100 protein-coding genes and 57 pseudogenes (1 of these 157 only partly in view) are annotated in these 114,748 nt (G+C 36.6%); 71 read left to right on the forward strand and 86 right to left on the reverse strand.

The window, feature by feature from the left end:
* Positions 1-147: 147 nt before the first annotated feature.
* The 6 genes and pseudogenes from AYJ55_RS09150 to AYJ55_RS31840 all read left to right on the forward strand — a co-directional run.
* Positions 148-1,131 carry an NAD(P)H-quinone oxidoreductase gene (locus tag AYJ55_RS09150; RefSeq protein WP_245677317.1) on the forward strand — a complete coding sequence of 328 codons (984 nt, stop codon included), beginning with the start codon at positions 148-150 and terminating at the stop codon, positions 1,129-1,131.
* 112 nt (positions 1,132-1,243) lie between these two features.
* The gene (locus AYJ55_RS28485; protein ID WP_063655764.1) at positions 1,244-1,513 is read left to right on the forward strand and encodes a hypothetical protein; all 270 of its coding nucleotides are present in this window, start codon (positions 1,244-1,246) and stop codon (positions 1,511-1,513) included.
* A gap of 519 nt (positions 1,514-2,032) precedes the next feature.
* A complete protein-coding gene (gene ahpC / locus AYJ55_RS09160; protein WP_063655767.1) occupies positions 2,033-2,620 on the forward strand; it encodes an alkyl hydroperoxide reductase subunit C in 588 nt (195 codons plus the stop codon).
* A gap of 70 nt (positions 2,621-2,690) precedes the next feature.
* Positions 2,691-3,982: pseudogene (locus AYJ55_RS09165) on the forward strand (FAD-dependent oxidoreductase).
* Between the two features lie 101 nt (positions 3,983-4,083).
* Positions 4,084-4,771 (forward strand): annotated as a pseudogene (locus AYJ55_RS09170) (helix-turn-helix domain-containing protein); the annotation flags it as partial.
* Between the two features lie 89 nt (positions 4,772-4,860).
* Positions 4,861-5,099: pseudogene (locus AYJ55_RS31840) on the forward strand (helix-turn-helix domain-containing protein); the annotation flags it as partial.
* 18 nt (positions 5,100-5,117) lie between these two features.
* Here the strand turns inward: AYJ55_RS31840 and AYJ55_RS09175 are convergent.
* From AYJ55_RS09175 to AYJ55_RS35810, 3 genes and pseudogenes are all read right to left on the reverse strand, one after another.
* Positions 5,118-5,651, reverse strand: a complete 534-nt coding sequence (locus AYJ55_RS09175; protein WP_162505291.1) for an IS630 family transposase — start codon at positions 5,649-5,651, stop codon at positions 5,118-5,120.
* Positions 5,575-5,940: an IS630 transposase-related protein gene (locus AYJ55_RS09180; RefSeq protein ID WP_063653415.1), complete on the reverse strand. Its 366-nt coding sequence runs from the start codon at positions 5,938-5,940 to the stop codon at positions 5,575-5,577. The genes AYJ55_RS09175 and AYJ55_RS09180 overlap by 77 nt, the downstream gene beginning before the upstream one ends.
* 38 nt (positions 5,941-5,978) lie before the next feature.
* Positions 5,979-6,089 (reverse strand): annotated as a pseudogene (locus AYJ55_RS35810) (IS701 family transposase); the annotation flags it as partial.
* A 169-nt stretch (positions 6,090-6,258) separates the two neighbouring features.
* Here AYJ55_RS35810 and AYJ55_RS09185 point away from each other — a divergent pair.
* The 3 genes from AYJ55_RS09185 to bioD all read left to right on the forward strand — a co-directional run bounded on the left by AYJ55_RS09185 (position 6,259) and on the right by bioD (position 9,738).
* Positions 6,259-7,713 (forward strand): DASS family sodium-coupled anion symporter, encoded by a 1,455-nt coding sequence (locus AYJ55_RS09185; protein ID WP_063655775.1) that lies wholly within the window; start codon positions 6,259-6,261, stop codon positions 7,711-7,713.
* A 393-nt stretch (positions 7,714-8,106) separates the two neighbouring features.
* The gene (locus AYJ55_RS09190) at positions 8,107-9,318 is read left to right on the forward strand and encodes an ROK family protein (protein ID WP_063656280.1); all 1,212 of its coding nucleotides are present in this window, start codon (positions 8,107-8,109) and stop codon (positions 9,316-9,318) included.
* A gap of 87 nt (positions 9,319-9,405) precedes the next feature.
* The gene (gene bioD / locus AYJ55_RS09195) at positions 9,406-9,738 is read left to right on the forward strand and encodes an ATP-dependent dethiobiotin synthetase BioD (RefSeq protein ID WP_187153213.1); all 333 of its coding nucleotides are present in this window, start codon (positions 9,406-9,408) and stop codon (positions 9,736-9,738) included.
* An 87-nt stretch (positions 9,739-9,825) separates the two neighbouring features.
* Here bioD and AYJ55_RS32915 read toward each other — a convergent pair.
* From AYJ55_RS32915 to AYJ55_RS35815, 5 genes and pseudogenes are all read right to left on the reverse strand, one after another.
* A pseudogene (locus AYJ55_RS32915) lies at positions 9,826-10,052 on the reverse strand (transposase); the annotation flags it as partial.
* Between the two features lie 193 nt (positions 10,053-10,245).
* Positions 10,246-10,489: pseudogene (locus tag AYJ55_RS25545) on the reverse strand (transposase); the annotation flags it as partial.
* A 27-nt stretch (positions 10,490-10,516) separates the two neighbouring features.
* Entirely contained in the window at positions 10,517-11,050 is a 534-nt protein-coding gene (locus tag AYJ55_RS09200) for an IS630 family transposase (RefSeq protein ID WP_162505291.1), read from the reverse strand.
* Positions 10,974-11,339 carry an IS630 transposase-related protein gene (locus tag AYJ55_RS09205; protein WP_063653415.1) on the reverse strand — a complete coding sequence of 122 codons (366 nt, stop codon included), beginning with the start codon at positions 11,337-11,339 and terminating at the stop codon, positions 10,974-10,976. The genes AYJ55_RS09200 and AYJ55_RS09205 overlap by 77 nt, the downstream gene beginning before the upstream one ends.
* Before the next feature lie 42 nt (positions 11,340-11,381).
* Positions 11,382-11,468 (reverse strand): annotated as a pseudogene (locus AYJ55_RS35815) (IS982 family transposase); the annotation flags it as partial.
* Positions 11,469-11,550: 82 nt separating this feature from the next.
* Between AYJ55_RS35815 and AYJ55_RS09210 the strand changes: the two are divergent.
* Positions 11,551-12,591, forward strand: a complete 1,041-nt coding sequence (locus AYJ55_RS09210) for an IS481 family transposase (protein WP_063655793.1) — start codon at positions 11,551-11,553, stop codon at positions 12,589-12,591.
* Between the two features lie 56 nt (positions 12,592-12,647).
* Positions 12,648-12,782, forward strand: a pseudogene (locus AYJ55_RS32920) (IS256 family transposase); the annotation flags it as partial.
* Between the two features lie 30 nt (positions 12,783-12,812).
* Here AYJ55_RS32920 and AYJ55_RS09215 read toward each other — a convergent pair.
* Positions 12,813-13,154 (reverse strand): annotated as a pseudogene (locus AYJ55_RS09215) (IS481 family transposase); the annotation flags it as partial.
* Positions 13,155-13,186: 32 nt separating this feature from the next.
* Between AYJ55_RS09215 and AYJ55_RS09220 the strand changes: the two are divergent.
* A pseudogene (locus AYJ55_RS09220) lies at positions 13,187-13,477 on the forward strand (transposase); the annotation flags it as partial.
* A gap of 581 nt (positions 13,478-14,058) precedes the next feature.
* On the opposite strand, the gene AYJ55_RS09225 reads toward AYJ55_RS09220, so the two are convergent.
* The 3 genes and pseudogenes from AYJ55_RS09225 to AYJ55_RS09235 all read right to left on the reverse strand — a co-directional run bounded on the left by AYJ55_RS09225 (position 14,059) and on the right by AYJ55_RS09235 (position 15,456).
* Complete coding sequence (locus AYJ55_RS09225) at positions 14,059-14,304, reverse strand: DUF1161 domain-containing protein (protein WP_063655805.1); 246 nt, start codon at positions 14,302-14,304, stop codon at positions 14,059-14,061.
* A 28-nt stretch (positions 14,305-14,332) separates the two neighbouring features.
* Complete coding sequence (locus tag AYJ55_RS09230) at positions 14,333-14,641, reverse strand: DUF1283 domain-containing protein (protein WP_063655807.1); 309 nt, start codon at positions 14,639-14,641, stop codon at positions 14,333-14,335.
* Positions 14,642-14,726: 85 nt separating this feature from the next.
* Positions 14,727-15,456, reverse strand: a pseudogene (locus AYJ55_RS09235) (SDR family NAD(P)-dependent oxidoreductase).
* A 268-nt stretch (positions 15,457-15,724) separates the two neighbouring features.
* On the opposite strand from AYJ55_RS09235, the gene AYJ55_RS09240 reads away from it, so the two are divergent.
* The 4 genes from AYJ55_RS09240 (at position 15,725) to AYJ55_RS09255 (ending at position 19,216) form a co-directional block, all read left to right on the forward strand.
* Entirely contained in the window at positions 15,725-16,483 is a 759-nt protein-coding gene (locus AYJ55_RS09240; RefSeq protein WP_063655809.1) for a CDP-diacylglycerol diphosphatase, read from the forward strand.
* Between the two features lie 762 nt (positions 16,484-17,245).
* A complete protein-coding gene (locus AYJ55_RS09245; protein WP_063655811.1) occupies positions 17,246-17,716 on the forward strand; it encodes a bactofilin family protein in 471 nt (156 codons plus the stop codon).
* Positions 17,717-18,393: 677 nt separating this feature from the next.
* Entirely contained in the window at positions 18,394-18,759 is a 366-nt protein-coding gene (locus tag AYJ55_RS09250; protein ID WP_063655295.1) for an IS630 transposase-related protein, read from the forward strand.
* A complete protein-coding gene (locus AYJ55_RS09255) occupies positions 18,728-19,216 on the forward strand; it encodes an IS630 family transposase (RefSeq protein ID WP_063653499.1) in 489 nt (162 codons plus the stop codon). Before AYJ55_RS09250 ends, AYJ55_RS09255 begins: the two co-directional genes overlap by 32 nt.
* Positions 19,217-19,238: 22 nt before the next feature.
* Here AYJ55_RS09255 and AYJ55_RS25555 read toward each other — a convergent pair.
* Positions 19,239-19,451 (reverse strand): annotated as a pseudogene (locus AYJ55_RS25555) (integrase core domain-containing protein); the annotation flags it as partial.
* 78 nt (positions 19,452-19,529) lie between these two features.
* On the opposite strand from AYJ55_RS25555, the gene AYJ55_RS09260 reads away from it, so the two are divergent.
* Positions 19,530-20,432 (forward strand): transposase family protein, encoded by a 903-nt coding sequence (locus AYJ55_RS09260; protein WP_063655813.1) that lies wholly within the window; start codon positions 19,530-19,532, stop codon positions 20,430-20,432.
* A 51-nt stretch (positions 20,433-20,483) separates the two neighbouring features.
* Here the strand turns inward: AYJ55_RS09260 and AYJ55_RS32930 are convergent.
* The 4 genes and pseudogenes from AYJ55_RS32930 to AYJ55_RS09285 form a co-directional block, all read right to left on the reverse strand.
* Positions 20,484-21,336: pseudogene (locus tag AYJ55_RS32930) on the reverse strand (IS3 family transposase); the annotation flags it as partial.
* 54 nt (positions 21,337-21,390) lie between these two features.
* Positions 21,391-21,573, reverse strand: coding sequence for a transposase (locus tag AYJ55_RS34540; protein ID WP_063655817.1), 183 nt, complete (start codon positions 21,571-21,573; stop codon positions 21,391-21,393).
* A 2-nt stretch (positions 21,574-21,575) separates the two neighbouring features.
* Entirely contained in the window at positions 21,576-21,905 is a 330-nt protein-coding gene (locus tag AYJ55_RS34545) for a transposase (protein WP_063655819.1), read from the reverse strand.
* 59 nt (positions 21,906-21,964) lie between these two features.
* Positions 21,965-22,601, reverse strand: a pseudogene (locus AYJ55_RS09285) (transposase); the annotation flags it as partial.
* 164 nt (positions 22,602-22,765) lie between these two features.
* On the opposite strand from AYJ55_RS09285, the gene AYJ55_RS09290 reads away from it, so the two are divergent.
* The 4 genes and pseudogenes from AYJ55_RS09290 to AYJ55_RS28525 form a co-directional block, all read left to right on the forward strand.
* Positions 22,766-23,044 carry an IS630 transposase-related protein gene (locus AYJ55_RS09290; RefSeq protein ID WP_063655822.1) on the forward strand — a complete coding sequence of 93 codons (279 nt, stop codon included), beginning with the start codon at positions 22,766-22,768 and terminating at the stop codon, positions 23,042-23,044.
* Positions 23,013-23,501, forward strand: coding sequence for an IS630 family transposase (locus AYJ55_RS09295; protein WP_222703474.1), 489 nt, complete (start codon positions 23,013-23,015; stop codon positions 23,499-23,501). The genes AYJ55_RS09290 and AYJ55_RS09295 overlap by 32 nt, the downstream gene beginning before the upstream one ends.
* Positions 23,502-23,683: 182 nt before the next feature.
* Positions 23,684-24,354: pseudogene (locus AYJ55_RS35130) on the forward strand (type II secretion system protein GspD); the annotation flags it as partial.
* 170 nt (positions 24,355-24,524) lie between these two features.
* Positions 24,525-25,268: pseudogene (locus tag AYJ55_RS28525) on the forward strand (IS256 family transposase); the annotation flags it as partial.
* Here the strand turns inward: AYJ55_RS28525 and AYJ55_RS28540 are convergent.
* Positions 25,263-25,385 (reverse strand): annotated as a pseudogene (locus AYJ55_RS28540) (transposase); the annotation flags it as partial. The pseudogenes AYJ55_RS28525 and AYJ55_RS28540 sit on opposite strands and share 6 nt — an antisense overlap.
* Here AYJ55_RS28540 and AYJ55_RS28545 point away from each other — a divergent pair.
* Positions 25,383-25,725, forward strand: a pseudogene (locus AYJ55_RS28545) (transposase); the annotation flags it as partial. The pseudogenes AYJ55_RS28540 and AYJ55_RS28545 sit on opposite strands and share 3 nt — an antisense overlap.
* A 198-nt stretch (positions 25,726-25,923) precedes the next feature.
* Positions 25,924-27,099 carry a type III secretion system translocon subunit SseC family protein gene (gene sctE / locus AYJ55_RS09310; RefSeq protein ID WP_063655825.1) on the forward strand — a complete coding sequence of 392 codons (1,176 nt, stop codon included), beginning with the start codon at positions 25,924-25,926 and terminating at the stop codon, positions 27,097-27,099.
* 123 nt (positions 27,100-27,222) lie between these two features.
* Here sctE and AYJ55_RS09315 read toward each other — a convergent pair.
* Positions 27,223-27,780 (reverse strand): annotated as a pseudogene (locus AYJ55_RS09315) (transposase); the annotation flags it as partial.
* A gap of 93 nt (positions 27,781-27,873) precedes the next feature.
* Positions 27,874-28,788 carry a hypothetical protein gene (locus AYJ55_RS30635; protein WP_063655829.1) on the reverse strand — a complete coding sequence of 305 codons (915 nt, stop codon included), beginning with the start codon at positions 28,786-28,788 and terminating at the stop codon, positions 27,874-27,876.
* 596 nt (positions 28,789-29,384) lie between these two features.
* On the opposite strand from AYJ55_RS30635, the gene AYJ55_RS35820 reads away from it, so the two are divergent.
* Positions 29,385-29,588, forward strand: a complete 204-nt coding sequence (locus tag AYJ55_RS35820) for a phosphatidylserine decarboxylase (RefSeq protein ID WP_425393787.1) — start codon at positions 29,385-29,387, stop codon at positions 29,586-29,588.
* On the opposite strand, the pseudogene AYJ55_RS32945 reads toward AYJ55_RS35820, so the two are convergent.
* A pseudogene (locus AYJ55_RS32945) lies at positions 29,543-29,953 on the reverse strand (transposase); the annotation flags it as partial. The gene AYJ55_RS35820 and the pseudogene AYJ55_RS32945 overlap by 46 nt on opposite strands.
* Positions 29,954-30,028: 75 nt before the next feature.
* Between AYJ55_RS32945 and AYJ55_RS32950 the strand changes: the two are divergent.
* Positions 30,029-30,200, forward strand: a pseudogene (locus AYJ55_RS32950) (IS481 family transposase); the annotation flags it as partial.
* Between the two features lie 44 nt (positions 30,201-30,244).
* Positions 30,245-30,589 (forward strand): DNA replication terminus site-binding protein, encoded by a 345-nt coding sequence (locus AYJ55_RS25585; protein WP_245677319.1) that lies wholly within the window; start codon positions 30,245-30,247, stop codon positions 30,587-30,589.
* Here the strand turns inward: AYJ55_RS25585 and AYJ55_RS25590 are convergent.
* Positions 30,574-31,010, reverse strand: a pseudogene (locus AYJ55_RS25590) (transposase); the annotation flags it as partial. The gene AYJ55_RS25585 and the pseudogene AYJ55_RS25590 overlap by 16 nt on opposite strands.
* Positions 31,011-31,036: 26 nt before the next feature.
* Here AYJ55_RS25590 and AYJ55_RS09345 point away from each other — a divergent pair.
* Both AYJ55_RS09345 and AYJ55_RS09350 read left to right on the forward strand, forming a co-directional pair.
* Positions 31,037-31,402, forward strand: coding sequence for an IS630 transposase-related protein (locus AYJ55_RS09345; RefSeq protein ID WP_063653415.1), 366 nt, complete (start codon positions 31,037-31,039; stop codon positions 31,400-31,402).
* The gene (locus AYJ55_RS09350; protein ID WP_063653499.1) at positions 31,371-31,859 is read left to right on the forward strand and encodes an IS630 family transposase; all 489 of its coding nucleotides are present in this window, start codon (positions 31,371-31,373) and stop codon (positions 31,857-31,859) included. The genes AYJ55_RS09345 and AYJ55_RS09350 overlap by 32 nt, the downstream gene beginning before the upstream one ends.
* 22 nt (positions 31,860-31,881) lie before the next feature.
* On the opposite strand, the pseudogene AYJ55_RS25595 reads toward AYJ55_RS09350, so the two are convergent.
* Positions 31,882-32,097 (reverse strand): annotated as a pseudogene (locus AYJ55_RS25595) (transposase); the annotation flags it as partial.
* 86 nt (positions 32,098-32,183) lie between these two features.
* Here AYJ55_RS25595 and AYJ55_RS09355 point away from each other — a divergent pair.
* Positions 32,184-33,083 carry a transposase family protein gene (locus AYJ55_RS09355; protein ID WP_063655835.1) on the forward strand — a complete coding sequence of 300 codons (900 nt, stop codon included), beginning with the start codon at positions 32,184-32,186 and terminating at the stop codon, positions 33,081-33,083.
* A 39-nt stretch (positions 33,084-33,122) separates the two neighbouring features.
* Here AYJ55_RS09355 and AYJ55_RS09360 read toward each other — a convergent pair.
* A pseudogene (locus AYJ55_RS09360) lies at positions 33,123-33,673 on the reverse strand (transposase); the annotation flags it as partial.
* 105 nt (positions 33,674-33,778) lie between these two features.
* A complete protein-coding gene (fumC, locus tag AYJ55_RS09365) occupies positions 33,779-35,176 on the reverse strand; it encodes a class II fumarate hydratase (RefSeq protein ID WP_063655840.1) in 1,398 nt (465 codons plus the stop codon).
* A 165-nt stretch (positions 35,177-35,341) separates the two neighbouring features.
* On the opposite strand from fumC, the gene manA reads away from it, so the two are divergent.
* The 3 genes from manA (at position 35,342) to AYJ55_RS30640 (ending at position 38,456) form a co-directional block, all read left to right on the forward strand.
* A complete protein-coding gene (gene manA, locus AYJ55_RS09370; protein WP_063655842.1) occupies positions 35,342-36,517 on the forward strand; it encodes a mannose-6-phosphate isomerase in 1,176 nt (391 codons plus the stop codon).
* An 89-nt stretch (positions 36,518-36,606) separates the two neighbouring features.
* Entirely contained in the window at positions 36,607-38,199 is a 1,593-nt protein-coding gene (locus tag AYJ55_RS09375) for a YdgA family protein (protein ID WP_063655845.1), read from the forward strand.
* 11 nt (positions 38,200-38,210) lie between these two features.
* Entirely contained in the window at positions 38,211-38,456 is a 246-nt protein-coding gene (locus tag AYJ55_RS30640; protein WP_187153214.1) for a hypothetical protein, read from the forward strand.
* Positions 38,457-38,475: 19 nt separating this feature from the next.
* Here the strand turns inward: AYJ55_RS30640 and AYJ55_RS09385 are convergent, their stop codons facing one another.
* Positions 38,476-38,991, reverse strand: a complete 516-nt coding sequence (locus AYJ55_RS09385) for a transposase (RefSeq protein ID WP_342668156.1) — start codon at positions 38,989-38,991, stop codon at positions 38,476-38,478.
* A complete protein-coding gene (locus AYJ55_RS09390; protein ID WP_063653415.1) occupies positions 38,915-39,280 on the reverse strand; it encodes an IS630 transposase-related protein in 366 nt (121 codons plus the stop codon). Before AYJ55_RS09390 ends, AYJ55_RS09385 begins: the two co-directional genes overlap by 77 nt.
* A gap of 65 nt (positions 39,281-39,345) precedes the next feature.
* Here AYJ55_RS09390 and AYJ55_RS36645 point away from each other — a divergent pair, with 65 nt between their 5' ends.
* On the forward strand, positions 39,346-39,576 hold the full coding sequence (locus AYJ55_RS36645) for a hypothetical protein (protein ID WP_483771132.1): 231 nt from the start codon (positions 39,346-39,348) through the stop codon (positions 39,574-39,576).
* Between the two features lie 17 nt (positions 39,577-39,593).
* Here the strand turns inward: AYJ55_RS36645 and AYJ55_RS09395 are convergent, their stop codons facing one another.
* Both AYJ55_RS09395 and AYJ55_RS09400 read right to left on the reverse strand, forming a co-directional pair.
* Positions 39,594-40,565: a bile acid:sodium symporter family protein gene (locus AYJ55_RS09395; protein ID WP_063655851.1), complete on the reverse strand. Its 972-nt coding sequence runs from the start codon at positions 40,563-40,565 to the stop codon at positions 39,594-39,596.
* A gap of 48 nt (positions 40,566-40,613) precedes the next feature.
* On the reverse strand, positions 40,614-41,660 hold the full coding sequence (locus AYJ55_RS09400) for an oxidoreductase (protein WP_063655853.1): 1,047 nt from the start codon (positions 41,658-41,660) through the stop codon (positions 40,614-40,616).
* 450 nt (positions 41,661-42,110) lie between these two features.
* Here AYJ55_RS09400 and rsxA point away from each other — a divergent pair, with 450 nt between their 5' ends.
* The 12 genes and pseudogenes from rsxA to AYJ55_RS09460 all read left to right on the forward strand — a co-directional run bounded on the left by rsxA (position 42,111) and on the right by AYJ55_RS09460 (position 53,053).
* Positions 42,111-42,692 (forward strand): electron transport complex subunit RsxA, encoded by a 582-nt coding sequence (gene rsxA, locus AYJ55_RS09405; protein WP_063656281.1) that lies wholly within the window; start codon positions 42,111-42,113, stop codon positions 42,690-42,692.
* The gene (rsxB, locus tag AYJ55_RS09410; protein WP_063655855.1) at positions 42,692-43,306 is read left to right on the forward strand and encodes an electron transport complex subunit RsxB; all 615 of its coding nucleotides are present in this window, start codon (positions 42,692-42,694) and stop codon (positions 43,304-43,306) included. The genes rsxA and rsxB overlap by 1 nt, the downstream gene beginning before the upstream one ends.
* Positions 43,299-45,038: an electron transport complex subunit RsxC gene (gene rsxC / locus AYJ55_RS09415; protein ID WP_063655857.1), complete on the forward strand. Its 1,740-nt coding sequence runs from the start codon at positions 43,299-43,301 to the stop codon at positions 45,036-45,038. Before rsxB ends, rsxC begins: the two co-directional genes overlap by 8 nt.
* A 26-nt stretch (positions 45,039-45,064) precedes the next feature.
* Positions 45,065-46,150 (forward strand): electron transport complex subunit RsxD, encoded by a 1,086-nt coding sequence (gene rsxD, locus AYJ55_RS09420; protein ID WP_063655858.1) that lies wholly within the window; start codon positions 45,065-45,067, stop codon positions 46,148-46,150.
* Between the two features lie 9 nt (positions 46,151-46,159).
* A complete protein-coding gene (gene rsxG / locus AYJ55_RS09425; RefSeq protein WP_063655859.1) occupies positions 46,160-46,786 on the forward strand; it encodes an electron transport complex subunit RsxG in 627 nt (208 codons plus the stop codon).
* Between the two features lie 5 nt (positions 46,787-46,791).
* Positions 46,792-47,526 carry an electron transport complex subunit E gene (locus AYJ55_RS09430; protein ID WP_063656282.1) on the forward strand — a complete coding sequence of 245 codons (735 nt, stop codon included), beginning with the start codon at positions 46,792-46,794 and terminating at the stop codon, positions 47,524-47,526.
* Complete coding sequence (gene nth / locus AYJ55_RS09435; RefSeq protein ID WP_063655860.1) at positions 47,519-48,160, forward strand: endonuclease III; 642 nt, start codon at positions 47,519-47,521, stop codon at positions 48,158-48,160. The genes AYJ55_RS09430 and nth overlap by 8 nt, the downstream gene beginning before the upstream one ends.
* A gap of 132 nt (positions 48,161-48,292) precedes the next feature.
* Complete coding sequence (locus AYJ55_RS09440; RefSeq protein WP_063655861.1) at positions 48,293-50,242, forward strand: exoribonuclease II; 1,950 nt, start codon at positions 48,293-48,295, stop codon at positions 50,240-50,242.
* 344 nt (positions 50,243-50,586) lie between these two features.
* Entirely contained in the window at positions 50,587-50,949 is a 363-nt protein-coding gene (locus AYJ55_RS09445) for a GtrA family protein (RefSeq protein ID WP_063655863.1), read from the forward strand.
* Positions 50,949-51,587 (forward strand): annotated as a pseudogene (locus AYJ55_RS09450) (glycosyltransferase family 2 protein); the annotation flags it as partial. The gene AYJ55_RS09445 and the pseudogene AYJ55_RS09450, both read left to right, overlap by 1 nt.
* Before the next feature lie 162 nt (positions 51,588-51,749).
* Entirely contained in the window at positions 51,750-52,790 is a 1,041-nt protein-coding gene (locus AYJ55_RS09455) for an IS481 family transposase (protein WP_063655865.1), read from the forward strand.
* Between the two features lie 95 nt (positions 52,791-52,885).
* Complete coding sequence (locus AYJ55_RS09460; RefSeq protein ID WP_063655867.1) at positions 52,886-53,053, forward strand: helix-turn-helix domain-containing protein; 168 nt, start codon at positions 52,886-52,888, stop codon at positions 53,051-53,053.
* Here the strand turns inward: AYJ55_RS09460 and AYJ55_RS28565 are convergent.
* The gene (locus tag AYJ55_RS28565; protein ID WP_162505435.1) at positions 53,046-53,195 is read right to left on the reverse strand and encodes a transposase; all 150 of its coding nucleotides are present in this window, start codon (positions 53,193-53,195) and stop codon (positions 53,046-53,048) included. The genes AYJ55_RS09460 and AYJ55_RS28565 overlap by 8 nt on opposite strands.
* Positions 53,196-53,269: 74 nt before the next feature.
* On the opposite strand from AYJ55_RS28565, the pseudogene AYJ55_RS09465 reads away from it, so the two are divergent.
* Positions 53,270-54,116: pseudogene (locus AYJ55_RS09465) on the forward strand (IS481 family transposase); the annotation flags it as partial.
* A gap of 86 nt (positions 54,117-54,202) precedes the next feature.
* Here AYJ55_RS09465 and yciH read toward each other — a convergent pair.
* From yciH to AYJ55_RS31860, 6 genes are all read right to left on the reverse strand, one after another.
* Positions 54,203-54,532, reverse strand: a complete 330-nt coding sequence (yciH, locus tag AYJ55_RS09470; RefSeq protein WP_425393788.1) for a stress response translation initiation inhibitor YciH — start codon at positions 54,530-54,532, stop codon at positions 54,203-54,205.
* Positions 54,520-55,257, reverse strand: coding sequence for an orotidine-5'-phosphate decarboxylase (pyrF, locus tag AYJ55_RS09475; RefSeq protein ID WP_063655869.1), 738 nt, complete (start codon positions 55,255-55,257; stop codon positions 54,520-54,522). Before pyrF ends, yciH begins: the two co-directional genes overlap by 13 nt.
* A 44-nt stretch (positions 55,258-55,301) precedes the next feature.
* Positions 55,302-56,471, reverse strand: a complete 1,170-nt coding sequence (gene lapB / locus AYJ55_RS09480; RefSeq protein WP_063655871.1) for a lipopolysaccharide assembly protein LapB — start codon at positions 56,469-56,471, stop codon at positions 55,302-55,304.
* Positions 56,472-56,477: 6 nt separating this feature from the next.
* Positions 56,478-56,795, reverse strand: coding sequence for a LapA family protein (locus tag AYJ55_RS09485; protein WP_063655873.1), 318 nt, complete (start codon positions 56,793-56,795; stop codon positions 56,478-56,480).
* Positions 56,796-57,164: 369 nt separating this feature from the next.
* On the reverse strand, positions 57,165-57,932 hold the full coding sequence (locus tag AYJ55_RS09490; protein ID WP_222703461.1) for a transposase: 768 nt from the start codon (positions 57,930-57,932) through the stop codon (positions 57,165-57,167).
* A complete protein-coding gene (locus AYJ55_RS31860; protein WP_187153219.1) occupies positions 57,887-58,057 on the reverse strand; it encodes a hypothetical protein in 171 nt (56 codons plus the stop codon). The genes AYJ55_RS09490 and AYJ55_RS31860 overlap by 46 nt, the downstream gene beginning before the upstream one ends.
* Before the next feature lie 332 nt (positions 58,058-58,389).
* Here AYJ55_RS31860 and ribA point away from each other — a divergent pair, with 332 nt between their 5' ends.
* Positions 58,390-58,992, forward strand: coding sequence for a GTP cyclohydrolase II (gene ribA, locus AYJ55_RS09495; protein WP_063656286.1), 603 nt, complete (start codon positions 58,390-58,392; stop codon positions 58,990-58,992).
* A gap of 64 nt (positions 58,993-59,056) precedes the next feature.
* Here ribA and acnA read toward each other — a convergent pair whose 3' ends face one another.
* From acnA to AYJ55_RS09515, 4 genes and pseudogenes are all read right to left on the reverse strand, one after another.
* Complete coding sequence (gene acnA, locus AYJ55_RS09500) at positions 59,057-61,729, reverse strand: aconitate hydratase AcnA (protein ID WP_063655875.1); 2,673 nt, start codon at positions 61,727-61,729, stop codon at positions 59,057-59,059.
* Between the two features lie 243 nt (positions 61,730-61,972).
* Positions 61,973-62,947 carry an HTH-type transcriptional regulator CysB gene (gene cysB / locus AYJ55_RS09505; RefSeq protein WP_063655877.1) on the reverse strand — a complete coding sequence of 325 codons (975 nt, stop codon included), beginning with the start codon at positions 62,945-62,947 and terminating at the stop codon, positions 61,973-61,975.
* A gap of 359 nt (positions 62,948-63,306) precedes the next feature.
* Positions 63,307-63,483, reverse strand: a pseudogene (locus tag AYJ55_RS09510) (superoxide dismutase family protein); the annotation flags it as partial.
* A 391-nt stretch (positions 63,484-63,874) separates the two neighbouring features.
* Positions 63,875-64,081: a superoxide dismutase family protein gene (locus AYJ55_RS09515; protein ID WP_063655881.1), complete on the reverse strand. Its 207-nt coding sequence runs from the start codon at positions 64,079-64,081 to the stop codon at positions 63,875-63,877.
* Between the two features lie 270 nt (positions 64,082-64,351).
* On the opposite strand from AYJ55_RS09515, the pseudogene AYJ55_RS09520 reads away from it, so the two are divergent.
* Positions 64,352-64,954, forward strand: a pseudogene (locus AYJ55_RS09520) (IS982 family transposase); the annotation flags it as partial.
* Positions 64,955-64,976: 22 nt separating this feature from the next.
* Here the strand turns inward: AYJ55_RS09520 and AYJ55_RS09525 are convergent.
* Together AYJ55_RS09525 and AYJ55_RS09530 are read right to left on the reverse strand one after the other, a co-directional pair.
* Positions 64,977-65,510 carry an IS630 family transposase gene (locus AYJ55_RS09525; protein WP_162505291.1) on the reverse strand — a complete coding sequence of 178 codons (534 nt, stop codon included), beginning with the start codon at positions 65,508-65,510 and terminating at the stop codon, positions 64,977-64,979.
* Positions 65,434-65,799, reverse strand: coding sequence for an IS630 transposase-related protein (locus tag AYJ55_RS09530; RefSeq protein ID WP_063653415.1), 366 nt, complete (start codon positions 65,797-65,799; stop codon positions 65,434-65,436). Before AYJ55_RS09530 ends, AYJ55_RS09525 begins: the two co-directional genes overlap by 77 nt.
* Before the next feature lie 35 nt (positions 65,800-65,834).
* Here AYJ55_RS09530 and AYJ55_RS09535 point away from each other — a divergent pair.
* Positions 65,835-66,077 (forward strand): annotated as a pseudogene (locus AYJ55_RS09535) (transposase); the annotation flags it as partial.
* A gap of 153 nt (positions 66,078-66,230) precedes the next feature.
* Here the strand turns inward: AYJ55_RS09535 and topA are convergent.
* Positions 66,231-68,831 carry a type I DNA topoisomerase gene (topA, locus tag AYJ55_RS09540; protein ID WP_063655885.1) on the reverse strand — a complete coding sequence of 867 codons (2,601 nt, stop codon included), beginning with the start codon at positions 68,829-68,831 and terminating at the stop codon, positions 66,231-66,233.
* Between the two features lie 553 nt (positions 68,832-69,384).
* The gene (gene sohB, locus AYJ55_RS09545) at positions 69,385-70,431 is read right to left on the reverse strand and encodes a protease SohB (RefSeq protein WP_063655886.1); all 1,047 of its coding nucleotides are present in this window, start codon (positions 70,429-70,431) and stop codon (positions 69,385-69,387) included.
* A gap of 114 nt (positions 70,432-70,545) precedes the next feature.
* Here sohB and AYJ55_RS09550 point away from each other — a divergent pair, with 114 nt between their 5' ends.
* Both AYJ55_RS09550 and AYJ55_RS34565 read left to right on the forward strand, forming a co-directional pair.
* Positions 70,546-71,316 carry a YciK family oxidoreductase gene (locus AYJ55_RS09550; RefSeq protein ID WP_063655887.1) on the forward strand — a complete coding sequence of 257 codons (771 nt, stop codon included), beginning with the start codon at positions 70,546-70,548 and terminating at the stop codon, positions 71,314-71,316.
* A gap of 1,062 nt (positions 71,317-72,378) precedes the next feature.
* Positions 72,379-72,556: pseudogene (locus tag AYJ55_RS34565) on the forward strand (IS701 family transposase); the annotation flags it as partial.
* Positions 72,557-72,607: 51 nt separating this feature from the next.
* Here the strand turns inward: AYJ55_RS34565 and AYJ55_RS09555 are convergent.
* Complete coding sequence (locus AYJ55_RS09555) at positions 72,608-73,507, reverse strand: transposase family protein (RefSeq protein WP_063653812.1); 900 nt, start codon at positions 73,505-73,507, stop codon at positions 72,608-72,610.
* Positions 73,508-73,587: 80 nt separating this feature from the next.
* On the opposite strand from AYJ55_RS09555, the pseudogene AYJ55_RS09560 reads away from it, so the two are divergent.
* A pseudogene (locus AYJ55_RS09560) lies at positions 73,588-73,817 on the forward strand (IS701 family transposase); the annotation flags it as partial.
* A gap of 27 nt (positions 73,818-73,844) precedes the next feature.
* On the opposite strand, the gene AYJ55_RS09565 reads toward AYJ55_RS09560, so the two are convergent.
* The gene (locus AYJ55_RS09565) at positions 73,845-74,378 is read right to left on the reverse strand and encodes an IS630 family transposase (RefSeq protein ID WP_162505291.1); all 534 of its coding nucleotides are present in this window, start codon (positions 74,376-74,378) and stop codon (positions 73,845-73,847) included.
* Positions 74,302-74,667 carry an IS630 transposase-related protein gene (locus tag AYJ55_RS09570; protein WP_063653415.1) on the reverse strand — a complete coding sequence of 122 codons (366 nt, stop codon included), beginning with the start codon at positions 74,665-74,667 and terminating at the stop codon, positions 74,302-74,304. Before AYJ55_RS09570 ends, AYJ55_RS09565 begins: the two co-directional genes overlap by 77 nt.
* Positions 74,668-74,702: 35 nt before the next feature.
* Here AYJ55_RS09570 and AYJ55_RS35825 point away from each other — a divergent pair.
* Positions 74,703-75,224, forward strand: a pseudogene (locus AYJ55_RS35825) (transposase); the annotation flags it as partial.
* Positions 75,225-76,089: 865 nt separating this feature from the next.
* On the opposite strand, the gene rluB reads toward AYJ55_RS35825, so the two are convergent.
* The 5 genes and pseudogenes from rluB to AYJ55_RS09600 all read right to left on the reverse strand — a co-directional run bounded on the left by rluB (position 76,090) and on the right by AYJ55_RS09600 (position 80,350).
* Entirely contained in the window at positions 76,090-77,016 is a 927-nt protein-coding gene (rluB, locus tag AYJ55_RS09585; protein WP_063655894.1) for a 23S rRNA pseudouridine(2605) synthase RluB, read from the reverse strand.
* 111 nt (positions 77,017-77,127) lie between these two features.
* Positions 77,128-77,749, reverse strand: a pseudogene (locus tag AYJ55_RS09590) (L-threonylcarbamoyladenylate synthase).
* A 121-nt stretch (positions 77,750-77,870) separates the two neighbouring features.
* A complete protein-coding gene (gene rnm / locus AYJ55_RS09595) occupies positions 77,871-78,728 on the reverse strand; it encodes an RNase RNM (RefSeq protein ID WP_063655896.1) in 858 nt (285 codons plus the stop codon).
* A gap of 985 nt (positions 78,729-79,713) precedes the next feature.
* A pseudogene (locus AYJ55_RS25605) lies at positions 79,714-79,923 on the reverse strand (IS701 family transposase); the annotation flags it as partial.
* A gap of 37 nt (positions 79,924-79,960) precedes the next feature.
* The gene (locus AYJ55_RS09600) at positions 79,961-80,350 is read right to left on the reverse strand and encodes a transposase family protein (protein WP_063653631.1); all 390 of its coding nucleotides are present in this window, start codon (positions 80,348-80,350) and stop codon (positions 79,961-79,963) included.
* Positions 80,351-80,387: 37 nt separating this feature from the next.
* Here AYJ55_RS09600 and AYJ55_RS09605 point away from each other — a divergent pair, with 37 nt between their 5' ends.
* Entirely contained in the window at positions 80,388-80,753 is a 366-nt protein-coding gene (locus AYJ55_RS09605; RefSeq protein WP_063653415.1) for an IS630 transposase-related protein, read from the forward strand.
* The gene (locus tag AYJ55_RS25610) at positions 80,722-81,210 is read left to right on the forward strand and encodes an IS630 family transposase (RefSeq protein WP_063653499.1); all 489 of its coding nucleotides are present in this window, start codon (positions 80,722-80,724) and stop codon (positions 81,208-81,210) included. Before AYJ55_RS09605 ends, AYJ55_RS25610 begins: the two co-directional genes overlap by 32 nt.
* Here AYJ55_RS25610 and AYJ55_RS09610 read toward each other — a convergent pair.
* Both AYJ55_RS09610 and AYJ55_RS32960 read right to left on the reverse strand, forming a co-directional pair.
* Positions 81,141-81,743: a transposase family protein gene (locus tag AYJ55_RS09610; RefSeq protein ID WP_063655898.1), complete on the reverse strand. Its 603-nt coding sequence runs from the start codon at positions 81,741-81,743 to the stop codon at positions 81,141-81,143. The two genes, AYJ55_RS25610 and AYJ55_RS09610, sit on opposite strands and share 70 nt — an antisense overlap.
* 84 nt (positions 81,744-81,827) lie before the next feature.
* Positions 81,828-82,415, reverse strand: a pseudogene (locus tag AYJ55_RS32960) (IS91 family transposase); the annotation flags it as partial.
* Between the two features lie 85 nt (positions 82,416-82,500).
* Between AYJ55_RS32960 and AYJ55_RS09620 the strand changes: the two are divergent.
* Positions 82,501-82,981, forward strand: a pseudogene (locus AYJ55_RS09620) (anthranilate phosphoribosyltransferase); the annotation flags it as partial.
* Between the two features lie 335 nt (positions 82,982-83,316).
* On the opposite strand, the gene AYJ55_RS09625 reads toward AYJ55_RS09620, so the two are convergent.
* The 7 genes and pseudogenes from AYJ55_RS09625 to AYJ55_RS25620 all read right to left on the reverse strand — a co-directional run.
* Positions 83,317-83,850, reverse strand: a complete 534-nt coding sequence (locus AYJ55_RS09625; protein WP_162505291.1) for an IS630 family transposase — start codon at positions 83,848-83,850, stop codon at positions 83,317-83,319.
* Positions 83,774-84,139 carry an IS630 transposase-related protein gene (locus tag AYJ55_RS09630; protein WP_063653415.1) on the reverse strand — a complete coding sequence of 122 codons (366 nt, stop codon included), beginning with the start codon at positions 84,137-84,139 and terminating at the stop codon, positions 83,774-83,776. The genes AYJ55_RS09625 and AYJ55_RS09630 overlap by 77 nt, the downstream gene beginning before the upstream one ends.
* A 76-nt stretch (positions 84,140-84,215) precedes the next feature.
* Entirely contained in the window at positions 84,216-84,752 is a 537-nt protein-coding gene (locus tag AYJ55_RS09635) for a septation protein A (RefSeq protein WP_063655903.1), read from the reverse strand.
* 340 nt (positions 84,753-85,092) lie between these two features.
* The gene (locus AYJ55_RS09640; protein ID WP_063655905.1) at positions 85,093-85,848 is read right to left on the reverse strand and encodes a YciC family protein; all 756 of its coding nucleotides are present in this window, start codon (positions 85,846-85,848) and stop codon (positions 85,093-85,095) included.
* Positions 85,849-86,180: 332 nt separating this feature from the next.
* Positions 86,181-86,495, reverse strand: a complete 315-nt coding sequence (locus tag AYJ55_RS09645; protein WP_063655907.1) for a BON domain-containing protein — start codon at positions 86,493-86,495, stop codon at positions 86,181-86,183.
* A gap of 228 nt (positions 86,496-86,723) precedes the next feature.
* A complete protein-coding gene (gene trpA, locus AYJ55_RS09650) occupies positions 86,724-87,425 on the reverse strand; it encodes a tryptophan synthase subunit alpha (protein WP_425393791.1) in 702 nt (233 codons plus the stop codon).
* 105 nt (positions 87,426-87,530) lie between these two features.
* A pseudogene (locus tag AYJ55_RS25620) lies at positions 87,531-87,689 on the reverse strand (tryptophan synthase subunit beta); the annotation flags it as partial.
* Between the two features lie 216 nt (positions 87,690-87,905).
* Here AYJ55_RS25620 and AYJ55_RS28580 point away from each other — a divergent pair.
* Both AYJ55_RS28580 and AYJ55_RS09655 read left to right on the forward strand, forming a co-directional pair.
* Positions 87,906-88,079, forward strand: a pseudogene (locus tag AYJ55_RS28580) (IS701 family transposase); the annotation flags it as partial.
* Positions 88,080-88,268: 189 nt separating this feature from the next.
* Positions 88,269-88,882: pseudogene (locus tag AYJ55_RS09655) on the forward strand (transposase); the annotation flags it as partial.
* A gap of 14 nt (positions 88,883-88,896) precedes the next feature.
* On the opposite strand, the gene AYJ55_RS09660 reads toward AYJ55_RS09655, so the two are convergent.
* Both AYJ55_RS09660 and AYJ55_RS09665 read right to left on the reverse strand, forming a co-directional pair.
* Positions 88,897-89,430 carry an IS630 family transposase gene (locus tag AYJ55_RS09660; protein WP_162505291.1) on the reverse strand — a complete coding sequence of 178 codons (534 nt, stop codon included), beginning with the start codon at positions 89,428-89,430 and terminating at the stop codon, positions 88,897-88,899.
* Positions 89,354-89,719 carry an IS630 transposase-related protein gene (locus AYJ55_RS09665; protein ID WP_063653415.1) on the reverse strand — a complete coding sequence of 122 codons (366 nt, stop codon included), beginning with the start codon at positions 89,717-89,719 and terminating at the stop codon, positions 89,354-89,356. The genes AYJ55_RS09660 and AYJ55_RS09665 overlap by 77 nt, the downstream gene beginning before the upstream one ends.
* A gap of 31 nt (positions 89,720-89,750) precedes the next feature.
* Here AYJ55_RS09665 and AYJ55_RS09670 point away from each other — a divergent pair.
* Positions 89,751-89,940: pseudogene (locus tag AYJ55_RS09670) on the forward strand (IS701 family transposase); the annotation flags it as partial.
* Positions 89,941-90,070: 130 nt separating this feature from the next.
* Here the strand turns inward: AYJ55_RS09670 and AYJ55_RS35830 are convergent.
* Positions 90,071-91,206, reverse strand: a pseudogene (locus AYJ55_RS35830) (IS91 family transposase).
* On the opposite strand from AYJ55_RS35830, the gene AYJ55_RS09680 reads away from it, so the two are divergent.
* Positions 91,195-91,527 carry a tyrosine-type recombinase/integrase gene (locus tag AYJ55_RS09680; RefSeq protein WP_162505440.1) on the forward strand — a complete coding sequence of 111 codons (333 nt, stop codon included), beginning with the start codon at positions 91,195-91,197 and terminating at the stop codon, positions 91,525-91,527. The pseudogene AYJ55_RS35830 and the gene AYJ55_RS09680 sit on opposite strands and share 12 nt — an antisense overlap.
* 104 nt (positions 91,528-91,631) lie before the next feature.
* Here AYJ55_RS09680 and AYJ55_RS30650 read toward each other — a convergent pair whose 3' ends face one another.
* Positions 91,632-91,796: a hypothetical protein gene (locus AYJ55_RS30650; RefSeq protein WP_187153217.1), complete on the reverse strand. Its 165-nt coding sequence runs from the start codon at positions 91,794-91,796 to the stop codon at positions 91,632-91,634.
* A gap of 304 nt (positions 91,797-92,100) precedes the next feature.
* Here AYJ55_RS30650 and AYJ55_RS09685 point away from each other — a divergent pair.
* A pseudogene (locus AYJ55_RS09685) lies at positions 92,101-93,299 on the forward strand (IS256 family transposase).
* A 442-nt stretch (positions 93,300-93,741) separates the two neighbouring features.
* Positions 93,742-94,245 carry a thiol peroxidase gene (gene tpx, locus AYJ55_RS09690; RefSeq protein ID WP_063655917.1) on the forward strand — a complete coding sequence of 168 codons (504 nt, stop codon included), beginning with the start codon at positions 93,742-93,744 and terminating at the stop codon, positions 94,243-94,245.
* 105 nt (positions 94,246-94,350) lie between these two features.
* Here the strand turns inward: tpx and tyrR are convergent, their stop codons facing one another.
* The 4 genes and pseudogenes from tyrR to AYJ55_RS28595 form a co-directional block, all read right to left on the reverse strand.
* Positions 94,351-95,913, reverse strand: coding sequence for a transcriptional regulator TyrR (gene tyrR / locus AYJ55_RS09695; protein WP_063655919.1), 1,563 nt, complete (start codon positions 95,911-95,913; stop codon positions 94,351-94,353).
* 63 nt (positions 95,914-95,976) lie between these two features.
* Positions 95,977-96,848: pseudogene (locus AYJ55_RS09700) on the reverse strand (IS982 family transposase).
* 297 nt (positions 96,849-97,145) lie between these two features.
* A pseudogene (locus AYJ55_RS09705) lies at positions 97,146-98,215 on the reverse strand (YcjF family protein).
* Positions 98,212-98,637 (reverse strand): annotated as a pseudogene (locus tag AYJ55_RS28595) (YcjX family protein); the annotation flags it as partial. The pseudogenes AYJ55_RS09705 and AYJ55_RS28595, both read right to left, overlap by 4 nt.
* Positions 98,638-98,707: 70 nt before the next feature.
* On the opposite strand from AYJ55_RS28595, the gene AYJ55_RS09710 reads away from it, so the two are divergent.
* Positions 98,708-99,607: a transposase family protein gene (locus AYJ55_RS09710; RefSeq protein ID WP_063655921.1), complete on the forward strand. Its 900-nt coding sequence runs from the start codon at positions 98,708-98,710 to the stop codon at positions 99,605-99,607.
* Positions 99,608-99,647: 40 nt separating this feature from the next.
* On the opposite strand, the gene AYJ55_RS09715 is transcribed toward AYJ55_RS09710, so the two are convergent.
* Entirely contained in the window at positions 99,648-99,860 is a 213-nt protein-coding gene (locus AYJ55_RS09715; protein WP_063655923.1) for a YcjX family protein, read from the reverse strand.
* Between the two features lie 162 nt (positions 99,861-100,022).
* Positions 100,023-100,511 (reverse strand): annotated as a pseudogene (locus AYJ55_RS09720) (YcjX family protein); the annotation flags it as partial.
* A gap of 87 nt (positions 100,512-100,598) precedes the next feature.
* Here AYJ55_RS09720 and AYJ55_RS09725 point away from each other — a divergent pair.
* Complete coding sequence (locus AYJ55_RS09725) at positions 100,599-101,498, forward strand: transposase family protein (protein WP_063653812.1); 900 nt, start codon at positions 100,599-100,601, stop codon at positions 101,496-101,498.
* A 263-nt stretch (positions 101,499-101,761) separates the two neighbouring features.
* Here AYJ55_RS09725 and AYJ55_RS09730 read toward each other — a convergent pair.
* The 4 genes and pseudogenes from AYJ55_RS09730 to pspA form a co-directional block, all read right to left on the reverse strand.
* Positions 101,762-102,073: pseudogene (locus tag AYJ55_RS09730) on the reverse strand (YcjX family protein); the annotation flags it as partial.
* A gap of 308 nt (positions 102,074-102,381) precedes the next feature.
* Positions 102,382-102,741: an envelope stress response membrane protein PspC gene (gene pspC, locus AYJ55_RS09740; protein ID WP_063655930.1), complete on the reverse strand. Its 360-nt coding sequence runs from the start codon at positions 102,739-102,741 to the stop codon at positions 102,382-102,384.
* Positions 102,741-102,968 carry an envelope stress response membrane protein PspB gene (pspB, locus tag AYJ55_RS09745; RefSeq protein WP_032114952.1) on the reverse strand — a complete coding sequence of 76 codons (228 nt, stop codon included), beginning with the start codon at positions 102,966-102,968 and terminating at the stop codon, positions 102,741-102,743. Before pspB ends, pspC begins: the two co-directional genes overlap by 1 nt.
* A 40-nt stretch (positions 102,969-103,008) precedes the next feature.
* Positions 103,009-103,674, reverse strand: a complete 666-nt coding sequence (gene pspA, locus AYJ55_RS09750) for a phage shock protein PspA (RefSeq protein WP_063655932.1) — start codon at positions 103,672-103,674, stop codon at positions 103,009-103,011.
* A gap of 203 nt (positions 103,675-103,877) precedes the next feature.
* Here pspA and pspF point away from each other — a divergent pair, with 203 nt between their 5' ends.
* A complete protein-coding gene (pspF, locus tag AYJ55_RS09755; RefSeq protein WP_063656288.1) occupies positions 103,878-104,882 on the forward strand; it encodes a phage shock protein operon transcriptional activator in 1,005 nt (334 codons plus the stop codon).
* 115 nt (positions 104,883-104,997) lie between these two features.
* Here the strand turns inward: pspF and AYJ55_RS32970 are convergent, their stop codons facing one another.
* The 5 genes and pseudogenes from AYJ55_RS32970 to AYJ55_RS09770 form a co-directional block, all read right to left on the reverse strand.
* On the reverse strand, positions 104,998-105,255 hold the full coding sequence (locus AYJ55_RS32970; RefSeq protein WP_245677331.1) for a transposase: 258 nt from the start codon (positions 105,253-105,255) through the stop codon (positions 104,998-105,000).
* Positions 105,206-105,532, reverse strand: a complete 327-nt coding sequence (locus AYJ55_RS35835; RefSeq protein WP_425393792.1) for a transposase — start codon at positions 105,530-105,532, stop codon at positions 105,206-105,208. The genes AYJ55_RS32970 and AYJ55_RS35835 overlap by 50 nt, the downstream gene beginning before the upstream one ends.
* Complete coding sequence (locus AYJ55_RS09765) at positions 105,456-105,821, reverse strand: IS630 transposase-related protein (RefSeq protein ID WP_063653415.1); 366 nt, start codon at positions 105,819-105,821, stop codon at positions 105,456-105,458. Before AYJ55_RS09765 ends, AYJ55_RS35835 begins: the two co-directional genes overlap by 77 nt.
* A 35-nt stretch (positions 105,822-105,856) precedes the next feature.
* Positions 105,857-106,103, reverse strand: a pseudogene (locus tag AYJ55_RS28600) (IS982 family transposase); the annotation flags it as partial.
* Positions 106,104-106,420: 317 nt separating this feature from the next.
* Positions 106,421-106,960 (reverse strand): Ail/Lom family outer membrane beta-barrel protein, encoded by a 540-nt coding sequence (locus tag AYJ55_RS09770; protein WP_063655933.1) that lies wholly within the window; start codon positions 106,958-106,960, stop codon positions 106,421-106,423.
* Positions 106,961-107,184: 224 nt separating this feature from the next.
* Between AYJ55_RS09770 and AYJ55_RS09775 the strand changes: the two are divergent.
* Positions 107,185-107,541 (forward strand): annotated as a pseudogene (locus AYJ55_RS09775) (IS701 family transposase); the annotation flags it as partial.
* Between the two features lie 197 nt (positions 107,542-107,738).
* Positions 107,739-108,187 (forward strand): annotated as a pseudogene (locus tag AYJ55_RS09780) (transposase); the annotation flags it as partial.
* 11 nt (positions 108,188-108,198) lie between these two features.
* On the opposite strand, the pseudogene AYJ55_RS09785 reads toward AYJ55_RS09780, so the two are convergent.
* The 3 pseudogenes from AYJ55_RS09785 to AYJ55_RS28605 all read right to left on the reverse strand — a co-directional run.
* A pseudogene (locus tag AYJ55_RS09785) lies at positions 108,199-108,795 on the reverse strand (IS982 family transposase); the annotation flags it as partial.
* A gap of 8 nt (positions 108,796-108,803) precedes the next feature.
* A pseudogene (locus tag AYJ55_RS09790) lies at positions 108,804-109,941 on the reverse strand (IS3 family transposase).
* Between the two features lie 73 nt (positions 109,942-110,014).
* Positions 110,015-110,275: pseudogene (locus AYJ55_RS28605) on the reverse strand (IS982 family transposase); the annotation flags it as partial.
* Positions 110,276-110,550: 275 nt separating this feature from the next.
* Between AYJ55_RS28605 and AYJ55_RS09800 the strand changes: the two are divergent.
* Positions 110,551-110,814 (forward strand): hypothetical protein, encoded by a 264-nt coding sequence (locus AYJ55_RS09800; RefSeq protein WP_063655937.1) that lies wholly within the window; start codon positions 110,551-110,553, stop codon positions 110,812-110,814.
* Between the two features lie 227 nt (positions 110,815-111,041).
* Here the strand turns inward: AYJ55_RS09800 and AYJ55_RS34570 are convergent, their stop codons facing one another.
* From AYJ55_RS34570 to AYJ55_RS35840, 3 genes and pseudogenes are all read right to left on the reverse strand, one after another.
* Positions 111,042-111,173: a hypothetical protein gene (locus AYJ55_RS34570; RefSeq protein WP_281181118.1), complete on the reverse strand. Its 132-nt coding sequence runs from the start codon at positions 111,171-111,173 to the stop codon at positions 111,042-111,044.
* A gap of 295 nt (positions 111,174-111,468) precedes the next feature.
* Positions 111,469-111,783: pseudogene (locus AYJ55_RS09805) on the reverse strand (transposase); the annotation flags it as partial.
* A gap of 15 nt (positions 111,784-111,798) precedes the next feature.
* Positions 111,799-112,742, reverse strand: a pseudogene (locus AYJ55_RS35840) (IS701 family transposase); the annotation flags it as partial.
* A 533-nt stretch (positions 112,743-113,275) separates the two neighbouring features.
* On the opposite strand from AYJ55_RS35840, the pseudogene AYJ55_RS25650 reads away from it, so the two are divergent.
* From AYJ55_RS25650 to AYJ55_RS09820, 3 genes and pseudogenes are all read left to right on the forward strand, one after another.
* A pseudogene (locus AYJ55_RS25650) lies at positions 113,276-113,454 on the forward strand (helix-turn-helix domain-containing protein); the annotation flags it as partial.
* Between the two features lie 42 nt (positions 113,455-113,496).
* Positions 113,497-114,318 carry an IS630 family transposase gene (locus AYJ55_RS09815; protein ID WP_063654603.1) on the forward strand — a complete coding sequence of 274 codons (822 nt, stop codon included), beginning with the start codon at positions 113,497-113,499 and terminating at the stop codon, positions 114,316-114,318.
* A 23-nt stretch (positions 114,319-114,341) separates the two neighbouring features.
* Positions 114,342-114,748: pseudogene (locus AYJ55_RS09820) on the forward strand (DDE-type integrase/transposase/recombinase); its annotated part runs 262 nt beyond the window's last position; the annotation flags it as partial.

The following is a 114,748-nucleotide window of genomic DNA, read 5'->3' on the forward strand; positions in this document are numbered from 1 at the left end:
TTTTCTATTTTACCAAAATAATATATTAAATATTGGTTAAATTATTAGAGGAAAATTTTACGGCTTTCAAGTACAATAATTAGTTGATTGACTCAGCAACGGAGTTATTATTGAATGCCGCACCTTATAGACCCTTTACCAAAAACGATGCTTGCTATTGAAATTATTGAACCTGGCGGGCCGGAAAAGCTAAACCCCACCCAATTACCACTGATAAAACCACCAAAATCACATTTACTTGTTAAAGTTGCCGCCGCGGGTGTCAATCGTCCTGATATTTTTCAGCGCATGGGGGTTTATCCACCACCATTAGATGCATCTCCAATACCAGGATTAGAAATTGCCGGTCAGGTAGTTAGTATCGGGGAAGGTTGTCAGCGTTGGAAAAAAGGCGACAAAGTTTGTGCTTTGGTTGCCGGTGGAGGATATGCGGAATATTGTCTGGTACATGAAGCGATCGCTTTACCTGTTGGTGATCTTAGTTATATCGAAGCGGCGGCATTGCCAGAAAACTTTTTTACTGTTTGGGCTAATGTTTTCCAAATTGGCCAACTCAAAAAAAATGAAACTGTTCTCGTTCATGGTGGAACCTCTGGTATTGGTAGTGTTACCATCATGTTAGCAAAAATTTTTGGTGCTAAAGTATTTACTACTGTTGGTTCAGTGGAAAAAATGAAGGTGGCATCTTCTTTAGGTGCTGATAAAGTTATTAACTATATGACAGAAGATTTTGCTGAAAAAATAGCTGAATATACCCAAAATAAAGGGGTCAATATGGTGGTTGATCTGATTGGTGGCGATTATGTTAATAAAAATTATCAAATTGCCGCTAAATATGGCCGTATCATTCAAGTTGGTATGATGCGTGGGGCACCTCAGCAGTTAAATTTAATGCCATTAATGGTTAAACAATTAGTTCATACTGGTTCAACAATGCGAGCAAGAACTTTAGCGGAAAAAATAGCGATTGCAACAGCGTTAGAAAATAAGGTTTGGCCACTGATTAATTCAGGTAAGATAAAACCCATTATTGCTAAAACTTATCCATTAGAACAAGCAGAAAAAGCGCATCGTTTTATGGAATCAGGAGCTTTAATTGGTAAATTAGTATTAGCTAATGAACACTTTTAATATTGGTATTTTAAGCATTATTTTCACTTTATTGAGAGCTACTCTGTAGTTAAAAATTTATGGTTAAATTATATGAATAAACAGTCTAAATTACCTGAAATTATTTTTTATATTGTTACCTTTAACAGTTTTAGGCTATGATGAACAAGCTTCGTTAGAACAGTATCCGACCAAAGATATTGTGGCTTATTTCAAGCAAGCACAACAAAAAGGTTTAACTGGCATTGCTGAAAAAAGTAAGTCGGTCTATGCGCGACTTGCTACGCAGGGTGAAATTATTAAAACAATCATTAAAGGCGTTGAAACTGAGGTAATATCGTCTCCCGCCGAAGAGGGTGATTGGGTGGTGGAAAATATTTGTCCTGCCACAGGTAATGGGTAATGAACAATATTTGGTTGAAAAAGCAAAATTCACCAGTATTATCATGATCCTGTTACCGTATCAAGCAAGCCCAATTATTTACGTTTTATTCCGACCGGTAAAATGATGAATTATTTTATTGTACTTGGAACTGAATCGGTGTTTACCTTTATTAATAGCTGGGGAAAAAAACAATTATTGCGTGCCGGTGATGTTGTTATTCAGCCTCAAAGTTTTTAACATGTGCCAAAGCAGTCATTTTTTGTACTTATAATATTCTTGTCACTGCACAAAAATTGTCTAATAACTTTGCCAGTAATTAGTAATGTCTGCGGTGGTGCTTATCATTTTCTAATTGATATTCTTAAAGTTAATCTGGCACATTATTTCTCAAATCAAAATCGATTTATTCATCGGTTTTTTTTATGTTATATTTATTTACAATAGGTAATACCTATTGAATTAATAGTAAAAAGGTATTAGACGTAATACTTTTATGTTTATATATTAAATACCTATCAAATAGAAGGGAGCAGCAAAATGTCCTTGGTTAATACAGAAATTAAACCTTTTCAAAATACCGCCTTTAAAGATGGAAAATTTATCGATATATCTGAAAAAGATATTAAAGGTAAATGGAGCATTTTTTTCTTTTATCCTGCTGATTTTACCTTTGTTTGCCCAACTGAATTAGGTGATTTAGCTGATCACTATGAAGAGTTTCAGAAACTAGGCGTCGAAATTTATTCTGTTTCAACGGATACCCATTTTACTCATAAAGAGTGGCATAGTCATTCAGACACGATTGGTAAAATTAAATATACCATGATTGGCGATCCTAGTTGGACATTAACGCGTAATTTTGAAGTGATGCGCAAATATCAAGAAAATGATGAACAAAAAGAATTAGGATTGGCAGATCGTGGCACATTTATTGTTGATCCAAAAGGTATTATCCAGGCAGTTGAAATTACTGCGGAAGGTATTGGGCGTGATGCATCCGATTTATTACGTAAAATTAAAGTGGCGCAATATGTAGAAAGTCATCCAGGGGAAGTATGTCCAGCTAAATGGAAAGAAGGGGAAGCAACCTTATCACCTTCACTCGATTTGGTAGGAAAAATTTAATTAAAATTTTTTGTGAGTAATTTTACTGTGTTTGGGTGCATTAGCACCCGTTTTTTTCGGGGATAAAGCAATGCTTGATAGCAATATGAAATATCAACTTAAACTATATTTAGAAAAATTAATCCAGCCAGTTGAGTTGATAACAACCTTAGATGATAGTGAAAAATCTACCGAGATAAGCACATTATTACAGGACATTAGTATACTGTCAGATAAAATAATTTTTATAATCTAACAGTACGTAAACCTTCATTTTTAATTACTAATCAGGGTAAAGATAGCGGTTTGCCGGCTTGCCATTAGGTCATGAATTTACCTCATTAGTTTTTGCATTATTGCAAGTTGGCGGCCATCCAGCGAAAGGGGTAGATGACTTTAAGTGACATTGTCACTAAAATTGATGTTAATGCTGAAAAAAATACTGTCCAAAAATTAAATCAGCAACTGCCTTATGGTGTTTTGATTGTTGGTAGCGGACCGGCCGGTGCTTTAGCCGCTATTTATTCTGCTCGTAAAGGTATTCGTACCGGTATTATCGGAGAACGCTGTGGTGGGCAGGTTTTAGATACCATTGATATTGAAAATTATATTTCTGTGTCAAAAACTGAAGGACCCAAATTAGCTACTGCACTACGTGGCCATGTCAATGATTATGATATTGATATTATCGACTCACAAATGGTTGCAAAACTCATTCCCGCCGATGCGGCTGAGAAGTTGCATAAAATTGAAACAGTATCGGGTGCTACTTTGCGTTCCCGCGGCATTATTATTGCAACAGGGGCTAAATGGCCTGATATGAATGTGCCAGGCGAAAAAGAATATCGTACTAAAGGAGTAACTTATTGCCCCCATTGCGATGGGTCATTATTTAAGGGTAAACGAGTCGCTGTGATTGGTGGAGGTAATTCTGGCGTTGAAGCTGCAATTGATCTTGCCGGAGTTGTTGAGCATGTTACTTTATTAGAATTTGCCCCAGAAATGAGAGCAGACGAAGTGTTGCAGCAGAAACTAGCGAGTTTAAGTAACGTGGATATTATTTTGCAGGCCGAAACCCTGGAAGTCAAAGGGGATGGTGTAAAAATGAGTGGCTTACAATATAAAAACCGGCAGGATGGTTCTATACATGATTTAGCGGTTGCTGGAACATTTGTCCAAATTGGTTTACTACCTAATACCCATTGGTTAGATGGCGTAATTGCACGTAATGCAATCGGTGAAATCAAGGTTGATGAAAAAGGAAAAGGTATCTTTGCTGTCGGCGATTGCACAACTGTGCCTTATAAACAGATGACCATTGCGGCAGGAGAAGGAGCGAAGGCATCACTTAGCGCCAGCAACTATCTGATGAATGTAAATTGATAACGCGTATTACTCTTAACTTAATCTGACAATTCTGATTTAAAAAAGAGAGTTACCGGTTTTAATTAAAATCATTAGATAATAAAATAAAAGGTAATTCTATGTATCAAACAAATAATCCTATCTCAAACATAAAGTCGGGTTACTTAACCTTGCTGAAGAAGAGCTTCATAATGTCTCAAGATTATGGGTGTATCCCGAGATACTTTCTATCGCTATCAAGAGCTTGTTAACGATGGTGGGATCGATGCCTTAATTAATCAAAATCGACGGGTACCTAACGTAAAAAATAGAGTAGATGAACAGATTGAAAGCGCTGTAGTTGAGTATGCGATTGAATACCCTGCACACGGACAACACCGCGGTAGTAATGAACTAAGAAAAAAAGGAATTTTTGTTTCGGGAAGTGGTGTTCGCTCTATTTGGCTACGTGATCATCTTGAAAATTTTAAAAAACGTCTAAAGGCGCTAGAAGATAAAATAGCGACAGAAGGGATTATCCTGTCAGAATCACAAATCAGCGCACTCGAAAAAAAAGCACAGGATGATGAGGCCAATGGTGAGATTGAAACAGCACATCAGGGTTATTTGGGGTCACAGGACACTTTTTATGTCGGTTATTTAAAAGGCGTTGGTCGTGTTTATCAACAGACTTACATTGATACTTACAGTAAAGTCGTTCATTGTAAGCTTTACACAACGAAAAGCGGGATAACGGCGGCAGATTTATTAAATGACAAGGTTCTGCCTTTTTACACCCAGCATGGATTAGTGATTTTACGCGTATTAGTCTTAACTTAATCTGACAATTCTGATTTAAAAAAGAGCGTTACCGGTTTTAATTAACATCATTAGATAATTAAATAAAAGGTAATTCTATGTATCAAACAAATAATCCTATCACAAACATAAAGTCGGGTTACTTAACCTCGCTGAAGAGCTTAATAACGTCTCAAAAGCCTGTAAGATTATGGGGGTATCCTGAGATACGTTTTATCGCTACCAGGAACTTGTTAACGATGGTGGGATAGACGCTTTAATTAATTAAAATCGACGGGTGCCTAACGTAAAAAATAGAGTAGATGAACAGATTGAAAGCGCTGTAGTTGAGTATAGCTAGGCGACTTAATTTTGATTACAGCATATGTATTAAAAACAGGTCATCGATAGTGCATCCTGTTTCCATCTTTTTACGTTTAGCTTGAGACCATTTATGTTCTATAGGATTTAAATCTGGTGAATACACAGGCAAATATTCTATCTGGTGTCCTGCGTTTATAATTGCCTGTTCAATATTCTTACCTTTGTGAAAGCTAGCGTTGTCCATAAAAATAACAGAATTTTCAGGAAGTTCTGGGAGCAATATTTTTGTGATCCAAACATAAAAAACATCACGATTAATATTGCAATCAAATAATCCGATAGCAAAAAGGGTTGTTCCCAATAAAGCGCCAATAACATTTGTTCTTCCCTTAGCACCCCAGTTTTTCAGGCCAAAACAACGGTGACCTTTTGGGGAATAGCCGTGAGTTCGTGGAGTGTCATGTGAAAAACCACTTTCATCAATAAAAACAACAGATTTATCTTTTTTTTCATACTGTTGTCTTTTTTGCTGATGTGCCAGCCTGTCGCTTTCGTTGGTTTTTGGATGGAATAGAGTTTTTTTTATAGGTTAATCCCAGCTTTTTAAGGGATTGCCAAATAGTCTTTTTACAAACACCGAATCGCTCTGCCCGTTCCTTTTGGTAAGCATCTGGATACTGTTCCACATCTTTTGCTAAAGCATTTTTATCGAGCTTCCTCTTACGTGGCGTTGAATTTTTTGGCTCTGGTCGTTTAAGCCAACGTACTAAAGACGCTTTTCCAATACGGAATTGTTTCGCAGTTTCTCGAATTGTTAAACCTTCGGCTTTCCTTACAGATATTACTTTACGTCGAAAATCAATTGTATAACTCATAACACACCTTGTAATCAAAATTAAGTCGCCTAGCTATAATGAGACAAAGGTGATGGGCTTACTTCTGATAACGCCAAACCAGAGTATCTCACACTGCTCACCTGTAAGAATGTTTTGTAGATATCTTTAATGCATGGATAAACTGACAAAATATAAACGTCCTAATTTTTTCTTGTTTTGAACTTTATACTTCTTTTTCGGAGCTTGCGAAACTCGTGTATATTAAAAGATATGCATTAAAATCTTAACATTCTAAAACTATTACTGTGCTATTATACTGTTGATGAAAATAGAACTGAGCAGAAGGAAGGAGCAGTTATGGCGAGTAAAATAACTAGTCAAGTAAAATGGTTACCACTAGTAATTATCACTATAGTCGCAACATTTTTTTTGTATCAAAAACCACCAACAGGATTAAGTATTGCTGCCTGGCAAACCGTTATTATTTTTGTAGCAACTATTGCTTCGATTGTTGCTAAAGTATTACCCATTGGTGCAATTGGCCTAATTGGAATTACCATTTTTGCTCTTAGTCACGCCGCTGGAGATGAGAGTGGAAGTGATGCCATTATGACTGCACTAAGTGAACTTAATAGCAGTTTAATTTGGCTTATCGTAATTGCTTTTATGATTGCCAGAGGTTTTATTAAAACCGGCTTAGGCAGACGAATTGCATTACAGATGATCCGACTATTAGGCAAAAGAACGCTAGGATTGGCATATGGTCTGGCGGTGGCTGATTTGATTTTATCTCCTGCTATGCCAAGTAACACAGCACGCTGTGGCGGTGTTATTTATCCGATCGCTGATTCATTAGCACGTGGTTTTGGCTCCCTTCCAGAAAATGAATCACGCCGTAAAATAGGAACTTTTCTGATCACTTGTATTGGCAATATTAATGATATTACCGCGGCAATGTTTATGACTGCTTATACTGGTAACTTACTCGCTGTCAAACTCGCTGCCAATGCAGGTGTTACTTTAACCTGGGGTAGCTGGTTATTAGCAGCTATTGTTCCTTGCCTGATCTCATTCATTATTATTCCTTTATTAATATATTGGTTAGTTCGGCCAACTATTCGTCATACTCCAGATGCGCCTAAAATCGCACATGATGAATTAAAAAAAATGGGGCCAATGACACGTAATGAATGGTTAATGTTAGCTACAGTATTGTTGCTGCTTATACTATGGATATTTGGTTATATATTGGGTATTGATCCCACAACCGCTTCTTTTACTGGTTTATCTGTATTACTACTTACTGGGGTACTAACTTGGGAAGATGTAAAAAAAGAAAAAGATGCTTGGGATACTCTTATCTGGTTCGCTGCGCTATTAATGATGGCTAATGAACTGAAAATTCTGGGATTTACAACTTGGTTCGGTAATCTTATTGGTGACAGTCTTAGCCATAGCATGCATGATACGAATTGGGTTATTATTTTATTAATGCTTAATGCTGCCTATCTTTATATTCACTATTTCTTTGCCAGCGGTAATGCTCAAATTGCTGCACTATATGCCGTCTTCTTAGGAGTCGGTATCAATTTAGGTATTCCCACTGTTCCCACGGCATTGATGCTTGCTTTTTCTAGCAGCCTTTATTGCTCTTTAACTCAATATTCTCATGCTCGTGGACCTATTCTTTTTGGCGCGGGTTACGTACCAACGGGTGTATGGTGGAAAGTTGGTTTTATTATTAGTTTAGTCAATCAGGCTATTTTTCTTACAATTGGTCTATTATGGTGGAAAGCTGTAGGTTTTTATTAGAATAATATTTATTTATGGCATAAATTGCAGCTCAAAATAGCACTACACACGATTAAGATAATTGCTATCAATACTCGTTTCTATAAGATGTTTTTTTTATAACTGCATTCCAGATCACAAAATAAAAGCCAAAATTCACATATACACGAGTTTCGCACAGGCATATAAAATTCCAGAAATGGCTTAAAAGCAATGGTTAATTTGCAAGTTACTAAAACGTATAAATTTGTTTAAATTACAATAAGTTGCTTTTAATTTATAAGATTTTGTCTATTTATATATTATGCTGAATTAAACTTAAAAATAGAGCGTTTTTTATTGGTGCGAAACTCGTGATATAAAAAAATGCTCTTCATAATTGCAGTTGGTTTTAATAAATTGAGTGAAATTTATATGAATGAGCAAGTAGGGCATACTGATCAAATAAAACAGATCAACTTAAAGCTTGTCTATCGACTTATCGATCAACTTGGATCTATTTCTCGAATTTCCTTGGCAAAAAAAGCTCAACTAGCGCCAGCTAGTATCACAAAAATTACCAGAGAACTTATCAATGCACACTTAATAAAGGAGGTTGAATTTCCTGATTTAGGTTTTAGGGGAAGACCAATAACTGGCTTAGAAATTGTTAGCCAAGGTTGGCAATTTTTATGTATTAGAATTAACCAGGGTTCATTAATTCTATCGCTATATGAACTCAATAATAAACTTTTGCATGAAGATATTACCGAGCTAATTGCCAATGATAATCATTCATTTAACGAGCAGTTATTAACAAAAATCGAATATTTTTTTACCTGCTATCAAGGCTGTTTAGAGCGATTGGTAGCAATTAGTGTAATTACTAATGCTATTATTAATTCAATCGACGGCATTATAGTTAGCTCACCTTATTACAATATTAAAAATTTTCCACTAAAAGAACGATTAGAAGCTCGCATTGGTTTACCTATTTATTTACAAAACTGTACTACCGCCTGGACCATGAGTGAATTTTTTTCCGGTGCATCTAAGTATAGAAAAAATATTATTCAAATTGCGATTGATGATCATATTAACGCTTGTATTATTACCAAGGGGAGTATTCTAGCTTTGGGTAATAGTCATGCGATTGAAATTGGGCATATTAATATCAATTTTGAGGGTATAGATTGCTATTGTGGTAATCAAGGCTGTTTGGAAACCCATATTGCGATCCCTCAAATATTAAAAAAAGCGCAATCCATCGCTAAACAATATCCCAGTTCCACCCTTAATAAAGAAAAAATCTCTATTGATGATTTTTGTCAGGCTATTAATCTACAAGATCCAATTGCTGTTGATATTCTTGAAAAAGTAGGGCGACAAATCGGTAATACCCTTGCTGTAATGGTTAATATTTTCAATCCCCAATTAATTTTAATTGGCTCACCTTTAAATAAGGTAAAAAATCAGCTATTTCATGTCATTACTAAACAAATTCGACAAAAATCTTTACCTTGTTACCAAAATAAAGTATCCCTTGTAGCTACTAAATTTAATAATGAAGGAACAATATTAGCGACTGCTATTATTAAAGATGCCTTATATAATGGTTCTCTGCTGGCTAAATTAATGGCGGGATAAAAATTTAACAAAAGCTAATTAAGTAAAAAATTGAGCTAACGCAATCTTTTAAAAATTACAATTATTATTTCACAATCATCACCGATTTTGCTAACTGCTAATGAAATAAATCTGGTGATGATTCAAAATAGCCATGAAAAAGAACTTGTTATTGATTTTAATCAAATTAATAAAAAAATAACTATTCTAAAGCAAAAAGCCAATTATATTATTATTGAAGGTTGTGGAGGGTGGGGGTGGCGCCACTTAGTGAATCCGCAAACGTTTTATTCCGACTGGGTTATCCAACAGGAAATGCCAGTTATTTTAGTTGTTGGCATACAACCCTGTTGTATTAACCATGCTGTTTTAACAGCGCATGCTATTATTCAAGACGGCGTTAGTTTAGTTGGATGGATAGCAAATCGTATTAATCCCTGATTAACTTGTTATGCGCAAATCATCAATAGGTTACAGTGTCACATATCGGCACCTAAACTAACCTGAGTTCGGGATAAGCATTATCAATTATGCTTGAAGATATGTTCCTGCCACAGGTATCTTTGGTTTAGATGGAATTAAACAATATGCAACCAGCTCGGCTAATAAATTCACTACAAAGTTAGCAGGAGAGCGGTGCCGTGTATGCGCTATCTGACAAAGATTTTTAACTCATCAAATACCGTTTCAATGACAGAACGATGACGCAAGATGGCTTTGTCAAAACAAGTCTGTTCAACAGGCTTCATTTTCTTCTTGACACGAGTTTCGCACAGGAATATAAAATTCCAGAAATGGCTTAAAAGCAATAGTTAATTTGCAAGTTACTAAAACGTATAAATTTGTTTAAATTACAATAAATTGTTTTTAATTTATAAGATTTTGTCTATTTATATATTATGCTGAATTAAACTTAAAAATAGAGCGTTTTTTATTGGTGCGAAACTCGTGGAAGTTTGAAATCAAAGAACCAACCTGTTGAGTTTTTTCCTCGTTCAGCTATCCCATCGAAGACTTTATGCCGGCGAATCCGTAAGTTGTCACACACAGTCATCGGAGTAGAATCGGCAACCGACAGATCCGTGCACTTTCCCTTAATTGACTCAAACAGTGCTGTTAAAGCTAAGGCACTGCGCGGAAGTAACTCTACGCAGCGTGAATATGATGGCAAGTTAGGAAATTCCTTCCTGAGAAATATAGCTAGGCGACTTAATTTTGATTACAGCATATGTATTAAAAACAGGTCATCGATAGTGCATCCTGTTTCCATCTTTTTACGTTTAGCTTGAGACCATTTATGTTCTATAGGATTTAAATCTGGTGAATACACAGGCAAATATTCTATCTGGTGTCCTGCGTTTATAATTGCCTGTTCAATATTCTTACCTTTGTGAAAGCTAGCGTTGTCCATAAAAATAACAGAATTTTCAGGAAGTTCTGGGAGCAATATTTTTGTGATCCAAACATAAAAAACATCACGATTAATATTGCAATCAAATAATCCGATAGCAAAAAGGGTTGTTCCCAATAAAGCGCCAATAACATTTGTTCTTCCCTTAGCACCCCAGTTTTTCAGGCCAAAACAACGGTGACCTTTTGGGGAATAGCCGTGAGTTCGTGGAGTGTCATGTGAAAAACCACTTTCATCAATAAAAACAACAGATTTATCTTTTTTTTCATACTGTTGTCTTTTTTGCTGATGTGCCAGCCTGTCGCTTTCGTTGGTTTTTGGATGGAATAGAGTTTTTTTTATAGGTTAATCCCAGCTTTTTAAGGGATTGCCAAATAGTCTTTTTACAAACACCGAATCGCTCTGCCCGTTCCTTTTGGTAAGCATCTGGATACTGTTCCACATCTTTTGCTAAAGCATTTTTATCGAGCTTCCTCTTACGTGGCGTTGAATTTTTTGGCTCTGGTCGTTTAAGCCAACGTACTAAAGACGCTTTTCCAATACGGAATTGTTTCGCAGTTTCTCGAATTGTTAAACCTTCGGCTTTCCTTACAGATATTACTTTACGTCGAAAATCAATTGTATAACTCATAACACACCTTGTAATCAAAATTAAGTCGCCTAGCTATAAACGGACATAATAGAGATAAAATACCTTGAATTGTCTGAATCGGAGTTGATGAAACAAAACAACCAGTGTCATCATTTTTATTAGTCTTAACTTAATCTGACACTTCTGATTTAAAAAAGAGCGTTACCGGTTTTAATTAACATCATTAGATAATTAAATAAAAGGTAATTCTATGTATCAAACAAATAATCCTATCATCAAACATAAAGTCGGGTTACTTAACCTCGCTGAAGAGCTTAATAACGTCTCAAAAGCCTGTAAGATTATGGGGGTATCCCGAGATACGTTTTATCGCTACCAGGAACTTGTTAACGATGGTGGGATAGACGCTTTAATTAATCAAAATCGATGGGTGCCTAACGTAAAAAATAGAGTAGACGAACAGATTGAAAGCGCTGTAGTTGAGTATGCGATTGAATACCCTGCACACAGTCAACACCGCAGTAGTAATGAACTAAGAAAAAAAGGCATTTTTGTTTCGGGGAGTGGCGTTCGCTCTATTTGGCTGCGCCATAATCTCGAAAATTTTACAAAACGCCTAAAAGCGCTTGAAGATAAAATCGCAACAGAAGGAATTATCCTGTCAGAATCACAAATCAGTGCTCTAGAAAAGAAAGCGCAAGATGATGAAGCCTGTGGTGAGATTGAAACAGCGCATCCAGGTTATCTGGGTTCACAAGATACTTTTTATGTCGGTCATTTAAAAGGCGTTGGTCGTGTTTATCAACAAACTTACATTGATACTTACAGTAAAGTCGTTCATTGTAAGCTTTACACAACAAAAAGCGCGATAACGGCGGCAGATTTATTAAATGACAAGGTTCTCCCTTTTTATTCCCAGCATGGGTTACCGGTGTTACGTATACTGACGGACAGAGGCAGTGAGTATTGTGGTAAAGTTGGACATCACGATTATCAACTTTATCTCGCTATCAATGATATTGATCATACAAAAACTAAAGCTCGTTCACCTCAAACTAATGGGATTTGTGAACGCTTTCATAAAACTGTATTACAAGAGTTCTATCAGGTGGCTTTTCGTAAGAAAATCTATAGGGCTTTAGATGAATTACAAGCTGATTTAGATAAATGGTTAGCGGAATATAATAACCAACGCACTCATCAAGGAAAAATGTGTTGCGGTCGAATTCCTATGGCAACTTTACACGATGGAAAACAACTTTGGAGAGAGAAAGATTTAAATCAAATTTAACCTGACAGGTACTGTATAAATAACCGGTAACTGTCAGATCAAGTTTGAGCTAATATATATTAAAATTACTCTATATTGGCATCAATCAGGTATCCAACAAATGGACTATGCCGATTAGTAACTGGGCGTTAACCATTGCTCAATTGTCCATCTATTTTAAAGGGCGCCTAGATGGTATAATCAAAATATAAAATCCCCTGACACAGAATTATGAACACCTTCCCTGGATGCGCTGTTTCAATCTCACCACAGGCTTCATCATCTTGCGCTTTCTTTTCTAGAGCACTGATTTGTGATTCTGACAGGATAATTCCTTCTGTTGCGATTTTATCTTCAAACGCTTTTAGGCGTTTTGTAAAATTTTCGAGATTATGGCGCAGCCAAATAGAGCGAACGCCACTCCCCGAAACAAAAATGCCTTTTTTTCTTAGTTCATTACTACTGCGGTGTTGACCGTGTGCAGGGTATTCAATCGCATACTCAACTACAGCGCTTTCAATCTGTTCATCTACTCTATTTTTTACGTTAGGCACCCGTCGATTTTGATTAATTAAAGCGTCTATCTGTAGTGGTCAACTAAAATTGGCCACTACAGTTTGAGTCAATTAAGGGAAAGTGCACGGGTCTATCGGTTGCCGATTCTACTCCGATAGCTGTGTGTGATAACTTACGGATTCACCGGCATAAAGTCTTCGATGGGATAGCTGAACGAGGAAAAACCTCAACAGGTTGGTTTTTTGGTTTCAAACTTCATTTAATTATCAATCATTTGGGGGAAATACTCAGTTTTCGACTTACACCAGGAAACACAGATGATCGGAAACCATTACCTGAGCTGATAAAAGATCTTTCTGGTTGTTTGTATGCGGATAAAGGGTATTTAACCTGAGTTCGGGATAAGGATCCTAATTTTCTATCACATACACGAGTTTCGCACCAATAAAAAACGCTCTATTTTTAAGTTTAATTCAGCATAATATATAAATAGACAAAATCTTATAAATTTAAAGCAACTTATTGTAATTTAAACAAATTTATACGTTTTAGTAACTTGCAAATTAACCATTGCTTTTAAGCCATTTCTGGAATTTTATATGCCTGTGTGAAACTCGTGACATATTCAATAGTTAATTTAAATAATTACATAAAACAGTACTAATTTTGGTTTTTTTCATGATTTTAGTAGAGAAAAATAGCTTCTTTTCTAACCTGCTATCACTAAGAATTTTCCTGATTTTTTATCTTATTGATTTTAAAATATTTTTTTATAAATCGGCTATTTTTATTTTCTCGCAACTATCGCTTATCCCGAACTCAGGTTAAACTAGGGGAAATCCCTTATTTATTACGGTTAGAAGAACGGGATTTATCTGAGTATATGGATAAAAAGCTTATAAAAAACATAATGAGAGGCTGCTAATACTAAAAGAAAAGGGTGCATCCAATGTCACCCTTAATCATTAAGTACTACTGATGCAGTAAACGGGTATAAACAATTTTAAATTTATCATTCTGACAATGACCAACAACCTCATCTTTTGTGACATCTATCTGTTCAGTTGGTACAATTTCTAGTTTAAATGCATCCAAGGAAACGCCATTTTTAACTATTTTTTCTGAAATATTTTTCTTAACATCGTCACAAGATGACGCTAATGCCATCGTTGGTACTGCAAAACATAGCAATAAGCTTAATAAAAATATCTTTTTCATGTCCATTCCCTTAATGTTTAACGCGTATTTAAGGACGTATAGGTTGCCCTGTATTACTGTCCAAACAACGCTTAGTCTTAGATACCCAATAAGCATTTAATTTACCGCTTTTATAGCAAGCTTCACTTTCATCAATTGCTTTATCAAACTCCCTTTCTGTCCTCTGATTGACTTTTTTGCGTAACGACTTTGTTTCATTCCATTGTTCACTCTGTTCACGCGCTTGTTCTTTTATTAAGGCACTATTACCATCGTGAACAAATAATTCTACCGCAGAAACAGCTCCACTACACAAATAACAAGCCAATAAGGCTAATATCGATATACTTTTAGACATAATTTACCACCTTCTTTCTTGTTAGTACAAAAATATTTACCCAGGTTAAAGAGATCTTATTATAACAAAATATATTTAAAAATTATCAATTATCATTATAAAATGCTTTATCTACGCTTAAACCAGCAAAAGATTGGCAAACAGGCATCATTTCTAAAATATTAACATTAACATGCGTAGGTAAAGTTGAAACCCATAACAGCCTCAGCGATATCCTCTGCTGTTAAGGCCTCGGCGCCTTTATAAGTTCAGATACTTTTTTTACATTACCTTTAAACCGTATATTAAGAGAATTCTGTTCCAGATACCAAACCTAGCTCAATATCCGTTACCCTTATTTTTTTACCTTGTAAATCAGCTCGCAAATTTAAAGAAAATTGTTTCACAAATGCTTTAGTGGCACCATAAACATATGGCCAGTTAGCCGCAATAGAACCATGACCATGGTTGGCTGCCACCATTCCTGGTAATATTGCGCGGGTCATATGAACTAATCCTTTCACATTGGTATCAATCATAATATCCCAGTCATCTGTATCAGCCATTTCAGCAACATCTAAACCTAAAGCCAGCCCTGCATTATTTACCAACACATCAATTTTTTTGAAATTTAAGTTGTTCACTACATCATTAATAGCTTACTTATCCCTTATATCTAGCAGGATAGGGTGAAAATTTTTTCCTAGCTGTTGATGCAATTTTTTTAACCGTGTTTCCCGTCGAGCTGTACCAATTACAATGTAGCCATTAGCAATGAATTTTTTCGTTATCACTTCGCCGAAACCCGCAGTAACACCAGTGATAAAAATTATCATTATTAACCTTCTTTTGTTATCTTGATTCTAATTAGACGTAAGTAAAAAACCCCACATAAAAAGAGTCAAGAGATATCTTTTAAACATGCGAACTACTCAATGAAAGTTATATTCCGTCAAAAAAGAAAAACATTTAGAACATTAAATTAACAAATAGATAGAATAAACTTACACATACCTTATACTAGCTGAGTAAAAAACGCAGATAGCCACTAAATCAGTCATTCTAAAATGCTTTCAAGGAAAAATTTTATAATAGGATTTTTTTATGAAAAAAACTATCAAATTACTGCTCAAGATATTTTTTGCTTTACTCTTATCGATATTAATTTATTTTGCCTATTTAAAAATAAATAGTGATAAGTTATGGCAAACTATTAATCAACAATGTATTCCTGAATTTAAAAATGGCAGCTTACAATGGCCATGTATCAAAGTTGACCAACAACACCGATATGTTATTTATAAGGATATAAAGGGGCCATTACATGATTTATTATTACCATTAGACAAAATCTCTGGCATTGAAAGTCCTATTTTGCAACAAAAAAACACAGAAAATTATTTCATGTTAGCATGGCAAAATCGGCAGCTATTTATTAAATCAGCCAATAAACCCATCAACGAGCAATTTATTTCTCTCGCTATAAACTCAAAATATGGTCGCTCACAAGAACAATTACATATTCATTTAGCCTGTTTAAAAGCTGAAGTGTATCAAATAATAAAAGAAAATGAACACACCATAACCACGAGCTGGCAGCCTTTAAAACAAAGAATTAATAGTCATCAATACATAGCTATTAAAATTCCCGCGACAGACATAAATAAAATATCACCATTTAATTATCTAGAAAAATATGCCACAGAGCAGGGTGATAATATTGCCTATTATGGCTTAGTGATGATACCAAGCACGCAAAAAAATGAATTTATTTTGTTGGCGAGCCGATTAAAATTGCTCGATTTCAACCTTGGTTCAGCGGGTAAAATTCAAGATTATCAATGTAAATTAAGCGATAGTTAAAGCTATTTTATTCTTAAACATTAACAAAAAAGTGGCTAAAGTAATATATAATTAGTCGCTTTTAATATGCTATTAATATAAATTATCATTTAAAATAGTTATCGAATCCAATACATCACTACAACAAAATAACGCTTATATTGTTATCAAAGTAAAGTAGTAACGGTTCATGTTTTATAGTATAAAAAAATTAACTTGAACAATAAAAATAATAATTTATAAATTTTGCAACTCAGAATAAAAGTATAAAAATTATAACATAAGTCAATATTTTTGACCGAAGATGCATTGCAATATACTGAAACTAACTAATATAATGAATAATGATTAATTTTGTTGCAATTTAGCTATTTTATAATAGACAAAAAAATGTTATTTATTTTCTCAACAATAACAATCCGAGAGCATAAAAAGTGATTTAATTTAAAAATCAATCTACGTAATATTTTAATCAACCATTAATTAACAAAAAAACAAATATTTTAACACCAACATCCACTTTAAATTAAGTGAAACGATTAATAGCATAAAATTATTATGGAGATGACAAAAAATTTTTTTACTTTACGCATCATAAACTCTGCATTTAATGCTGTGCTAATTAATTAAAATCCGGTGGAGGACTATGTGCGATTAATCAATGTAGCAATTATTGCATGGTGCTTTTCTATCATCATGTATTCCACTGGATTCTTTTGGGTTTGCTTTAGCAGTGGATTAGTCTCTAGCCTGCTAATTATCTATTATTTTAGGAGAAATATTTTGTTTAAGAAACGGGAAATTGAAAGTACAGAAAACAAAAGTGACAAGAAAACTATTATATGCTCTGAAACTTGTTTCACCGGCGATATTGTCTCAGATGCAGATATACTTATTGATGGTAAATATATCGGCAATATTTTATGTAAAGAAAACACGGTTATTGTGACAAAAGCTGGCATAGTAACAGGCAGTATATTAGCCAAAAAATCGATTATCGATGGAAAAATTGATGGTCGTGTTGAATCAAATTTAATTGAAATTCAAAAAAATGGCATGATCGAAGGTGAAATTTATAGTGAAAATCTGTCTATTGAGGATGGTGGGTTCTTTATTGGCATATCGAAAAAAATTACAGTAGATCTAAACAAAAAAATACCAGAACGAAATAACGTGCAAGAGCATAAGAAACATCAAAAAATTGATGCCACCAATGCGATTGCCCTAAAAGAAAAGAAAGAAAAAGTTTCTTAATCACTTATCGAGCAGGGATCACTAGAAACATTAAATATGTTTCCAGTTGTAAAATTTACATTAGGACGATATATAATGAATAGAGTAAATAACGCTAATTATCAATCAACAGCAAAAATAGATCACTGTATTTATAACGATTCAAAAGCAAGACCCTGTTGGTCTTGCTAGAAAATTTAATCGCGTTACCAACAAAGTAGAAGTTTCATCAAATAAACCATTGATGACACCTGAAGATAAAATATATCTTAACCGTATGTTTGATCGCTGTTTTTCTTATGCCGAAAAATATGCTCACTTAAAGAAATAAAATAACAAACAGTCCAACAAAATGGATAAGCCGTTATTTTAACAACTGTTATTTATTGGTTGGACTGTTGTTAGTTGGCTATTTCCAGAAAAAATTTAAGTATACTTGAGTATATAACTAACGCCTGATTGACATATTGCTAGATTGATTGCATAACAAAGATTCGCATAATATCCACCGCCGTTATGTTGAATAGCCGTCTGCGAAAATTGTAGTGGTCAACTAAAATTGGCCACCCTACCTGACTGTTCACGGAACAGTCGCTCTGATTCGTTTGGCGTTAATCCACCGTTATACCAGTGAGGTCTTATATCGCTATAGTAGTGGGTTATAGCTAGGCGACTTAATTTTGATTACAAGGTGTGTTATGAGTTATACAATTGATTTTCGACGTAAAGTAATATCTGTAAGGAAAGCCGAAGGTTTAACAATTCGAGAAACTGCGAAACAATTCCGTATTGGAAAAGCGTCTTTAGTACGTTGGCTTAAACGACCAGAGCCAAAAAATTCAACGCCACGTAAGAGGAAGCTCGATAAAAATGCTTTATCAAAAGATGTGGAACAGTATCCAGATGCTTACCAAAAGGAACGGGCAGAGCGATTCGGTGTTTGTAAAAAGACTATTTGGCAATCCCTTAAAAAGCTGGGATTAACCTATAAAAAAAACTCTATTCCATCCAAAAACCAACGAAAGCGACAGGCTGGCACATCAGCAAAAAAGACAACAGTATGAAAAAAAAGATAAATCTGTTGTTTTTATTGATGAAAGTGGTTTTTCACATGACACTCCACGAACTCACGGCTATTCCCCAAAAGGTCACCGTTGTTTTGGCCTGAAAAACTGGGGTGCTAAGGGAAGAACAAATGTTATTGGCGCTTTATTGGGAACAACCCTTTTTGCTATCGGATTATTTGATTGCAATATTAACCGTGATGTTTTTTATGTTTGGATCACAAAAATATTGCTCCCAGAACTTCCTGAAAATTCTGTTATTTTTATGGACAACGCTAGCTTTCACAAAGGTAAGAATATTGAACAGGCAATTATAAACGCAGGACACCAGATAGAATATTTGCCTGTGTATTCACCAGATTTAAATCCTATAGAACATAAATGGTCTCAAGCTAAACGTAAAAAGATGGAAACAGGATGCACTATCGATGACCTGTTTTTAATACATATGCTGTAATCAAAATTAAGTCGCCTAGCTATATGTAGCGAATAATGGCTGACTGAGCAGTACTAAAGCTTTGGTAGCCAGTCGTTGGCACCCATTCGGTCTTCAGACTACGGAAGAATCGTTCCATCGGACTATTATCCCAACAATTCCCTCTGCGACTGATACTTTGGGTCATCTGATAACGCCACAATGCCTGCCTATACTGACGACTGGTATAATGACTTCCCTGATCACTATAAAATAGTTGCTGAATAGAGGCTTGTATTTTTTGTCACGCTATAGACAATAAAAAGAGGTTTAACTTAGAAAATAACGGTTTGAAATGATCAACAAAGAGCGGTTGTTACGAGATAATCGTTTATGTAAAGCAATCATTGGATTATCAGTCGAAGAATTGAAAAATTTAGCCGCTGAATTTTCAGCTTGTTATTTGATTTATCGGAAAAAGAATCGAAAAGATCACGAGCGGCAGATGGGTGCAGGGCAGAAAGGATTTATCCCAACCCCATTAGATAAACTGCTTTTTATTTTATTGTATTTAAAATGTTATCCGACCTATGATTTGCAAGGACTTCTTTTTGGTTTAGATAGAACACGGGTATGTCGCTGGGTAAAAATATTATTGCCGGTTTTAGAGATGACCTTGGGGCGAGAATGTGTTTTGCCCGCTCGTCAAATTCGCTCTGCTGAGGAATTTTTTCGCGCCTTTCCTGGAGTTAAAGACGTCTTTATTGATGGGACAGAGCGACCTGTCCAAAAGCCTAAGAATCTGCGTCGGCGAAAAAAAATGTATTCGGGAAAGAAAAGACGACAGACCACTCGAAAAGGGCTTATTATGACTGACGAAACGAGGAAAATTGGATTTATCCCCATGATCAAAAATGGGCGCCGTCACGATAAACGCTTACTCGATAAAGTCGATATAATTCGCCATATTCCCCCTGAGGTAACCATCTGGGCCGATACCGGTTTTCAAGGTATAGATAAACAGCATCCTAATACACAAATCCCAAAAAAAGGAACTCGAAAAAGACCTTTATCGCCTGAACAAAAACAAGAAAATAAAATAATCTCGGGCATCCGTATTACGGTTGAACACGCCATCGCGGGTATCAAGCGCCTCGGTTGTATGACCCAAATTTTACGGAATCGTAGACCCTTTATTGATGATATCTTTTTACTCCTTAGTGCCGGTCTTTGGAATTTCCATCTCAGAACAGCCTAAAATTTACTTCAATCACCAATACCCTTATTTCACTATTAAGCAACACGCTTTATGGAACATCACCTGTTTGGGATGCCCACGTAGTTCCCAAGCCATTTGTAGTGCTTTGGCGGTTAATTCTGAGTCTGGTGCAAATGACATTGCCCAGCCCACCGGTTTTCGGGCAAACAAATCCAATACCACAGCCAGATAGGCCCATCGTGAGCCTATCCAAATATAGGTTACATCGCCGCACCAAACCTGGTCAGGCTTTGTAACAGCGAACTGCCTATTGAGCAGATTTGGAATATCAATACGTTCATTTCCACCGCGGTTGTATTTATGTTTTCGCTCTTGGCAACTGACGATGATTAATTCTTTCATCAACTTACCCGCTAACCACCGCCCAAGTTTCACGTTGTGTGTATGGTAACCATCGTGGCGATAGTCCTTGCGCCAGCAGAGCCGCCACTAACGTTCCACGCTTCGCTGACTAGGCTAAGTTTTATTGTCCGCTCAATATCTGGCTCCTTAGGCCGACACCAATAGCGATAACTGCTTCGGTGAACATTAAAAATACGACACAAAGTTTCCACCGGATAAAGCACTCTTAGCTTTTCAACTACCGAAAATTTTTCAGTGAGTCGGACATTAAGAGCGCAGTAGCCTTTTTTAAGATGTCATTCTCCATTTCCAGCCGGTGGATTTTTTTCTTCATTTCTCTGAACTCAATTTGTTCAGGTGTTAATGGCAGACCAGGCGATGTTTTCCCTTGACGTTCTAAACGAAGGGCTCTTACCCACCGGCTAATCGCTGAAAGACTGACGTTCATGCCTTTCGCGGCTTCCTGGTAGGTGTAATTTTGGTCAAGGACTAATTTGGCGGTTTCACATTTAAATTCAGCATCGGCACCTATAAAAATTATGAGGTAAGCATATCACCTCAACTTAGGTGGCCAAATTTAGTATGCCACTACACATCATGTTTTATCTTGTAATGAATGGCATCGAGCCAGACAAAAGGATAGAGCGCCTCCAGAGGGTGTTGTTTGCCAGGCTTTTAATTCAGGGAGTAATTTGTCAGTAATATGCGTAATAGCTCCATCTGATATTTCCAGTCCATATAATTCTGCAACATGTTTTTGAATATCACGATAACTCATGCCTAATGCAAATAACGATAGGATTTTGTTATCAATATCCTCTGATAATTTTTCTGATTTTTCTTAATGAGCTGAGGCTCAAAAGCACCTGACCTGTCTCTGGGCGTTTTCAGTTCAAATTGACCTGATGTCGATTTAACCGTTTTTCGAGTATAGCCATTTTTACGCGTATCGATTGACCTTGTCGATAGGTAGTGTTCTATTTCTGCCTGCAGGGCAGCTTCGGTCAGCTGTTTTATGAGTGGTGTGAGTATTCCATCTGTACCGAGTAAATTTTTACCTGATTGTAATTGCTTCAACGCTTCATCAAAATTAAATGATTGATTTCTCATATGTCATACCTCTTTTTTTGAGTTTAAGATATGACACAGATTTTTGAACACTACCTAAACTCAACAAACCAACGGGCATCCATGATAGATTTGACGTATTGACGGGTGGGATTGTCTTTGTTTGTTACTATATAATCAATACGGCCGTTTTTGGCTGTAAATTTGAAAACAGTCACCCAACCGTAGCCTCGTAAGTGTATTGGAGTTCCTTCTTCTGAGATGTCTAACTTGTTCAGTTGTTTGTTATGGTTGACAATCTTGTTTTTCCTCAGCGTGGTTACCCAGACCCAACCATGAGAGCGAATTGATTTCAGATTATCCAGGCTAGAATACCAGGCATCCATCACTACCGCTTCTGCTATGATCCCTCTTTTTTTAGCAAGAGCGAGCATTTCGGAAAAGTGCGTGTTTTTTGTTTTTCCATCAGAATCTTTATCATAAATGCGATAATCAATAGAAATTGATTCAACGGTTGTTAAATTATGCCAAAGTAAATTAACTAAACCTATTGCCAGCAATAACATCATGTTCATTACCTGAATATTGATAATGGACCATCTCTATTTTTTTACTACGTGTTTTGGCAATCAATGTATCATCGGCAATTAGTACGCAAGGGCTTTTTTTGTCTATAGAAGGTTGAACTAATCGCCATAAGTCTTTAGGTCGAAAACATCTACTTTTTAGCCATCCGCTTTTCCAATACGGAATTGTTTCGCAGTTTCTCGAATTGTTAAACCTTCGGCTTTCCTTACAGATATTACTTTACGTCGAAAATCAATTGTATAACTCATAACACACCTTGTAATCAAAATTAAGTCGCCTAGCTATATCAGAAGTAAGCCCATCGCCTTTATCTCATGACACTGTTAGCGTCTTTAGTACGTTGGCTTAAACGACCAGAGCCAAAAAATTCAACGCCACGTAAGAGGAAGCTCGATAAAAATGCTTTAGCAAAAGATGTGGAACAGTATCCAGATGCTTACCAAAAGGAACGGGCAGAGCGATTCGGTGTTTGTAAAAAGACTATTTGGCAATCCCTTAAAAAGCTGGGATTAACCTATAAAAAAAACTCTATTCCATCCAAAAACCAACGAAAGCGACAGGCTGGCACATCAGCAAAAAAGACAACAGTATGAAAAAAAAGATAAATCTGTTGTTTTTATTGATGAAAGTGGTTTTTCACATGACACTCCACGAACTCACGGCTATTCCCCAAAAGGTCACCGTTGTTTTGGCCTGAAAAACTGGGGTGCTAAGGGAAGAACAAATGTTATTGGCGCTTTATTGGGAACAACCCTTTTTGCTATCGGATTATTTGATTGCAATATTAATCGTGATGTTTTTTATGTTTGGATCACAAAAATATTGTTCCCAGAACTTCCTGAAAATTCTGTTATTTTTATGGACAACGCTAGCTTTCACAAAGGTAAGAATATTGAACAGGCAATTATAAACGCAGGACACCAGATAGAATATTTGCCTGTGTATTCACCAGATTTAAATCCTATAGAACATAAATGGTCTCAAGCTAAACGTAAAAAGATGGAAACAGGATGCACTATCGATGACCTGTTTTTAATACATATGCTGTAATCAAAATTAAGTCGCCTAGCTATAACGCCAAACCAGAGTATCTTACACTGCTTACTTGTAAGAATGTTTTGTAGATATCTTTAATGCATGGATAAACTGACAAAATACAAACATCCTAATTTTTTCTTGTTTTGAACTTTATCCTTCTTTTTTGGAGCTTGCGAAACTCGTGGTTACCTAAAATCGATACCGTGACGGATGAGGTTGTCGTTTCTGCCTATGTATTTGAAGTCCAAACTGCCGAGCGTAATGGGTTAGGTTTGGCATTGGCTGCCAAATTAGTTTCCGGTAAATTTAATATTGGTATGGGTAAAGAAACCGGATTTGATAATTTTGTTCGCTTTAATTTAGGTTCATTAGATGCGCTGTATGAATTATTTCGTACTGACAGCAGTTTTCATGTGGTGAGTTCACCTAGATTAAGAGTGAAGAATGGGGCACAAGCATCATTTTCTGTTGGTTCTGATGTGCCTGTATTAGGTAAGGTTAGTTATTCTGATAATAAGCCTGTGCAGTCGATAGAATACCGTTCTAGTGGTGTTATCTTAAAATGTACGTCCGCAAATTCGGCAACAGGGCGTTGATTTAACCATTGACCAGCAATTATCAAATTTTGCCAAAACTGAAACGGGTTTTAATAACAGCCCAACGTTGATTAAACGTCAGGTCAATACGCAAGTGAGCGTTGCTGATGGCGATATTATTTTATTGGGCGGTTTGGCTGAAAATAAAGTAACAGAAGCCGATACCGGATTTTCGTTTTTGCCAAAAGGCTGGGTTTACCAGTGCTTCGACAGAAAATAATAAAACCGATATTTTAGTGATTTTGCAGGTGAAGAAGGTTCAACGATGAAGGCGGGCACGTACCACAGCGTTAGCGAGGAATGCTGCCTGTCTGAAGAGACGAAGCAACGTAGCTGGTAAGAGAGAATAAAACGTCGGTTTTGTTGTATTACATGTTACATGTAGTAGTGTTCAAAAATCTGTGTCATATCTTAAACTCAAAAAAAAGAGGTATGACATATGAGAAATCAATCATTTAATTTTGATGAAGCGTTGAAGCAATTACAATCAGATAAAAATTTACTCGGTACGGATGGAATACTCACACCACTCATAAAACAGCTGACCGAAGCTGCCCTGCAGGCAGAAATAGAACACTACCTATCGACAACGTCAATCGATACGCGTAAAAATGGCTATACTCGAAAAACGGTTAAATCGACATCAGGTCAATTTGAACTGAAAACGCCCAGAGACAGGTCAGGTGCTTTTGAGCCTCAGCTCATTAAGAAAAATCAGACAAAATTATCAGAGGATATTGATAACAAAATCCTATCGTTATTTGCATTAGGCATGAGTTATCGTGATATTCAAAAACATGTTGCAGAATTATATGGACTGGAAATATCAGATGGAGCTATTACGCATATTACTGACAAATTACTCCCTGAATTAAAAGCCTTGGCAACAACGCCCTCTGGAGGCGCTCTATCCTTTTGTCTGGCTCGATGCCATTCATTACAAGATAAAACATGATGGTCACTATATCAATAAGGCAATCTACACAGTACTTGGACTAACCACCGATGGGCATAAGGAATGGTTAGGACTCTATATGTCTGAAACAGAAGGAGCACATCATTGGCTGAGCGTTCTGACTTACATAACCGTGGTATACAAGATATTTTAATCGCTTGTGTTGACGGATTAAAAGGGTTTCCAGAAGCGATAGCCAGTATTTTCCCGCAGACAGAAGTTCAGCTCAGCAGCCGCTTTAGTATCTGCACGATAAACCGGCTTAAAATCAGCCATAAAGGCTTTTTGGTCTTTACTGGCAATATAACGTAAGCTATTGCGAATTTGATGAACTACGCATAGCTGACCCTTGATGAACTGGAAACGAAATGGGGTGAAAAATACCCGATAGTGCGAATCCTGGCGAAGTAAATGGGAGTTGCTCAATGCTTATTTTCGATACCCTAAAGCCATTAGAAAACCCATTTATACGACCAATGCAGTAGAGGCGGTTCATCGGCAGTTTAGGACATTAACTAAAACCAAAGGGGCTTTTCCTAATGAAAACAGCTTATTAAAATTACTCTATATTGGCATCAATCAGGTATTCAACAAATGGACTATGCCGATTAGTAACTGGGCGTTAACCATTGCTCAATTGTCCATCTATTTTAAAGGGCGCCTAGATGGTATAATCAAAATATAAAATCCCCTGACACAGAATTATGAACATCCTCGATTGTTAGAGTATTTTAACGAAATATGCGCATTCAACTATTTGAATAGCAAGACTTTCACTTTATTTCTTATCCCGAACTCAGGTTAAGTATAATACCTGATATTGAATATCAATAAGTATAATTATAAGATATAAATTGACTTAAATTAATAGGGACATTATTTCATGAATAATATAAATGTTTTTTCATCTATTTCTTCATCGGAGCGACAAGATCTCAATATTGTTAATAATGCTCCTGTTATTAAATCACAGTTACCGCAATCCCCTACGCCAAATGAAATGTTATTAAGTATGGTAGGTGAGGGAAAAACAGCGAAAATCAGCTATCAACAGGCAAACGAGGCTTTAGGAAGGGTGTTAACTGTTTTCCAAAACACAGAGAATCTGACATTAAAAAATATCGAGAAAGCATCAATTAACGATTTGTTTTTACTCTCATCAACCCTTAGTTTAAAGATATTCGGTGATACAGCAAATTCAGTAGCTAAGGCCAGTAAATTGATGACGGATACTCAAGCGTTTTTACGTGATCAAAACGTTAAGGCATTTCAAGAACAATTGGCAAAAAAAATTGAGCAATCCGAAAAAAATAAATGGTTAGTTCTTTTCGATTGGGTAGTTGGTGTGGCTGAAATAGCTTATGGCACGCTGTTGACTTGTCTTGGACAACCTGCGGGGCCAGTTTATATAGCCGCTGGTGTGGCGGGTATAGTCAAAGCTATTGCTAAAACAGCAATATATTTTGGCATAGGTGATAAAGAAATATGGCAAAAAGTGGCTGATACAGCATTTTACGTGCAAACAGTACTTGAAATTGGTGCAGTTATTTTAGATGTTTGTAAAGCCGGAGCATTAGTAACGTTAGGTAGAGGGATCATGAAAGGAACACAAGTTATTTTAAAAGAGATGATACCCCAATTAACTCAAGCAGTTTTAAAGAACTCAATAGCCGAAGGTTTCAAAATTATAAAGGTCTTCGCTGAGAAATTTTATGAGATGTTTGTTCGTGAAATAATTCCTTATATTAATCTTAAGTCAACGAAAAACGCTATACAAAAAGGTGCTGCCGTTTTAACTGGCGTGGCTAATGGTGGTCTAACCATTGCTAAAGGAAGTATTAATTTAGAAAAAGCTGGACTTCAAAAAGAGATTGAAGAGTTAATGCTTAAACAGAATTTCTTTGAATTTTGTTTTGACTGGTATGATAAAATGAAAGAACAGCAACAAAAAACGCTTAAAAATCTTGTAGATAAGCAAGCCGATAGTTTGGAAGCTGCGAGTAAAAACATCAGTGAGACAGGTATGCTACAGGCACGTATTGCTAGCTCAATTGTTTAGTAATTTAGTTTTCTTAGTAGAGTAGCCAATATTTTTTTGATGTCCGTCAGGACATGTAAGGCGGCAGATTGAAATCGCAAAGATAACCGAATGGAAAACCGCCGAAGCCAGAGCATCGGTGGTTAGTCCAAGTACTGTGTAGATTGCCTTATTGATATAGTGACCATCATGTTTTATCTTGTAATGAATGGCATCGAGCCAGACAAAAGGATAGAGCGCCTCCAGAGGGTGTTGTTGCCAGGCTTTTAATTCAGGGAGTAATTTATCAGTAATATGCGTAATAGCTCCATCTGATATTTCCAGTCCATATAATTCTGCAACATGTTTTTGAATATCACGATAACTCATGCCTAATGCAAATAACGATAGGATTTTGTTATCAATATCCTCTGATAATTTTGTCTGATTTTTCTTAATGAGCTGAGGCTCAAAAGCACCTGACCTGTCTCTGGGCGTTTTCAGTTCAAATTGACCTGATGTCGATTTAACCGTTTTTCGAGTATAGCCATTTTTACGCGTATCGATTGACCTTGTCGATAGGTAGTGTTCTATTTCTGCCTGCAGGGCAGCTTCGGTCAGCTGTTTTATGAGTGGTGTGAGTATTCCATCCGTACCGAGTAAATTTTTACCTGATTGTAATTGCTCCAACGCTTCATCAAAATTAAATGATTGATTTCTCATATGTCATGCCTCTTTTTTTTGAGTTTAAGATATGACACAGATTTTTGAACACTACCGTATATAATTATCTATTTCTTCTAATAAATTTAATCCTTAATATTTATTATCTGCCATTTCATCTTTTTTATTCTGTTGTAATGTTATATTCACGGATTTACTATCGTTAATTAGTTTAAGAATGGTGGATATATGTGTCCAATTTGGAGCTCTTGGGTCATCATAAAGTTTATTTTTATCATCGATAACGTCAAACATATAACTTTCGTGAATATCTGTGTTTAATAAAATTTTTTGTAATTCTTCATCGCTTTCAAGGAAAAAATGAACTATAGGCATAATATCGTCCATCCCAAAGTTATCTGTTTCTATTTTATTTTCTATGTATTCTTTAAAAGAACATGATGTTTTTTCTAATTTTTTTTTTAATTCAATGTTATCTGGAACATTTAAATAGTTAGAGCTATTTTCTATTGTATAACGAATAGCTACTTCTTTGAGATTATTTAATATATTGATATTAAAATATTTTAATTCACTTATGATTTTGTAATTATTATCTACTATTTTTTTATAGCTATCATGTTCTTTAATTTCTGAGAATTTTTTTTTGAATTTTTCAAAATACTCTCTTTTACTAAGGTTAGCCAGTTCGATACGTGAATCAATAATTTCATCACCGTTTCTGTCTAATTTACTAATATATATATTATATTCACATTGATATATCTTATTTTTTCTACAAGGAGAAAAATACATGTCCCTCTGATAATCTTTTTTTATATCACCAAAAGAAAGGGGCATAGCTTTAAATACAGAAAAGGCCATATTAAATAATTCTTTTTTTTCTTCTGCTCTTGCTTCGAACAAAGACCTCTTCAATCCAAAGGTTATTATTTGATAGAAAAAGTTTTTTATATAGAGTAACGTATTATTCTTATCATTTTCTTTTAAATTAATAATGTTATTATTAATGAATATGTTGGTCGCATTATGTATTTTGATAGACATAGGCAGGTTCCTTTTATTTTAAGTATATTCAGTAGGTAGGTTGATAACTTAAGATTTAAGTATAATTTTTTATGCTACACCTTTCATCACAATTCCTCAAAAATAAATGATCCAGATTTGAAACCCTGAATTTATTATTAAAGTTCGCACAATCACTATTATGTTAAATGTAAGTCGATTTTAAGTAATCACGAGTTTCACATCAATAAAAAAACGCTTTATTTTTAAGTTTAATTCAGCATAATATATAAATAGACAAAATCTTATAAATTAAAAGCAACTTATTTGTAATTTAAACAAATTTATACGTTTTAGTAACTTGCAAATTAACCATCGCTTTTAAGCCATTTCTGGAATTTTATATGCCTGTGCGAAACTCGTGAAATGTGATCCTTCAGTTGCTCATTATGATTTTAAATCATGGGATGATCTTTTTACAAGAGAGTTCCGGCAAGGCGTTCGCCCTATTCTCAAGCGCTTAGCATGGGATTCGGATCCTGAGGCTCCTAAAATCGCAGGGATATATTAATGAATTTGCTACTAGAGCGCTGATATTTATTGAAGCTGATGAACCAACAATTAGTCTTATGTGTTTTATGGCGGTAGGTATGGCTGAAGTATCAACCTGCGAAATTACAGTTTATGAAGGACAACATATAACAAAAAGTCAAAAAATTGGCTTGTTCCATTTTGGTGGTTCTACTTCAGAGTTTCGCACAAACCTAATTTGGGTATACAATAACCCCCCTCTGCTGAGCTGCTCAGCAATAGCATTTTTGATTACATGCCAATTTTGTTGATAAAGAGTTATTTTTTCAGATATACGGCGTTTATGTTGTTCAAACCACGCAGAAATTGCGAGAAAAATATGATTTCTTTGCGCCCGACTCGTGCGAGCCTGACAGCGTTCAATACCACAATTTTGTTTAACTTTTCGATGATAAACTTCAACAGACCAACGGGCATCTATGATAGATTTGACGTATTCACGGGTGGGATTTTCTTTGTTTGTTACTAAGTAATCAATACGGCCGTTTTTGGCTATAAATTTGAAAACTGTCACCCAACCATAACCTCGTAAGTGTATTAAGGTTCCTTCTTCTGAGATGTCTAACTTGTTCAGTTGTTTGTTATGGTTAACAATCCTGTTTTTCCTCAGTGTAGTGGTCAACTAAAATTGGCCACCCTACCTGATTGTTCACGGAACAGTCGCTCTGATTCGTTTGGCGTTAATCCACTTAAGAAAATCTTCGGTAATTTAGCCGAATTACAAGCTGATTTAGACAAATGGTTAGACGAATAACAATAACTAACGCACTCATCAAGGAAAAATGTGTTGCGGTCGAACGCCTATGGCAACTTTATACGAGGGAAAACAACTTTGGCGAGAAAAAGATTTAAATCAAATTTAACCTGACAGATACTGTATAAATAACCGGTAACTGTCAGATTAAGTATGAGCTACTACATCTCTAATGATGCCATATTAAAAATACAACGCCCAGTAAAAGTTCAGCCGATTGACAGAGTTTGGTACGCGAATGAAAAACAACAAGTACAATACGCTTGCCCTCTTCCACTTTTATCCTTTAGTAGTGATACAAACCATTTGACAAAATTAGGTACGCTTTCTGACTATGAAATTAATAATATAAAAATAAAACATAAGCCAAAAATTAAAATTAATTATTGCTCGATTACATCTTTATCAAGAAATTTAAGTAAAAAAAAGAGGGTGTTCATAATTCTGTGTCAGGGGATTTTATATTTTGATTATACCATCTGGCGCCCTTTAAAATAGATGGACAATTGAGCAATGGTTGACGCCCAGTTACTAATCGGCATAGTCCATTTGTTGGATACCTGATTGATGCCAATATAGAGTAATTTTAATAAGCTGTTTTCATTAGGAAAAGCCCCTTTGGTTTTAGTTAATGTCCTAAACTGCCGATGAACCGCCTCTACTGCATTGGTCGTATAAATGGGTTTTCTAATGGCTTTAGGGTATCGAAAATAAGCACTGAGCAACTCCCATTTACTTCGCCAGGATTCTAGCACTATCGGGTATTTTTCACCTCATTTCGTTTCCAGTTCATCAAGGGCAAGCTCAGCAGCCGCTTTAGTATCTGCACGATAAACCGGCTTTAAATCAGCCATAAAGGCTTTTTGGTCTTTACCGGCAATATAAAGCTATTGCGAATTTGATGAACTATAGCTAGGCGACTTAATTTTGATTACAAGGTGTGTTATGAGTTATACAATTGATTTTCGACGTAAAGTAATATCTGTAAGGAAAGCCGAAGGTTTAACAATTCGAGAAACTGCGAAACAATTCCGTATTGGAAAAGCGTCTTTAGTACGTTGGCTTAAACGACCAGAGCCAAAAAATTCAACGCCACGTAAGAGGAAGCTCGATAAAAATGCTTTAGCAAAAGATGTGGAACAGTATCCAGATGCTTACCAAAAGGAACGGGCAGAGCGATTCGGTGTTTGTAAAAAGACTATTTGGCAATCCCTTAAAAAGCTGGGATTAACCTATAAAAAAAACTCTATTCCATCCAAAAACCAACGAAAGCGACAGGCTGGCACATCAGCAAAAAAGACAACAGTATGAAAAAAAAGATAAATCTGTTGTTTTTATTGATGAAAGTGGTTTTTCACATGACACTCCACGAACTCACGGCTATTCCCCAAAAGGTCACCGTTGTTTTGGCCTGAAAAACTGGGGTGCTAAGGGAAGAACAAATGTTATTGGCGCTTTATTGGGAACAACCCTTTTTGCTATCGGATTATTTGATTGCAATATTAATCGTGATGTTTTTTATGTTTGGATCACAAAAATATTGCTCCCAGAACTTCCTGAAAATTCTGTTATTTTTATGGACAACGCTAGCTTTCACAAAGGTAAGAATATTGAACAGGCAATTATAAACGCAGGACACCAGATAGAATATTTGCCTGTGTATTCACCAGATTTAAATCCTATAGAACATAAATGGTCTCAAGCTAAACGTAAAAAGATGGAAACAGGATGCACTATCGATGACCTGTTTTTAATACATATGCTGTAATCAAAATTAAGTCGCCTAGCTATACGCATAGCTGAACTTCTGTCTGCGGGAAAATACTGGCTATCGCTTCTGGAAACCCTTTTAATCCGTCAACACAAGCGATTAAAATATCTTGTATACCACGGTTATGTAAGTCAGTCAGAACGCTCAGCCAATGATGTGCTCCTTCTGTTTCAGACATATAGAATCCTAACCATTCCTTATGCCCATCGGTGGTTAGTCCAAGTACTGTGTAGATTAAAATAGTTGCTGAATAGAGACTTGCATTTTTTGTCACGCTATAGACAATAAAAAGAGGTTTAACTTAGAAAATAACGGTTTGAAATGATCAACAAAGAGCGGTTGTTACGAGATAATCGTTTATGTAAAGCAATCATTGGATTATCAGTCGAAGAATTGAAAAATTTAGCCGCTGAATTTTCAGCTTATTATTTGATTTATCGGAAAAAGAATCGAAAAGATCACGAGCGGCAGATGGGTGCAGGGCAGAAAGGATTTATCCCAACCCCATTAGATAAACTGCTTTTTATTTTATTGTATTTAAAATGTTATCCGACCTATGATTTGCAAGGACTTCTTTTTGGTTTAGATAGAACACGGGTATGTCGCTGGGTAAAAATATTATTGCCGGTTTTAGAGATGACCTTGGGGCGAGAATGTGTTTTGCCCGCTCGTCAAATTCGCTCTGCTGAGGAATTTTTTCGCGCCTTTCCTGGAGTTAAAGACGTCTTTATTGATGGGACAGAGCGACCTGTCCAAAAGCCTAAGAATCTGCGTCGGCGAAAAAAAATGTATTCGGGAAAGAAAAGACAGACCACTCGAAAAGGGCTTATTATGACTGACGAAACGAGGAAAATTGGATTTATCCCCATGATCAAAAATGGGCGCCGTCACGATAAACGCTTACTCGATAAAGTCGATATAATTCGCCATATTCCCCCTGAGGTAACCATCTGGGCCGATACCGGTTTTCAAGGTATAGATAAACAGCATCCTAATACACAAATCCCAAAAAAAGGAACTCGAAAAAGACCTTTATCGCCTGAACAAAAACAAGAAAATAAAATAATCTCGGGCATCCGTATTACGGTTGAACACGCCATCGCGGGTATCAAGCGCCTCGGTTGTATGACCCAAATTTTACGGAATCGTAGACCCTTTATTGATGATACCTTTTTACTCCTTAGTGCCGGTCTTTGGAATTTCCATCTCAGAACAGCCTAAAATTTACTTCAATCACCGAAATACCCTTATTTCACTATTAAGCAACACGCTTATTGCCTTATTGATATAGTGACCATCTGTTTTATCTTGTAATGAATGGCATCGAGCTAGACAAAAGGATAGAGCGCCTCCAGAGGGCGTTGTTGCCAGGCTTTTAATTCAGGGAGTAATTTGTCAGTAATATGCGTAATAGCTCCATCTGATATTTCCAGTCCATATAATTCTGCAACATGTTTTTGAATATCACGATAACTCATGCCTAATGCAAATAACGATAGGATTTTGTTATCAACATCCTCTGATAATTTTGTCTGATTTTTCTTAATGAGCTGAGGCTCAAAAGCACCTGACCTGTCTCTGGGCGTTTTCAGTTCAAATTGACCTGATGTCGATTTAACCGTTTTTCGAGTATAGCCATTTTTACGCGTATCGATTGACCTTGTCGATAGGTAGTGTTCTATTTCTGCCTGCAGGGCAGCTTCGGTCAGCTGTTTTATGAGTGGTGTGAGTATTCCATCCGTACCGAGTAAATTTTTACCTGATTGTAATTGCTTCAACGCTTCATCAAAATTAAATGATTGATTTCTCATATTGTCATACCTCTTTTTTTTGAGTTTAAGATATGACACAGATTTTTGAACACTACCTAAAAACGAGGTTATTAACTCGGTTTTCTTTTTTTATAAATATAAAAACTACTTTTTCATACTACCTACCATATTTTCAGGTCGCACCCAACTATCAAACTCTTCGGCTGTTAAATAAGCCAGTTTTAATGCGGCTTGCTTAAGCGTCAATCCTTCTTTATGTGCTTTTTTAGCAATTTCAGCGGCTTTGTCATAACCAATATGCGTATTTAGTGCAGTAACTAACATTAATGATTCATGTAATAATTTATCTATCCGCTGGCGATTAGGCTCAATACCTTTAGCGCAATGATCATTAAAACTATGCATACCATCCGCCAATAAACGAATTGATTGTAAAAAATTATCAATAATCATGGGGCGGAAAACATTGAGTTCAAAATTACCTGATGCTCCACCAATATTAATAGCGACATCATTCCCCATAACTTGAGCACAAAGCATAGTTAAAGCTTCACACTGAGTCGGATTAACTTTTCCTGGCATTATCGAACTACCAGGTTCATTTTCAGGGATCATAATTTCACCAATGCCACAACGCGGACCTGATGCTAACCACCTTACATCATTAGCGATTTTCATTAATGAAGCTGCTAAACCTTTTAAAGCACCATGGGCATGAACTAAAGCATCACAAGTAGCTAAAGATTCAAATTTATTAGGCGAAGTGACAAATGGTAGGCCGGATAATTTTGCAATTTTACTGGCGACTTTAATGGCATATTCAGGATGGGTATTTAAACCCGTACCTACCGCCGTTCCGCCTAATGCAAGTTCAGATAGATGAGGAATACTCTCTTCGATATGTCGGACATTATGAGCTAGCATTGCTCCCCACCCTGATATTTCTTGGCCTAATGTTAATGGTGTTGCATCTTGAAGATGCGTACGGCCAATTTTGACAATATCATTAAAGGCGTCAGATTTTTGCTTAAAAGTAGTTTGTAGTTCTTTTAATCTAGGTAACAGATGTTGATGTAAAGCAATAACAGCAGCTACATGCATTGCGGTTGGAAATACATCATTAGAACTCTGGCTTTTATTTACATCATCATTCGGGTGAATTAAGCGTTGCTGACCTCTTTTCCCACCTAAAATTTCACTCGCTCTGTTCGCCAATACTTCATTTATATTCATGTTAGTTTGCGTACCAGAGCCGGTCTGCCAGACTGCTAATGGAAATTCAGCCATATGCTTATTCGCTAAGACTTCATCAGCTGCGGCGATAATAGCATTAGCCTTATCCTTCGCTATCAACCCTAAATCGGTATTTACTTCAGCTGCTGCTTTTTTAGTTAATACCAATGCATGGATCAAGGCAACAGGCATTTTTTCCACTGAGATATGGAAATGTTGCAGTGAACGTTGCGTTTGAGCGCCCCATAGCCTATCTGCTGGGACTTTAATTTCACCCATTGAGTCTTTTTCAATGCGATATTCTGACATTATTATCTCCTTAGCATAAAATAATTGGATATGCATAATCCATCTTTGCAGATAAACTGATTGTACTTGAAATCATGCACTATTTTTAATTTAAAATGTGAGAGACAAGCGAGTTTATTGCATTACAGTTAAAAATAAATTTTTATCAACTAAGAGCAGTATTATATGTTTAAAATGATCAATAAAATTCAACACTATGATTGGGGAAGTAAAGATGCCCTAACTAAGCTTTACCATATCAAAAATCCTCAGCATTTACCGATGGCTGAATTATGGATGGGAGCACATCCTAAAGCCAGCTCTATTGTTGAAGATTTAAATACCGAGCAAAAAATATCGTTAGATAAACTAATCGCAACCGATCCAACCTATTACCTCGGTGAAAAAATTGCCCAAAAATTTCATCGATTATCTTTTTTATTCAAAGTGCTCTGTGCAGTTCAACCACTTTCAATCCAGGTACACCCAGATAAAATTGCTGCCGAAGTTGGGTTTAAGCGTGAAAACGCAGCTGGAATTGCGCTTGATTGTCCTAATCGTAATTATAAAGACGATAATCATAAGCCTGAATTGATTTATGCTTTAACCCCTTTCAAAGCGCTTAATTCATTTCGCCCTTTAAAGGAGAGCGCTAATTTATTGCTGCCGATTGCAGAAGCTTCACCAATTATTCAACTATTTTTAAAGACCCCAACAGAAACTCAACTGGCACAACTTTTTAAACACTTGTTAAGCTTGACAACAAAAGAAAAGCAACCGCTACTTGCAGCCTTAAAATCTGTTCTACAGCAAGAAAAAGGGGAACCTTGGAGCACGATAGAAAAAATGTTGCCATTATACCCTGAGGATAATGGATTATTTGCACCATTGTTACTGAATATTATTGAATTACAACCAGGTGAAGCAATGTTTCTCTATGCCAGAACGCCGCATGCTTATATTGAAGGTGTTGGTTTAGAAGTAATGGCCAATTCTGACAATGTACTGCGCGCGGGATTAACTAACAAACATATTGATATTGCTGAACTACTGGCTAATTTAGATTTCATTGCCAAACCCTGCGACACATTATTGCTACAACCGAATATACATAATAATGAATTTTGTTATCCTATTCCGGTAAATGATTTTGCTTTTTCCTTATATCTAATTGATAATCAATTGACTACGATAGCAAACAATTCAGCCACGATTTTATTTTGTGTTGAAGGTAAGATATCTATCACCTCAGAAAATCAAACTGCCGAGATCCTATCTGGGGAATCCATATTTATTTCTGCATCCGAAAGACAAGTTATGCTTAATGGAAAAGGTAAACTGGCCAGAGTTTTTAATTATTAGCAAAAATTAAAATACATGCAAAGCTGTATATAATATATTTTATTAAATTTGATCACTTTTACCCGCTAAAATCCTTAAGGGATGGATATATGAAGAAATCGTTAGTAGCTGTAGGTGTCATTGTAATTGTTGCCGTAATTTGGACAATTGGCTCTTGGTATACCGGAAAAAAAATTGAGGGAGAGTTTGATACTTTCATTGAACGTACTAATACCACATTAAAAAATAATGCACCAGAAGCTGGTATTAATGTTAAAATAGAAAATTATCAGCGAGGAATTTTCACTTCTAACGCAGACATCATTATTGATATAAAAGAGAATAGCGAAAGAAAAAATACCATTGTTAAATTTGCCACAAAAATCTTTCATGGACCCTTTCCTATTAACAAAACAGTTAAACTTAATCTGTTACCAAGATTAGCCTCAACCACTATTGAACTGGTTAAAAATGAAACCACTGAAGAACTATTCAAATATACTCAGGAGCAAGCATTCATAACTGGTGATGTTGACGTCGGTTTTAATGAAGGCCTAGATGCAAATTTAAATTTAAGTCCACTAGACGGTAATCCTTACGGAAAAAATATAACGTTTAGCGGTGGTACAATTAATTATGTGGGCAATACCGATCTTAAAGATATAAAAATTTCCGTTGTTAGTGATAATTTTGTTATCGGCAATAAAGAGAAAACGGAAAACATGATCCTTAAAGGACTCAATATCCAAAGTGATTTATCACTGACTCCGTTTAATTTCTATTCCGGCAAACAGACGCTTAATATTTCCGATATTAATTTTAATAGCGATGACATTAAATTTTCATTTAAAAATTTTGCTATTAACTTAGATTCTGTACTAAAAAACAATAGCATTGACGGTAAAATTTCTTATAGCATTAATGACCTTATCGCTAAAGAACAAAACTTAGGTTCTGGAGAACTTACGTTATTAATCGAAAGAATGGATGCTAAAGCGTTTGGTAATTTCCTAAAAAGTTATAATGATGAAATTGCTCACAACTTGGCAAATGGCAATCCTCTTTATAATGCAGATACTATTTTCGCACAGTTACTAGTTGAGAGTTTACCTAGCTTGTTGAAGAATAGTCCGAGAATTGTCATCGAACCTTTTTATTGGAAAAATAGTGCCGGTCAAAGCAATATCAAAATAGATATCGATATGAAGCCCTGGACATTGAATCAACTCTCTGTTTATAGCCAAAATAACCAATATTATCAGGTCATCAAAGCACTATTCAATGATTTTAATATCAATGTTAATTTATCAAAACCGATGTTGATAGAAATGCTTACCCAAACAGAAATACTAAGCTCAGATGATAAAGTGACCACACCGGAACAAAAAACATTATTTAGTCAGAAAGCAACCGCACAAATTAGTGAATTTGAAAGTTCAGCTAAACAAAATGTCTTTACATCACCGACAGAATACTTTCTCAGTGATGAGAAAAAAGCACAATTGAATGTAGATAGACCAATTTTGCCATGGATGCTGGTAACCAAAGATAATATGACGATGGATCTTCATTACGCCGGTGACGAACTGGAAATGAATAATCAAGCATTTAAATTAGTTCAGTTTTTAACTAATATTGGCTTGATGGACAATCCATCGTCTCAGCCTGCAACAACGCCGAAAACCACCCCACAATCAAATTAAACCTTAGTAAAATGACAAAAAAGCCAGTTAAAATACTGGCTCTTTTGTATCAATTTTTAATACCGAGGGTTTCTATGTCGAATAAAATTAATATCATAAAAGATCGACCTTTAATAAAACCTAGCCAGCAGCATAATCAGATAAAAACAAACTCATTAATTAGTAAAATAAAAAACTGTTTTGTAAAAAATAATATTCATATTTCAACTAAAATTGGTTCAAGTAAGGCTAAATTTTATCACCAACTCATGTTATAGCTAGGCGACTTAATTTTGATTACAGCATATGTATTAAAAACAGGTCATCGATAGTGCATCCTGTTTCCATCTTTTTACGTTTAGCTTGAGACCATTTATGTTCTATAGGATTTAAATCTGGTGAATACACAGGCAAATATTCTATCTGGTGTCCTGCGTTTATAATTGCCTGTTCAATATTCTTACCTTTGTGAAAGCTAGCGGAATTTTCAGGAAGTTCTGGGAGCAATATTTTTGTGATCCAAACATAAAAAACATCACGGTTAATATTGCAATCAAATAATCCGATAGCAAAAAGGGTTGTTCCCAATAAAGCGCCAATAACATTTGTTCTTCCCTTAGCGCCCCAGTTTTTCAGGCCAAAACAACGGTGACCTTTTGGGGAATAGCCGTGAGTTCGTGGAGTGTCATGTGAAAAACCACTTTCATCAATAAAAACAACAGATTTATCTTTTTTTTCATACTGTTGTCTTTTTTGCTGATGTGCCAGCCTGTCGCTTTCGTTGGTTTTTGGATGGAATAGAGTTTTTTTTATAGGTTAATCCCAGCTTTTTAAGGGATTGCCAAATAGTCTTTTTACAAACACCGAATCGCTCTGCCCGTTCCTTTTGGTAAGCATCTGGATACTGTTCCACATCTTTTGCTAAAGCATTTTTATCGAGCTTCCTCTTACGTGGCGTTGAATTTTTTGGCTCTGGTCGTTTAAGCCAACGTACTAAAGACGCTTTTCCAATACGGAATTGTTTCGCAGTTTCTCGAATTGTTAAACCTTCGGCTTTCCTTACAGATATTACTTTACGTCGAAAATCAATTGTATAACTCATAACACACCTTGTAATCAAAATTAAGTCGCCTAGCTATACGTCTAAATCTTGACAGTTCAATTCAAATAAAGAATTATCATCTCACTTCACGACTTAATCTGGAATATAATTCCACAATAGAAAGTGTCGCCCTACAAGGATCACCAAAAAACTTACATTCAACTGAAAGCTTGTCTTTACCTGTTTTCCCCTTTCTATTGAGCCAAAACTTACTACAAGTTAAGCAAATGCAATGTGAAGAAAAGACACAAAATGAAAGAGTTAAATTAAATGGCTATGTATCATCAATTAAATAAGCTGAATAATTTTCATATTAACGACTCTTCTTAGCATAACGTTGTGCCAATAGCGCACATACCATTAATTGAATTTGATGAAAAATCATCACTGGCAGTAAAATAATACCAACTAGATGAGCAGGAAAAAGTATATTAGCCATAGGGACACCATTAACTAAACTCTTTTTAGAGCCACAAAATACTATTGTGATCTCATCGGCTTTACTAAAACCAAAATAGCGAGCGGTGTAAATATTAAATAAAACCACTATAGCAAGTAAAAAACCGCTAATAATCGCAATCATTAATAGCGACCAGCCATCAACTTTATACCATATCCCTTCAATAACCGCCTCACTAAAAGCGACATAAACCACTAATAAAATAGATGAACGATCAGAAATAGTGATTAATTTTCGATAGCGATTAATCCATTGTACCAGTAATGGCCTAAGTAAATGGCCTAATATAAATGGCAGCATAATTTGCAATAAAATAGCACCGATATTTGACAACAGCTCAATCTGTTGATGATTATCAATATCTATTAAGAAACTGACTAATATTGGCGACAAAAACACCCCTAACAAACTGGAAGCTGATGCACTACAAATGGCAGCGGCAACATTGCCGCCGGCAACAGAAGTAAACGCAATCGCAGACTGTACTGTCGCAGGTAAGGCGCAAAGGTAAAGAAATCCGATATAAACAGTCGGTAACATCCACTCAGGCACTAACGGCTTTAACGCTAAGCCAATAATCGGAAACAAAATAAAGGTACTGCAAAAAATTAACAGATGTAATCGCCAATGACCGATACCGGCAAAAATAGCCTGGCGTGAAAGTTTTGCGCTATGGAGAAAAAAAAGTAACGCAATGGCTATAGTCGTTAAATGTTGAAAGACTATTTTTACCTTACCTTGACAAGGGAAAAAGGAAGCAAGCATGATAGTCATTAACATAAGCAGCAAAAAATAATCAATTTGTAAACGACGCCACCAATACATAACGCTTCATTTAATATTTAAAAATATGAATAGGCAAAATGAATAAAATTAAAGCGCCAGCTCTACTGTGTGTTGCATTTTTGCCGACTCCATTCCCGCTTCAATCAATTTCATCACCAAAATAGCTTCTTCGGCGCTAACTGGATTAGGTGCATCATTAGTAATTGCCTGACGGATAGCACGATAATACTGACCATAATTACCCTGTTTAGTTTCTAATGGCTTAACGATCAGCTCACCATTTTGTGACAGCGTCACATTTCCATCGTGACTATCCTTACCCCAATCTTTTGCTGTTGGTAATTGCCCAGCTTTTAAACACTCTTCTTGTGGATCGAGACCATATTTTACATAACTGCCTTCCATACCATGTAGTAGATAAATCGGCGACTCTGCTGCTGCGATGGTGGTGGCATGTAAAACAACCTTTAAGGTTGGATAATTTAAGCAAACATGGAAATAATCAACTGCATCAGCTTTTGGCCTAATCATCGCTATATCGGCAAAAATCGATTTAGGTTGGCCAAAAAGTTGCAATACTTGATCAAGCATGTGAGGCGCCAAATCATACCATAGACCACTGCCCGCCTCTTTTGACTCTCGCCACCGTTGACGCACATCAGGCCGATAACGATCAAAATGCGATTCATAATATTTTAGCTCGCCTAATATTTGGTTTTCTAACAACGATTTCACCGTTAAAAAACCTGAGTCCCAGCGGCGATTGTGATAAACAGATAATAACTTACCTTTTGTTTGTGCTAATTGATTTAACGTTACAGCTTCTTGCACAGTCAAGGTAAACGGTTTATCGACGATTACATGTTTACCGGCTTCAAGTGCTTGTTTAGCCAATGGGAAATGGGTTTTATTTGGTGTTGGAATAACAATCAAAGAGACTTCTGGCTGCTCAGCCAAAAGTTGTTCAAGTAAAGCAAAAACAGGGACATTAGGCCAATCTTTTTTTACTTTTTGTTCATCACTACTTACAATAGCTGATAATTGAAATCCTTCTATTGTGGTAATAAAAGGAACATGAAAGGTTTTACCGGAAAAACCGTAACCAATCAAACCAACCTTAATTGGTTTATTCATAACTACCCCTTAAAACAATGACATGTCAAATTTAAAACCATATATTACAACCAGGACCAGCTGATGTATATTATTTAGCGTACCTTTTTATTTTTTAGCTGCAATCACTATTTTTCATTTTCTTAAAAATCATTAACTGACTAAAACACGAGTTTCGCACCAATAAAAAAACGCTCTATTTTTAAGTTTAATTCAGCATAATATATAAATAGAAAAAAACTTATAAATTAAAAGCAACTTATTGTAAATTAAACAAATTTATACGTTTTAGTAACTTGCAAATTAACCATTGCTTTTAAGCCATTTCTGGAATTTTACATGCCTGTGCGAAACTCGTGTAAAATTGACTTTCACACAAGATCGATAACCTATATGACTATCAGTTGCTATCATAGCCGACCATTTAGGTTTACAACTTCGACTGACTAAATGAAAAATTTAGGCGTTCAGATGACAGATTATTTTTTATTATTTATCGCTACCGTTTTGGTAAATAATTTCGTGCTGGTAAAATTTCTTGGCTTATGCCCTTTTATGGGGGTTACTAAAAAATTAGAAACTGCTATTGGTATGGGATTTGCTACAACATTTGTGATGACTTTAGCATCCATCTGTTCATGGCTCATGGATACATTGGTTTTAATACCGTTAGATTTAATCTATTTACGTACTTTAAGCTTTATATTAGTTATTGCTGTTGTTGTTCAATTTACTGAAATGGTGGTGCGCAAAACCAGCCCGACACTATACCGTCTTTTAGGTATTTTTTTACCGTTAATCACCACAAACTGTGCAGTTCTTGGTGTGGCTTTACTGAATATCAATCAATCGCATAATTTTTTACAATCTGCCGTTTACGGTTTTGCGGCTGCAGTAGGATTTTCTTTAGTGATGGTGCTATTTTCTGCCATCCGTGAACGTATCGCGGTGGCAAATGTTCCGGCTCCCTTTCGCGGTTCATCGATTGGTCTCATTACAGCCGGCCTAATGTCTTTAGCATTTATGGGATTTAGTGGTTTGGTAAAATTCTAATGGGTACTTTATTAATTGCAATCGGTGTTATTGCCGGATTTGGCCTTATTTTTGGTCTTATTTTAGGATTTGCCGCGCTTCGCTTTAAAGTAGAAGACGATCCAATAGTAGAAAAAATTGATCATATTTTACCACAAAGCCAGTGTGGCCAATGTGGCTATCCAGGTTGCCGCCCCTATGCTGAAGCAATTGCCAATAATGGTGAAACCATAAATAAGTGCGCTCCCGGCGGCGAACAAGCTATGTTAAAAATTGCCGAATTACTTAATGTAGAGCCACAAGCGCTTGATGAAGATAAATTAACGCTAGAACGGAAAGTTGCTTTTATTGATGAAGCCAACTGTATTGGCTGCACTAAATGTATTCAGGCTTGCCCCGTTGATGCAATTGTTGGAGCAACGCGCGCTATGCATACAGTGGTAGAAGATCTCTGTACCGGTTGTGATCTTTGTGTTGCCCCTTGCCCAACAGACTGTATTACGATGCTACCAATAAAAACCACCATCAAAAACTGGAAATGGGATCTCACTACTATTCCAGTAAAAAATATTACTACATCATCGAACTCAACACCGACCGTTACATTTGCTAGCAAGGAGCGAGCAAATGTTTAACTTTTTCAAAAAGCTTACTACAACTAAAGAAAAAATTTGGTCTTTTTCTGGTGGCATACATCCGCCTGAAATGAAAATACAGTCAAGCCAAGTTCCGTTAGTTACGCTTCCTTTAGCTGATGAATTGATTATTCCTATTCAGCAACATGTAGGCTCAGCGGGTGATATCATTGTTAAAACCAATGACTATGTTTTAAAAGGACAAGCATTAACTAAAGGTTGTGATCGTAGGATCCCTGTCCATGCTACGACTTCAGGTACTATTACTGACATAGCCCCCCATATAACCGCACACCCTTCCGGCCTAAAAGAGCTTTGTATTCGGCTAAAGCCAGATAGTAAAGATCAATGGTGTGAGCGCAAACCTTTACCCAACTACTTACAATATTCTGCTAAATTCTTATTGTCACATATCGAGCAAGCCGGTATAGCAGGATTAGGCGGCGCAGGCTTTCCGACGGCAACAAAGTTGAAAAATGGCAATAAGTTAATTAATACGTTGATTATCAATGCCGCAGAGTGTGAACCTTATATAACCGCCGATGATCGATTAATGCAGGAGCATGCTGATGAAATTATCGAAGGTATACTGATACTGATACATATTTTAAAACCGAAAGAAGTCATTATTGGTATTGAAGATAATAAGCCCGCAGCAATAGCCGCCTTAAAAGAAGCACTTTTAGGCCAAAAAGCTATGATTAAATTACGAGTGATCCCAACAAAGTATCCTTCAGGCGGCGCTAAACAATTAACTAAGATATTAACCGGCAAGGAGATACCTTGCGGTGTTCACTCTTCGTTCATTGGTATATTAATGCAAAATGTTGGTACTGTGTTTGCGATTAAACGAGCCATTATCGATGGTGAACCATTAATTGAACGGGCGGTTACATTAACCGGCGATGCTATACAAAAGCCTGGTAATTATTGGGTTCGTTTGGGTACCCCGATCAATTTTCTATTACAACAGGTCGGTCTGGTGCCACAATCAGAGCAAATGGTTATTATGGGAGGGCCACTAATGGGCTTTACTTTGTCTGATTTAATCACTCCTATTGTTAAAATTAGCAACTGTATCCTTGCTCCTACCATAGCAGAAATCGGTGAACCTAACAATGAAGAAGCTTGCATTCGCTGTGGTCTTTGTACCCAAGCTTGTCCAGCTAATTTATTACCACAACAACTTTATTGGTTTAGTCGAGGACAGGAGCATGAAAAAGCGGAACAATATAATTTATCCGATTGCATAGAATGTGGTGCTTGTACTTATGTTTGCCCAAGTAATATTCCACTTGTCCAATACTATCGACAAGAAAAGGCAGAAATTAAAGCCATTACTCAAGAAAAACAACGTTCATCGGATGCTAAGAAACGGTTTGAGGCTAAAAAAACCCGGCTTGAACGAGAAAAAATTCTGCGTCAGCAACGGCATAATCAAGCTGCGGTTAAGCCCGAAGCAACAGACAAAGCTGCAATTAATGCACAAAAAAATCAGGCTGACAATAGTAGAACTGAACCATTGAATAACCAAGCAGCGATTGAAGCGCGTCAAGCCAGAAAAGCCCAACTGCGTGCTATTCAAGCTGCCAGACAAGCAGCAGAAAACCAATCAGTTGCAGCAACAGAAGCAACAATCGAGCCGCAACCAGCTGATCCACGCAAAGCGGCCGTTGCCGCCGCTATTGCCAGGGTTAAAGCCAAACGTGATGCGCAGAGTAAAACTCCCTAATAATTGAACAATACATGAGCTGAAAAATGAAATTCAGACCAATACCGACTAATAGTCGGGTGAACCGGTTAAAAATGACGACTTCACCCTTTACTCATGAAAAACAAAGTACCAGTAAACTCATGCTGTGGGTTGTTATTGCTGCCATTCCCGGTATTGCCTGCCAAATTTACTTTTTTGGTAGTGGAACGATTTACCAAATTTTACTCGCTATCATAACTGCATTTATTTGTGAGGCAGCAGCTTTACAGCTACGAAAATTACCGGTTATAACTCATTTAAAAGATAATTCCGCCTTAGTAACCGCCTTATTATTGGCTATAAGTATTCCACCATTATCACCCTGGTGGCTGGTAGTTTTAGGTACGGCCTTTGCCATATTAATAGCTAAACACATCTATGGCGGATTAGGCCAAAATCCATTTAATCCAGCCATGGTAGGTTATGTGGTATTATTGATTTCATTTCCTGTTCAAATGACCAGTTGGTTACCCCCAATAGAGCTTCAATCGATCCATGCCGATACTTTAGCTAGCCTACAAGTCATTTTTTCCGGTCATACCGATGCAGGAGCAACTTTAAACCAATTAACGTTAGGTTTTGATGGTGTAACTCAAGCGACACCACTCGATAGCTTTAAAACGGGTTCACTAACACACTCAATTAGTCAAATACTGCAACAACCTATTTTACAAGGTTCTTTAGCTGGCATCGGTTGGCAATGGGTTAATATTGCTTATCTGTTTGGTGGCATTATTATGCTTTATCGCCGAATAATCAGCTGGCAAATTCCGCTGGCATTTTTAGCCACGCTAATATTCTGTTCATTATTGAGCTGGCTTATTATGCCATCACAATACGCTTCTCCTATGATACATCTCTTTTCAGGAGCAACCATGCTTGGTGCCTTTTTTATCGCTACCGATCCAGTTACGGCGGCAACTACACCGCGTGGTCGTCTTATTTATGGTGCAATGATTGGATTATTAATTTGGATCATTCGTGTTTATGGTGGTTATCCTGATGCTGTTGCTTTTGCGGTATTACTGGCCAATATCGCTGTACCACTCATTGATCACTATAGCCAGCCTCGTGTTTATGGCCATAAATAAGGAGTGGTTATGTTAAAATCCATTAGACATCATGGCTTGATATTAGCTGTTTTTGCTGCCGCTACCACTGGACTGACAGCAGCGGTTTATACCATCACAAAAAGTACCATCAATAACCAGCTACTTATCCAACAACAAAAACTGTTTGATCAAATTATTGCTCCTGAGTTTTATGATAATAATTTAACCAAAGAGTGTTACTTAGTAAGTAAAAATGAAGCATTAGGTAGCGAACTGCACCATCATCTCTATATTGCCAGAAAAGAGGGAAAACCGATTGCTGCCATCATAGAAAGTATCGCACCAGATGGTTACTCAGGAGCAATAAAATTGCTGGTCGCAGCCGATTTCCATGGTAAAGTGCTTGGTGTTCGTGTAACTGAACATCATGAAACACCTGGATTAGGTGATAAAATTGATATTCGTATTTCAAATTGGATCAACTATTTCTCAGGTAAAAAAATTGACTCAAAACATAGTCCCCATTGGGCGGTAAAAAAAGATGGTGGTGATTTTGACCAATTTACTGGCGCCACTATTACACCAAGAGCAGTTATTAATGCCACTGAGCGTGCTGCCTGGTTTATACAGTCGGTGCCGCAAAAATTATCAACTTATCCAGCATGCTCAAATTAATTACCATGAATGAAACTAAGAAACTTTTTATCCAAGGATTATGGAGAAACAATTCAGCACTGGTTCAATTATTAGGTCTGTGTCCGTTGCTAGCGGTTTCTTCGACAGCCACCAATGCGTTAGGACTGGGATTAGCAACAACATTAGTGTTGTTTTTCACTAATATTACTGTCTCAACTTTTCGTCATTGGATCCTAAGCGAAATACGTATTCCAATCTATGTAATGATTATTGCATCGGTCGTCTCCTCTGTGCAGATGTTAATTAACGCCTATGCAGTTGATTTATATCAGTCTTTAGGTATTTTTATTCCGCTGATTGTTACTAACTGTATTGTTATTGGGCGAGCTGAAGCTTACGCCGCCAAAAATAATGTCTATAACTCAGCAATTGATGGCTTAGCGATGGGAGCGGGTGCCACGATAGCACTGTTTTTTTTAGGTGCCATGCGAGAAATTTTAGGTAATGGTACGCTGTTTGATGGTGCAGATTTGCTGTTAGGAGAATGGGCGAAAATATTACGTATTGAAGTTATTCATCTTAATTCTCCTTTTTTATTAGCCATATTACCCCCAGGGGCTTTCATTGGATTAGGTTTGATGCTAGCAGGTAAATATTTAATCGATGAAAAAGTAAAAAAATATATTAGTCAGAAACAACAGCAATCTGCGGTAAAATCGGCGATATTCCCCAATAAAAATCATTTAGCAAAGGATCGAGAGCAAATAAAATATGAATAAACAAAAGCGGATAGACATCTTGACTCGCTTACGTGACAACAATCCAACACCAACAACGGAGCTTGTTTTTAATTCGCCTTTTGAATTACTTATTTCTGTATTACTTTCCGCTCAAGCAACCGATATTAGTGTCAATAAAGCAACGGCAAAACTCTACCCGATTGCAAATACCGCTGAAAAAATGCTAGCCCTAGGCATCGATGAAATAAAGCATTACATCAAAACAATTGGCTTATTTAATACCAAAGCTGAAAATATTATTAAAACCTGTCAGATATTAATTGATAAATATAATGGCCAGGTGCCGGAAAATCGCGAAGCCTTGGAATCCTTACCCGGTGTCGGCCGCAAAACGGCAAATGTGGTATTGAACACCGCCTTCGGCTGGCCAACAATTGCTGTTGATACCCATATTTTTCGCGTTTGTAATCGCACGAATTTTGCCCCAGGTAAGAATGTTATCGAGGTTGAACAAAAATTACTCAAAGTAGTGCCGATTGAATTTAAAGTGGATTGCCACCACTGGTTTATACTACACGGCCGTTACACGTGTATTGCCAGAAAGCCACGCTGTGGCTCTTGTATTATTGAAGATTTATGTGAATTTAACGACAAACAATACCCCGCAACCTAAACGATTAACAAACGGATTTTCAAGACAACTTTATATATGCCATTTATTGAAGTGACAAATATTATTATTCTGCTTGCCCATAGCACTCAACTTGTGGGTAAATTTTAATTTAACGACGCAAATACGGATAGTATGTTTCAAGATAACCCGCTGCTAGCGCAGCTAAAACAGCAATTACATGCCCAAACGCCTCGTGTTGAAGGGATTGTCAAAAGTACCGAAAAAGGTTTTGGTTTTCTTGAGGTCGATGGAACGAAAACTTATTTCATTCCACCACCACAAATGAAAAAAGTGATGCATGGTGATCGAATAATCGCCACCATTCACACAAATAAAGATCGTGAAATTGTTGAACCAGAACAATTAATTGAGCCCTTCCTTACCCGATTTGTAGGACGTATTCAAAAAAGAAATAATGATAATCGGCTTTATGTCAAACCCGATCACCCAGTATTAAAAGAAAATATTTTTTGTCGTCCGGCGCAACATATAGCTAATGATTTGATGCAAGATGATTGGGTAATAGCAGAAATCCGTCGTCATCCATTAAAAAATCAAGGCGGATTTCAAGCAGAAATAATCCAATATATTACCCATAGCGATGACCATTTTGCCCCTTGGTGGGTAACATTGAGTCGGCATCAATTAGAGCGCGAAGCTCCGGAAATGCAAAATTGTACCATTGGGGAGCAGACAGCAGAACGCCATGATCTTACTCACCTCAACTTTATTACCATTGACAGTGCCAGTACCGAAGATATGGATGATGCGCTTTATATAGAGCGTATTGGCGATGATCAATTGCGTCTATTTGTTGCCATTGCTGATCCAACCAGTTATATCACGGTAAATAGTGAGTTAGATACCATAGCCCAACAACGTTGCTATACCAATTACTTACCTGGCTTCAATATTCCGATGTTGCCACGTGAATTATCGGATAATTTGTGTTCTCTGCGTCCTAATGAGCGCCGCCCTGCACTAGTCTGTCAATTTGATATTAAACAAGATGGACAATTGGCTGAAAATATTCAATTTTGCCTGGCATGGGTCGAATCAAAAAATAAATTGGTATACGATGATGTCTCTGACTGGCTAGAACAGCAACAAGATAAATGGCAACCCGAAAATGAAATCATCAAACAGCAAATATTATTGCTTAATGAAATGTGCGAAAAACGTGCCGCCTGGCGCCTAACTCATGCATTAGTATTTAAAGAGCGTCCTGATTATTGCTTTGTACTTGATGAAAATGGTAATGTCACTAATATATTGGCAGAGAAACGGCGGATTGCTAATCGTATCGTCGAAGAAGCGATGATTGCAGCCAATCTTTGTGCAACAAAAGTATTAAAAGATAAATTAGCAACCGGTATTTTTAATGTTCATAATGGCTTTGAACCCAGTCAAATTGAGAACGTTGTTGCCATTTTGCAAGAACATGATATCGAACAAAATGCACAAACACTGTTAACACTTGAAGGATTTTGTCGTTTACGGCGTTTATTAGATGGCCAACCCACTCAATTTCTAGATAGTCGAATACGCCGTTTTCAAGCTTTTGCTGAAATTAAAACTACGCCAGCTGCCCATTATGGTTTGGGGTTTGATGCCTATGCAACCTGGACATCCCCTATCCGTAAGTATACAGATATCATCAATCACCGCTTTTTAAAAGCCATAATAAATAATGAGCAGCATAATATCACAAAGCCTTCTGAAACTTTGATGGCAAAAATTACTGATCGCAAGCGCGCTAATCGTTTAGCTGAACGCGATGTCGGTGACTGGTTATATGCGCGTTATCTAAAACCTTTCGCCAAAACTAACACTATTTTTGCTGCCGAAATAACCGACATTACGCGAGGTGGGCTCCGGATCCGTTTAACCGATAATGGTGCTAATGCCTTCATTCCGGCACCTTTTATCCATTCTGTACGGGAAGAAATACAGTGTAGTCAAGAAGCAGGTGCTATAATTATTAAAGGTGTTGCTGTTTATAAACTTAACGATGTGATTAATGTTCAACTTGAAGAAGTTCGAATGGAAACCCGCAATATTATTGCACGACTGGTATCCTAAGGACATTTCACAGATAGCTTACTGATAATAAGCTATTAAATAAAAACATAAAGCTGAAATATCAATAAGTTATAAAAATACAGCTCATTTAATATACGCATTTACAAACAAAAACAAGCGATTTCACTCACTATAAATCAATAAGTTACAGCTCATAGTGAGTGACAATTGCTGGTATTTTTTATGTTTTTTATGGATAATTTTCACACAGTTTTTAACATCAAAAAATACTTAACCAATCTTGCTGGTTTTTTATTTTCATCTGATTAAACTGTAATTATTCACAGTAATAATCAAATTACCTATATGATAAACTCCACAATCAAATTTAATGATAGATAAATATTGTGACACATTTCGCTAAATACTTTTCAATTGGAATTATCAATACGCTTATCCATTGGATTATATTTGCTATTATTGTTTCTATAACACATATTCCACAGGCTTATGCTAACCTTATCGCTTTCTTAGTGTCAGTAACATTTTCTTTCTTTGCTAACGCTAAATTCACTTTTAATAAAAAGGCAACTGGTTGTCGATACATAGCTTTCATTGGTTTTATGGGAATGATGAGTTACCTGATAGGATGTTTCTCGGATAAATTAAATATTCACCCTGTTATCACAATACTTACATTTTCAACCATTAGTCTTATTTTGGGTTTCTTATATTCAAAATTTGTTGTATTTAAAGGTATTGAATAATGAAAATTTCATTAATTGTTCCCGTTTTCAATGAAGAAGAAGCTATTCCAATCTTCTATAAAACTGTAAGGGAAAATGAAAAATTACAAAAATATGAGATTGAAATAATTTTTATTAATGATGGTAGTAAAGATGCGACAGAGTCAATCATAAATTCTTTTGCATTGTCAGATAAATTAGTCAAAGCATTGTCATTCACGCGCAATTTTGGAAAAGAACCTGCACTTTTTGCAGGTCTTGATAATGCCACAGGTGATGCAGTAATCCCTATCGATGTTGACTTACAAGACCCAATAGAAGTTATTCCACAATTAATCGGAAAATGGCAACAAGGTGCTGATGTTGTTTTAGCAAAACGCAATGACCGTTCTCATGATGGTTATCTGAAATGCAAAACCGCTGAATGGTTCTATAAACTCCACAACAAAATCAGCAATCCAAAAATTGAAGAAAATGTGGGTGATTTCCGTTTGATGTCAAGAGAAGTCGTTGACAATATTAAACAGCTCCCTGAACGCAATCTGTTTATGAAGTTTATAGGAAAAGTGGAAATTGTCGAGTATATGCGTTCAGAACGTATAGCGGTCAAGACCAAATTTAATGGCTGGAAACTATGGAATCTGGCACTTGAAGGCATTATATATTAGTCTTAACTTAATCTGACAATTCTGATTTGAAAAAGAGCGTTACCGGTTTTAATTAACTGTATTAGTCTTAACTTAATCCGACAATTCTGATTTAAAAAAGAGCGTTACCGGTTTTAATTAACATCATTAGATAATTAAATAAAAGGTAATTCTATGTATCAAACAAATAATCCTATCATCAAACATAAAGTCGGGTTACTTAACCTCGCTGAAGAGCTTAATAACGTCTCAAAAGCCTGTAAGATTATGAGGGTATCCCGAGATACGTTTTATCGCTACCAGGAACTTGTTAACGATGGTGGGAAAGACGCTTTAATTAATCAAAATCGACGGGTGCCTAACGTAAAAAATAGAGTAGATGAACAGATTGAAAGCGCTGTAGTCGAGTATGCGATTGAATACCCTGCACACGGTCAACACCGCAGTAGTAATGAACTAAGAAAAAAAGGCATTTTTGTTTCGGGGAGTGGCGTTCGCTCTATTTGGCTGCGCCATAATCTCGAAAATTTTACAAAACGCCTAAAAGCGCTTGAAGATAAAATCGCAACAGAAGGAATTATCCTGTCAGAATCACAAATCAGTGCTCTAGAAAAGAAAGCGCAAGATGATGAAGCCTGTGGTGAGATTGAAACAGCGCATCCAGGTTATCTGGGTTCACAAGATACTTTTTATGTCGGTCATTTAAAAGGCGTTGGTCGTGTTTATCAACAAACTTACATTGATACTTACAGTAAAGTCGTTCATTGTAAGCTTTACACAACAAAAAGCGCGATAACGGCGGCAGATTTATTAAATGACAAGGTTCTCCCTTTTTATTCCCAGCATGGGTTACCGGTGTTACGTATACTGACGGACAGAGGCAGTGAGTATTGTGGTAAAGTTGAACATCACGATTATCAACTTTATCTCGCTATCAATGATATTGATCATACAAAAACTAAAGCTCGTTCACCTCAAACTAATGGGATTTGTGAACGCTTTCATAAAACTGTATTACAAGAGTTCTATCAGGTGGCTTTTCGTAAGAAAATCTATAGGGCTTTAAATGAATTACAAGCTGATTTAGATAAATGGTTAGCGGAATATAATAACCAACGCACTCATCAAGGAAAAATGTGTTGCGGTCGAACTCCTATGGCAACTTTACACGATGGAAAACAACTTTGGAGAGAGAAAGATTTAAATCAAATTTAACCTGACAGGTACTGTATAAATAACCGGTAACTGTCAGATTAAGTCTGAGCTACTACAAATTAACATCATTAGATAATTAAATAAAAGGTAATTCTATGTATCAAACAAATAATCCTATCATCAAACATAAAGTCGGGTTACTTAACCTCGCTGAAGAGCTTAATAACGTCTCAAAAGCCTGTAAGATTATGGGGGTATCCCGAGATACGTTTTATCGCTACCAGGAACTTGTTAACGATGGTGGGATTGTAGTGGTCAACTAAAATTGGCCACTACACTTACCCACCGGCTAATCGCTGAAAGACTGACGTTCATGCCTTTCGCGGCTTCCTGGTAGGTGTAATTTTGGTCAAGGACTAATTTGGCGGTTTCACATTTAAATTCAGCAGTAATTATTTTACTCATTTCGGCACCTATAAAAATTATGAGGTAAGCATATCACCTCAACTTAGGTGGCCAAATTTAGTATGCCACTACAGATAGACGCTTTAATTAATCAAAATCGACGGGTGCCTAACGTAAAAAATAGAGTAGACGAACAGATTGAAAGCGCTGTAGTTGAGTATGCGATTGAATACCCTGCACACGGTCAACACCGCAGTAGTAATGAACTAAGAAAAAAAGGCATTTTTGTGTCGGGGAGTGGCGTTCGCTCTATTTGGCTGCGCCATATCTCGAAAATTTTACAAAACGCCTAAAATCGCAACAGAAGGAATTATCCTGTCAGAATCACAAATCAGTGCTCTAGAAAAGAAAGCGCAAGATGATGAAGCCTGTGGTGAGATTGAAACAGCGCATCCAGGTTATCTGGGTTCACAAGATACTTTTTATGTCGGTCATTTAAAAGGCGTTGGTCGTGTTTATCAACAAACTTACATTGATACTTACAGTAAAGTCGTTCATTGTAAGCTTTACACAACAAAAAGCGCGATAACGGCGGCAGATTTATTAAATGACAAGGTTCTCCCTTTTTATTCCCAGCATGGGTTACCGGTGTTACGTATACTGACGGACAGAGGCAGTGAGTATTGCGGTAAAGTTGAACATCACGATTATCAACTTTATCTCGCTATCAATGATATTGATCATACAAAAACTAAAGCTCGTTCACCTCAAACCAATGGGATTTGTGAACGCTTTCATAAAACTGTATTACAAGAGTTCTATCAGGTGGCTTTTCGTAAGAAAATCTTCGGTAATTTAGCCGAATTACAAACTGATTTAGACAAATGATTAGACGAATACAATAACCAACGCACTCATCAAGGAAAAATGTGTTGCGGTCGAACTCCTATGGCAACTTTATTTGGAGAGAAAAAGATTTAAATCAAATTTAACCTGACAAATACTGTATAAATAACCGGCAACTGTCAGATCAAGTCTGAGCTACTATACTTTATTTATAAATATGATTAACCACCGGCCAGTTTAACTTTCATTCCCTTAGCTTCTAATAATTGCTTAATAAGCTCGCGTTTATCGCCTTGGATCTCAATATTACCTTGTTTGATTGCACCGCCTGAACAACATTTTTTCTTTAATTCAGCAGCAAGCATCATTAATTGATCTTTATTCAAATCCAAGCCAGTAATAACACAAACGCCCTTGCCTTTTCGGCCCGAGCTTTCACGTCTGATACGAATTATACCATCGCCTTTCGTTGGCGATGATTTTTTTTCTACTTCAACTATTCTGCCAGTTTCCGTCGAATAAACTAAACGCGAGTCACTCATTTTATCCATCCAATTAAACGATTAATTTGCGCCAGCGTTAACACTGGATCAGCACTATGGGTAATAGGACGACCAATAACCATATAATCAACGCCTACATTAATAGCCTGCTCTGGAGTCATAATTCTCCGCTGATCATAGGCTTCTGCACCACTGGGACGAATGCCTGGGGTGATTGATAAGAAATCGCTACCACAAGCTGATTTCAGTGTTGCTACTTCTTGTGCTGAACAGACTACACCATCCAACTCACACTCCTTGGCTAATTTTGCTAGCTGCAAGGCGCGATCAGCCGGCGGTTGTGTAATACCAATCTGATGCAGATCCACTTGTTCCATACTGGTTAATATGGTAACCGCAGTCAATAGCGGAGCATCTTTACCATATTCAACTAATGTTTCTTTAGCCGCCATCATCATTCTGACCCCACCACTGGCATGTACATTAACCATCCAAACCCCGATTTCCGCCGCTGCTTTAACAGCTTGCGCCACCGTATTAGGAATATCATGAAATTTTAAATCCAAAAAAACCTGAAACCCTCGGTTATGTAAAGTTTGAATAAGTTGTGGGCCATATAAAATAAACATCTGCATACCCACTTTCAGGCGGCAATCCTGCGGGCTGATATTGTCAACAAAAGATAATGCCTTAGCCAGATCATGATAATCTAATGCAACAATAACAGGGGAATTAGTAGAGACAGGAAGTTTATTTTGCGTGTGGGCTATCATATTTAACCTTTTTAAATTTAATGAATGCAATATCTGTTACGTTGTCACCGACCATCAAGGCCTTTTATTGGTTTGATCGTATCCCAAGAGCGGCATGAAGGACAATACCAATATAAAGAATGGGTAGTAAAACCACATTTGCAGCAACGGTAATCAGGTTTAGAGCGGATTTGCTCGCCAACCATATTACGCAGTAATTCCAGACTCTCTTTTGCTCTGCCTTCTTCTGCGTCTGCCAAATGATAATCGATCAGTTTATAAAACAATCGCATCGTTGGATGACGTTCAAGTTGCTGTTTAATAAATATTTGCGCTTTTTCTAGCCCTTTTCTTTTTTCAATTATTTCCGCCAGATAAAGCTGAGCAGTTGCTCCACAATCGCCAGCAACACATTGCTGGATATAAGCTTCCCAATCATGCCAATTCGCTAAATGATGATAACATTCATAAAGCATGGCTAAAGTTTCACTGACTAAATCTCTATCTTGATCAAAAACTTGCTTAAGTACTGAAATGGCTTTTTCGTATTCAGCTCGGGCGATATGAATGCGCCCTTTCATAATAGAAACTCGAGTAGCGTTTTTACTTGATTGAGCGGCTTTATTTAGTAAAAGAAATGCGCCATCAAGATCGTCACTACTCAGCTCCAATAGTGCCAGTTCGCAATAAAAATGAGCTATTTCTTGTTTAAATTGAGGATTGCCCATTTTGACTAATTTTTCGGCAACCTCGATTGCTTTATACCAATCGCTAGTTGCTTGATAAATAGTAAGTAAAGATTGTAACGCACTAAAGCGAAAATCTTGCTCATCAACTAGCTGCAAAAAAATATTTCGCGCCCGATCATAAACTCCTGCCGCTAAATAATCTCGCCCAAGCTGCTGTGTAGCTAATAGTTTCTGCTCAAAGGATAATGAGTTACTTTCAAACAAGGATTGATGAATACGGATAGCCCGTTCAATCTCCCCCCTTGAACGGAAAAGATTGCCTAATGTCAAATGAGCCTCAAACGCCGAGCTATCTTCTTTAAGCATATCTAAAAACAGATCAACGGCTTTATCTTGTTGATTAGATAGCAAGAAATTGACACCAGCTACATATTCACGGGATAAACGATCAGCATTTTGTTGTTTATCTTGTTGAGCACTTCTGCGTCCCATATACCAACCATAGGCAGCGGCAATAGGCAGTAGCAGAAATAGCAGCTCTAACATAAAAAATTACCTTTTTTCATTTGTAACAACTGCCACTTTAGTATCGTGTTCACTTTGAGTTGATTCAGTTAATTGACTTTCTAAACGTTTAATCTTACGTTTTGCATTTGATAATGAAATTAATGCTTTAGCGTAAAACACCCCGCAAATAAGCCAACCCAGCAAGAATCCAACCGCAAAAAGGACGGCTAGTAATGTCGATATTGGATAGTCACCTTTAGCAATCAAATAATTAAATGTTATTATCTGATTATTGCTTGAGCCAAGTGTTACGGAAATAATAAAAATGGCTACAACAAGTAATAAAATAAAAAAATATTTCACATTTTTTCCTATTGTTGCTTAATGATAGAAAAGCGGTAAAAACACTTTTCGTTGCTTAACTTAGCATCTGAACCCAATAAAGAAAGTGAATTATATCAACACTCACCTTTTTATTTAAATAAACATTTCAATGGTAGATAACAGAATGGGTTACCACAAAAATTTTCCTATAACATGTTAATGGTGCAAAAATATTTTTAATCAAAAAATTCCTTATTAAATTTATCCCATTCAACCAAATACTAGTGTTGCTGGCTATTTTTTTCAATAACACGAGTTTCGCACAAAACTAATTTGGTTACGCTAATAAAACACGGATGTGCTCAGCAATAGCATTTTTGATTACGTCCCAATTTTGTTGATAAAGGGTTATTTTTTCAGATATACGACGTTTGTGTTGTTCAAACCACGCAGAAATAGCGAGAAAAATATGATTTCTTTGCGCTCGGCTCGTGCGAGCCTGACAGCGTTCAATACTACAATTTTTTTAACTTCTCGATGATAAACTTCAACAGACCAACGGGCATCCATGATAGATTTGACGTATTCACGGGTGGGATTGTCTTTGTTTGTTACTCTGTAATCAATACGGCCGTTTTTGGCTGTAAATTTGAAAACAGTCACCCAACCGTAGCCTCGTAAGTGTATTGGAGTTCCTTCTTCTGAGATGTCTAACTTGTTCAGTTGTTTGTTATGGTTGACAATCCTGTTTTTCCTCAGCGTGGTTACCCAGACCCAACCATGAGAGCGAATTGATTTCAGATTATCCAGGCTAGAATACCAGGCATCCATCACTACCGCTTCTGGTATGATCCCTCTTTTTTTAGCAAGAGCGAGTATTTCGGAAAAGTGCGTGTTTTTTGCTTTTCCATCAGAATCTTTATCATAAATACGATAATCAATAGGAATTAATTCAACAGTTGTTAGATTATGCCAACGTAAATTAACTAAACCTATGCCAGCAATAGCATCATGTTCATTACCTGAATATTGATAGTGGACCATCTCTATTTTTTTACTACGTGTTTTGGCAATCAATGTATCATCGGCAATTAGTACGCAAGGGCTTTTTTTGTCTATAGAAGGTTGAACTAATCGCCATAGGTCTTTAGGTCGAAAACATCTACTTTTAGCCATCGACTAATAGTGTCATGAGATAAAGGCGATGGGCTTACTTCTGATAACGCCAAACCAGAGTATCTTACACTGCTTACTTGTAAGAATGTTTTATAGATATTTTTAATGCATGGATAACCGGACAAAATATGAACACCCTAATTTTTTCTTGTTTTTAAATTTATACTTCTTTTTTGGAGATTGCGAAACTCGTGAATATATGAAAAAAGCTCAGAACATTTATTTATATTAGGCACCGATCTCAATCTAAATTGATAAACAAAATGTGCTTATAGTTAAATAGTTAATTTTTTAATAATCATATTGTAGTAATATGAACATAAACTTATCTACTGATGATATCCACTAGCCTAGTAAAATATATAGGTAAAAATAATTTGATAACTATATTTAACTATTTTTTAACGCCTTTTTCCTTAATTTTAAATCTAGAGTTTCGTTCATTATGTATAACACTATGCAGTTAAAACGTATAGCTGAAGCCAAATTACCTACTCCTTTTGGTGAGTTTTTACTTGTTGGTTTTGAAGAAATTGTTAATGGTAATAATCATATTGCACTTATTTATGGTGATATTACTGATGGAAAACCCGTTCTTTCCCGTATTCACTCGGAATGTTTGACCGGAGATGCCTTATCTAGTTTACGTTGTGATTGTGGTTTTCAACTAGAAGCAGCACTTAAACAAATTGCCGAAGAAGGTAGCGGAGTACTACTATACCATCGTCAAGAGGGGCGTAATATCGGATTATTAAATAAAATCCGCGCATATGCTCTGCAAGATCAGGGGCTGGATACTGTTGAGGCCAATTTAAAACTCGGGTTCAAACCCGATGAACGTGATTTTACTGTCTGTGCTGACATGTATAAATTATTGGCGATAAATGAAGTGAGATTATTAACCAATAATCCTAAAAAACTAGAAATTATGAAAGAAGCTGGAATCAATGTCGTAGAACGAGTTCCTCTCATTGTTGGCCGTAATCCCAAAAATAGTGACTACCTCAATGTAAAAGCCAGCAAATTAGGCCATATTCTATCTGATAATGCTAAAAAATAATCAATCAATTATTATCAAAAACTGTCTGTTTTTAACAGAGCAGTTTTTGATGGTTTAAATCCGTTTATTTTAACATTTGACGAATAACATACTGCAGAATACCGCCATGACGAAAATATTCTAATTCAGTCATCGTATCAATGCGGCAACGCATCGCTATTGTCGTTATCTGATCATTTTTATCAGTAATGGTTACTGTAATCATCTCGCCTGGGGTAATCGATTGCAAGCCTGCAATGTCAATTGTCTCATCACCGGTCAATTTTAACGTTTTGCGGTTTACATTAGCCGGAAATTCTAACGGTAAGACCCCCATACCAATCAAATTAGAGCGATGAATTCGTTCATAAGATTCAGCAATAATCACCCTTATCCCTAGTAATAAGGTTCCTTTAGCCGCCCAGTCACGACTAGAGCCGGAACCATACTCTTTGCCAGCAATAATTGCTAAAGGTATCTTTTTTTGCTGATATTGTATGGCTGTATCATAGATAGCTAGCTGAGTCTGTGTCGGTATATAGCGAGTAAATCCCCCTTCAACCCCAGGTAGCATCTCATTACGAATACGAATATTGGCAAATGTACCTCTCATCATAACTTCGTGATTACCTCGCCTTGAACCATACGAATTGAAATCTTTTGCTTGTACGCCATGGAACTGTAAATAACGGCCGGCTGGACTATCCGCTTTAATATTTCCAGCTGGTGAAATATGATCCGTCGTAACAGAATCACCTAAGATTGCAAGAATATGAGCACCATGAATATCAGTGATCGGCGCCGGCGCAAGCTGCATCCCATCAAAAAACGGAGGATTACGAATATAAGTTGAATCAGGTTGCCATGAATAAGTGTCTGAACTTTTTACATCAAGTGCCTGCCATGCTTCATCGCCATCAAAAACTGCATTATATTCTTTATGGAACATGTCAGATTTTACTAACTGTATTGCCTCAGCAATTTCCTGACTGGTAGGCCATATATCTTTTAGTAAAACATCTTTACCATTTTTATCTTGTCCCAACGGCTCATCAGCAAGATTTATTTGCATATTACCCGCTAACGCATAAGCTACCACTAAAGGTGGCGATGCCAACCAATTGGTTTTTACTAATGGATGGATCCTACCTTCAAAATTTCTATTGCCTGATAGCACCGCACCTACAGTTAGATCATGTTTCTTAATTGCTTCTTCTATTGGCGCCGGTAGTGGCCCTGAGTTACCAATGCAAGTGGTGCAGCCATAGCCAACTAGATTAAAACCTAACTGATTTAAATAATCAGTCAATCCCGCTTTAGCTAAATAATCAGTAACCACTTTCGAACCTGGTGCTAACGAAGATTTTACCCAAGGTTTACGCACTAAACCTTTTTCAACCGCCTTTTTAGCGAGTAATCCTGCCGTCATTAAAACACTTGGGTTTGAAGTATTGGTACAGGAAGTTATCGCCGCAATAACAACCGCTCCCTCTTGTAACTGAAAATTTTTACCATCATAACTGACCGATGGAGCAGGTTCTTTGGTTGATTTATTTAATTCAAGTTCGACTGAATCTTTAAACGCATGCGGAACCTGGCTCAATTCAACCCGATCTTGAGGGCGTTTGGGCCCAGCCAGACTGGCTTCCACCGATGCTAAATCTAATACTAATGTACTGGTAAAAATAGGCTCTTGACCTGGATGGCGCCATAATCCTTGTGTTTTAGTATAATTTTCAACTAAAGCAATTTCATCTTCCGAACGCCCTGTTAACCGCATATAGCTTAATGTGATTTCGTCAACAGGGAAGAAACCACATGTAGCTCCATATTCAGGAGACATGTTGGCAATGGTAGCACGATCCGCGAGCGGTAAATCAGCTAAACCATCACCGTAAAATTCAACAAATTTACCCACTACGCCATGTTTGCGCAGCATTTGGGTGACAGTCAAAACTAAATCAGTAGCGGTGATCCCTTCGTTTAGTTTGCCAATTAATTTAAAACCAACTACATCTGGAATGAGCATCGAAATCGGTTGTCCCAACATTGCAGCCTCTGCTTCAATACCGCCCACTCCCCAACCTAAGACCCCCAAACCATTGATCATCGTGGTATGAGAATCAGTACCAACCAATGTGTCTGGATAAGCGAATAATTTTCCTTCTCGTTCTTCATACCACACTGCCTTACCTAAATACTCCAAATTTACCTGGTGACAAATACCTGTTCCGGGCGGCACAACTCTAAAACGATTAAATGCCTTTTGTCCCCAACGTAAAAATAGGTAACGTTCATGGTTGCGTTGCATTTCAAATTTTACGTTATCACTAAAGGCTTGAGGAGTGGCAAACTCATCGACCATAACCGAATGGTCAATAATTAAATCGACCGGCGATAGTGGATTTACCTTATTAACATCACCACCTAATCGTTGCACGGCTTCTCGCATTGCAGCAAGATCAACCACTGCTGGCACACCAGTAAAATCTTGCATCAAAACTCGGGCTGGTTGATAGGCAATTTCACGCTCAGCATGCCCCGTATGCTGCCAATCAACCATAGCCTGCAAATCTTTTAATACAACAGATTTTCCATCCAGATGGCGCAACAAATTTTCAAATAGTACTTTAAGTGATTTTGGCAGATTCGAAATATCACCTAACTGTTTGGCTGCAATAGGTAAGCTAAAATATTCATAGTGTTTACTTCTAGCGGAGAGTGTGGATGCACAGTCCGTTCTTAGACTTAACGACATAACTCCTCCTTTTATTTTATTATTTTTTATCTAGATAACTAAGATGACGCATCTTATAAAGATAATATATTAGAAATATTTTTCGGTTATGTAACACATAATGATCATTAAATATGATTTCGTTCAAAATAAATTAAAAGTATTAACGCTAAATAGCCCTGGCTTGATGTGGAATTAGTGCATAAGAAAAAATATAAAATAAAAAAAACATGAATAGAAAATAAACTCTAATTTTTATTAAAATTATATTGTTGGTAATCGAGTCTCTTTAAACATTTCTTCAATTTCTTCATTTGAACGTAAAGCAATCGCTTTATCAACAACATCAGGCGTTAAATGTGGTGCAAAACGCCAAATAAAATCATACATATAGCTACGTAGAAAACTATTACGATGAAAACCTATTTTTGTAGTGCTATAGCTAAACTTATCCCGCATATCAATAATAACTAAGTCTTGATCTTGATTAGGGTCAACTGCCATGCTAGCAATAATTCCTATACCTAATCCCAATCTTACATAAGTCTTAATAACATCAGCGTCAGTGGCGGTAAAAATAATCTTAGCCTGTAAACCTGCCTTATAAAAAACCTCATCCAATTCAGAGCGGCCTGTAAAACCATGGGTATAAGTCACAATCGGGTATTGAGCTAGTTCATTAATAGTAATATTTTTCTTGTCAGCTAAAGGATGATCAGCTTTAACGACAACTGAACGATTCCAATGATAACAAGGTAACATCACTAAATCTTTGTAAAGATGTAACGCTTCAGTCGCAATAGCAAAGTCGCTATTTCCTTTACTGACATCTTCCGCAATTTGTATCGGCGAACCCTGACTCATATGTAATGAAACTTGTGGATAATGTTCGATAAATTGTTTAATAACTGGAGGAAGAGCATACCTTGCTTGAGTATGTGTGGTAGCAATGGCTAATATGCCACGATCAGGATAAGTATGTTCACCAACGACTGCTCGGATAGCATGCATTTTCGTCATCACTTCTCGAGCAATTTTAATGACTTCCTTTCCTGCTGGGGTAACATGAGTTAAGTGTTTACCACTGCGACCAAAAATTTGCACTCCCAATTCATCTTCAAGCATACGAACCTGTTTGCTTATACCTGGTTGTGATGTGTATAACCCTTCTGCTGTTGATGAAACATTTAAATTATGATTTTCAATCTCTACAATGTAACGTAATTGCTGTAATTTCATCTTATTCAGAGTCCTTATAAATTGAATAAAGGATTAATTATTTAATAACTTATAGTAATTTTATTATAACAAAAAGAAATATAAGCATTATTTATTATAATCAATAATATATACGATTAAAAATATAACAACAAATAAATTACAAATTAAATATTATTTATATAATGCGCTTACTTTACTAACAATTAATTATATATTTATTAGTTATAATGAATATAAATTTTGGCAAGATTATTAATTAACTGAATGCTAAAATAAAAAGCCAAACAACGCCGTTTACTATTACTAAAGGTTTCCTAAACTAACTTTGAATGGCGTAAAATTTATTTATTTATTTATTTGTTTATTTATTTATTTATTTATTTAATAATACCGCAAACTACCCTTAAACCACCACCGCCTAATGTTTCTGGATGATCTGAATAATTATCTCCACCTTCATGGATTATTAATGCTCTATGCTTAATTTGACTTATTGATTTTAACCGCGGCGCTAAAATGGCATAATCAGCACTACCATTAGCATTAACAACCACGAGTTTCGCACCGACAAATAAACAAGTTATTTTTAAGTTCAATTCAACATAATATATAATTTGCAAAAATTGCTAATTCAAATATAACTTATTGAAATAAATATATATTTTATATTATTTAGTATCTTGCGGATAAAACATTATTTTAGCTATTTTTAGAACTTTATATGTCTGTGCGAAACTCGTGACAACTAAACCCGGTAAATCACCTAAATGGCCGCTACTACTATATGGACCTTTATGTTGAGCTGTTTTATTAGGCACGAGTTTCGCACAGGCATATAAAATTCCAGAAATGGCTTAAAAGCAATGGTTAATTTGCAAGTTACTAAAACGTATAAATTTATTTAAATTACAATAACTTGCTTTTAATTTATAAGATTTTGTCTGTTTATATATTATGCTGAATTAAACTTAAAAATAGAGCGTTTTTCATTGGTGCGAAACTCGTGTTAGGATCAAAATGGCCACCCGCTTTTCCTGTTGCAATTAACTTTGCATCTTTTTGCAAAGCATCACAACTAGGATATTCGTGAACATGGAAACCATGCATTCCAGGCACTAATCCTTGTAAGTTTGGGGATAAATAATAAACCAAATTTTGTTTCCGTGATCTTAATTTCACCTACCGATTGGCCGTTATCTTTTTTAGTAACTATCTTCATTGGAACTATCATTGTATTGGCTAGCGATGTTGCAGCAAAAAAGTGCCCATAATTAACCTGAGTTCGGGATAAGAAATAAAGCGAAAGTCTTGCTATTCAAATAGTTGAATGCGCATATTTCGTTAAAATACTCTAACAATCTGGTTAAAGCGCAGAGCATTGTTAAACAATGATGGAAAATCTTACTGAAACTTTATTGCCTGATGGATGATTTTTGTAAAGACTTCGAGCCAAAAATGCATGAAATTTTGCTGAATAACGGTAGTAAGCGTCGTAGACGGTCTACTCAGCTTTCATTGGCTGAAATGATGACACTGGTTGTTTTGTTTCATCAACTCCGATTCAGACAATTCGAGGTATTTTATTTCTATTATGTCCGTTTATTTCTCAGGAAGGAATTTCCTAACTTGCCATCATATTCACGCTGCGTAGAGTTACTTCCGCGCAGTGCCTTAGCTTTAACGGCACTGTTTGAGTCAATTAAGGGAAAGTGCACGGGTCTGTCGGTTGCCGATTCTACTCCGATAGCTGTGTGTGATAACTTACGGATCCGCCGGCATAAAGTCTTCGATGGGATAGCTGAACGAGGAAAAACCTCAACAGGTTGGTTCTTTGGTTTCAAACTTCATTTAATTATCAATCATTTGGGGGAAATACTCAGTTTTCGACTTACACCAGGAAACACAGATGATCGGAAACCATTACCTGAGCTGATAAAAGATCTTTCTGGTTGTTTGTATGCGGATAAAGGGTATTTATCGGCTTCACTGAAACAGCAACTGAAAACAATGGGAATTAACCTTATATAGCTAGGCGACTTAATTTTGATTACAGCATATGTATTAAAAACAGGTCATCGATAGTGCATCCTGTTTCCATCTTTTTACGTTTAGCTTGAGACCATTTATGTTCTATAGGATTTAAATCTGGTGAATACACAGGCAAATATTCTATCTGGTGTCCTGCGTTTATAATTGCCTGTTCAATATTCTTACCTTTGTGAAAGCTAGCGTTGTCCATAAAAATAACAGAATTTTCAGGAAGTTCTGGGAGCAATATTTTTGTGATCCAAACATAAAAAACATCACGATTAATATTGCAATCAAATAATCCGATAGCAAAAAGGGTTGTTCCCAATAAAGCGCCAATAACATTTGTTCTTCCCTTAGCACCCCAGTTTTTCAGGCCAAAACAACGGTGACCTTTTGGGGAATAGCCGTGAGTTCGTGGAGTGTCATGTGAAAAACCACTTTCATCAATAAAAACAACAGATTTATCTTTTTTTTCATACTGTTGTCTTTTTTGCTGATGTGCCAGCCTGTCGCTTTCGTTGGTTTTTGGATGGAATAGAGTTTTTTTTATAGGTTAATCCCAGCTTTTTAAGGGATTGCCAAATAGTCTTTTTACAAACACCGAATCGCTCTGCCCGTTCCTTTTGGTAAGCATCTGGATACTGTTCCACATCTTTTGCTAAAGCATTTTTATCGAGCTTCCTCTTACGTGGCGTTGAATTTTTTGGCTCTGGTCGTTTAAGCCAACGTACTAAAGACGCTTTTCCAATACGGAATTGTTTCGCAGTTTCTCGAATTGTTAAACCTTCGGCTTTCCTTACAGATATTACTTTACGTCGAAAATCAATTGTATAACTCATAACACACCTTGTAATCAAAATTAAGTCGCCTAGCTATAACGAATATCAAGAAGAAAATGAAGCCTGTTGAACAGACTTGTTTCGACAAAGCCATCTTGCGTCATCGTTCTGTCATTGAAACGGTATTTGATGAGTTAAAAAATCTTTGTCAGATAGCGCATACGCGGCACCGCTCTCCTGCTAACTTTGTAGTGAATTTATTAGCAGGGCGGGTTGCATATTGTTTAATTCCATCTAAACCAAAGATACCGGTGGCAGGAACATATCTTCAAGCATAATTGATAATGCTTATCCCGAACTCAGGTTAATTAGTAATATTTTCAATTCATATATTAATCCTTGTTATGATTTGAAATAGCGACGATATATAAACTAAAAATTAGGCTACTGATTTCAGTAGCCTTGTTTAATTATAGAAAATAGATAAAATTTTATTTGTTTTTTTCTATCCATTTGCCATCGATATAAAATGCACTCCAGCCAGTGGCTTTACCATTTTTTTCTGAGGAAACATATTGTTGTTTAGTCTTACGACTAAATCTAACAATCGTTTTATTACCCTCAGGATCCACCGATGGCGCCAGGGTTAAATAACTAAATTTGGCTGGCAGACGATCTTTAAAAAGTATCAATTCTTCAACCAATGGTGCGCGGGTCTCTCTTGATTTTGGAAAAGTGTTAGCAGCTAAAAATATTCCTGCTGCGCCATCTCTTAATACAAAATAAGCATCAGATTTTTCACAAACTAATTCCGGCAATGGAATAGGATCTTCTTTAGGTGGAAGCACTTCACCACTCTTTAAGATCTTGCGAGTATTTTTACAAGCTTCATTCGTACAGCCCATATATTTTCCAAATCGACCCATTTTCAGATGCATTTCAGAGCCACATTTATCACATTCAATAACTGGCCCATCATAGCCTTTAATGCGGAATTCACCTTCTTCAACCTCATAACCATTACATATTGGATTATTCCCACATACATGTAATTTACGTTTATCATCAATAAGGTAGCTATCCATCGCGGTACCACATTTAGGGCATCGCCGGCGGGCTCGCAAAGCATGCGTTTCCACATCCTCTTCTTCTCCTACCAGGATATTTGATAATTCATCTTCAGGAATTAAATTAATGGTTTTTTTGCAACACTCTTTTGCTGGTAAGCTGTAACCAGAGCATCCCAGAAAAACACCCGTAGAAGCAGTTCTAATCCCCATTTTTCGGTGACAGTCAGGACATTCAATCGATGTTAATACCATCGGATTGGGACGCATGCCACCTTCCTCGGGTGCTTTATTTGCGCTTTCTAGCTGTTCGGTAAAAGCAGCAAAAAACTCATCTAATACACTCTTCCACTCGATACGATCTTCTGCTATCAAGTCAAGCTGATCTTCCATTCGAGCAGTGAAATCATAGTCCATTAATTCACTAAAATTTTTATCTAACCGGTCAGTAACTATTTCACCTATTTTTTCAGCATAAAAACGGCAATTTTCAATTTTTACATAACCCCGATCTTGGATAGTTGAAATAATAACCGGATAGGTTGATGGCCGGCCAATGCCGCGTTTTTCAAGTTCTCTAACCAAAGAAGCTTCACCAAAACGTGCTGGGGGTTTAGTAAAGTGTTGGCTAGGACACAATTTATCCAATTCAAGCTGACTACCAACTTTGACCATGGGTAATATTTTATCTTCATCACCTTTGCGCAATGCGGGCATAACTTTAGTCCAACCATCAAAACGCAAAATACGCCCTTTAGCCTTCAACTCAAAATCTCCAGCTTTGACGGTTATTGTGGTTGAATCAAATTCAGCTGGTGTCATTTGGCAAGCGACAAATTGGTTCCAAATCAGCTGATATAGTTTTTTGGCATCCGCTTCCATCTCTTTTAGAGCATTAACACCAACGTCAATATTAGAAGGACGAATAGCTTCATGTGCTTCCTGCGAACTTTTTTGATTGGTATAAACATTCGCCTGTTTAGGCAGGTATTTGCTGCCAAACTTATGGTCAATATAATTGCGAGCCATACTTAAAGCATCCTGACTTAAGTTAGTTGAGTCAGTACGCATATAGGTAATATAACCTGCTTCATAGAGACGCTGTGCCATCATCATGGTTTTTTTAACGCCAAAGCCAAGACGTGTACTTGCCGCTTGTTGCAGGGTTGAGGTAATAAAAGGGGCGCTGGGTTTACTAATTGTGGGCCGATCTTCACGATCTAACACCTGATAATGGGCATTTTTTAATAATGCAACGGCAGCATCAGTTTGTGCTTTAGTGACGGGCTTAAAAGGCTTACCCTTTTCATGTGTCACTTCCATTCGAATCAATGCTGTATCTACGGTCAGTAACTCAGTATGCAGCTGCCAATACTCTTGTGGGACAAATGCTTTAATTTCGTGTTCCCGTTCTACAATCAGACGTACAGCGACTGACTGAACACGACCGGCAGAAAGGCCGCGAGCAATTTTTTTCCATAATAGCGGTGAAACCATATAACCAACAACCCGATCTAAAAAACGCCGAGCTTGTTGAGCATTAACACGATCAATATTTAATTCACCAGGATTATCAAAAGCTTGCTTAATTGCATTTTTAGTAATTTCATTAAAAACTACTCGACTAAAGCGCTGATTATCACCGCCAATCACTTCTCGCAAATGCCAGGCAATCGCTTCCCCCTCACGATCGAGATCCGTTGCCAGATAGATATGCTCTGCGTCGGAGGCAAGCGATCTTAATTCAGCAACGACTTTTTCTTTGCCAGGTAAAATTTGATAATTGGCTTTCCACCCATGATATGGGTCAACTCCCATTCTATTTACAAGCGCCTCATGTTCATCTTTTTTTACTTTTTTAACCTTGTTGGCTGAGTTTGTATTCTTTTGTGAGCTGGAACCACCACTTTTTGGCAAATCACGTATATGCCCTACGCTACTTTTAACAACGTAGTTATTACCAAGGTATTTATTGATAGTCTTGGCTTTTGCCGGGGACTCCACAATAACAAGAGCTTTACCCATAGTTATCTTTACCTAAAATATTGTCTAAGCGTACTGGCTTTCCAGCCAGATGGAATGAAATTTCTTTTTATATTGCGTCAGATTCACAATATATCAACTTTTTTTGCTTAAATACTTTGCCATAAAGATAAAAAACTTTGTTAATTCATACTGTAATCAGATTCAATAGTACAATTTTGTCAGCAAAACAATGACAAAAGTAAAGCATCGTAAGTAATAAAAAGCCTACACTCTACCTGATAAAAAATGATGCGCAACCACTTATTTTATTCATAGGTATTGTTATGACAACAAAAACCACCTCAATAAGTTATGAATAGATTATAAAAAAATCAATAAAATTATAATAAAAAGTAGCAGAAATCTAGTTCAAACAGATATATAAATAAAATTTTCAGAAAGAAATTAATTTCCAAATAAAAATAGCTTTATAAAATTGTTTATCATGTTTTTAATTAATTAATATTTTATTTGCAATTAAATAATTAAGTTTTAACTATTACGTTATAAAAATACCGGCTGAAAACGCCGGTATGTATTTCTTATTCATAATTTAAAGCAGTGGTCTCTGTCCTCTTTGCCACCAGCATATTAACAACTTATCTGCATTTTCTACCATGCTGCCCATTAAACGATCAACAAAACGTCTAGCCGGAGTATAAGTTACCTCAATAATTTCACGAGCATCAATTTGATTGATAATAATGTCATCACTAACGCCTATTTCATCAATTAACCCTTTTTCTTTTGCCTGGATACCATACCAATGCTCACCTGTTGCAACAGCATTAATATCAAGGGCCGGACGTTTTTGATGCACAAAATCTTTAAATAGTTGATGTGTTTCATTTAAATCTTGTACAAACTTCTTGCGTCCTTGCTCGGTATTTTCACCTAATAAAGTTAGTGTACGTTTATATTCTCCGGCTGTATGTAATTCTACATCAATATCCTTTTTCTTCAGTAATCGATGAAAATTGGGTACTTGCGCAACTACACCAATAGAGCCAATAATCGCAAAAGGAGCCGCCACAATACGATCGGCGACACAAGCCATCATATAACCGCCACTGGCCGCCACTTTATCCACCGAAACAATTAATTTAAGGCCTTTTTCCCGTAAACGATTTAGTTGAGAGGCAGCTAAGCCATAGCCATGCACAATGCCACCTGGACTTTCAAGCCTAAGTAATACTTCATCTTTGTTATCAGCAATTGATAGAATTGCAGTGATTTCTTCACGTAATGTATTGACTTCATGAGCATTCATGCTGCCTTTGAAATTAATCACAAAAAGACAAGGTTTTTTTAGCGTTGTTTGACCAACTTTAGCATCTGATTTCTGCTTTTTTTCTTCAATTTTACGTTGTTTTTTATAGGTTTTTAACCAAACTTTATATTCAGCGTCACTCATCTTAACCTGTTGCATTTCACGTTGACGTTGACGATAGGCTTCACTTAAATCAATAAGTTTTAAATCACCTTTTTTGCTCTGTTTACGCTGTCCAAAGCTAAAAATAACCAATGAAATTAATATAATAGCAACAACTACTGTTGCTATTTTAGCAACAAATAATCCATACGATGAAAGAAATTCCACAATTCTATCCTTCTTTACAGAATATAAACAATAGGGGTATTGTAACTAAAAACTTGATAAAGTACTTATAGCTCTATATTAATAAATTTGAATAATCAAAAGTAGGAAAATATCATGCTACCTTACCAAGCTAAAGCTGATTTACTTAAGCAAAGAACCATTTTAATTACAGGCGCGGGCGATGGCATTGGACGTGAAGCGGCATTAACTTATTCACGTTATGGCGCCAATCTTATTTTAGTCGGTAGAACAACCGCAAAACTAGAACAAGTCAAACAAGAAATTATTTCTAATAGAAAATTTACACCTTCAGTTTCTATTTATGCCTTTGATTTATTAACAATAACCGAATCACAATGCCATAGGTTAGCAACTGACATTAGCCAACATTATCCCTATCTTGATGGTGTATTACATAACGCAAGCATATTAGGAAAAATTGCGCCGATTATTGATCAACCTATAAAACTTTGGCATGAAGTTATACAAATAAACGTTAACGCAACTTTTATGCTAACACAAGCCTTACTACCACTGCTGCTACAAGCACCAAATAGTTCCTTAATATTTACCACTTCAAGCGTCGGCAGACGAGGTCGTGCTAATTGGGGGGCCTATTCAGTTTCCAAATTCGCAACCGAAGGTCTAATGCAAGTATTATTTGATGAATATAAAGATACTAATTTACGTGTTAATTGCATTAATCCCGGTGGCACAAGAACGCAAATGAGAGCGAATGCTTTTCCTTCAGAGAATCCTATGCAGCTAAAAACTCCACAAGAAATTATGCCGATATATCTTTATCTAATGGGAGAAGATAGTATTAAGGAATCAGGAGTAAGTTTTGATGCACAGCCTAATCGTAAACCCGGTGTGGCGATTTAATATTTAGGTATAAAAACTAACAGCAATAAAAATTAATAATAAATGATATAGCCAATTATCAAACAAAGTAATTACTCAATTAACGGGCTTTATAGTTATTTACTGGATGCTGCTTTAATATCCCTGCATTAAAAATCATATTTGTTTGATTAATAAAAGCAGAATACTCATCACGATCATGTTTATTCTGCCCTAAATGGAAAGTGCTATAAATTTTCGCCATATTGTAAATATAGTGGTAATATTCATCATAAATTTGCGCTTTTGATTCTATATTACTGATGTTTTTAAAATCATCAACAATTTTATTAGCATAAGATTGTAAAGAATAATTATTAAAATTTGCAATTGGAAGTGCATATTCAAACGAATGCGTTACCGTGTTTTGTTCCTTTATTCCTTTATTCCTTTATTCCTTTATTCCTTTATTCCTTTATTCCTTTATCAACAATATGAATATTACACGAGGTTCGCACCAATAAAAAAACGCTTTATTTTTAAGTTTAATTCAGCATAAATATATAAATAGACAAAATCTTATAAATTAAAAGCAACTTATTGTAATTTAAATAAATTTATACGTTTTAGTAACTTGCAAATTAACCATTGCTTTTAAGCCATTTCTGGAATTTTATATTCCTGTGCGAAACTCGTGTATTATTAACTTTTGATCCTACTACTAACAAAAAATCAATAAACTCTTCTTTAGTAAAACATTTTGTTTTCACTTGAACATCTGATTTTTTGCTTTTACACGAGTTTCGCAATCTCCAAAAAAGAAGTATAAAGTTCAAAACAAGAAAAAATTAGGGTGTTCATATTTTGTCCGGTTATCCATGCATTAAAAATATCTATAAAACATTCTTACAAGTAAGCAGTAAGCCTGTTGCTCAATAGCAAAATTAATTATGACTTACAAAAAAACCAGCCGATGATGATAAAATCATCAATTTTTGCATTAAAAATAACCTATGTAAGATTAAAAAATAAACTATTTTTGCATTTTTTAGATGTATCTAACTTGTTTTTATTTTAAGCAACTTTATTTCACTATTGAGCAACATGCTTAGTGTAAGATACTCTGGTTTGGCGTTATCAGAAGTAAGCCCATCGCCTTTATCTCATGACACTATTAGTCGATGGCTAAAAGTAGATGTTTTCGACCTAAAGACCTATGGCGATTAGTTCAACCTTCTATAGACAAAAAAGCCCTTGCGTACTAATTGCCGATGATACATTAAGCGTGTTGCTTAATAGTGAAATAAGGGTATTTCGGTGATTGAAGTAAATTTTAGGCTGTTCTGAGATGGAAATTCCAAAGACCGGCACTAAGGAGTAAAAAGGTATCATCAATAAAGGGTCTACGATTCCGTAAAATTTGGGTCATACAACCGAGGCGCTTGATACCCGCGATGGCGTGTTCAACCGTAATACGGATGCCCGAGATTATTTTATTTTCTTGTTTTTGTTCAGGCGATAAAGGTCTTTTTCGAGTTCCTTTTTTTGGGATTTGTGTATTAGGATGCTGTTTATCTATACCTTGAAAACCGGTATCGGCCCAGATGGTTACCTCAGGGGGAATATGGCGAATTATATCGACTTTATCGAGTAAGCGTTTATCGTGACGGCGCCCATTTTTGATCATGGGGATAAATCCAATTTTCCTCGTTTCGTCAGTCATAATAAGCCCTTTTCGAGTGGTCTGTCTTTTCTTTCCCGAATACATTTTTTTTCGCCGACGCAGATTCTTAGGCTTTTGGACAGGTCGCTCTGTCCCATCAATAAAGACGTCTTTAACTCCAGGAAAGGCGCGAAAAAATTCCTCAGCAGAGCGAATTTGACGAGCGGGCAAAACACATTCTCGCCCCAAGGTCATCTCTAAAACCGGCAATAATATTTTTACCCAGCGACATACCCGTGTTCTATCTAAACCAAAAAGAAGTCCTTGCAAATCATAGGTCGGATAACATTTTAAATACAATAAAATAAAAAGCAGTTTATCTAATGGGGTTGGGATAAATCCTTTCTGCCCTGCACCCATCTGCCGCTCGTGATCTTTTCGATTCTTTTTCCGATAAATCAAATAACAAGCTGAAAATTCAGCGGCTAAATTTTTCAATTCTTCGACTGATAATCCAATGATTGCTTTACATAAACGATTATCTCGTAACAACCGCTCTTTGTTGATCATTTCAAACCGTTATTTTCTAAGTTAAACCTCTTTTTATTGTCTATAGCGTGACAAAAAATGCAAGTCTCTATTCAGCAACTATTTTATTGATTGCCAAAACACGTAGTAAAAAATAGAGATGGTCCATTATCAATATTCAGGTAATGAACATGATGTTATTGCTGGCATGGGTTTAGTTAATTTACGTTGGCATAATCTAACAACTGTTGAATTAATTCCTATTGATTATCGTATTTATGATAAAGATTCTGATGGAAAAACAAAAAACACACACTTTTCCGAAATGCTCGCTCTTGCTAAAAAAAAGGGATCATATAGCTAGGCGACTTAATTTTGATTACAGCATATGTATTAAAAACAGGTCATCGATAGTGCATCCTGTTTCCATCTTTTTACGTTTAGCTTGAGACCATTTATGTTCTATAGGATTTAAATCTGGTGAATACACAGGCAAATATTCTATCTGGTGTCCTGCGTTTATAATTGCCTGTTCAATATTCTTACCTTTGTGAAAGCTAGCGTTGTCCATAAAAATAACAGAATTTTCAGGAAGTTCTGGGAGCAATATTTTTGTGATCCAAACATAAAAAACATCACGATTAATATTGCAATCAAATAATCCGATAGCAAAAAGGGTTGTTCCCAATAAAGCGCCAATAACATTTGTTCTTCCCTTAGCACCCCAGTTTTTCAGGCCAAAACAACGGTGACCTTTTGGGGAATAGCCGTGAGTTCGTGGAGTGTCATGTGAAAAACCACTTTCATCAATAAAAACAACAGATTTATCTTTTTTTTCATACTGTTGTCTTTTTTGCTGATGTGCCAGCCTGTCGCTTTCGTTGGTTTTTGGATGGAATAGAGTTTTTTTTATAGGTTAATCCCAGCTTTTTAAGGGATTGCCAAATAGTCTTTTTACAAACACCGAATCGCTCTGCCCGTTCCTTTTGGTAAGCATCTGGATACTGTTCCACATCTTTTGCTAAAGCATTTTTATCGAGCTTCCTCTTACGTGGCGTTGAATTTTTTGGCTCTGGTCGTTTAAGCCAACGTACTAAAGACGCTTTTCCAATACGGAATTGTTTCGCAGTTTCTCGAATTGTTAAACCTTCGGCTTTCCTTACAGATATTACTTTACGTCGAAAATCAATTGTATAACTCATAACACACCTTGTAATCAAAATTAAGTCGCCTAGCTATACCAGAAGCGGTAGTGATGGATGCCTAGTATTCTAGCCTGGATAATCTGAAATCAATTCGCTCTCATGGTTGGGTCTGGGTAACCACGCTGAGGAAAAACAGGATTGTTAACCATAACAAATAACTGAACAAGTTAGACATCTCAGAAGAAGGAACCTTAATACACTTACGAGGTTATGGTTGGGTGACAGTTTTCAAATTTATAGCCAAAAACGGCCGTATTGATTACAGAGTAACAAACAAAGACAATCCCACCCGTCAATACGTCAAATCTGTCATGGATGCTCGTTGATCTGTTGAAGTTTATCATCGAGAAGTTAAACAAAATTGTGGTATTGAACGCTGTCAGGCTCGCACGAGCCGAGCGCAAAGAAATCATATTTTTCTCGCTATTTCTGCGTGGTTTGAACGACATAAACGTCGTATATCTGAAAAAATAATCCTTTATCAACAAAATTGGGACGTAATCAAAAATGCTATTACTGAGCACATCCGTGTTTTATTAGCGTACCCAAATTAGTTTTGTGCGAAACTCGTGTTTTATTTAAAGCTAAAACATTGAGAAAAGATGCGCCTATAGGGTAATTAAACAAGTTGATTTACGATCTGGCAAGCATACGATTGAATACCCCATTGGCCAAAAAACTGAATTTATTATTTACCCTGGTAATCAGGGGGGGAATTATTAATCCAACCCAACGATATTATTATGCTTATAGTTCAGTTTTTAAAGAAATCATTTCTAACCAATTATTCTCTTCGAAATATAATCAAATTGTTGTTGATGGAATAAAAGTACAGGGTCCAATACTAAGTAGTAATGCCTTATTTATTGATAATAATGTTTTTAAATCACGAGTTTCGCACAGGCATATAAAATTCCAGAAATGGCTTAAAAGCAATGGTTAATTTGCAAGTTACTAAAACGTATAAATTTGTTTAAATTACAATAAGTTGCTTTTAATTTATAAGATTTTGTCTATTTATATATTATGCTGAATTAAACTTAAAAATAAAGCGTTTTTTTATTGGTGCGAAACTCGTGTAAATGTAATTACACCCTGAACAAGTTTAACAGGTTGATTATCAATCTTAAAATAAAGGGCATATTTATTATTATGGCTAACGTAAAATTTCCCATCAGCAGAATGGGTTAATTGCGGCTCATCACAGCTTGCTAACAGCAATATAAATATGCTGCTAGCAATAATTTGCCTAAATTGTGGCATATAAAATTTCAACCCTCTAATCAAACTTAGCCTAATGAAAGTAGCCTATTCTAAGATCATCTCAATTAAATTAAAAGTATTTATATAGCACTATTTTTATCTATTAAAAAAGCATTAGGCAGCTTAATTCGACTCTAATATTGCTTTAATTTTATATTATCCTTTACGCGAAGATGTATTACGTCCCCTGGTAGTCCCCGTTGCTCGTTTATTTGCTACTCGCATCGAAGAAACTTTTGTATGCCGTTTTACAGCACGACGGATCTGATTTGCTTTAATACGACGTCTATCTTGCTCAACCGATATTTTACTGGCTGTTTCATCTGTAAGACCAACCAGTTGACGCAAATAATTAATCTGGGCTAAACCTAATTCCGTCCATCCTCCTCTGGGTAATCCCTTTGGTAAATAAATATCACCATAACGAACGCGGATCAGGCGGCTGACTTGTATGCCTACCGCTTCCCATAAACGCCTTACTTCACGATTACGACCTTCCGTTAAAGTAACATTAAACCATTGATTCATGCCTTCTCCGCCACGAAACTTCAGTGTCTTAAAATTAGCTTCACCATCTTCAAGTTGGATACCTTTGGTTAATTGCCGAATTTTAGCATCATTAATTTCACCAAAAACACGAACTGCATATTCACGTTCGACCTCATGACGAGGATGCATCAAACGATTAGCCAGTTCCCCATCTACGGTAAATAATAATAAACCACACGTATTTATATCTAAGCGCCCTATCGCAATCCAGCGAGAGCCGGTTAATTTAGGTAAGCGATCAAATACGGTTGGACGTCCTTCTGGATCATGATGAGTACATAGTTCGCCTTCTGGCTTATAATAAGCCAAGATCCGACAGACTGTTTTCTCCGCTTCTTTGATTTTCAAAAGGTGACCATCTAAGCGAATTTTAGTGTTAGATTTAACTTCTATTCGATCACCCAAGGTCGCTAATTGACCATCAACACTGATCCTACCGGATTGAATAAAACTTTCTATTTCCCTGCGCGATCCATAACCACAACGAGCAAGTACTTTTTGTAACTTTTCACTTTGCTGCTTTTTAACGCTCATAGCGTAAACCTCTTGTGTCACCTTCACAGGCGTCATAATTATAAAAATAACTAAAAAAATAAACTGTGGCTATTATACACCGTTTTTCTATTAACCTCATCTGAAGCTTTTTTATTCAAATGGTATCGTGGAACCCATTCCAACCCTGATGATATTTGGCGTACTCTCTGTTAAATCAACTGCAGTGGTTGGTTTTTCACTTAAATAACCACCATTTATAATCAAGTCAACTTGTTGACCAATTAAACTTTCTATCTCATCTGCTGAAGACTGTGCAAAATCTTCATCTGGCAATATTAAACTCGTTGATAGTAAAGGTTCGCCAATTCCGGCAAGCAGATCTCTGGCAATCGGATTATTGGGTAAACGTATCCCTATTGTTTTACGCTTTTTATTCATTATTCGACGTGGGACTTCTTTTGTTGCACGTAAAATAAAAAGTGTAATGACCTGGTGTACTATTTTTAATCATTCTAAACACCTGATTATCTAGATAAGAATATTCAGCTATTTCAGATAAATAACAACACATTAGGGTAAAATTGTGGCGGGAATCCAATTGACGTAGGCGACAAATTTGCATAAGCGCGTTTTTATTATCTAACTTACAGCCAATTGCATAGCCGGAATCAGTCGGATAAACAATAATGCCGCCTTTGTTTAATATTTCTATGCATTGGCTAATTAATCGAGGTTGCGGATTTTGTGGGTGAATATGGATAGATTGTCCCATGAATGTTCTCTATATATTTATTTAATCACTATATTATTTAATTAAACTTGAAAATTAAGCTATCAATATATCTAAGCCGCTTACTATATAATATTTAAGCCTAAACGATAATCCCCAATTTTTATTGCCACGTTTGCCAAATCGGTGTAACACCTGCGGGCAACCAAAGATTTCTACCTAGCTCAGTCCAGGCGCAAGGGCGATGAAAATCAGAACCGACCGAAGCATATAAATCATGTAGTCTAGCTAATTCAGTTAAATTTTTTCGTTCATCAGGCGATTGTTGGCATTGAGCAATTTCAATCGCATCACCCTGTTGCTGTTTAAAATATAAAACTAACCTTTTTTGCCATTTTACTGATAGCGAGTAGCGACCAGGATGTGCCAAGACGGCAACGCCTCCCGCTTGATGAATAACGTCTATTGCCTCATCAAGCTTACACCAATCAGCAGGGACGTAACCTGCTTTACCTCGGGTTAAATATTTTTTAAAAACATGACCAATGCTTTTTTGTTTAGCGTAATCCATAATATAACGCGCAAAATGGCTACGTGTTACCTGTCCACCGGCGGCATAAGCTTTAGCATTTTGCCAGGCATCAGAAATACCGAGTTTTTCTAATTTATAGCCTATTTTTTTCCCCCGCAGGTTACGCCGTGCAGTTTGCATTTCCAGTAAATGTTTAAGACACTTTGCATCCAGGTTAATGTTAAGACCGACGATATGAATTTCAATTTTTTCCCAAATTGTGGAAATTTCAACACCGGCAATTAATGTTAGTAGCTTACTTTTTTCATTAATATACTGCCATACTGGCAAAATTCCATTAACTGTATCGTGATCAGTGATAGCTAATACATCGACTCCCATTAATACCGCTCTGTCTACTAATTCTAAGGGGGTGAGATCACCATCAGAAGCTTTTGTGTGACTATGTAGATCATAAATAACAGACAGCTTCTCATTGTCGTGTGCCAAAGCTTTATCCTCATTTACAGTTGACGATTATAGAAAAAATTCATAGTGTGGCATAAATTACCTGACACAATCCGAATGATCTAGTTTACTAGTATGGTGGTTAGCGATAGAGCTAACCTATCATGACACATTGCGAGGAAGAACAAAAATGACATTGGTATTTTTTATCATCGCTAAAATCCGTTGGTGGCAAAACTCCCTTTAATGGGCAGTTTCTTCCTGCGCGTGAATTAATAACACAGCACCAGATCAAGACCCGCCATGAAGCGGGTTTTTATAGCCAATTAATATAATATGAAAGGCAGCCAATACGGAAAACATAGCAGTCAATCAAACAACTTTTCGCATATTAGACACGAGTTTCGCACAGGCATATAAAATTCCAGAAATGGCTTAGAAGCAATGGTTAATTTGCAAGTTTACAATAAGTTGCTTTTAATTTATAAGATTTTGTCTATTTATATATTATGCTGAATTAAACTTAAAAATAGAGCGTTTTTTTATTGGTGCGAAACTTGTGTTTGAGAATAAAATTAATTATCAGCCTGAAGTTTGTCTGTTATTTCATCATTTATGCAGCAATCGCCCAGGCACACTATTGTTAACCTGAGTTCGGGATAAGGATCCTAATTTTTTATCACATATTCAAATAGTTAATTTAAAATAATTACATAAAACAGTATTAATTTTGGTTTTTTTCATGATTTTAGTAGAGAAAAATAGCTTCTTTTTTAACCGGCTATCACTAAGAATTTTCTTGCTTTTTTATCTTCTTGATTTCAAAATATTTTTTGATAAATCGGCTATTTTTATTTTCTAGCAACTATCGCTTATCCCGAACTCAGGTTATTGTTAGAGTCCGCTACCGTTAATAATAAGCAAAATCTACAAAGTATCCTGATCGTTGATAGTGCATTACGAATTACCACCAACCAACAGCAAGTTATTTTTGCCGCTCTTAGCACTACACTAGTTTCGCACAAAACTAATTTGGGTACGCTAATAAAACACGGATGTGCTCAGTAATAGCATTTTTGATTACGTCCCAATTTTGTTGATAAAGGATTATTTTTTCAGATATACGACGTTTATGTTGTTCAAACCACGCAGAAATAGCGAGAAAAATATGATTTCTTTGCGCTCGGCTAGTGCGAGCCTGACAGCGTTCAATACCACAATAAGCGTGTTGCTTAATAGTGAAATAAGGGTATTTTCGGTGATTGAAGTAAATTTTAGGCTGTTCTGAGATGGAAATTCCAAAGACCGGCACTAAGGAGTAAAAAGGTATCATCAATAAAGGGTCTACGATTCCGTAAAATTTGGGTCATACAACCGAGGCGCTTGATACCCGCGATGGCGTGTTCAACCGTAATACGGATGCCCGAGATTATTTTATTTTCTTGTTTTTGTTCAGGCGATAAAGGTCTTTTTCGAGTTCCTTTTTTTGGGATTTGTGTATTAGGATGCTGTTTATCTATACCTTGAAAACCGGTATCGGCCCAGATGGTTACCTCAGGGGGAATATGGCGAATTATATCGACTTTATCGAGTAAGCGTTTATCGTGACGGCGCCCATTTTTGATCATGGGGATAAATCCAATTTTCCTCGTTTCGTCAGTCATATAGCTAGGCGACTTAATTTTGATTACAAGGTGTGTTATGAGTTATACAATTGATTTTCGACGTAAAGTAATATCTGTAAGGAAAGCCGAAGGTTTAACAATTCGAGAAACTGCGAAACAATTCCGTATTGGAAAAGCGTCTTTAGTACGTTGGCTTAAACGACCAGAGCCAAAAAATTCAACGCCACGTAAGAGGAAGCTCGATAAAAATGCTTTAGCAAAAGATGTGGAACAGTATCCAGATGCTTACCAAAAGGAACGGGCAGAGCGATTCGGTGTTTGTAAAAAGACTATTTGGCAATCCCTTAAAAAGCTGGGATTAACCTATAAAAAAAACTCTATTCCATCCAAAAACCAACGAAAGCGACAGGCTGGCACATCAGCAAAAAAGACAACAGTATGAAAAAAAAGATAAATCTGTTGTTTTTATTGATGAAAGTGGTTTTTCACATGACACTCCACGAACTCACGGCTATTCCCCAAAAGGTCACCGTTGTTTTGGCCTGAAAAACTGGGGTGCTAAGGGAAGAACAAATGTTATTGGCGCTTTATTGGGAACAACCCTTTTTGCTATCGGATTATTTGATTGCAATATTAATCGTGATGTTTTTTATGTTTGGATCACAAAAATATTGCTCCCAGAACTTCCTGAAAATTCTGTTATTTTTATGGACAACGCTAGCTTTCACAAAGGTAAGAATATTGAACAGGCAATTATAAACGCAGGACACCAGATAGAATATTTGCCTGTGTATTCACCAGATTTAAATCCTATAGAACATAAATGGTCTCAAGCTAAACGTAAAAAGATGGAAACAGGATGCACTATCGATGACCTGTTTTTAATACATATGCTGTAATCAAAATTAAGTCGCCTAGCTATAATAAGCCCTTTTCGAGTGGTCTGTCTTTTCTTTCCCGAATACATTTTTTTTCGCCGACGCAGATTCTTAGGCTTTTGGACAGGTCGCTCTGTCCCATCAATAAAGACGTCTCTAACTCCAGGAAAGGCGCGAAAAAATTCCTCAGCAGAGCGAATTTGACGAGCGGGCAAAACACATTCTCGCCCCAAGGTCATCTCTAAAACCGGCAATAATATTTTTACCCAGCGACATACCCGTGTTCTATCTAAACCAAAAAGAAGTCCTTGCAAATCATAGGTCGGATAACATTTTAAATACAATAAAATAAAAAGCAGTTTATCTAATGGGGTTGGGATAAATCCTTTCTGCCCTGCACCCATCTGCCGCTCGTGATCTTTTCGATTCTTTTTCCGATAAATCAAATAACAAGCTGAAAATTCAGCGGCTAAATTTTTCAATTCTTCGACTGATAATCCAATGATTGCTTTACATAAACGATTATCTCGTAACAACCGCTCTTTGTTGATCATTTCAAACCGTTATTTTCTAAGTTAAACCTCTTTTTATTGTCTATAGCGTGACAAAAAATGCAAGTCTCTATTCAGCAACTATTTTAATGCCGTTATCCGATATCGCCACATTGTCATAATGTTTTCGCGATAAAAGCTGATATCCCGCCAGGTATTCTTTTTAGTCACCCCGCCGGCTGTGGTTGAAAAATGAATATGTGGATGCCATTTTTGGTCTCGTCCCCAGGTATGGATGGCAGTGAAAACGCCCGGTGTGATATTGAGGTCACGGCAGATGGTTAATATCACATCAGCGGCTAATCGATTCATTTCACCGAGAAGCCAACGGTTGGCGCGAATAATAGGCCAATATTCACAAGGCATGGTAAAAGTGATGTGCTGCCAAGGAACTTCGGGTAACCAAGTTAGCGTATTGTTAGTCCATTGTAGGCAAGCTTTGACGCCACAATGTGGGCAGCTTCGACTTTTGCAGGTAAATTTAACCCATTTCTCAGAATTACATTGAGGGTCAGGACAGCGCCAAATTGACCACCCCATAAGCGAAGTGCCGCAAGCCATAATCTTTACCATGGTTTCCATCACAACAGTGCGGACACTATCAGGGGGTTGGCGATTAAGCCAATTGAGCCAGCGTTGACCAAATTTAAAAACATGACTAAAACGCGGTGACATAAAAGGGACCAAAAGATTGAGACAATAGGTATCGGGTTATACCAGTACTAACAAGCAATGACAAGTCGTCGCCATAGGCGACCATCTTGGCCCGCTAATCAATCCAGCTAAACCGCCAATTTCACTTATTGGTGTTTATGATCCTAAGCTAATTTTACCTATTGCTAAGGCATTGCAATTAATAGGATATAAACGTGCTGCTGTCGTAACATAGTGGAGGTATGGATGAAGTTGCCTTACATGCCCCTATTCGAGTGGCTGAATTAAAACAGGATGAAATTTTAACTTACCAGCTAACCGCCCAAGACTTTGGCTTACCTACCTACTCTCTATCAGAATTAACTGGCGGCTCTGTTGATAAAAATTATCAACTTATTACCACATTGTTACAGGGTCACGGGAAGTCAGCCCATGCTAGCACCGTTGCTGCCAATGTCGCATTACTGATGAAGCTTAATAGCCATGAAGATCTAAAAACCAATACCGATTTTGCTTTGCGGGTTATTGGTAGTGGAAAAGCCTATCAACGGTTAACCACACTAGCCAATAGGAGGAAGTTTCACTAATGCAAGCGACTTATTTTACAAAAAATTATTGCAGATAAGATGGCATATTTAGCGGTAAGAAAATTAAAGCAACCATTAGTTAGCTTTATTGGGCAAATTACGCCAAGTGAACGCCATTTTTATACTGCTCTTTCGCAAAGCCATCCAGCATTTATCCTGGAATGTAAAAAGGCTTAACCATCAAAAGGCATTATTCGTCATCACTTTGATACTGTGCAAATTGCGAAGATTACCAAAATTATGGGGAACTAATTCTCCTTGTTGTAATTGTTGTTGTGTCATGAAAAATTTACTTTTGTTATTTGCCACAATATAGCTAGGCGACTTAATTTTGATTACAGCATATGTATTAAAAACAGGTCATCGATAGTGCATCCTGTTTCCATCTTTTTACGTTTAGCTTGAGACCATTTATGTTCTATAGGATTTAAATCTGGTGAATACACAGGCAAATATTCTATCTGGTGTCCTGCGTTTATAATTGCCTGTTCAATATTCTTACCTTTGTGAAAGCTAGCGTTGTCCATAAAAATAACAGAATTTTCAGGAAGTTCTGGGAGCAATATTTTTGTGATCCAAACATAAAAAACATCACGGTTAATATTGCAATCAAATAATCCGATAGCAAAAAGGGTTGTTCCCAATAAAGCGCCAATAACATTTGTTCTTCCCTTAGCACCCCAGTTTTTCAGGCCAAAACAACGGTGACCTTTTGGGGAATAGCCGTGAGTTCGTGGAGTGTCATGTGAAAAACCACTTTCATCAATAAAAACAACAGATTTATCTTTTTTTTCATACTGTTGTCTTTTTTGCTGATGTGCCAGCCTGTCGCTTTCGTTGGTTTTTGGATGGAATAGAGTTTTTTTTATAGGTTAATCCCAGCTTTTTAAGGGATTGCCAAATAGTCTTTTTACAAACACCGAATCGCTCTGCCCGTTCCTTTTGGTAAGCATCTGGATACTGTTCCACATCTTTTGCTAAAGCATTTTTATCGAGCTTCCTCTTACGTGGCGTTGAATTTTTTGGCTCTGGTCGTTTAAGCCAACGTACTAAAGACGCTTTTCCAATACGGAATTGTTTCGCAGTTTCTCGAATTGTTAAACCTTCGGCTTTCCTTACAGATATTACTTTACGTCGAAAATCAATTGTATAACTCATAACACACCTTGTAATCAAAATTAAGTCGCCTAGCTATATACCTGCTGGAAGTAGGTATCCGTTGTTATCATATCAATTACTTTTGCTCTTTAGGCAGATGTTTATAGATATACACCATGCTAAGTATTGTAAATATTAGTGTGACCGCGGTCAAACCAAAAACTTTAAAGTTAACCCAGACATCCTGAGGCAGCCAAAAGGCAACATAAATATTTACTAGCGCACAGATAGCAAAAAAGATTGCCCATGATAAATTTAATTTATGCCAAATCTCATTAGCTAAATGGATCTCTTTACCCAGCATTCTCTGGATTAATGGTTTTTGGGTAAAATATTGGCTGATTAACAGTGCTAATGAAAAAATAGCGTAAATAACTGTCACTTTCCATTTAATAAAAAGATCACTGTGGAAAATCAACGTCAGTCCACCAAAAATGATCACGATTACTAAAGTAATTAACGAACTTTTTTCAATTTTTTTATAGATAAGATAAATGGCCAGCATAGATAAAGCGGTTGCAATCATTAATGCGCCAGATGCGTAAAAAATATCTACTTTTTTATATACAATAAAGAAAACAATGAGAGGAATAAAATCTAATAGTTGTCTCATGAGGGCGCTTGTCCTGATCCTTTTCGAGTAAATATGAATTTTTATAATTATTTGATTAATAAATTATAAAATATCATATTGCCAATTTGTTTTATATTATATTACCTTATTTGATAATAATGTTACACAGTTAGTAGGTGTATATTTTTATCGATAAAATTATCTACTGAGCAATAAAATTCACTATTAACATATTAAAGTAATTAACTTGTTATTACGAATAAAATGCAATTTTGAGTCAGAACGTTGGTTCTGTAATTAATGTTTAATTGTTTAAGTTAATAGTAAATTTTTACCACGCTATCTAATGGTAAATAATAGCCGTAGTATTTTTATCTGGTTAATTTGTTGTTTTTCCAACTAACATGTAAAAGCGGAAAAAATAGATCAATGTAAAAGAGGTAAGTAAATTATTCAATGTAAAAGAGATAATATTATTCACCATACTCGGTAAAAAACGAAATTGTCCAAGTAGCATAGTGAGTAACATTTGCAATGCTAACCAAAGTAATAAAATTGCTAGAATTAACCACCAATGACGAAATGCTATTTTCCAACTTTGACTCATGGCTCGTAGCGGCATAATGTTTTTGACGGTTATTAAGATGATGGGTGATAAGGAAAAACCGATAGCTAAAATGATACCGAGTAAGATGAATAGCATAAAGCCAAAATAAATTATAATTGTGCATATGACTAACAAAATTAACATGTTAGGTAATATACGTAACGAAAGTATAAAAGCTTGCCATGCACTGATGCTATTGCCGATACTGAGTTCTGACAAATAAGTAACTACTGAAGAAACTAATAATATTAATCCGATAAAAACCGCAGCCAATGAGAGTAGTGAGACTCTCATCATTATCGTTTTTTCTTCATCAGATAGTTGACTTACCCAGGTTAAAAGTGAAGTTGAGTCATTTTGACCACCAAGGGTTTTGACAATGGTTGCCATTTCATCGATGGGAACCAGAAAATAATAAAGTATTAGACTGATGGTAGCTGAAATGAATGACAGGATAAAAAGGCCGCTCAGCTGATTTTTAAAAAAATTAAAGCTATCGCTGATAAGTGAGTTGGCCGTAATGGACATGAAAACTGCTCCTATAACTGGTTTTTATCATCACATTTTTATTGTATATTGTAACTGACAGTGAAGAGAGCGTATAGCTTTTCTATGGTAAAGATATTGCTATATCAGTAAATTTTGTGGTTATTCTATAAGTAAGGATAAAATACTAAAAATAGAGTGATATTTATATTATAGTGATTTTGAATATAACAATATAATGATTGGTTTTAATAATTGATATGGTAATGACTTTATGGTGATAAAAGCGGTTATTTTATTATCTGATTTGAGGGACTAATGGCGATAAATTATATTTATTTCAGCCCCTATATTGGGGCTGAAGAATAAAACAATCATCGTATTTTCATTGAATCAATGACTGATTGTACACCTGCTACACCTTGTGTTACTTGAATTGCACGCTGAGCGTCGGCACGCGAACTGACAAAACCGCTCAATTGCACACGACCTTTAAAAGTTTCAACATTGATTTGCGTTGATTTCAAGTTTTTTTCTGCCAATAATGCTGTCTTCACTTTCGTTGTAATAACTGTATCATCAATATATCCACCAGTTCCTTCTGTTTTTGCTGTTGGAGCACAAGCAGAAAGGAATAATGCCATAAATAGCACGGTACAGAGCGCTGTTATTGATTTAAGATATTTCATTATTCAATTCTCCATTAATACGAGGGTTATTTTTATTTATCGTATATGAGTGCTAAATGAAAATTTCATCGCAGTCAATATACTGATTATTGATGAAATATATATAAATTACAAATGAATGGCTGGTATCGATAGCGACTTGTTAATTACAATAGTTTATTAGAATCGATAATTAGTAATTACAAAATAGCAAGTCTAACTACCATTTTTCCGATAGCTTTAAATTGACTATTTTTGCGTAGCCATTTTCATCTGCGAAACAAACTGTTTTAATTTGGCCAGTAATATATCAGGTTGCTGATGATGAATTTCAATTAATTTTACAACTGCAGAGCCAGATATTGCGCCAACTACACCATTTTTGATTGCATCAGTGACTTGTTTTGGTTCAGCAATGCCAAAACTTAACAGTGGTGGGGCGGAATGGTAGGCTTGTAACTTGGTTAATAACTGGCTAGCAGGAATATTGGCTTTTTTTCTGTGCCTGTTACACCTGAACGCGAGAGTATAATAAGTATAGCCACGACCATATAAAGCAATTTGGCGTAAAAGATCGTCATCAGTATTAGGAGGACAAATAAATATTGGTGCAATATTATGTTGCAACGCTGAAGTGCGAAATGGCAGGGACTTATTCATTGGTACATCCGCGATTAAAACGGAACCGATGCCGGCATTCCGGCATTGAGCATAAAAATTATCAATACCATGGTTAAAAATCAGATTTGCATAAACTAGTAAGCCAATAGGAATCAAAGGGTGCTTTTTGCGGATCTGTGTTAGTAGCTCAAAACAGTATGTTGGCGTGATGTTCGCATTAAGTGCGCGTAAATTCGCCTTTTGAATCGTTGGACCATCAGCCAATGGATCAGAAAAAGGGATACCAATCTCTAATGCATCGGTTTTTGCTTCAATTAATGTATCAATAATTTTTTAATGACATTTCTGCATTGCGATCGCCTAAGGTGATGAATGGGACGAATGCTCCCTGATTTTTAGCATTAAAGGTGTTAAACAGTTACTGATAACGCTCCATTAGATCTCTCCTTTGGCTTGCAAAATAGCCTGTACAGTAAAAATATCTTTATCTCCACGGCCGGAGATATTAACAATCAGTAGTTGTTCTGCCTCAATCATTTTTAAGGTGTAAGCCAGGGTGTGTGATGACTCTAAAACTGGAATAATACCTTCACGAGTTTCGCATCAATAAAAAAACGCTCTATTTTTAAGTTTAATTCAGCATAATATATAAATAGACAAAATCTTATAAATTAAAAGCAACTTATTGTAATTTAAACAAATTTATACGTTTTAGTAACTTGCAAATTAACCATTGCTTTTAAGCCATTTCTGGAATTTTATATGCCTGTGCGAAACTCGTGAACAAGAAAAAATTAGGGTATCTATATTTTGTCCGGTTATCCATGCATTAAAAATATCTATAAAACATTCTTACAAGTAAGCAGTGTAAGATACTCTGGTTTAGTGTTATCAGAAGTAAGCCCATCGCTTTTATCTCATGACACGTTAAAAAGTAGATGTTTTCGACCTAAAGACCTATGGCGATTAGTTCAACCTTCTATAAAGCCTGTTGCTCAATAGCAAAATTAATTATGACTTACAAAAAAACCAGCCGATGATGATAAAATCATCAATTTTTGCATTAAAAACAACCTATGTAAGATTAAAAAATAAACTATTTTTGTATTTTTTAGATGTATCTAACTTGTTTTTATTTTAAGCAACTTTATTTCACTATTGAGCAACATGCTTATAGACAAAAAAAGCCCTTGCGTACTAATTGCCGATGATACATTGATTGCCAAAACACGTAGTAAAAAAATAGAGATGGTCCATTATCAATATTCAGGTAATGAACATGATGTTATTGCTGGCATAGGTTTAGTTAATTTACGTTGGCATAATCTAACAACTGTTGAATCAATTCCTATTGATTATCGTATTTATGATAAAGATTCTGATGGAAAAACAAAAAACACGCACTTTTCCGAAATGCTCGCTCTTGCTAAAAAAAGAGGGATCATACCAGAAGCGGTAGTGATGGATGCCTGGTATTCTAGCCTGGATAATCTGAAATCAATTCGCTCTCATGGTTGGGTCTGGGTAACCACGCTGAGGAAAAACAGGATTGTTAACCATAACAAACAACTGAACAAGTTAGACATCTCAGAAGAAGGAACTCCAATACACTTACGAGGCTACGCTTGGGTGACTGTTTTCAAATTTACAGCCAAAAACGGCCGTATTGATTACTTAGTAACAAACAAAGACAATCCCACCCGTCAATACGTCAAATCTATCATGGATGTCCGTTGGTCTGTTGAAGTTTATCATCGAGAAGTTAAAAAAATTGTGGTATAGCTAGGCGACTTAATTTTGATTACAGCATATGTATTAAAAACAGGTCATCGATAGTGCATCCTGTTTCCATCTTTTTACGTTTAGCTTGAGACCATTTATGTTCTATAGGATTTAAATCTGGTGAATACACAGGCAAATATTCTATCTGGTGTCCTGCGTTTATAATTGCCTGTTCAATATTCTTACCTTTGTGAAAGCTAGCGTTGTCCATAAAAATAACAGAATTTTCAGGAAGTTCTGGGAGCAATATTTTTGTGATCCAAACATAAAAAACATCACGATTAATATTGCAATCAAATAATCCGATAGCAAAAAGGGTTGTTCCCAATAAAGCGCCAATAACATTTGTTCTTCCCTTAGCACCCCAGTTTTTCAGGCCAAAACAACGGTGACCTTTTGGGGAATAGCCGTGAGTTCGTGGAGTGTCATGTGAAAAACCACTTTCATCAATAAAAACAACAGATTTATCTTTTTTTTCATACTGTTGTCTTTTTTGCTGATGTGCCAGCCTGTCGCTTTCGTTGGTTTTTGGATGGAATAGAGTTTTTTTTATAGGTTAATCCCAGCTTTTTAAGGGATTGCCAAATAGTCTTTTTACAAACACCGAATCGCTCTGCCCGTTCCTTTTGGTAAGCATCTGGATACTGTTCCACATCTTTTGCTAAAGCATTTTTATCGAGCTTCCTCTTACGTGGCGTTGAATTTTTTGGCTCTGGTCGTTTAAGCCAACGTACTAAAGACGCTTTTCCAATACGGAATTGTTTCGCAGTTTCTCGAATTGTTAAACCTTCGGCTTTCCTTACAGATATTACTTTACGTCGAAAATCAATTGTATAACTCATAACACACCTTGTAATCAAAATTAAGTCGCCTAGCTATATTGAACGCTGTCAGGCTCGCACTAGCCGAGCGCAAAGAAATCATATTTCTCGCTATTTCTGCGTGGTTTGAACAACATAAACGCCGTATATCTGAAAAAATAATCCTTTATCAACAAAATTGGGACGTAATCAAAAATGCTATTACTGAGCACATCCGTGTTTTATTAGCGTACCCAAATTAGTTTCGCACCAATAAAAAAACGCTCTATTTTTAAGTTTGATTCAGCATAATATATAAATAGACAAAATCTTATAAATTAAAAGCAACTTATTGTAATTTAAACAAATTTATACGTTTTAGTAACTTGCAAATTAACCATTGCTTTTAAGCCATTTCTGGAATTTTATATGTCTGTGCGAAACTCGTGAAGGATAAACAACCTCCGTTAACATTTTTCGCATCCGTGCTGATGGACTTAAAAAGCCGTAATAGCGGATCATGTGAAACCATTTTTCTGGCACATGAGACGCAAACAGGGTAATAAATTCATCGGATGTTATGACCAAGTCTTCCTGTTTTTTCGTGCGGTGGCTCTTATAGCGTAACGTGATGTTATCTTCGCCGGAATAATATTTTAAGCGACTGAGCGAGACAGGGGGTTCTTTAGATAAAATCTGAGATAAAGGGTGACATGGGTAATATTGGAAAGAATATCAGAAAGATTAATATTCCACCCGCGCTTGTAGTGAGTGTTAAGTAATTGATTCCATGATGCTTTACTTCTTCCTTCAGCTTTAAGCTCATCGGGAATGGTGAGCGTGTAATAATGTTTTCTCAATAATGCCGTTATCCGATATTGCCACATTGTCATAATGTTTTCGCGATAAAAGCTGATATCCCGCCAGGTATTCTTTTTAGTCACCCCGCCGGCTGTGGTTGAAAAATGAATATGCGGATGCCATTTTTGGGCTCGTCCCCAGGTATGGATGGCAGTGAAAACGCCTGGGGTGATATTGAGGTCACGGCAGATGGTTAATATCACATCAGCGGCTAATCGATTCATTTCACCGAGAAGCCAACGGTTGGCGCAAATAATAGGCCAATATTCACAAGGCATGGTAAAAGTGATGTGCTGCCAAAGAACTTCGGGTAACCAAGCTAGCGTATTGTTAATCCATTGTAGGCAAGCTTTGACGCCACAATGTGGGCAGCTTCGACTTTTGCAGGTAAATTTAACCCGTTTCTCAGAATTACATTGAGGGTCAGGACAGCGCCAAATTGACCACCCCATAAGCGAAGTGCCGCAAGCCATAATCTTTACCATGGTTTCCAACAGTGCGGACACTATCAGGGGGTTGGCGATTAAGCCAATTGAGCCAGCGTTGACCAAATTGAAAAACATGACTAAAACGCGGTGACATAAAAAGGGACCAAAAGATTGAGACAATAGGTATCGGGTTATACCAGTACTAACAAGCAATGACAAGTCGTCACCATAGGCGACCATCTTGAACAAAAAACCGAAACTAAAATAGCTATTCCACTGGATCTTGAAATTGAGTCTACAAAATTAGGCAATATTTTGAAAAACATTAATCATGAAGCTGACTTTGTTATTACAAAAAATAAAAGACAAATTACAGCAGTAAAAATATCACCCGAATTTACAAAATTTAGGGATAAAACGAAATTAGTATGGAACGGTTCGCCTCCATCTTTTCATGAGATAAGGAGTTTGTCTGCCAGATTGTATACAGAAAAAAATGGAAGTGAATTTACTCGTAAATTGTTAGGCCATAAGTCAGAGGAAATGACAGCAAAATATTAGGATGATAGAAGTGATAATTGGATTAAGATCTAAAATTTATAGTGAGTGAATAGTGAATTATAGTGATAATTAGTTTATATCCATTTGATAAATAAGTATTTTAATTATAGAAAACTACCAATTGGTAGTTCATTATTAATAATTTTTTGCGCATTTTTGATACCCGCCAGGGGGGCAAAATAAGCAAATGGTGAATTATTTACTGGATCAACCAAGCGACGCCAGCTATAAACAAAATCTTTAGCCGTGACAGTGTCACCACTTGGCATTCGGTCTTAAATAAAAAAAAACAAATCCGATTACCGGCGGTTGTTCAACGATTTGCTACACCAGGAATGGGACTACCTAGTTAATCCTTCAAATAAATCACGTATTACATGCGATTCTGCTAAACCAACATTGCTAATAGGATCACTGGAAGTTGGATCTGCATTAATCTGTCTAACTATCTCTTGTTTTTCAGCTAATCACGAGTTTCGCACAGGAATATAAAATTCCAGAAATGGCTTAAAAGCAAGGTAGTGTTCAAAAATCTGTGTCATATCTTAAACTCAAAAAAAGAGGTATGACAATATGAGAAATCAATCATTTAATTTTGATGAAGCGTTGAAGCAATTACAATCAGGTAAAATTTTACTCGGTACGGATGGAATACTCACACCACTCATAAAACAGCTGACCGAAGCTGCCCTGCAGGCAGAAATAGAATACTACCTATCGACAACGTCAATCGATACGCGTAAAAATGGCTATACTCGAAAAACGGTTAAATCGACATCAGGTCAATTTGAACTGAAAACGCCCAGAGACAGGTCAGGTGCTTTTGAGCCTCAGCTCATTAAGAAAAATCAGACAAAATTATCAGAGGATATTGATAACAAAATCCTATCGTTATTTGCATTAGGCATGAGTTATCGTGATATTCAAAAACATGTTGCGGAATTATATGGACTGGAAATATCAGATGGAGCTATTACGCATATTACTGACAAATTACTTCCTGAATTAAAAGCCTGGCAACAATGCCCTCTGGAGGCGCTCTATCCTTTTGTCTGGCTCGATGCCATTCATTACAAGATAAAACATGATGGTCACTATATCAATAAGGCAATCTACACAGTACTTGGACTAACCACCGATGGGCATAAGGAATGGTTAGGACTCTATATGTCTGAAACAGAAGGAGCACATCATTGGCTGAGCGTTCTGACTGACTTACATAACCGTGGTATACAAGATATTTTAATCGCTTGTGTTGACGGATTAAAAGGGTTTCCAGAAGCGATAGCCAGTATTTTCCCGCAGACAGAAGTTCAGCTATGCGTAGTTCATCAAATTCGCAATAGCTTACGTTATATTGCCAGTAAAGACCAAAAATCCTTTATGGCTAAGCCGGTTTATCGTGCAGATACTAAAGCGGCTGCTGAGCTTGCCCTTGATGAACTGGAAACGAAATGGGGTGAAAAATACCCGATAGTGCTAGAATCCTGGCGAAGTAAATGGGAGTTGCTCAGTGCTTATTTTCGATACCCTAAAGCCATTAGAAAACCCATTTATACGACCAATGCAGTAGAGGCGGTTCATCGGCGGTTTAGGACATTAACTAAAACCAAAGGGGCTTTTCCTAATGAAAACAGCTTATTAAAATTACTCTATATTGGCATCAATCAGGTATCCAACAAATGGACTATGCTGATTAGTAACTGGGCGTTAACCATTGCTCAATTGTCCATTATTTTAAAGGGCGCCTAGATGGTATAATCAAAATATAAAATCCCCTGACACAGAATTATGAACATCCTCAAAAGCAATGGTTAATTTGCAAGTTACTAAAACGTATAAATTTGTTTAAATTACAATAAGTTGCTTTTAATTTATAAGATTTTGTCTATTTATATATTATGCTGAATTAAACTTAAAAATAGAGCGTTTTTTTATTGGTGCGAAACTCGTGCTAATAAGTCCCCTCAACCACCAACGCAGCTACGGCAGGTTTAGTGTTCACGATACAATTTAAAAAGAATATTGCTAATGCTGTTCTATAGCGAAGCATATAGATTTCCATATTATATCCCGATGTTATTATAATTATAGAAAATAATTTGGTTAAAACAATTAGATATAACACAAGTTGTTGTAACGATTTAGATAGGAAACTTAATTATTTTCATTTAGAATTGTTGAACTAAATGTTATTAAGAAGGAAAGGATAAGATGTCAACTAGTACAAATTTCAAAGAGGAAGGTGTTGCTATCAATGGTACTTTCTTGCAACCTGGTGATAAAGCTAAACAATTTACCCTTGTAGCGAGCGATCTTGCAGAAAAATCTTTGTCAGATTATCAAGGCAAACGAAAAATTCTTAATATATTTCCCAGTATTGATACCGGTGTTTGCGCTACCTCTGTTCGCAAGTTTAACCAAATAGCCAGCCAACTAGAAAACAGTGTTGTATTGTGTATTTCTGCCGATCTTCCTTTTGCACAGCGCCGGTTTTGTGGCGCTGAGGCACTTGAGAATGTAGTTACATTATCGTTTTTTCGCGCACCAACCTTCAGTAAAGACTACGGCGTAGAAATGACCTCTGGGCCATTAAAAGGATTAGCAGCGCGTGCAGTGGTTATCATCGATGAAAACGATAAAGTCATTTATAGTGAATTAGTTGATGAAATCACCCATGAACCCAACTATGATGCCGCTCTCAATGCATTAAAATAGTGATATTAATACTTAATAAAAATATCTGTTTTTTAATTAAACTATTTGTCTAGTTTTAATTCGATAGCGATAAAACTTATCGCTATCTTGATCCAGATTACACTATCACTCACCCTCACTCTCTTTTTTATGGCTTAATCCATACTCCCGCAACTTATTTGCAATTGCTGTATGCGATACATTAAGCCGTTTAGCTAATTTACGCGTACTTGGATAATCTTGATAAAGTCGCGCCAATATTGAAGCTTCAAAATGTTTTGTTAATTCATCTAACGTACCATTTAATTGATCGGCGCTAAACAATGAAATATCTTTTAGATCTGGCAAATTAATATCTTGCGGCGTTAATTCTCGTCCTGCCAATTGAATTAAGGCCTGATAGAGAATATTACGTAGCTGCCGCACGTTACCAGGCCAATGATAACTTGCAAGGTAATGCCCTAACTTAGGCGAAAGTTTCGGTTTTTCAATACCTTGCTCTTGTGAAAATTGCCTAACAAATTCTACCGTAAGCGGCATTATATCAGCTTGTCGTTCACGCAGCGGGGGTAAGTTCACCGTTAATACATTCAAGCGGTAATATAAATCTTGCCTGAATTGTCCTTTTTCAACTAATTCCAGCAAGTTTTTTTGTGTTGCGCAGATCACTCTGACATCAACTTTAACTTCTTGCACTTCACCTACCCGACGAAAGGTACCATCATTTAAGAAACGTAATAGTTTGATCTGCATTTGTGGCAACATTTCACCAATTTCATCAAGTAAAACAGTACCTCCATCCGCTTGCTCAAAAAATCCTTTTTTAGCCTCAATGGCATTTGGATAAGCCTCTGCAGCATAACCAAAGAGCTCGTTTTCTACCACATCCTCTGGCATCGATGCACAATTAAGCCCTAAGAAAGGTTTATCGCCTCTGATGCTCTGCAAGTGACAAGCTTTAACTAAAATATCTTTACCCGTTCCGGTTTCCCCAACCAATAGAAGTGGTTCATCAAGTAGGGCTATTTTTTTTAGATCCTCAACCAGCTGGCTCATTTTGGGACTGACTGCAATGATCTGAGCAAAACTATCTGCTGCTGCTATTTTATCTGCTTGATACTGCTGCTCTGTGGGTAATACTTTTAGTAGAATAATGGCGCCTGCATTTTCAATCGAACCCGTTGCTTTATGGTTGTTAATTGGCGTAACCTGCAGCAAATATTTATTACCTTTAATCATCACTTGTTCAGAATAAGATTGTAAATTATTTTGCTCTAGTAATTTTGCCAAACGCGGGTGATTTATTAACTGATTAAATTTTTTTTCTTTTAACTGATTATTATCAATAGCGAACAATTTTAACATCGCTGAATTGGCTAATTCGATGTTAGCTTTAGCATTAACCGAAAAAATAGGATCAGGGAAAGTATTTAATAAAGTTAATAATAATTTTTTTTCATGCTCAGAAGGCATAAAAGAGACCGTCTTAACATCTTTAACACCACGAATACGCCGAATTTCAGTCATTAACAGTTGAAACGTCGTGGTGTCGATTTGAGCAAATTTGAGATAAATATTACGATTTGGTGAAATTTCAATCCCTTCAAGGTCAATGTTTTGTAAAACAAGTAAATCAAGTAATTCACGTGTTAGCCCCATTCGATCTTGGCAAATCACTTCTAATCGCATCACTGAGAACCTTATATCTATATAATTTACTATTCAACCTGAGTTCGGGATAAGCATTATCAATTATGCTTGAAGATATGTTCCTGCCACAGCTATCTTTGGTTTAGATGGAATTAAATAATATGCAACCCGCCCTGTTAATAAATTCACTACAAAGTTAGCAGGGAGAGCGGTGCCGCGTATGCGCTATCTGACAAAGATTTTTTAACTCATCAAATACCGTTTCAATGACAGAACGATGACGCAAGATGGCTTTGTCGAAACAAGTCTGTTCAACAGGCTTCATTTTCTTCTTGATATTCGTTATAAGGTTAATTCCCATTGTTTTCAGTTGCTGTTTCAGTGAAGCCGATAAATACCCTTTATCCGCATACAAACAACCAGAAAGATCTTTTATCAGCTCAGGTAATGGTTTCCGATCTTCTGTGTTTCCTGGTGTAAGTCGAAAACTGAGTATTTCCCCCAAATGATTGATAATTACATGAAGTTTGAAACCAAAGAACCAACCTGTTGAGGTTTTTCCTCGTTCAGCTATCCCATCGAAGACTTTATGCCGGCTAATTCGTAAGTTATCACACACAGCTATCGGAGTAGAATCGGCAACCGACAGACCCGTGCACTTTCCCTTAATTGACTCAAACAGTGCCGTTAAAGCTAAGGCATTGCGCGGAAGTAACTCTACGCAGCGTGAATATGATGGCAAGTTAGGAAATTCCTTCCTGAGATATAAACGGACATGATAGAGATAAAATACCTTGAATTGGCTGAATCGGAGTTGATGAAACAAAACAACCAATCATCATTTCAGTCAATGAAAGCTGAGTAGACCGTCTACGACGTTTACTACCGTTATTCAGCAAAATTTCATGCATTTTTGGCTCGAAGTCTTTACAAAAATCATCCATCAGGCAATAAAGTTCAGTAAGATTTTCCATCATTGTTTAACAATGCTCTACGCTTTAACCAGATTGTTAGAGTATTTTAACGAAATATGCGCATTCAACTATTTGAATAGCAAGACTTTCACTTTATTTCTTATCCCGAACTCAAGTTATTCAATTAATTAAGTATGCATTTTTATTTATTAAGCTACCATAGGAAACGTTTTATAACATAAACACTAGCACCAGAAATGATAAACGGATAAGCATTAAACTAATATTGCTGGTCACCATTTAGTCAACATGGATCTTGATTAAAAAATTACCCAATTAAGCTTGATGGTGAATTAGTTAAATATTTTTATGTTCAACGCTTTTTGGCATAATATTTTTTAACTGGCTGAATAATTGACGACGAAAACCAGCCAATTTAGGTTTATCATCCATCCACGGTAAAGGACGGCATAACTCCATCGTTTTAATACCTAATCTAGCTGTGAGTAAACCGGCGCCGATCCCTTGAGCCGCTCGAGTAGAGAGCAGGGCCATAATATCTTGCGATAACCAATCCATGCCAATTTCACGCACCAACTAACTTGCTCCAGCAAAAGCAATATTAAGTCATACCATTTTAAATAATCGGATACGGCTATAATACCCCAGCTCAATGCCATAAATAGCTGCAATGCGATTAATTAATCGAATATTGCGCCAGGCAATAAATGTCATGTCGACAATAGCTAAAGGACTAACGGCAATCATTAACGCAGATTCAGCTGATGAACGATTAATCTCTTTTCTAGCCTGCTCATCCAAAATAGGTTACACTATCTTGGCTATAAAGTGTCACGATTTCTTTATCATTATGACTATCATGGATTGTTATCTGCCAACGTTTCATCGCCGGATGATCTAAGCCAATCGCCGATTGTTTGCCTAGCTTTTGACAAAATTTACGCCCGCCATGCATACCATGACTTTGCAAAAATTCTCTAGCCTGGATGCGTTCTTGACTACATTCTTTTAAATAATAAAGCCGTCGCCATTCAGTTATTATGACGCCAATAGCAGCAATAATAATTAAGCCACCAGCCGCGACAATAGCTAAAGAAACCCAATTTTGCTTTATCCACACTTGGTAGATCCATTGGCCGGTCTGAGCAAAAATACTCACCACGATTAAACTTAAAGCAATAACCACCAGTCTACGCCAAAAACTATAGCGCGGTTTGGGTTTGAGTTCAACATTGGCCAATGCCTCAATTTCACCTTCTCGTTCATCATTTTCTGTTTCGTGGCTGCTAGCCTCAAATTGTTCAGGCGCTAATTGATCCAAACACTTTGACTTTTTTTAACTTTGTTTTTTTGTTTGCCGGCAAAGACTCATCAAAATCGATGCGGGATTTTAGCGGTTTACTCATTTCAATTTATCTCCGAGTAAAAATTTTAAAGCACTGTCCAATCGAATATGAGCAACAGGTTGATCAGTCTCTGTTTCGCGAGACCGAAAAGATTCAAAATCAAATCCCTGCTTTAACCAAAAATCAGCATTAGGCAAACGCCGTGGTACCTTACCTGGAAAAAAGTCATTAATCGACCATCTGTTAATCTATGTCCCTTTAAGGCAGGTACCCGTTCTCCCTGATATTCAATCATGCCATTTTCTCGCCTGAATTGAAGCTAGTGCCAGACAATCCATGCTGATCCCTTCAAAAGCCGCACTTTGCCAGGCCGCACGAACTAATTGCTGTAGCAATGAAACTAAATTGGCATGTTGATCATGAGTTATATGATCAACCTTACTTGCCGCGAAAAGTAATTTATCAATAAAATAGTTGCTGAATAGAGACTTGCATTTTTTGTCACGCTATAGACAATAAAAAGAGGTTTAACTTAGAAAATAACGGTTTGAAATGATCAACAAAGAGCGGTTGTTACGAGATAATCGTTTATGTAAAGCAATCATTGGATTATCAGTCGAAGAATTGAAAAATTTAGCCGCTGAATTTTCAGCTTGTTATTTGATTTATCGGAAAAAGAATCGAAAAGATCACGAGCGGCAGATGGGTGCAGGGCAGAAAGGATTTATCCCAACCCCATTAGATAAACTGCTTTTTATTTTATTGTATTTAAAATGTTATCCGACCTATGATTTGCAAGGACTTCTTTTTGGTTTAGATAGAACACGGGTATGTCGCTGGGTAAAAATATTATTGCCGGTTTTAGAGATGACCTTGGGGCGAGAATGTGTTTTGCCCGCTCGTCAAATTCGCTCTGCTGAGGAATTTTTTCGCGCCTTTCCTGGAGTTAAAGACGTCTTTATTGATGGGACAGAGCGACCTGTCCAAAAGCCTAAGAATCTGCGTCGGCGAAAAAAAATGTATTCGGGAAAGAAAAAACAGACCACTCGAAAAGGGCTTATTATGACTGACGAAACGAGGAAAATTGGATTTATCCCCATGATCAAAAATGGGCGCCGTCACGATAAACGCTTACTCGATAAAGTCGATATAATTCGCCATATTCCCCCTGAGGTAACCATCTGGGCCGATACCGGTTTTCAAGGTATAGATAAACAGCATCCTAATACACAAATCCCAAAAAAAGGAACTCGAAAAAGACCTTTATCGCCTGAACAAAAACAAGAAAATCAAATAATCTCGGGCATCCGTATTACGGTTGAACACGCCATCGCGGGTATCAAGCGCCTCGGTTGTATGACCCAAATTTTACGGAATCGTAGACCCTTTATTGATGATACCTTTTTACTCCTTAGTGCCGGTCTTTGGAATTTCCATCTCAGAACAGCCTAAAATTTACTTCAATCACCGAAAAAATACCCTTATTTCACTATTAAGCAACACGCTTAATATGTGGTGAGAACATGCGCCGCAATAGTGTCCGTTTACCATAATGAAAGCTAAGCATAATTTGGGTTAATGCGGCCTGCATATCATTAAATGCTGCCGGACCGTTATTTAATGCAGCTAAACAGTCAACTAAAACAATTTGACGATCAAAATGTTGAAAGTATTCTTTAAGCCTGTTGCCAAATAGTGAACTCACGCTGCTTTAAACAAAAACGACTCACATACACCTCAAAAACACGAGAGTGGTTTATTTTTTAATCTAAAATGGATTATTTTCAATTTAAAACGTGATTATTTTATAGTCAACTTTTAATTTTTTGATAAATTCTAATTAATGCCCTTATTTAGCAACAGGCTTTTTATAAAAACGCTTAACAATTTTTTGACAATAATAGTGATAACGCTGTTGCAACATACCAATATTAGACTGTTTGTCCGCTTGCTTTAATTTCTGTTCATCTGTTGTATCAATATTGGGCCAAGGAAAAAACTACAATATCGGTGCCCCTGCAAGATCACCAGGTAATACAAATCGCCCTGGCTGAATAAAATATTGCCCCTGTTGTTTACAAAAAACCAAGTAATCGGTGTAAACCTGAGCAATATTAGCTAATAATTTCTCATCAGCCGCTGCAAAGGGGTCGCACTGTTGACAAAGTTGCAACCATTGCTGTGCACTCTCCTCATCACGGCCTTTTAATAGCTGTTGAATTTGCCGTGACCAACTAAAATAGTCCTGAGTCAACATAGGCAGATCCAGCAACCATTCGCCTGGATAGTCAATAATTTCAATATATAAATTAGAAGTCTCTTTGACGTGGCGTAGCAAACTCTGTTGCGATCGATAACAAAATAGTTGCTGAATAGAGACTTGCATTTTTTGTCACGCTATAGACAATAAAAAGAGGTTTAACTTAGAAAATAACGGTTTGAAATGATCAACAAAGAGCGGTTGTTACGAGATAATCGTTTATGTAAAGCAATCATTGGATTATCAGTCGAAGAATTGAAAAATTTAGCCGCTGAATTTTCAGCTTGTTATTTGATTTATCGGAAAAAGAATCGAAAAGATCACGAGCGGCAGATGGGTGCAGGGCAGAAAGGATTTATCCCAACCCCATTAGATAAACTGCTTTTTATTTTATTGTATTTAAAATGTTATCCGACCTATGATTTGCAAGGACTTCTTTTTGGTTTAGATAGAACACGGGTATGTCGCTGGGTAAAAATATTATTGCCGGTTTTAGAGATGACCTTGGGGCGAGAATGTGTTTTGCCCGCTCGTCAAATTCGCTCTGCTGAGGAATTTTTTCGCGCCTTTCCTGGAGTTAAAGACGTCTTTATTGATGGGACAGAGCGACCTGTCCAAAAGCCTAAGAATCTGCGTCGGCGAAAAAAAATGTATTCGGGAAAGAAAAGACAGACCACTCGAAAAGGGCTTATTATGACTGACGAAACGAGGAAAATTGGATTTATCCCCATGATCAAAAATGGGCGCCGTCACGATAAACGCTTACTCGATAAAGTCGATATAATTCGCCATATTCCCCCTGAGGTAACCATCTGGGCCGATACCGGTTTTCAAGGTATAGATAAACAGCATCCTAATACACAAATCCCAAAAAAAGGAACTCGAAAAAGACCTTTATCGCCTGAACAAAAACAAGAAAATAAAATAATCTCGGGCATCCGTATTACGGTTGAACACGCCATCGCGGGTATCAAGCGCCTCGGTTGTATGACCCAAATTTTACGGAATCGTAGACCCTTTATTGATGATACCTTTTTACTCCTTAGTGCCGGTCTTTGGAATTTCCATCTCAGAACAGCCTAAAATTTACTTCAATCACCGAAATACCCTTATTTCACTATTAAGCAACACGCTTAACGTAGTTGCAAACATATTTCATTAAGCATGTTGCTCAATAGTGAAATAAAGTTGCTTAAAATAAAAACAAGTTAGATACATCTAAAAAATACAAAAATAGTTTATTTTTTAATCTTACATAGGTTATTTTTAATGCAAAAATTGATTATTTTATCATCAGCTGCTGGTTTTTTTGTAAGTCATAATTAATTTTGCTATTGAGCAACAGGCTTATTGATCCCACGAGTAGGAGTCGGCCATTGAGGAGGAGAATTGTACAATGCTGCTATATTTTCGTCATAAGCAAAGCGAGGAATATTAAAATGTTTCTGCGGGATCCGTTTTGCACCTAATAGACGGCCATCTCTTGCGGCGGAAAACAGTGGCAAACGCGCTCCACTGTGCACATGTAGTAACTGATTAACCAGCGAGGTAATAAATGCCGTTTTACCACTATGACTAAGCCCGGTAACAGCTAAACGAACATGACGATCTACGCTTCGATTGACCAGTTCACTAAGCTCACTTCGCAATCTTTTCATATTTCTCCCATAACAACTTACGCACAAGTTTAGCAATGCCTGGACGTTGCAATAGCTGTATAATTATTAACATAAACCATCGCAAAGGTTTGCGGCTAGTGTATTTTAACATTAGTCCAATTATTCCTGTTGGTGCGTAATGAATAACCATAATTATTGCTATTCTTGCAATTTTTTCGCTTAAAAGCTTAATTTTCGGTCTGCTAATCAGCATATTCTTCTGTTAAAACATAGGATAATTTTAATTGAATAAGGAAAAATGATTTTACGGTAGAGCATCATTTACTCTACCGTAATTTGATAGTTAGTTACAATTTATTGATGCGACTATCAATACTGAAACTATCAGAAGTGATATAGCGTTCCATTTGGCGCAGTTTTTTTTCACCCGCTTTCAATTGCTGATCGATTTCATTCATTAACTTAGTCACTTTAACACTAATATCAGTTTCATCCTGATAACCTGCCGGTGCCGGTTCGATAAAAAACCACATTAACAGATAAATAACGATGGTAATGGCAAAAAATCCCAAGAATAATGCCACAACCGCCAGTGCCCGTACTAAATTAACCGGTAAATCAAAGTAATGCGCCAGCCCCGCACAAACGCCACCAATCATACGTTGATCGGTACGTCGATAAAGTTTTCGCGCGTCCATTTTTACCATTATATTTGCCTCCAATTTGGATGCTCTGCATCCAGAATATCTTCCAGCGCTTTAATACGTTGCTGCATGCGTTGTGCTCGCTCGGCTAACTGCGTCAATCGCTGGATCTCATTCTGCGTTAATTGACTATGGCTATTTCCTTTTTTACCATAGTGGCACCATAACCAAATAGGCAGAATAAAGATAACAAAGATCAATAAAACTAAACCAATAAATATAGAGCCCATCACATTTCCTTATTCATCATTAATTTTTGCTACCAATAGATTACTCTTCTTTGTTCAGTTTAGCTTTCAACGCAGCCAATTGCTCACTGATTTCATCATCAGCTTTTAATTCAGCAAACTGTTGGTCTAAGGATTTTTGTTTACCTAAATGATAACTTTGCGCTTCACTTTCCATATGATCGATCCGCTGCTCAAACTGTTCAAACCGCGCTAATGCTTCATCCAATTTACCACTATCTAATTGACGACGCACATCACGACTGGATTGCGCGGCTTGATGCCTTAATACCATAGTTTGCTGCTTTGCCCGTGTTTCAGTCAGTTTTTGCTCTAATTCAGCAATCTCGTCTTTCATACGTACTAATGTTTCATTTACCATAATTAACTCACTTTTCAGTGTATCAATAATGGTAGCCACTTTTTGCTTTTCAATTAATGCGTCGCGAGCTAAATCCTCTTTACCTTTAACTAGCGCCAATTCTGCTTTTTCTTGCCATTGTATAACTTGTTTTTCACCGCTAGCAATACGGCGCTCTAATCCTTTCTGCTCAGCTAAAGTGCGTGCCGAGATTGAACGAGACTCAACTAACATATCTTCCATTTCTTGGATCATTAAACGGATCATTTTTTGTGGATCTTCTGCCTTATCTAGTAAAGAAGCAATATTTGCATTAATGATATCTGCGAAACGTGTGAAAATGCCCATCGATAAATTCCTTAATTAATATTGAATGATTGATTTGTCATTAAATTTTTTTAACCTTAATCATTGATAAACAATATTCATGCCAATCTGACAAAAAACATAACCATATGAAATTATTAAATTTTTATTTTGTTATCTTTTATCCGAATTTTCGTTATAATTTGCAGATTAATTAAAATGACCAATAAATGGCTAAAATGACCATGCAACTCTCTACAGATAATATTCTTGGCACTGCTGATAATTTCTTAGAAATACTGGAGCAAACTTCTGCACTTGCCAAACTGAGTAAACCGGTTTTAGTCACAGGTGAGCGAGGAACAGGCAAGGAGCTGATTGCTAGCCGTCTTCATTACCTTTCACCACGTTGGCAAGAACCATTTATTTCCCTTAATTGCAGTGCACTGAATGAAAATTTATTAGATTCCGAATTATTTGGCCATGAAGCAGGCGCATTTACTGGTGCACAAAAAAGACATTTAGGCCGATTTGAACGGGCAGATCGAGGCACACTTTTCCTTGACGAACTGGCAACCGCCACCATGATTGTACAAGAAAAATTATTGCGGGTGATCGAATATGGCCAACTAGAGCGTGTCGGTAGTAGTCAAAGCCTTAAAGTCGATGTTAGGCTTATTTGCGCAACCAACGCTAATCTACCCCAATTAGCTTGCAAAGGCTTGTTTCGAGCAGATCTACTTGACCGTCTGGCCTTTGATGTCATCCACATTCCGCCCTTACGTGAGCGATTAGCTGATATTATATTACTAGCTGAACATTTCGCAATTAATATGTGCCGCGAGCTCAATCTCTCTTTTTTCCCTGGATTTACTGTTAAAGCACAAAAAAATCTGTTAGCTTATCCCTGGCCAGGTAATGTGCGTGAATTAAAGAATGTCATTGAACGTTCCGTCTATCGTTATGGCGATAGAGCTGAACCATTAGATTTGATTGTCTTCAATCCCTTTGCTAATGAGTCAATGATGTCGGTGGTAAAAAAAGAAAATGATGAGCTACCTCAACTTCCCATTGATTTGAAACAATGGCAGCATGCGGCAGAAAAAAATTTGCTCGAACAGGCATTACAAATAAGCCAGTTTAATCAGCGCTTGGCCGCTTCACAATTAAAATTAACTTATCATCAATTAAGGGGACTACTGAAAAAACATAACTTGTCAGAGAATCAAAATTCAAATAAGAATCAGTAATCGAGAAAGCGGCCACCCGATGCTTGCAAGAAAATTAAACCACTGGCAGCAATCTAAGCAATATCTTGTCGGCAATAAATTAAAGTCACTATATAGCTAGGCGACTTAATTTTGATTACAGCATATGTATTAAAAACAGGTCATCGATAGTGCATCCTGTTTCCATCTTTTTACGTTTAGCTTGAGACCATTTATGTTCTATAGGATTTAAATCTGGTGAATACACAGGCAAATATTCTATCTGGTGTCCTGCGTTTATAATTGCCTGTTCAATATTCTTACCTTTGTGAAAGCTAGCGTTGTCCATAAAAATAACAGAATTTTCAGGAAGTTCTGGGAGCAATATTTTTGTGATCCAAACATAGAAAAACATCACGATTAATATTGCAATCAAATAATCCGATAGCAAAAAGGGTTGTTCCCAATAAAGCGCCAATAACATTTGTTCTTCCCTTAGCACCCCAGTTTTTCAGGCCAAAACAACGGTGACCTTTTGGGGAATAGCCGTGAGTTCGTGGAGTGTCATGTGAAAAACCACTTTCATCAATAAAAACAACAGATTTATCTTTTTTTTCATACTGTTGTCTTTTTTGCTGATGTGCCAGCCTGTCGCTTTCGTTGGTTTTTGGATGGAATAGAGTTTTTTTTATAGGTTAATCCCAGCTTTTTAAGGGATTGCCAAATAGTCTTTTTACAAACACCGAATCGCTCTGCCCGTTCCTTTTGGTAAGCATCTGGATACTGTTCCACATCTTTTGCTAAAGCATTTTTATCGAGCTTCCTCTTACGTGGCGTTGAATTTTTTGGCTCTGGTCGTTTAAGCCAACGTACTAAAGACGCTTTTCCAATACGGAATTGTTTCGCAGTTTCTCGAATTGTTAAACCTTCGGCTTTCCTTACAGATATTACTTTACGTCGAAAATCAATTGTATAACTCATAACACACCTTGTAATCAAAATTAAGTCGCCTAGCTATATGATGGCAAGTTAGGAAATTCCTTCCTGAGATATAAACGGACATGATAGAGATAAAATACCTTGAATTGTCTGAATCGGAGTTGATGAAACAAAACAACCAGTGTCATCATTTCAGCCAATGAAAGCTGAGTAGACCGTCTACGATGCTTACTACCGTTATTCAGCAAAATTTCATGCATTTTTGGCTCGAAGTCTTTACAAAAATCATCCATCAGGCAATAAAAGTTCAGTAAGATTTTCCATCATTGTTTAACAATGTTCTACTCTTTAACCAGATTGTTAGAGTATTTTAACGAAATATGCGCATTCAACTATTTGAATAGCAAGACTTTCACTTTATCACGAGTTTCGCACCAATAAAAAACGCTCTATTTTTAAGTTTAATTCAGCATAATATATAAATAGACAAAATCTTATAAATTAAAAGCAACTTATTGTAATTTAAACAAATTTATACGTTTTAGTAACTTGCAAATTAACCATTGCTTTTAAGCCATTTCTGGAATTTTATATGCCTGTGCGAAACTCGTGTTTATTTCTTATCCCGAACTCAGGTTAACTTAGAATCGATAACCGACTCCAATCATCCATGTACCCGCTTTGAGTTCATCGAGCTTCGAATATTCATAAGATGCATCAATAGCAATATTTTTAACTGGGTTAAATTGTAAACCTACCCCATAAGCCAATCGAGTTGCAGAGTCATTAGCAGAGTCACCCTCTGCTCCCACTTCAACTTTGCCATGCGCGAGACCAATTAAACCATAGGCACTAATATATTCGTTAAAACGATAAACCGGCCCCGCATTTAATGAGTAGTAATCAACATCCACATCAGCAACTTTAATCTTATCATAATAGAAATTGTATCCTTGATGCGTATAGGCAAATGAACCAATGACTCCCCAATGATTATCAATTTCATAGCGATATTTAATATTAAATCCTTTTGGGTTGTTGTCACCAATTTTCTCACCTCCGACCTTCAAATGACTTTGAGCATAACCCAGTGAGAGAGTACTTTCGCCAACGGCATAGGAATTAGCAGACATAAACGCAAATACACTAGCGACTGTCGACGCAATTAATACTTTTTTCATTTTCTACTCCTTTAATTAATAACAATATGTTTAACATTTAATCTAAAACACTTTTTATCTGTTACGGAATATATCACAATGTAATGGTCTAATAAAACTGTAGAGATTTATAGCTTACAATTAAGCAAAATCTTATAGGTACAATATGACTAAAACACGAGTTTCGCAAGCTCCGAAAAAGAAGTATAAAGTTCAAAACAAGAAAAAATTAGGATGTTTATATTTTGTCAGTTTATCCATGCATTAAAGATATCTATAAAACATTCTTACAAGTAAGCAGTGTAAGATACTCTGGTTTGGCGTTATCAGAAGTAAGATCATCGCCTTTATCTCATGACACTGTTAGCCGATGGCTAAAAAGTAGATGTTTTCGACCTAAAGACCTATGGCGATTAGTTCAACCTTCTATAGACAAAAAAAGCCCTTGCGTACTAATTGCCGATGATACATTGATTGCCAAAACACGTAGTAAAAAAATAGAGATGGTCCATTATCAATATTCAGGTAATGAACATGATGTTATTGCTGGCATAGGTTTAGTTAATTTACGTTGGCATAATCTAACAACTGTTGAATCAATTTCTACACGAGTTTCGCACCAATAAAAAAACGCTCTATTTTTAAGTTTAATTCAGCATAATATATAAATAGACAAAATCTTATAAATTAAAAGCAACTTATTGTAATTTAAACAAATTTATACGTTTTAGTAACTTGCAAATTGACTATTGCTTTTAAGCCATTTCTGGAATTTTATATGCCTGTGCGAAACTCGTGTCCTATTGATTATCGTATTTATGATAAAGATTCTGATGGAAAAACAAAAAACACGCACTTTTCCGAAATGCTCGCTCTTGCTAAAAAAAGAGGAATCATACCAAAAGCAGTAGTGATGGATGCTTGGTATTCTAGCCTGGATAATCTGAAATCAATTCGCTCTCATGGTTGGGTCTGGGTAACCACGCTGAGGAAAAACAGGATTGTTAACCATAACAAACAACTGAACAAGTTAGACATCTCAGAAGAAGGAACTCCAATACACTTACGAGGCTACGGTTGGGTGACTGTTTTCAAATTTTGAGCCAAAAACGGCCGTATTGATTACAGAGTAACAAACAAAGACAATCCCACCCGTCAATACGTCAAATCTATCATGGATGCCCGTTGGTCTGTTGACGTTTATCATCAGAAGTTAAACAAAATTGTGGTATTGAACGCTGCCAGGCTCGCATGTTTTATTAGCGTACCCAAATTAGTTTTGTGCGAAACTCGTGACAATATGCAACCCGCCCTGCTAATAAATTCACTACAAAGTTAGCAGGAGAGCGGTGCCGCGTATGCGCTATCTGAAAAAGATTTTTTAACTCATCAAATACCGTTTCAATGACAGAACGATGATGCAAGATGACTTTGTCGAAACAAGTCTGTTCAACAGGCTTCATTTTCTTCTTGATATTCGTTATAAGGTTAATTCCCATTGTTTTCAGTTGCTGTTTCAGTGAAGCCGATAAATACCCTTTATCCGCATACAAACAACCAGAAAAATCTTTTATCAGTTTAGGTAATGGTTTCCGATCATCTGTGTTTCCTGGTGTAAGTCGAAAACTGAGTATTTCCCTCAAATGATTGATAATTACATGAAGTTTGAAACCAAAGAACCAACCTGTTGAGGTTTTTCCTCGTTCAGCTATCCCATCGAAGACTTTATGCCAGCGGATCCGTAAGTTATCACACACAGCTATCGGAGTAGAATCGGCAACCGACAGACCCGTGCACTTTCCCTTAATTGACTCAAACAGTGCCGTTAAAGCTAAGGCACTGCGCGGAAGTAACTCTGTAGTGGTCAACTAAAATTGGCCACCCTACCTGACTGTTCACGGAACAGTCGCTCTGATTCGTTTGGCGTTAATCCACCGTTATACCAGTGAGGTCTTATATCGCTATAGTAGTGGGTTATGTAGCGAATAATGGCTGACTGAGCAGTACTAAAGCTTTGGTAGCCAGTCGTTGGCACCCATTCGGTCTTCAGACTACGGAAGAATCGTTCCATCGGACTATTATCCCAACAATTCCCTCTGCGACTGATACTTTGGGTCATCTGATAACGCCACAATGCCTGCCTATACTGACGACTGGTATAACCTGTTTGGGATGCCCACGTAGTTCCCAAGCCATTTGTAGTGCTTTGGCGGTTAATTCTGAGTCTGGTGCAAATGACATTGCCCAGCCCACCGGTTTTCGGGCAAACAAATCCAATACCACAGCCAGATAGGCCCATCGTGAGCCTGTCCAAATATAGGTTACATCGCCGCACCAAACCTGGTCAGGCTTTGTAACAGCGAACTGCCTATTGAGCAGATTTGGAATATCAATACGTTCATTTCCAACGCGGTTGTATTTATGTTTTCGCTCTTGGCAACTGACGATGATTAATTCTTTCATCAACTTACCCGCTAACCACCGCCCAAGTTTCACGTTGTGTGTATTGGTAACCATCGTGGCGATAGTCCTTGCGCCAGCAGAGCCGCCACTAACGTTCCACGCTTCGCTGACTAGGCTACGTTTTATCGTCCGCTCAATATCTGGCTCCTTAGGCCGACACCAATAGCGATAACTGCTTCGGTGAACATTAAAAATACGACACAAAGTTTTCACCGGATAAAGCACTCTTAGCTTTTCAACTACCGAAAATTTTTCAGTGAGTCGGACATTAAGAGCGCAGTAGCCTTTTTTAAGATGTCATTCTCCATTTCCAGCCGGTGGATTTTTTTCTTCATTTCTCTGAACTCAATTTGTTCAGGTGTTAATGGCAGACCAGGCGATGTTTTCCCTTGACGTTCTAAACGAAGGGCTCTTACCCACCGGCTAATCGCTGAAAGACTGACGTTCATGCCTTTCGCGGCTTCCTGGTAGGTGTAATTTTGGTCAAGGACTAATTTGGCGGTTTCACATTTAAATTCAGCAGTAATTATTTTACTCATTTCGGCACCTATAAAAATTATGAGGTAAGCATATCACCTCAACTTAGGTGGCCAAATTTAGTATGCCACTACACTCTACGCAGCGTGAATATGATGGCAAGTTAGGAAATTCCTTCCTGAGATATAAACGGACATAATAGAGATAAAATACCTTGAATTGGCTGAATCGGAGTTGATGAAACAAAACAACCAGTCTCATCATTTCAGCCAATGAAAGCTGAGTAGACCGTCTACGACGCTTACTACTGTTATTCAGCAAAATTTCATGCATTTTTGGTTCGAAGTCTTTACAAAAATCATCCATCAGGCAATAAAGTTCAGTAAGATTTTCCATCATTGTTTAACAATGCTCTACTCTTTAACCAGATTGTTAGAGTATTTTAACGAAATATGCGCATTCAACTATTTGAATAGCAAGACTTTCACTTTATTTCTTATCCCGAACTCAGGTTATAAATAGCTATTTATCTACACATAATCTATTTACTGTTTATCAAAAGTCAGATATTTATTTTGTAAATAATAGAAAAGCTAAATTTGGTATTGGTGCTATTTAATTATATTAATGCTTACTAAGGCAAATTATATAAAATAAATAATGGAGTTAACATGCGTTTAGATAGTTTTTCCAACACTAGCAATACTGAAGCACCGCGGACACAAACCACTTCGATGTTATCAAGCATTCAAAACAGCTTTAATAATTTTAAAGATTTAACAATTGGCGTAAAAAATAGTTCCAGCGAATTTGACTGGAAATCAAATGATTCATTCAGCTATTCATCTCAACCACAAAAATTTCCCGTTGAATTGCGTAGAGTGAGTTCATTTATCATCAGAAGGAATGACGTTAACTGGCAAAAAATCGCCTGAGTCAGCACAATCAACTACAATGAAATCAGAAAGTGCTATTTTAAATGAAAAACCGCAGAAAACTGGCTTTAATATGCTGTACGATGGTTTACTCAAACACGAGTTTCGCACGAACCTAATTTGGGTATACTAATAAACCCCTGATCTGCTCAGCAATAGCATTTTTGGTTACATGCCAATTTTGTTGATAAAGGGTTATTTTTTCAGATATACGGCGTTTATGTTGTTCAAACCAAGCAGAAATAGCGAGAAAAATATGACTTCTTTGCGCTCAGCTCGTGCGAAGCTTGACAGCGTTCAATACCACTATTTTGTTTAACTTCTCGATGATAAACTTCAACAGGCCAACGGGCATCCATGATAGATTTGACGTATTCACGGGTGGGATTGTCTTTGTTTGTTACTAAGTAACCTGAGTTCGGGATAAGCGATAGTTGCGAGAAAATAAAAATAGCCGATTTATCAAAAAATATTTTAAAATCAAGCAGATAAAAAAAGCAGGAAAATTCTTAGTGATAGCAGGTTAAAAAAGAAGCTATTTTTCTCTACTAAAATCATGAAAAAAACCAAAATTAATACTGTTTTATGTAATTATTTTAAGTTAACTATTTGAATATGTGATAAAAAATTAGGTTCCTTATCCCGAACTCAGGTTAAGTAATCAATACGGCCGTTTTTGGCTGTAAATTTGAAAACAGTCACCCAACCGTAGCCTCGTAAGTGTATTGGAGTTCCTTCTTCTGAGATGTCTAACTTGTTCAATTGTATATTACGGTTAACAATCCGATTTTTTCTCAGCGTAGTTACCCAGACCCAACCATGAGATCGAATTGATTTCAGATTATCCAGGCTAGAATACCAAGCATCCATCGCTACCGCTTCAGGCTTGATCCCTCTTTTTTTAGCAAGTGCGAGCATTTCGGAAAAATGCGTATTTTTTGTTTTTCCATCGGAATTTTTATCATTCACGAGTTTCGCGCAAAACTAATTTGGGTACGCTAATAAAACACGGATGTGCTCAGTAATAGCATTTTTGATTACGTCCCAATTTTGTTGATAAAGGATTATTTTTTCAGATATACGACGTTTATGTTATTCAAACCACGCAGAAATAGCGAGAAAAATATGATTTCTTTGCGCTCGGCTCGTGCGAGCCTGACAGCGTTCAATACCACAATTTTGTTTAACTTCTCGATGATAAACTTCAACAGACCAACGGGCATCCATGATAGATTTGACGTATTGACGGGTGGGATTGTCTTTGTTTGTTACTCTGTAATCAATACGGCTGTTTTTGGTTGTAAATTTGAAAACAGTCACCCAACCGTAGCCTCGTAAGTGTATTAAGGTTCCTTCTTCTGAGAAGTCTAACTTGTTCAGTTGTTTGTTATGGTTAACAATCCTGTTTTTTCCTCAGCGTGGTTACCCAGACCCAACCATGAACCATGAGAGCGAATTGATTTTAGATTATCCAGGCTAGAATACCAGGCATCCATCGCTACCGCTTCTGGTATGATCCCTCTTTTTTTAGCAAGAGCGAGCATTTCGGAAAAGTGCGTGTTTTTTGTTTTTCCATCAGAATCTTTATCATAAATACGATAATCAATAGGAATTGAGTCAACAGTTGTTAGATTATGCCAACGTAAATTAACTAAACCTATGCCAGCAATAACATCATGTTCATTACCTGAATATTGATAATGGACCATCTCTATTTTTTTACTACGTGTTTTGGCAATCAATGTATCATCGGCAATTAGTACGCAAGGGCTTTTTTTGTCTATAGAAGGTTGAACTAACTGCCATAGGTCTTTAGGTCGAAAACATCTACTTTTTAGCCATCGGCTAACAGTGTCATGAGATAAAGGTGATGGGCTTACTTCTGATAACGCCAAACCAGAGTATCTTACACTGCTTACTTGTAAGAATAAGCCTGTTGCTCAATAGCAAAATTAATTATGACTTACAAAAAAACCAGCCGCTGATGATAAAATAATCAATTTTTGCATTAAAAACAACCTATGTAAGATTAAAAAATAAACTATTTTTGTATTTTTTAGATGTATCTAACTTGTTTTTATTTTAAGCAACTTTATTTCACTATTGAGCAACATGCTTAATGTTTTATAGATATCTTTAATGCATGGATAACCGGACAAAATATAAACACCCTAATTTTTTCTTGTTTTGAACTTTATACTTCTTTTTTGGAGATTGCGAAACTCGTGTCAAATTGAGTAATCCCAGTTTTTGGCAGAAAAAATGTCCTCAGCCAGCGATAATGATAATGTCGAGCAGAACAAAATAGAAGCAGGTCAAGTTGCTGAAGAGCGTATAGCAGTAGAACAAGCAATGCATGCTAATATATATTAGTCTTAACTTAATCTGACAATTCTGATTTAAAAAAGAGCGTTACCGGTTTTAATTAACATCATTAGATAATTAAATAAAAGGTAATTCTATGTATCAAACAAATAATCCTATCATCAAACATAAAGTCGGGTTACTTAACCTCGCTGAAGAGCTTAATAACGTCTCAAAAGCCTGTAAGATTAGGGGGTATCCCGAGATACGTTTTATCGCTACCAGGAACTTGTTAACGATGGTGGGATAGACGCTTTAATTAATCAAAATCGACGGGTGCTATAGCTAGGCGACTTAATTTTGATTACAAGGTGTGTTATGAGTTATACAATTGATTTTCGACGTAAAGTAATATCTGTAAGGAAAGCCGAAGGTTTAACAATTCGAGAAACTGCGAAACAATTCCGTATTGGAAAAGCGTCTTTAGTACGTTGGCTTAAACGACCAGAGCCAAAAAATTCAACGCCACGTAAGAGGAAGCTCGATAAAAATGCTTTAGCAAAAGATGTGGAACAGTATCCAGATGCTTACCAAAAGGAACGGGCAGAGCGATTCGGTGTTTGTAAAAAGACTATTTGGCAATCCCTTAAAAAGCTGGGATTAACCTATAAAAAAACTCTATTCCATCCAAAAACCAACGAAAGCGACAGGCTGGCACATCAGCAAAAAAGACAACAGTATGAAAAAAAAGATAAATCTGTTGTTTTTATTGATGAAAGTGGTTTTTCACATGACACTCCACGAACTCACGGCTATTCCCCAAAAGGTCACCGTTGTTTTGGCCTGAAAAACTGGGGTGCTAAGGGAAGAACAAATGTTATTGGCGCTTTATTGGGAACAACCCTTTTTGCTATCGGATTATTTGATTGCAATATTAATCGTGATGTTTTTTATGTTTGGATCACAAAAATATTGCTCCCAGAACTTCCTGAAAATTCTGTTATTTTTATGGACAACGCTAGCTTTCACAAAGGTAAGAATATTGAACAGGCAATTATAAACGCAGGACACCAGATAGAATATTTGCCTGTGTATTCACCAGATTTAAATCCTATAGAACATAAATGGTCTCAAGCTAAACGTAAAAAGATGGAAACAGGATGCACTATCGATGACCTGTTTTTAATACATATGCTGTAATCAAAATTAAGTCGCCTAGCTATAACGTAAAAAATAGAGTAGATGAACAGATTGAAAGCGCTGTAGTTGAGTATGCGATTGAATACCCTGCACACGGTCAACACCGCAGTAGTAATGAACTAAGAAAAAAAGGCATTTTTGTTTCGGGGAGTGGCGTTCGCTCTATTTGGCTGCGCCATAATCTCGAAAATTTTACAAAACGCCTAAAAGCGCTTGAAGATAAAATCGCAACAGAAGGAATTATCCTGTCAGAATCACAAATCAGTGCTCTAGAAAAGAAAGCGCAAGATGATGAAGCCTGTGGTGAGATTGAAACAGCGCATCCAGGTTATCTGGGTTCACAAGATACTTTTTATGTCGGTCATTTAAAAGGCGTTGGTCGTGTTTATCAACAAACTTACATTGATACTTACAGTAAAGTCGTTCATTG

It is taken from the genome of Candidatus Arsenophonus triatominarum (genome assembly GCF_001640365.1).
GTDB classification, from domain to species: Bacteria; Pseudomonadota; Gammaproteobacteria; order Enterobacterales; family Enterobacteriaceae; genus Arsenophonus; species Arsenophonus triatominarum.

What these genes read in the sequence shown, in the direction of transcription:
- rsxA (WP_063656281.1), top strand. Translation starts at nt 42,111, where the DNA reads ATGACAGATTATTTTTTATTATTTATCGCTACCGTTTTGGTAAATAAT.
- pspF (WP_063656288.1), top strand. Translation starts at nt 103,878, where the DNA reads ATGCAACTCTCTACAGATAATATTCTTGGCACTGCTGATAATTTCTTA.
- pspC (WP_063655930.1), bottom strand. Translation starts at nt 102,741, where the DNA reads ATGGTAAAAATGGACGCGCGAAAACTTTATCGACGTACCGATCAACGT.
- AYJ55_RS09600 (WP_063653631.1), bottom strand. Translation starts at nt 80,350, where the DNA reads ATGACTGACGAAACGAGGAAAATTGGATTTATCCCCATGATCAAAAAT.
- AYJ55_RS09530 (WP_063653415.1), bottom strand. Translation starts at nt 65,799, where the DNA reads ATGAGTTATACAATTGATTTTCGACGTAAAGTAATATCTGTAAGGAAA.
- AYJ55_RS32970 (WP_245677331.1), bottom strand. Translation starts at nt 105,255, where the DNA reads ATGTTTTTCTATGTTTGGATCACAAAAATATTGCTCCCAGAACTTCCT.
- AYJ55_RS09250 (WP_063655295.1), top strand. Translation starts at nt 18,394, where the DNA reads ATGAGTTATACAATTGATTTTCGACGTAAAGTAATATCTGTAAGGAAA.
- fumC (WP_063655840.1), bottom strand. Translation starts at nt 35,176, where the DNA reads ATGTCAGAATATCGCATTGAAAAAGACTCAATGGGTGAAATTAAAGTC.
- AYJ55_RS09725 (WP_063653812.1), top strand. Translation starts at nt 100,599, where the DNA reads ATGATCAACAAAGAGCGGTTGTTACGAGATAATCGTTTATGTAAAGCA.
- pyrF (WP_063655869.1), bottom strand. Translation starts at nt 55,257, where the DNA reads ATGATAGCCCACACGCAAAATAAACTTCCTGTCTCTACTAATTCCCCT.
- AYJ55_RS30635 (WP_063655829.1), bottom strand. Translation starts at nt 28,788, where the DNA reads ATGTCTATCAAAATACATAATGCGACCAACATATTCATTAATAATAAC.
- AYJ55_RS09375 (WP_063655845.1), top strand. Translation starts at nt 36,607, where the DNA reads ATGAAGAAATCGTTAGTAGCTGTAGGTGTCATTGTAATTGTTGCCGTA.
- manA (WP_063655842.1), top strand. Translation starts at nt 35,342, where the DNA reads ATGTTTAAAATGATCAATAAAATTCAACACTATGATTGGGGAAGTAAA.
- ahpC (WP_063655767.1), top strand. Translation starts at nt 2,033, where the DNA reads ATGTCCTTGGTTAATACAGAAATTAAACCTTTTCAAAATACCGCCTTT.
- AYJ55_RS34540 (WP_063655817.1), bottom strand. Translation starts at nt 21,573, where the DNA reads ATGAGTTATCGTGATATTCAAAAACATGTTGCAGAATTATATGGACTG.
- AYJ55_RS09290 (WP_063655822.1), top strand. Translation starts at nt 22,766, where the DNA reads ATGACACTGTTAGCGTCTTTAGTACGTTGGCTTAAACGACCAGAGCCA.
- rluB (WP_063655894.1), bottom strand. Translation starts at nt 77,016, where the DNA reads ATGAGCGTTAAAAAGCAGCAAAGTGAAAAGTTACAAAAAGTACTTGCT.
- AYJ55_RS09610 (WP_063655898.1), bottom strand. Translation starts at nt 81,743, where the DNA reads ATGATCAACAAAGAGCGGTTGTTACGAGATAATCGTTTATGTAAAGCA.
- AYJ55_RS09440 (WP_063655861.1), top strand. Translation starts at nt 48,293, where the DNA reads ATGTTTCAAGATAACCCGCTGCTAGCGCAGCTAAAACAGCAATTACAT.
- AYJ55_RS09205 (WP_063653415.1), bottom strand. Translation starts at nt 11,339, where the DNA reads ATGAGTTATACAATTGATTTTCGACGTAAAGTAATATCTGTAAGGAAA.
- pspB (WP_032114952.1), bottom strand. Translation starts at nt 102,968, where the DNA reads ATGGGCTCTATATTTATTGGTTTAGTTTTATTGATCTTTGTTATCTTT.
- AYJ55_RS09185 (WP_063655775.1), top strand. Translation starts at nt 6,259, where the DNA reads ATGGCGAGTAAAATAACTAGTCAAGTAAAATGGTTACCACTAGTAATT.
- tyrR (WP_063655919.1), bottom strand. Translation starts at nt 95,913, where the DNA reads ATGCGATTAGAAGTGATTTGCCAAGATCGAATGGGGCTAACACGTGAA.
- AYJ55_RS09460 (WP_063655867.1), top strand. Translation starts at nt 52,886, where the DNA reads ATGTATCAAACAAATAATCCTATCATCAAACATAAAGTCGGGTTACTT.
- AYJ55_RS09665 (WP_063653415.1), bottom strand. Translation starts at nt 89,719, where the DNA reads ATGAGTTATACAATTGATTTTCGACGTAAAGTAATATCTGTAAGGAAA.
- AYJ55_RS09635 (WP_063655903.1), bottom strand. Translation starts at nt 84,752, where the DNA reads ATGAGACAACTATTAGATTTTATTCCTCTCATTGTTTTCTTTATTGTA.
- rsxD (WP_063655858.1), top strand. Translation starts at nt 45,065, where the DNA reads ATGAAATTCAGACCAATACCGACTAATAGTCGGGTGAACCGGTTAAAA.
- AYJ55_RS09770 (WP_063655933.1), bottom strand. Translation starts at nt 106,960, where the DNA reads ATGAAAAAAGTATTAATTGCGTCGACAGTCGCTAGTGTATTTGCGTTT.
- AYJ55_RS09645 (WP_063655907.1), bottom strand. Translation starts at nt 86,495, where the DNA reads ATGAAATATCTTAAATCAATAACAGCGCTCTGTACCGTGCTATTTATG.
- AYJ55_RS09355 (WP_063655835.1), top strand. Translation starts at nt 32,184, where the DNA reads ATGATCAACAAAGAGCGGTTGTTACGAGATAATCGTTTATGTAAAGCA.
- AYJ55_RS09430 (WP_063656282.1), top strand. Translation starts at nt 46,792, where the DNA reads ATGAATGAAACTAAGAAACTTTTTATCCAAGGATTATGGAGAAACAAT.
- AYJ55_RS30650 (WP_187153217.1), bottom strand. Translation starts at nt 91,796, where the DNA reads ATGCCAAGTGGTGACACTGTCACGGCTAAAGATTTTGTTTATAGCTGG.
- AYJ55_RS30640 (WP_187153214.1), top strand. Translation starts at nt 38,211, where the DNA reads ATGACAAAAAAGCCAGTTAAAATACTGGCTCTTTTGTATCAATTTTTA.
- AYJ55_RS09395 (WP_063655851.1), bottom strand. Translation starts at nt 40,565, where the DNA reads ATGTATTGGTGGCGTCGTTTACAAATTGATTATTTTTTGCTGCTTATG.
- AYJ55_RS09570 (WP_063653415.1), bottom strand. Translation starts at nt 74,667, where the DNA reads ATGAGTTATACAATTGATTTTCGACGTAAAGTAATATCTGTAAGGAAA.
- AYJ55_RS09605 (WP_063653415.1), top strand. Translation starts at nt 80,388, where the DNA reads ATGAGTTATACAATTGATTTTCGACGTAAAGTAATATCTGTAAGGAAA.
- AYJ55_RS09630 (WP_063653415.1), bottom strand. Translation starts at nt 84,139, where the DNA reads ATGAGTTATACAATTGATTTTCGACGTAAAGTAATATCTGTAAGGAAA.
- nth (WP_063655860.1), top strand. Translation starts at nt 47,519, where the DNA reads ATGAATAAACAAAAGCGGATAGACATCTTGACTCGCTTACGTGACAAC.
- AYJ55_RS09150 (WP_245677317.1), top strand. Translation starts at nt 148, where the DNA reads ATGCTTGCTATTGAAATTATTGAACCTGGCGGGCCGGAAAAGCTAAAC.
- AYJ55_RS09640 (WP_063655905.1), bottom strand. Translation starts at nt 85,848, where the DNA reads ATGTCCATTACGGCCAACTCACTTATCAGCGATAGCTTTAATTTTTTT.
- AYJ55_RS28565 (WP_162505435.1), bottom strand. Translation starts at nt 53,195, where the DNA reads ATGAGTAAAATAATTACTGCTGAATTTAAATGTGAAACCGCCAAATTA.
- AYJ55_RS09260 (WP_063655813.1), top strand. Translation starts at nt 19,530, where the DNA reads ATGATCAACAAAGAGCGGTTGTTACGAGATAATCGTTTATGTAAAGCA.
- tpx (WP_063655917.1), top strand. Translation starts at nt 93,742, where the DNA reads ATGTCAACTAGTACAAATTTCAAAGAGGAAGGTGTTGCTATCAATGGT.
- AYJ55_RS09710 (WP_063655921.1), top strand. Translation starts at nt 98,708, where the DNA reads ATGATCAACAAAGAGCGGTTGTTACGAGATAATCGTTTATGTAAAGCA.
- rsxB (WP_063655855.1), top strand. Translation starts at nt 42,692, where the DNA reads ATGGGTACTTTATTAATTGCAATCGGTGTTATTGCCGGATTTGGCCTT.
- acnA (WP_063655875.1), bottom strand. Translation starts at nt 61,729, where the DNA reads ATGTCGTTAAGTCTAAGAACGGACTGTGCATCCACACTCTCCGCTAGA.
- AYJ55_RS35820 (WP_425393787.1), top strand. Translation starts at nt 29,385, where the DNA reads ATGGCGGTAGGTATGGCTGAAGTATCAACCTGCGAAATTACAGTTTAT.
- rsxG (WP_063655859.1), top strand. Translation starts at nt 46,160, where the DNA reads ATGTTAAAATCCATTAGACATCATGGCTTGATATTAGCTGTTTTTGCT.
- AYJ55_RS09550 (WP_063655887.1), top strand. Translation starts at nt 70,546, where the DNA reads ATGCTACCTTACCAAGCTAAAGCTGATTTACTTAAGCAAAGAACCATT.
- AYJ55_RS09225 (WP_063655805.1), bottom strand. Translation starts at nt 14,304, where the DNA reads ATGAAAAAGATATTTTTATTAAGCTTATTGCTATGTTTTGCAGTACCA.
- AYJ55_RS09190 (WP_063656280.1), top strand. Translation starts at nt 8,107, where the DNA reads ATGAATGAGCAAGTAGGGCATACTGATCAAATAAAACAGATCAACTTA.
- AYJ55_RS09240 (WP_063655809.1), top strand. Translation starts at nt 15,725, where the DNA reads ATGAAAAAAACTATCAAATTACTGCTCAAGATATTTTTTGCTTTACTC.
- rsxC (WP_063655857.1), top strand. Translation starts at nt 43,299, where the DNA reads ATGTTTAACTTTTTCAAAAAGCTTACTACAACTAAAGAAAAAATTTGG.
- AYJ55_RS34570 (WP_281181118.1), bottom strand. Translation starts at nt 111,173, where the DNA reads ATGGATGCCCGTTGGCCTGTTGAAGTTTATCATCGAGAAGTTAAACAA.
- AYJ55_RS09815 (WP_063654603.1), top strand. Translation starts at nt 113,497, where the DNA reads ATGAGTTATACAATTGATTTTCGACGTAAAGTAATATCTGTAAGGAAA.
- AYJ55_RS09490 (WP_222703461.1), bottom strand. Translation starts at nt 57,932, where the DNA reads ATGGCTAAAAGTAGATGTTTTCGACCTAAAGACCTATGGCGATTAGTT.
- AYJ55_RS09555 (WP_063653812.1), bottom strand. Translation starts at nt 73,507, where the DNA reads ATGATCAACAAAGAGCGGTTGTTACGAGATAATCGTTTATGTAAAGCA.
- AYJ55_RS25585 (WP_245677319.1), top strand. Translation starts at nt 30,245, where the DNA reads ATGAGCTACTACATCTCTAATGATGCCATATTAAAAATACAACGCCCA.
- AYJ55_RS09765 (WP_063653415.1), bottom strand. Translation starts at nt 105,821, where the DNA reads ATGAGTTATACAATTGATTTTCGACGTAAAGTAATATCTGTAAGGAAA.
- pspA (WP_063655932.1), bottom strand. Translation starts at nt 103,674, where the DNA reads ATGGGCATTTTCACACGTTTCGCAGATATCATTAATGCAAATATTGCT.
- cysB (WP_063655877.1), bottom strand. Translation starts at nt 62,947, where the DNA reads ATGAAATTACAGCAATTACGTTACATTGTAGAGATTGAAAATCATAAT.
- lapB (WP_063655871.1), bottom strand. Translation starts at nt 56,471, where the DNA reads ATGTTAGAGCTGCTATTTCTGCTACTGCCTATTGCCGCTGCCTATGGT.
- AYJ55_RS09390 (WP_063653415.1), bottom strand. Translation starts at nt 39,280, where the DNA reads ATGAGTTATACAATTGATTTTCGACGTAAAGTAATATCTGTAAGGAAA.
- AYJ55_RS34545 (WP_063655819.1), bottom strand. Translation starts at nt 21,905, where the DNA reads ATGAGAAATCAATCATTTAATTTTGATGAAGCGTTGAAGCAATTACAA.
- yciH (WP_425393788.1), bottom strand. Translation starts at nt 54,532, where the DNA reads ATGGATAAAATGAGTGACTCGCGTTTAGTTTATTCGACGGAAACTGGC.
- AYJ55_RS09800 (WP_063655937.1), top strand. Translation starts at nt 110,551, where the DNA reads ATGCGTTTAGATAGTTTTTCCAACACTAGCAATACTGAAGCACCGCGG.
- sctE (WP_063655825.1), top strand. Translation starts at nt 25,924, where the DNA reads ATGAATAATATAAATGTTTTTTCATCTATTTCTTCATCGGAGCGACAA.
- ribA (WP_063656286.1), top strand. Translation starts at nt 58,390, where the DNA reads ATGCAGTTAAAACGTATAGCTGAAGCCAAATTACCTACTCCTTTTGGT.
- AYJ55_RS09230 (WP_063655807.1), bottom strand. Translation starts at nt 14,641, where the DNA reads ATGTCTAAAAGTATATCGATATTAGCCTTATTGGCTTGTTATTTGTGT.
- AYJ55_RS09180 (WP_063653415.1), bottom strand. Translation starts at nt 5,940, where the DNA reads ATGAGTTATACAATTGATTTTCGACGTAAAGTAATATCTGTAAGGAAA.
- topA (WP_063655885.1), bottom strand. Translation starts at nt 68,831, where the DNA reads ATGGGTAAAGCTCTTGTTATTGTGGAGTCCCCGGCAAAAGCCAAGACT.
- AYJ55_RS09210 (WP_063655793.1), top strand. Translation starts at nt 11,551, where the DNA reads ATGTATCAAACAAATAATCCTATCATCAAACATAAAGTCGGGTTACTT.
- AYJ55_RS09400 (WP_063655853.1), bottom strand. Translation starts at nt 41,660, where the DNA reads ATGAATAAACCAATTAAGGTTGGTTTGATTGGTTACGGTTTTTCCGGT.
- AYJ55_RS09345 (WP_063653415.1), top strand. Translation starts at nt 31,037, where the DNA reads ATGAGTTATACAATTGATTTTCGACGTAAAGTAATATCTGTAAGGAAA.
- AYJ55_RS09455 (WP_063655865.1), top strand. Translation starts at nt 51,750, where the DNA reads ATGTATCAAACAAATAATCCTATCATCAAACATAAAGTCGGGTTACTT.